Origin of the sequence: Nocardia implantans, from assembly GCF_035544775.1 — a bacterium.
GTDB classification, from domain to species: Bacteria; Actinomycetota; Actinomycetes; order Mycobacteriales; family Mycobacteriaceae; genus Nocardia; species Nocardia implantans.
The window spans coordinates 56,254-169,768 of sequence record NZ_JAYKYQ010000005.1; the positions used below are offsets into that span (position 1 = coordinate 56,254).

Consider the following 113,515-nt stretch of genomic DNA (forward strand, 5'->3'; position numbering starts at 1 on the left):
TGATCCGGGCCGGGTGGAACGCGCCTACCTGGGTGCGAATGCCGCCGCGGCGTCTTCGGCCTGACGGCACCTGTGCAGGAGCGGCGAGTCACCGCGTTCTCGGTGACTCGCCGCCGGGGAGTGCCGCCGGTGTCAGGCGGGGGCGGGGGGACCCAGAGCGAACGAAAGCGCGCAACATTCGAGGTCGGCCTCGCTGAGTGTGCCGAGTTCCATCGCGCGCCGGCACCAGGCCGGGATCAAGCGGGCGAATTCGGCGGGGTCGTAGACATCCTCCTCTTTGGAGAACTTCCCATCGCCTGCGTAGGTGAGGATGCTGATATTGTCGGCGCCCATCTGCGAGCCGTCGCCGGGATCGCGCATCAGATTGTTCAGCTTGACCACAATCATGCCGTTGACGTCATCGATCAGGTGCCAATAGTCGGGGAACGACGTCATCGCGGACCCCGGGAACCTCGCCAGCGTCGGCTCAGCCCATGCCCAGATGGCTTCGGGACCCCTGAGTACGCCGACCATTTGTTCGTGGTATTCGGCGTCCGGCGTGAAAAGATCGACGAATTCGCGCCAGCTGCCCTCACCCGAGGCAGCTCGGGCCACGGTCGAGCGCCATGTCTGAAACGCCGATTCCAATTCTTCTCTGCTCCAAGTGTTGTTCATGGCCGGACGCTAACCAGCAGCTGACGCAAAGATCAGCAGTTGTTTCCGTTCAGTGGAATTCGTATCGCAGAAGCCGAGGACAGACAGGCGTCCCGCTCAATGGAAAGCCGCGCCGATTGATCGCTTCCCGAAACCTACCTTTACCTCATCTGTATCCCGTGCGAAGTGGAGTCCCGAACCATGGTGAAGAAGTCGATGCCGCCGCTCGCGGCCGCTCACGAGGTGACCGTCGATCTTCTCGTGATCGGATCCGGCACCGGCATGGCCGCCGCGCTTGCCGCCCACGAACTGGGCCTGTCGAGCGTGATCATCGAGAAGACCAGCCATGTCGGCGGCTCCACGGCGCGCTCCGGCGGCGCCTTCTGGATCCCGGGAAGCTCGATACTGCCGGACTCCGGACCCGAGGCGTTGGCAGACGCCGACACCTACATCCGGGCGGTGGTGGGGGAGTCGGCTCCAGCCGAGCGGGGAAGGGCGTTCCTCGACAACGGGGCCGCCACCGTCGCCATGATGGAACGCACGACACCGATGCGGTTCTTCTGGGCGCAGGGGTACTCGGATTATCACCCGGAGGAGCCGGGCGGGCGTGCCGAGGGGCGCACCTGCGAGTGCCGCCCGTTCGACGCCTCGGTGCTGGGTGCCGAACGCCCGCGGCTGCGTTCGGGCGTGCTGGAGGCACCGGTTCCGATGCCGGTCACCGGTGCGGACTACAAGTGGATGAATCTTGTCGCGCGCAAACCGGTCAAGGCGTTCTCGCGCATACTGCGGCGCGCGGCTCTGGGAATCGGCGGCATGCTGATCGGTCGCGAATACCTCGCGGGGGGCCAAGCTCTGGCGGCCGGATTGTTCGCCGGTGTGCTCGAAGCCGGCATCCCGGTGTGGACCGAGACCAGCCTGGTGCGGCTGATCCACGACGCGGACCGGGTCACGGGCGCCGTGGTGCGTCAGGGTGAACGTGAAGTCACCGTGACCGTCCGCCGCGGGGTGGTGCTCGCCGCAGGAGGTTTCGAGCACGACATGGAGGCCAGGCACAAGTTCCAGTCCGCGCGCCTTGCCGCCGGGGCCAGCCTCGGCTGCGAGGGCAACACCGGCGACGGAATCGTCGCGGCGCAGGACCTCGGCGCCGGCATCGCGCTGATGGATCAGGCCTGGTGGTTCCCCGCGTTCGCGCCGCTGCCGGGTTCCGCGCCCTCGGTCATGCTCGCGGAACGATCTCTGCCCGGTTCGTTCGTCGTCGATCAGACCGGTAGGCGATTCGTCAACGAGGCCACGGACTACATGTCCTTCGGGCAGCAGTTGCTCTTGCGGGAACGACGCGGAGACGCCGCCGAGCAGATGTGGCTGGTGTTCGACCAGCGGTACCGCAACAACTACATCATGGCGGGCCAGTACTTCCCCCGTCAGCCGCTGCCCCGCGAGTGGTTCGACGCGGGCATCGCGCACCGCGCGGACGACCCCGCCGCGTTGGCACGCGCGATGGGAGTTCCCGAGGCCGCGTTCACCGAGACCTTCCACAACTTCAACGGTTACGCCGAAGCCGGATCCGACCCCGAGTTCGCGCGCGGCGAGAGCGCATACGACCGCTACTACGGCGATCCCACCGTCGCGCCGAATCCCAATCTCGCGCCTTTGACCAAAGCCCCGTACTACGCGGTGAAAATGATCCTCAGCGATCTCGGCACCTGCGGCGGCGTGGTGGCCGACCAGCATGCGCGGGTGCTGCGCGAGGACGGCACGGTCATCGACGGGCTGTATGCCATCGGCAATACCGCGGCCAACGCCTTCGGCGCCACCTATCCCGGCGCAGGCGCGACCATCGGCCAGGGACTCGTCTTCGGTTACATCGCGGCTCGGCACGCTGCGGCGCGGGAGATATCCGAGTAGCAAAACGAGGCGGGCACCTTTCGCAGCCGCGTCGAAGCGCGCGAGCGAAGGTGCCCGCTTCCGCCGGGATCAGTGTGGTCTATCTCGCGCAGATGCGGACCGCGGTGTCACATATGTGAGCCGCCGTCGACCCGCACTTCGGTGCCGGTGACGAAGTACGCGTCGGCGGAGCCGAGCATCGCCACCACGGCCGCCACGGCGTCCGGCTGGGCGAAGATGGCGCCGTCGGGCAGGGGGAGCGAGGGGGACGCCTTGGTGAACAACGTGAAGTCGGCGTCGGCCGGCAGGCCCGGCCCGATGCTCTGCTTGGCCTCGCCACTGCCGTCGGTCATACCCGAGGAGATGGAGCCCGGCTGCACGGCGTTGAACCGGATGCCCTGCTTGCTGAACTCCATGGCCAGTGCGTGGGTCATCGCCTGGACGCCCGCCTTGGATGCGGCATAGGCCGACATGTACGGGTGCGCGAACGCGGCCGAGGTGGAGCTGAAGTTCACCACAGCCGGGCTGGTCCCCTCCCGCAAGGCCGAGATGGCCTCCCGGGTGACCAGGAATGTGCCCACCAGATTGATCCGCAGCACCTGCTCGAAGTCGGCGACGGTCGTCTGCTCGAAGTGCGCCGACCGCAGCACTCCCGCCGCGTTGACAAGCGTGTCGAGACCACCGAGGTGCGCCACTGCCTCCGCGACACCTGCCTTGACCGAGGCTTCCTCACCGATGTCCATGAGCACCGTGGTCAGGTTCTCGCTGTGCGCACCGGCCTTGGCCAGTGTGTCTTTCAAACCGGCTTCGCTGATGTCCGCGGCCGCCACTCGACCGCCCTCGTCCAGAAGGCGCAGCACGGTGGCCTGGCCGATACCGGAACCGCCGCCGGTGACGAGGACGCGGCGATTGTCGTAGCGCTGCAGGTGTGGCATGCGCACGTACTCCTTCTCTCGATGATCGGCAGAGCCGTCGAGACACGGCGCCGCCCAGTCATCGATGGTGACTCGCTCGCACGCCCGGTGGACGCCCGCATCCCGCTCAATGGACTGCCGGCGAGAGACCAAGCCGCAGGCCGCCGCAGTCTGTGCCCGGCTTCGTCTCGGTCAACGGAAAGGCGCCGTCCGGTCGACGTGCGGCTGCCTGGCATCAGCATCCCGGCGACGCCAGTTGCCACGGGAACGGGAGGTAATGGGCGATGAGCTGGGTCGATTCCGCAGGTAGTGGGACGAACAGTGCGAAGTGCTTGTGGTCGGTTCCGGAGGCGGCGCGCTGACCTCCGCTCGCCACCAAGGGCGGTCTACGCACCGGCATCGACGGCCGGGTCCTCGACTCCGCGGGGCTTCCTATCGCTGGACTCTACGCGGCGGGGAACTCCATGGCTGCCGTCAGCGGACCCACCTACCCGGGGGCGGCAACCCGATCGGTGCCTCGATGGAATTCGCCCATCGCGCGGCCTGCGACATCGCGAAATCGGCGCGGACGCATCCATGAGCCGCAGCCGCTGGGTGCCGCCCGCACCGTTGCGGTGCGGGCGGCAGTGCCCGGCGCCCGGAACCTGCTACCCGGCAGCCCGGATATCGCTCGGCTGGACGCCTCGAGCACGCACGCGGAGAGCACCCTCTGCGTCGATACGCGGCGCATCCATGTCACCGGACACTCGATGGGCCCGCCGCCGGGTCGTCATCAGGTTGTCAGTTCTCGCAGCGCATTGCGTCCGCCGCCCCGGTGGCCGGGCTACGCGACTTCTCGTGGTGCGCCACCACACGGGCGGGACCCGTGATCGCTTTCCACGGCACCGCACTCCGCGGGAATCCTGAGTCGTCCCGATGTGGCTGCCGCGGCGATGGCGTCGCGCAGCCGGCCGCAGCCTGGTAGCGAAGGGTCGTTGCCCACCGTGTCGCGAAGCTCAGGGCAGCGGACGGCCGCGTCGGCGTTCCACTGAACGCTGGTTTGTTGCCAGCTGGCTTTGCGGACAAGGACTCCTGCACCGCAGTGGTCGCACTGGACCGGCGCCATCGGCGCCTCGTTCAGCCGTTCGTCGATGCGCGGCGTCATCAGGCAGAAGCCTCGGCGGAGCCGGCCCGGGCGGCCAGATCGGCGCGCGCGGCGAGATCGGCCCGGATCTCGGCCTGCCATGCCTCTACCGGACGGGTGGTGTCCAGTTCGAATTCGAAGCGGTCCACCATTTCCGGGGTCACCTCGGCGGCGTCGACGTAGAACTGCTCGTACCAGCGGCGCAGCTGGTAGACCGGGCCGTCCTCCTCGCACAGCAGTGGATTGTCGATGCGCGCTTTGTTCTTCCAGATCACGACGTCCTGCTCGAACCCGATCTTCACCCAGTCGCCGAGGGCGATCGCCGTCGCCATCGCCTGCTCGTCGGGAAGACCCTGCGACTTTTTGACGATGATGCCGTACTGCAGCACGAAAGAGTTCGCATCGATCGGGTAGTGGCAGTTGAGCAGGACCGTGTGGTGATCGCCTTGCTCGTAGTGGTATGTCAGGTCGTCGATCATGAAGGACGGCCCGTAGTACGACGCTACCGACGAAGTGCCCAGCAGCTTGGGCGCGCCCTCGGGTCCGGGCAGGTCCTCGCGCGCCCCGCTCTTGAAGTACTGCGTGGCGATGTGGCCTTCGAACACGTTCTTGAAGTAGGTCGGCAGCGACCCGTGGATGTAGAAGAAGTGCGCCATGTCCACGACGTTGTCGATGATCTCGCGGCAGTTGGTGTTCACGACGGTGCGGTACCAGTGCCAGTCGGTCCACTCGTCGCTGGTCGCGCCGTCGATCCGGGGAATGGCGACATCCGGCGTCGGCTTCTTGCCTTCCGGGTCGTTCCACACGAACAGCATCCCGTCCTGCTCGAGCGCGTGCCAGGTCCGCGTCCGGGCCAGCGGCGGCACCCGGCGGCCATAGGGGATCTCCTTGCAGCGGCCGTCGCCGCCCCAGCGCCAGTCGTGGAACGGGCAGGCGACGGCGTTGCCCTTGACGGTGCCCTGACTGAGGTCGCCGCCCATATGCCTGCAATACGCGTCGAGAACGTTGAGTTCGCCGTTCTCGCCGCGGAAAACCACGAGCTTGGTGCCGAATGCCTCGATGGCATGCGGTTTGCCGTCGGCGAAATCGCGGATCAGTCCGAGACAGTGCCAGCCGCGCGCGAAACGCGTCGGGGCCGCCGCTGCTTCGATATTGCGGACTTCCTGCGAATCCTGCTGAACCGGACTCATGTCCACCCTCCTCGGATGAAAGAACGCAAGCGAGCTGGTTGGGCCGCGATGCACGGCTGCTTGCGCTGCGCCCTCGTTGTAGCAGTCGCAGTGCGGCCGATCGGGTAGTGATTTCACTCACTGGGATGGGCGCGGCTCTGGTCGGTCATCCACCGACCGGACGACCGAGGCCTGAGCCGCCAAGGGGTGCGCGGCGGGCTCTGTTTTCCCGGTGACTCCACAGCGGGACGACGCCCCGGCGCCGGCCGCGGACGTACAACAGCGGGAAACTCGTCTCGCAGGGGCAATGGCGCCGGCTACCTGGGCGATCCGCTCGCTGCGGTGCTGTGGCCGGCTGGGACCGCAGGGCGAGTGAGCATGGCGGGATGCAAGTCGTGGCACGTGCTAGTTTGACGGCAGGACCAAGACGTGCGGTGGCGATCACTGCGGGAGGTGGGTGGCGCGATGCGGGGGACAGGACAGCGGGTGACGGCTGCCGACGTGGCCAGATCTCTCGGCCTTTCGCGTGCCACCGTCGGATTCGTGCTGAACAACACGCCTGGTCAGACGATTCCGGACAAGACAAGGCAACGAGTGCTCGCGGAGGCCGAGCGGCTCGGATACCGTCCCAACCCTGCCGCGCAGGCTCTGCGCCGCGGCAGTACCCGCCTGGTGATGATGCTGCTTCCGGCATGGCCGATGGAGGCCGGCTGGGCGGAATTCCTCGATGACGTGTCCTTCCGCCTCGATCAGGCGGGTTATACCTTGGTCACCTATACGCGTCGCATCGATGACCGGGCGAAGCCGCTTTGGGAGACGCTGCGGCCTGAAGTCATCCTCGGCCTGGACGACCTCAGCGATGCCGACACCCTGTCGGCGAAGGCCAGTGGAGCGAAGATCGTTCTCACGCAGTCGGTCTCCGATTCGCCCCTCGTAGCGCCAGGCGCCGAACAACAAGTACGGCATTTGCATTCGCGCGGTCACCGCAGGCTCGCCTACGCGATGCCGGACGACCCCCGACTGGCCGACCTGGCAGCCCTTCGTCGAGATATGGCGCAGCGGACAGCGTCAGCCTTGGGGCTGGAGTCTTTGGATGTGCGCTCGGCGGGGCTCGATGACGGAACCGCGGCCGAGGCGGTACGGCACTGGCGGGATGCCGGCGTCACCGGGGTGGTCGCCTACAACGATCTAACCGCGGCTCTGGTCGTCGGTGCCGCGTTGCGCGCCGAAATCGGGGTGCCGGCGCCGCTGGCTGTGATCGGTCACGACGATTCCGACTTCGGGCGGGCGTTCGTTCCAGCGCTGTCGACGGTGCGGATGGGGATAGGGGCACTCGCTCGGTATGTAGCCGACCTCGCGCTCTACGGGGTGGGCCACCTCGAGAAGCCTCCGAGCCCGGTCACCCCTGACTTCGACGTCGTACGCCGCGAGTCGACCTGAGTCAGGAGCTATCGCATCGGCTTCGCAAGCGGGCGCTGGCGCTGGCGGGCAAGACCATCGACGACATCGACCTGGTCGAGATCAACGAAGCGTTCGCGGTGCAGGTGCTCGGCTCGGCGCGGGAGCTGAAGATCGATGAGGACAAGCTGAACGTTTCCGGCGGCGCGATCGCCCTGGGCCACCCGTTCGGCATGACCGGCGCCCGCATCACCACCACGCTGATCAACAACCTGCAGACCCACGACAAGCAGTTCGGTCTGGAGACCATGTGCGTGTCGATCGATTGTCGTGGCCGCGAGCGACGGACTCCCGGCAAGGACTGTCCCACTGAGCGGAAGCGGCCGGTCCGGCTGGCGGCGGCCTGGCCAGCGTTGCATGAGCCGGTCCTTGGAAGGGCCTATGGCAAGGCAAGTTCGGAAATCGAATCCCACACACGGTCCTGGAAGTCGGTTCCGGCGACGACGGATCTTCCACGAGTCGCGCGTTCTACCACTGGGCAGCGCTCGGGGACAACGAAAGGCGAAGCGATGTCCCGCTGTCGCCGCGGCAGGTCGCCGACTCCTTTTGGAAGTTCGCGTGAGGACGTGCACGCGACTAGCACGAAATAGTATCGGTGGACGAGCGGCTCCCGGGCAGTGGGGGCCTTCGTCCGCCCGCCGCGGTGGCTTTCCCATCCTCACGTCGCGGCGGGCCGCCCGGGTGACGCGTCATCGGCAACCCGCGCTCGATTTCATCGTGATGCCGCTGACCAGGGGTTTTCCGGGCGGCCGGGCGGAGGGATCGACACCCCGCCCGGACCGCATAGGAGTTGTATCAGCTTCCGGCTGGTGAATCGGGGATTTCCGGTCGTCTCACTAGAATGGGGCGACCGTATTCGTCCGCTTCCGGGAGTCAGTCGTGACCATCCAGCCCGTTCGCCTGTTCGGCGACCCCATTCTGCGTGCCCGCGCCGCGGAGGTCACCGCGTTCGACCGTGATCTGCGGCAGCTGGTGACCGATCTGACCGAGACGATGCACGACGACGGCGGTGTCGGGATGGCCGCGCCGCAGATCGGGGTCGGGCTGCGCGTTTTCGTCTACGACACGGGTGAGGCGGCGGGGCACCTGGTCAACCCGCAGTGGGAGGTCCTCGGCGACGAGGAGCAGGTCGGGCCGGAGGGCTGCCTGTCGATTCCTGGTGTGCGCTACGACACGCGGCGCGCTCTGCGGGTGCGGGCCTCCGGTGTGGACGTCGACGGGGCGCCGGTCGCCTTCGAGGCCGAAGGGTTGCTGGCGCGGTGCGTGCAACACGAGACCGATCATCTCGACGGGGTGCTGTTCATCGACCGTCTCGACCCGGCCCAGCGCAAGGAGGCGATGCGGGTGATCCGCGAATCGGATTGGTTCGGGGCGGGAGTGACGGTGCGTCCGTCCCGCTCCATGAGCGGCGCGGGCCGGCCCAACCCGTTCGGAGCGGGCCGCTGATGCGCGTCGTTTTCGCGGGAACCCCGGAACCGGCGGTTCCGTCGCTGCGGCGGCTGCTGGAATCGGCTCGGCACGAGGTGATCGCCGTGGTGACGCGGCCGGACGCGGTCGCGGGGCGCGGCCGGAAGGTGACCAGGTCGCCGGTCGGCCGGTTGGCCGACGAACACGGCATCCCGGTCCTCACCCCGCGGCGGCCCTCGGAGCCGGAATTCGTCACGCGGCTGGCCGAATTGGCGCCGGACTGCTGTCCCGTCGTCGCCTACGGCGCGCTGCTTCCCCAGCAGGTGCTCGACATCCCGCGCTTCGGTTGGATCAACCTGCATTTCTCGCTGTTGCCCGCCTGGCGCGGCGCGGCGCCGGTGCAGGCGGCCATCGATGCCGGTGACGAGATCACCGGCGCCTCCACCTTCCGGATCGAGGCCGGGCTGGACACCGGTCCGGTCTTCGGCATGGTGACCGAGAAGATCGCCGTCACCGACACGGCGGGCAGCCTCCTGCAGCGGTTGGCCGACAGCGGCTCCCGGCTGCTGGAAGCGACCCTCGACGGGGTGGAGGACGGCACCTTGCAGGCGATTCCGCAGTCCACCGACGGCGTCTCGTACGCGCCCAAGGTCGGTGTCGAAGCCGGGCATGTGCGCTGGGATCAGCCCGCGCTGGCCATCAGCAGGCGCATCCGCGCGGTCACCCCCGCGCCCGGGGCGTGGACCGAGGTCGGCGGCACGCGGCTGAAGCTGGGGCCGGTCGAGTTGGTCGAAGAGGAGTTGCCGGAGCGGGTGATCGAGGTCCGCAAGTCCGGTGTGTTCGTCGGCACCGCGACCACCGCGGTGCGGCTCGATCAGGTTCAGCCGCAGGGTAAGCGGGTGATGGCCGCGCTCGACTGGGCGCGCGGCGCCCGCCTGCAGCCCGGCGCGGTGGTCGAATGACCCGCGGCGATCGGTCCGGCGACGGCAACGCGCGCGACCGGCGGCACGACGAACGCCATAGTTCCGGCGAGGCGGGCCGGGCGCGTGCGCAGGGCGGCAAGCAGCAGGATCGCGACGGTGCGGGCCGGTCACAGGCGGCAGGCAGGCGTTCCGGCGGCGGACGCGCCGAGCCGGGCGGCCGCGATCGTGACGAACGGCGCGGTTCCACCGGCCGACGCCCCGCGGCGGGTCGATCGGACCGTTCCACCGGCGGTCGAACCGGGCCGCGCCAAGGGGCCAAGGCCGCCGGACGACCGCACCGTGGCGAATCCGCCGATCCGCCGCGAACGGTCGCCAGGGATGTGCTGCGGGCGGTCCGGGAGCGCGACGCCTACGCCAACCTCGTTCTGCCCGCCCTGCTGCGCGAACGGGGATTGTCGGGTCGAGACGCCGCACTGGCCACCGAACTCGCCTACGGCGCGTGCCGGTCGCTGGGACTGCTGGACGCGGTGATCGCCGAAGGCGCGGGCCGGCCGATCGAGGAGATCGACGGACCTCTGCTGGACGTGCTGCGGCTGGGCGTCTACCAGTTGTTGCGCACTCGCATCGGCGCGCACGCCGCCGTGGACACCTCCGTCGCGCTGACGCGCGCCGAATTCGGCGCGGGCAAGGCGGGTTTCGTCAATGCCGTGCTCCGGCGCGCGGGGGAGAAGACCCCCGAGCAGTGGGTCGACGCGCTCGCGCCCGCCGATCCCGTCGGCCGGTTGGCGTTCGAATACGCCCATCCGGTCTGGATCGCGCAAGCCTTCGCCGACGCGCTCGGCGAGCGAGCGACGGAACTGCGCGATGTGCTCGCCGCCGACGACGCCCGCCCGCTGGTGCACTTGGTGGCCCGCCCCGGCGACATCACCGCGGAGGAACTCGCGCTGGTGACCGGCGGTGAGGAAGGCCGCTGGTCGCCGTACGCGGTCTACTTGGAGGGCGGCGATCCGGGCAAGCTGGAGCCGGTCCGTGAGGGCATGGCGGCGGTGCAGGACGAAGGCAGCCAGTTGGTGGCGCTGGCGCTGCTCAACGCCGCGCTCGACGGCCCGGACACCGGTCGCTGGCTCGATCTGTGCGCCGGACCGGGCGGCAAGGCCGCGCTGCTCGGCGCGATCGCCGCGATCGACGGGTTCCGGGTGGACGCCGTCGAGCCGGCCGCCCACCGCGCGGAACTGGTGCGCAAGGCCGTGCACGACCTGCCGGTGGACGTCCATGTCGCCGACGGCCGCGCCAGCGGGCTGACCCCCGGCTACGACCGCATCCTCGTCGACGCCCCGTGCACGGGCCTCGGGGCGCTGCGCCGCAGACCCGAGGCGCGTTGGCGGCGCACTCCGGCGGACGTCCGCGAACTCGTGGTGCTGCAGCGCGAATTGCTCGCCGCCGCATGGGAACTGGTGCGCCCGGGCGGAGTGGTGCTGTATTCGACGTGCTCGCCGCACCTGCCCGAGACGGTGTCCGTCGTCGCCGACGCCGTGCGCCGCCTCGGCGCCGAGCAACTCGACACCCGGGAACTGCTGCCCGGCGTCACCGACATCGGGGACGGACCGGGGGCACAGCTGTGGCCGCACCGGCACGGTACCGACGCCATGTTCCTCGCCGCGTTGCGTAAACCGCGCTGAGCGGTTCGCGATGTTCCTTGCGTCCGAGTCGTGCGCCTGCCTTCGACGCACACTCGGACGCATGACGATGACCTGGCAGGAAGTGGTCGCGATGCCGAGCGCCCTACCGGAAGTGGCCGGTCCACGTGGACGCGTGGTGGCTCACCGCTCCGGCGAAGGTGCGCGAACGCGCCGCCCGCTCGAAGCGGTTATTCCCGGCTGGATTGCTCCCGCAAGCGGGCAAGGGTTTTGGCGAGGATGCGCGAGACGTGCATCTGGGAGATCCCCATCTGCTGGGCGATCTGGGTCTGGGTCATCGATTCGAAGAACCGCATGGTGAGGATGCGCCGCTCCCGCTCCGGCAACCCCGCCAGCAGCGGACGGATCGCGACGTATTCCTCGACCCGATCGAACTGGGACTCCTCCTCGCCGAGGGTATCCAGGAGCGAGGCGTCGGTGTCGCGGCCGAGCGTGGCCGCGTCGATCGAACTCGGCTGGTAGGCGTTGCCCGCGATGACCGCCTGGGTCACCTCGTCGGGGTCGACGTCCAGCTCCGCGGCGATCTCCTTCGCCGTCGGCGAGCGGCCGAGCGTCTGGGAGAGACTGTCGATCGCCGCGCCGATGCGTAGGTGCGTCTCCTTGACCCGCCGCGGCACCCGCATCGCCCAGGTGTTGTCGCGGAAATAGCGCCGGACCTCGCCCATGATGGTCGGCACCGCGAAAGACAGGAAGTTGGAGCCGCGCCCGACGTCGAAACGATCCACCGCGTGCACCAACCCGACCCGCGCGACCTGGGTGAGGTCGTCGAAGGGTTCCCCGCGCCCGCTGAACTTGCGGGCGATGTGGTCGGCGAGCGGAATGCAGCGGCTGATCAGTTCCGCGCGCAGCGCGCTGTGCCGCGCTGTGCCCGCCTCACTGGTCGCGAGCTGCTCGAAGAGCAATCCGACGTCGTCGTACCCGGGAACCGTGCCCGCGGCTTCCAGGGTCTCCGTGGCATCCAGGGCGTCGTCCTCGGTGGTCAGCGTGTCGGCGTCGTCGTCGCGCTGGGAGTCGTACACGGTGTCTTCGTCCGCCACTACGCCTTCCCCCGGACCCGACGGAACTCGACCGTCGTCGGATATCCGGAGACCGTCGGGTCGAACGAATCCTGGGTTGCCTCCACCGCGTCGGTGAGGGTGCGTAGCACATGCCAGCCGAAGCTGCGCTGGTCGGGCAGGCCCGGCTTCTCCGCCAGCCCGTCGACCCGGACCAGCAACTCGGTGTCGCCGACGGTGAAACGGCAGTTCAGGCTGGTATCCGGGGCCGCGACCGCGATCAGGGTCGAGCAGACCTCGTCGACGGCGAGCCGGATGTCGGCCACCTCGTCCAGCGTGAAATCGCTGAGTAGGACGAGAGTTTCGGCGAGCCCACGCACGATGGGCAGTTGTGTCACCGACGCCGCCACCCGAATCTCCACCGGGGTGCTGTAGAGCCCCTGTTCCGCCGAAATATTGATCACCCTATGCAGGCTACCCACTCCCGCGCTGGACAACCCTGGGTACCGTTAGACTCCGGCGTTGTGTCCAACCCGATTCACCCGCGTCCGGCCGCTCCGATGATCGCTCCCTCCATCCTGTCCGCGGACTTCGCGCATCTCGCGGACGAAGCGCAGGCCGTCGCAGGCGCCGACTGGCTGCACGTGGACGTGATGGACGCGCACTTCGTGCCGAATCTCACGCTCGGCCTCCCGGTGGTGGAGAGCCTGCTGAAGGCCACCGAGATCCCCTTGGACTGCCACCTGATGATCGAGAATCCGGGCCGCTGGGCGCCGCCGTACGCCGAGGCGGGCGCGCACAACGTGACCTTCCACGCGGAGGCGACCGACGATCCGATCGCGGTGGCTCGCGACATCCGTGCCGCGGGCGCCAAGGCGGGGCTCTCGGTGAAGCCGGGCACGCCGATCGAGCCGTACCTGGAGATCCTGCGCGAATTCGACACGCTGCTGGTGATGAGCGTCGAACCCGGCTTCGGCGGTCAGTCCTTCATCCCCGAGGTGCTGCAGAAGGCGCGCATCGTGCGGAACCTCGTCGATGCCGGTGAGCTGCGGCTGCTGGTCGAGATCGACGGCGGCATCAACGCCGACACCATCGAGGCGGCCGCGGAAGCGGGTGTGGACTGCTTCGTCGCCGGGTCCGCGGTCTACAGCACCGCGGACCCTGGGGCCACCGTGCAGAAGCTGCGCGATCAGGCGGCCTCGGCGTGGGCTCGCTGAACGGAGCTAGCCGGTCCGCGTCCGGCGCGCGGCGACCGCGCGGATCGTCTCGATCACCGCGTTGATCGGCGGGCGGCGGGCCCCGGCCTCCGGTGACCGGATCCACACCCGATACCCGGTGCGCTCGTCGTCCGGTGAGGGCAGCACCACCTGGCTGCCCGTGCAGGCCACGGCAGCGTAGAGGCGGAACAATTCGGCCGAGACCGCCGGGCTGACGTCGTCGCGTCCGGCGGGGCCGGTGAGAAAGGTCCAGTGCTTGGCACGCGGATGGTCGACGACGGGCCCGGCGATTCCGTCCTGGAGGAGTTGCCGCAGCACTTGCTCGCCGAGTTCGGCGGGCATGGTGACCGCGCCGTAGTCGACGCCGATCTGCAGGAGAATGCGGTGCGAACCGGGATCCATCGATGCGGGCAGCTGGAATTCGCGCCGATACCGTGAGCAGCGAATTTCCGGCGTCGAATCGAGAAATGTGGTCACACCGCGCCCCCGGCTGTGCTCGACCTGCTTTCTTCCACTGTGTTCTCCGGTTTTCTCGAGGAGTGAACATCGTGTGGCAGGCTTCCCCGTTCGTCCGGCATGTTCCCTGGTAGAACGTCTCATCGGACTGCGTTGCCGGGAAAGTTGAACGCGAGAAGTCGGCCGCGTAACGATATCGCTTCCTGCGCCGTCCGAGCGCGGATTCTGCGTTATAACCGTGTTTCGTTCGGGTATCGGGTACGAATCGGCAATCACACCCCGAGGGGTTAATCAATTCACGTGGTATGCCTAATGGCTTCCAAGGGAAATCGATACCCGGCGAGCCCGTCGATCGCGGCGCGTGTGGACAGCTTTTGTTCCATTTTCGATGGGACCGGCCGGTTCCGCCTGTCTCGGCCCGCCCCGCGGTCGGTTCCCGCGTAGGGTGCGTCCCTCGCCGAGCCCGGAACGCGGCTGTCTACGGCCACGCCGCGTCACTAGGCTGGGGAGGCGCGGGAATAGCGGCCGGGTCTCGCGCTGTTTGCGCAACCGGAAGACAACGACGCGACAGGAGTCACAGCACATGTTCACAGGCATCGTCGAGGAACTCGGCGAGATCGTCGCCAGCGAGCAGCTGACCGACGCCGCGCGGCTGACGATCAAGGGCGAGTTGGTGACCTCCGATGCCGGGCACGGTGATTCGATCGCCGTGAACGGCGTGTGCCTGACCGTCGTCGAGGTGGTCGGCGGCGACTCCTTCACCGTCGATGTCATGGCGGAGACCCTCAACCGCTCCAGCATCGGCAAGCTGGACGTCGGCGCCAAGGTGAATCTCGAGCGCGCCGCCGCACTGAACAGCAGGCTCGGCGGCCACCTGGTCCAAGGTCACGTCGACGGCACCGGCACCGTGCTCTCGCGCACGCCGTCGGACAACTGGGACGTGGTACGGATCTCGCTGCCCGAGAACATCGCTCGCTACGTCGTGGAGAAGGGTTCGATCACGGTGGACGGCATCTCGCTCACAGTCTCCGGCCTCGGCGTCTCCGACGAGCCGGCCGAGACCGGCAGCAGGGACTGGTTCGAGGTCTCCCTCATCCCCACCACCCTCTCGCTGACCAACCTCGGCTTCGCCACCGTCGGCACCACCGTCAACCTGGAAGTCGACGTCATCGCCAAGTACGTCGAACGCCTCCAGCAGCGCGGCTGACCGTGGCCGCCCGCTTGTTCCCGCCCACGCGGGACGAAGGGTGCGCGTCGGCGTTCACCGGACCTCCGCGCGGGGTAGGCCTATGTTGTGCGATAGGCATGCGCGGGCCGCAGCGGGCAACCCGCCTCCCCCGTCGCGCCGCTCAGCATCGGCGATCACTCCGCCGCGCCGCGTCGCCCTGCGGCGAACGCGGGGGGCCGGTGATCATTGCTCAGCGCAGTCAGTTCGGTAGCACTGCGCAACCGCGGGTTGTGCCAGCCCCGCGGGCACTTCACTCGGGTGCGGCGGCCCCGATCTCGCGCGCCTGGATCCGCACTCCGTCTTTCGGGCGAAGCGAGACGAAACCCGTGTCGCCCGTCGACCGGGGCGTGCCCGAGATGCCGGCATGCGCGGCATAGCGGGCGCGGGGTCGCCGACCGACAGCCCGTCAGGAAGTGGCCGACATGCGGATGCGCTGCTGCTGACCTTGCGCAACCAGATGAACCTCACCCCGTCTTTCGAGCGCAGCGAGACCGAGCATCCGCCGTTCGCGGCCCGGCTCGCGTCCGAGTGGCCGCCGCGTCCGCGACGAAGTCGCCAGCGGCGGCCGCTCGGCCGCGAGCCACAAGAGGGCCGCGAACACCCAGCGCCGCAGGCGCTGGCAAGACCAACACAGCCGCGAACACCCAGCGCCGCAGGCGCTGGCAAGACCAACACAGCCGCGAACACGCAGCGCCGCAGGCGCTGCAAATTCAACCCAGTACTGTGGTGAGGCACCTATTTCGAGATGGAGCACAGCAGACGTGACCAGGTTCGACAGCATCGAGCGCGCAGTCGCCGACATCGCCGCCGGTAAGGCGGTCGTCGTCGTCGACGACGAGGACCGCGAGAACGAGGGCGACCTCATCTTCGCGGCGGAGAAGGCCACCCCGGAACTGGTCGCCTTCATGATCCGCTACACCTCCGGTTACATCTGTGTGCCGCTCACCGGCGACGACTGCGATCGGCTCGGCCTGCCGCCGATGTACGCGATGAACCAGGACAAGCACGGCACCGCCTACACCGTCTCGGTGGACGCGCGCGAGGGCGTCACGACCGGCATCTCCGGCGCCGACCGCGCCACGACGATGCGGCTGCTGGCCGACGCCGACGCGAAGGCCGACGACTTCACCCGGCCCGGCCACGTGGTGCCGTTGCGCGCCAAGGACGGTGGCGTGCTGCGCAGGCCCGGTCACACCGAGGCCGCCGTGGATCTGGCGCGTATGGCTGGTTTGCGCCCGGCGGGCGTGATCTGCGAGATCGTCAGCCAGAAGGACGAGGGCCACATGGCCCGCACCGAGGAGTTGCGCGTCTTCGCCGACGAGCACGAGCTCGCGCTGATCTCGATCGCGGACATGATCGCGTGGCGGCGCAGGCACGAGAAGCATGTGGTGCGGGTGGCCGAGGCGCGCATCCCCACCGCGCACGGCGAGTTCATGGCCGTCGGCTATCAGAGCATCTACGACGAGGTCGAGCACGTCGCGCTGGTGCGCGGCGACATCAGCGACGGTGACGACATCCTGGTCCGCGTGCACTCGGAGTGCCTGACCGGTGACGTGTTCGGGTCGTTGCGCTGCGACTGCGGTCCGCAGCTGGATGCCGCGCTGGAGATGGTCGCGGCCGAGGGGCGCGGCGTGGTGCTGTACATGCGCGGTCACGAAGGCCGCGGGATCGGCCTGATGCACAAGTTGCAGGCCTACCAGCTGCAGGACTCCGGCCACGACACGGTGGACGCGAATCTCGAGCTCGGCCTGCCCGCCGATGCCCGCGATTACGGCACCGGCGCGCAGATCCTGGTGGACCTGGGCATCCGGTCGATGCGGTTGCTCACCAACAACCCGGCCAAGCGGGTCGGCCTGGACGGCTACGGCCTGCGGATCACCGAGCGTGTGCCGATGCCGCTGCGCGCGAACGCGGAGAACCTGCGCTACCTGCGCACCAAGCGCGACCGCATGGGCCATGACCTGATCGGACTCGACGAGCTCGACCTCGGCGAGACCGCGCACTGAACTGCGAACCGACTCCGAAAGGCGGACATCGATGAGCGGTACCGGGGTACCGACTTTCGCGCTGGCGGATGCCAAGGACCTCTCCTTGGGCATCGTCGCCTCGCGCTGGCACACCCAGATCTGCGACACCTTGCTGGCGAACGCCGAGCGGGTGGCCAAGGACGCGGGCGTCCAGCAGATCACGGTGGTGCGCTGCGCGGGCGCGATGGAGCTGCCGGTGGTGGCCCAGGAGCTGGCCAAGTCGCACGACGCGGTGGTGGCCCTCGGTGTGGTGATCCGGGGTGACACGCCGCATTTCGAGTACGTCTGCGACGCGGTGACCGCGGGGCTCACCCGGGTTTCGCTGGATGAGGGCACGCCGGTCGCGAACGGGGTGCTCACCACCAACAACGAGCGGCAGGCGCTGGACCGGGCCGGGCTGCCGGACTCCCATGAGAACAAGGGCGAGCAGGCGGCCGCCGCGGCGCTGGACGCCGCGCTGACGCTGCGCGCCCTGCGACAGTCCGCGTAGCGATGCCGGTCGTCCGTATCTTCCGGAGGAACGCGGTCGCGGCCGACGACGCGTCCGAGTGGGACTTCGAGGTGCGGCCCCGGCGCGCGGTGCGGACGGCGTGGATCGCGGCGGTGCTGGTGGCAGCCGCGTTCACGGTGGGCGGTATCTGGCTGCGCAGCGGGTCCACCGGCGTGAACTTCCGGGTGGCCGATCAGATCGCGATGATCGGGATCGGCGTGCTCGGCGCCGCGGCGGTGCTGTTGCTGACCAGGCCGCGCTTGCGCGTCGGTCCGCGGGGCGTGTCGGTGCGAAACATCTTGGGCGACAACGAGTTCCCTTGGGACTACATCCGAGGCGTTTCCTTCCCTGATCGGAAGTCCTGGGCGCGCTTGGAGTTGGTCGACGACGACTACGTCCCGCTGCTGGCGATCCGCTCGAACGACAAGGAGCACGCGGCGCGGGCGATGGCTCGGCTGCGCGAACTCGGCGCGAAGTATTCCGGGAGGAAGTGAGCGGGCGCTGCCCGGTTCGCGCGGGTCCGCGTGGTCGTCTAGCCTCGCGGTCATGGAGCCAGGTGCGTCCGTTCTCGCGGCGGCTTTCGCCGACGATCCACTGATGACCTACTTCTGGCCGAGGAAGCCGCGGCGGCGAAAAGCGTTGCCGCTGTTTTGGGAATCGCGTATCGCGTCGCGCCGAAGGAACGGCCTGGTCGATCTCGCGCACGATGCGGAGGGCACCCTCGCGTGTGTGGCGTTGTGGGAACCGGCGCACGTGGTGTCACCGACGGCGAAGCCGTTGACCTTGCTGCGGGCACTGGGGCCGGGCACGGCTCGGGCGCTGGCCGCGGGGCGGCGAATGGAGCACGCACGGCCGCGGACGCCGCATCTGTACCTGGCCGCCATCGGGACGATGCCCGGTGCGCAGGGCCGGGGACTGGCGACAGCGCTGCTCGAACGGCGATTGGCGGCGGCCGAGCAGGACTGCTTCCTGATCTCGAACACCCGCGGCACGGTGCCGTTCTACGCGCGATTCGGGTTCGAGCCGCAAGGCGAGCTGCCGATCGGCCGGGGTCCGGTCGTGTATCCGATGGTCCGGAGGAGATAGTCCCGGTGGGCTCGGCGATTGCCCGACGTGCCACCGCCGGGACAGGGCGGGCGCTCACCGGACCGCGCCCGCCCGTTCGATCACCGGGTATCGCCGAGGACCGCGCCCTCTCGCCGTGGATCCGCGCCGCCGATCCAACCGTCGGCGCCGTCGCGTTTCAGGGCGCTGAGGCCGCTGGTCTGTGGCGCCACCGAGACCTGATGGCCGAGCTGACGCAGCCGCAGCACCAGGGGGTCGTGGTCGCCGTTGTCGCTGGCGTCGATCGCGGGGTGTTCGCCGCCGATGCCGGTGGACGGAGTGTTGCCGGCGCCGAAGGCGACCGCGGAGACCGCCTGTTGCGGATCCAGACCCCAGTCGAACATGTTGACCAGCGTCTTCACCACGAACTGGATGATCACCGAACCGCCGGGCGAGCCCGCGACATGCGTGAGCGCGCCGCGCGAGCCGTCGGGCGCCTTCCCGAAGATCAGCGTCGGGCTCATGGAGCTGCGCGGGCGCTTGCCCGGCTGCACCCGGTTGGCCACCGGCACGCCGTCGGCCCCCAGCGGATCGGCGTTGAAGTCGGTGAGCTGATTGTTCAGCACGAAGCCGTCGACCAGGTGGAACGAACCGAACGCCGACTCCACGGTGGTGGTCATCGCCGCGGCGTTGCCGTACTTGTCGACCACCGAGATGTGGCTGGTGCCGTGCTCGGGCGGTTGCGGTCCGACGCCGAGCGGCACGGGGCCGAAGTCACCCGGCTGCGCGGTGCCCATGCTGCGGTTCGGATCGATCAGCCCGGCGCGCTGCCGCAGATAGTCGCGATTGAGCAGGGTTTGCGCCGAATTGCCCGGCAGCGGCACGAAATCCGGATCGGCCACGTACTTGTTGCGATCGGCGTAGGCGAGGCGCTCGGCCTCCGAGATCAGATGCACCGCCTGGGCATCGGGTTTGCCGCCGTTGCGATCGATGCCGTCGGGCCGCAGGGCGGCCAGGTCGAAGTTCTCCAGGATGCCCAAGGTCGCGGCGACGGTGATGCCGCCCGAGGAGGGGTTCGGCATGCCGCAGAGTTCGTGCTCGCGGTAGCCGGTGCACAGGGCGGTGCGCTTCTTCGCCTGGTAACCGGCCAGATCCTGGGTGGTGATCAGGCCGGGAGTGCGCCCGCCGGAGGACCGCCCCGCGGCCGCGACGATGTCCTGGGCGATGGCGCCGGTGTAGAAGGCCTGCGCGCCCTCGGTGGCGACGGCGCCGAGCGTCTTCGCCATCGCCGGGTTGGTCAGTACGGTGTCGGCGGTCTTCGGGCTGCCGTCGGGGTTGAGGAAATAGGCCTTTGCGTCTTCGTCCGCGGCGAGGTCCTTGGCCGACTCCGCGATCTGCCCCGCGAGGCGGGGGCTGATCCGGAAACCCTGATCGGCCAGTCCGATGGCCGGGTCGAACAGCTCGCGCCACGCGGTCTTGCCGTGATCGCGATGCGCCAGTTCGAGCATCCGCAGCACGCCGGGCACGCCGATGGAGCGGCCGCTGGCCCGGGTGCTCGGCTTGGGTTCGGTGCGATCGGTGTCGCTGATCCAGCGCAGATAGTTCTCGGTGGCGGCGGCAGGGGCCGTCTCCCGGCCGTCGTAGGCGTCCACGGTCTTGGTGTTCGCGTCGTAGTAGACCAGGAACGCGCCGCCGCCGATCCCGGACGCCTGCGGCTCGACCAGACCCAGCACCGTCTGGGCCGCTACCAGCGCGTCGGCCGCGGTGCCGCCGTCGCGCAGGACCTCGCATGCGGCCTTGGTCGACACCGGGTTCGCCGTGGACACCGCGAAAGTGTGCGTGCGCACCGGCGTCATGTTCGAACGATAGCCGGACGCTATTTCCGGGTTGGTGCTGAGATCTTTGGTGCCGCTGCCCGCGGGCCCGGCCGCGGAAGCCGTCACCGGCGTGCCGTTCGGCACCGTCTCGCAGACGCCGCCCGCCTGGTCTTCGCCGGACGAACAGGCGGTGGCCATGCCGACGGTTAGTGCGAACGCCGCCGCCGCGGCGACCCGAGTTCCTCGCTTGCGCCCCATGCCGGGACTCTAACGCCCGCTACCGACGGCCGCGCCGGTTTCCTTCCCACCGGCGAAATCGCCCTGGCCGCAGCGTGTGTCGAATCGGGGAGGACCGGGAAGGGGTGTGCGGACCCGCCGGTGCCGCGCGCGCTGCCGGTAGGCTGGCCGAGTGGCGATCGAGGCGGTGCTGTTCGACTTCTCCGGGACCCTGTTCCGCTTGGAGGCCGACGAGTCCTGGTACGCGGAGCTGACCCGCCCGGACGGGCAGGCGTTCGACGTGGACGAGAAGGCCGAGATCATGCGGCGGATGACCGCGCCGGTCCACCAGGTCGTCGAGTTCGACGAGGAGACGCAGTACGCCTGGGACCACCGCGACCTGGACCCGGCGCTGCATCGCAAGGTGATGATGAAGGTGCTGCGCGCGTCGGGAGTGCCCACCGACGAGGACGCCGAACGACTGTACGCCCGGCTGCTGGACCCGCTGGAGTGGACGCCCTACCCCGACAGCGCTGCCGTTCTCGATCTGCTTGCCGCACAGGGGATTCCGGTCGCGGTGGTGAGCAACATCCCGTTCGACATCCGGCCCTCGTTCGCGGCGCGCGGCTGGGATCGGCTGGTCGGCGCGTTCACTCTCTCCTACGAGGTCGGCGCGATGAAACCCGCTCCGGAGATCTTCCGTTCCGCGCTGGGGGAACTGGGTGTGCCCGCGGAAGCCGCTTTGATGATCGGCGACAGCGCCGAGGCCGACGGCGGGGCCGAGGCGCTGGGCAGCCGATTCGCTCTGGTCGAGGCCCTGGCCACCGCCGAGCGCCCGGACGCGCTGCTGACCGCGCTGCGCCGGCACGGTCTGGTGGCGTAACCCGCTCGGCCCCGGCGGGATCGATCGGGTTCATTCGCCGAAGTCCGAGTTGTGCCGGACGTCACCGTGTTACGGTGCGATTCCGGCGTGTTCGCAGGTGCGCCGGACGGTTCGCCTACCAACGGGGGTACGGCTGTGAGCTTGGCGTTCTCCGGTGAGGAGCCCTCCGTCGGCGTGGAAACGGCCATGCCAGACGCGGTTAGGGACGTGCGGGAAGCCGTCGCCGGGATGGCGGGATTCGGACTCGCGTATCCCGTGCTGATGAATCTGACTCGCGGCGGCGACGCGGCCGCGACGGCATCCACCCAGTTCTGCGTCGCGTGGGCGCTGGGCCTGCTCGTGCTCGGATTCGCCGAGGGCGCGCCCGCCGTGCGCAGGCTGACGCTCGCGCTGGCACTGCTGCAGGCGGTGGTCGGGTGCTGGGCGGTCAGGGACCTCGCGACCGTCCCGCCCGTCGTCGGCCTCGTCGCCGCGGGGTACTCGCTGGCCACATCGGCGGCCGTCGTGCACCTGCTGTGCCGCCAGGAAGCCAAGGCGTGGTTCGGCGTCCCCGTGCGCTGAACTCCGCCGGGAGCCGCCGTCGGCCGGGCTGTCGGTCCCGGTCTATACCCTGGATGGGTGGCAGATCCAGCGACGTACCGGCCCGCGCCGGGCACGATCCCCGTCGAACCAGGCGTCTACAAATTCCGCGACGCCCATCGGCAGGTCATCTACGTCGGCAAGGCCAAGAGCCTGCGCAGCAGGCTCAATTCGTATTTCGCCGACGTCGCCGGGCTGCATCCACGCACGAGGCAGATGGTCACCACGGCCGCCAGCGTGGAGTGGACGGTCGTCTCCACCGAGGTGGAGGCGTTGCAGCTGGAATACAACTGGATCAAGGAGTTCGACCCCCGCTTCAACGTCCGCTACCGCGACGACAAGTCCTATCCGGTGCTCGCGGTCACCCTGAACGAGGAATACCCGCGGCTGTTCGTCTACCGCGGCGCACGGCGCAAAGGCGTCCGCTATTTCGGCCCCTTCGCGCACGCGTGGGCCATCCGCGAGACGCTGGATCTGCTGCTGCGGGTGTTTCCCGCGCGCACCTGCTCCAACGGAGTCTTCCGGCGGCATAGCCAGATCGGGCGTCCGTGCCTGCTCGGCTACATCGACAAGTGCTCGGCCCCGTGCGTCGGGCGGGTGAGCGCCGAGGAGCATCGCGCGATCGTCGAGGACTTCTGCGATTTCCTCGCGGGCCGCACCGATCGCTTGGTCCGTGAGCTGGAGCGCCGGATGCACGATGCCGCCGAAGACCTGGACTTCGAACTCGCCGCCCGGCTGCGTGACGACGTCCAAGCGCTGCGCCGCGCGCTGGAGAAGCAGGCGGTGGTGCTCGGCACGGGCACCGACGCCGACGTCATCGCCTTCGCCGCCGACGAACTGGAAGTGGCGGTGCAGGTCTTCCATGTGCGCGACGGCCGGGTGCGCGGCCAGCGCGGCTGGGTGGTCGACAAGTCGGGTGACGCGGTCGACGTCCCGGAGGCGGGCGGGGAGCTCGCCGCGCTGGTCGAGCAGTTCCTCACCCAGTTCTACGGCGAGCAGGTCGCGGTGGCCGAGCAGGCCGCCGACGAGCAGCCCGCCGCCGTGGTGCCCCGCGAGGTGCTCGTGCCCGAGCTGCCCGCCGATGTCGAGCAGGTCCAGCAGTGGCTGTCGGACCTGCGTGGTTCGGCGGTGAAGCTGCGCGTGCCCCAGCGCGGGGACAAGAAGGCGCTGGCCGAGACCGTGCAGCGCAACGCGATGGAGGCGCTGGCCCAGCACAAGCTCAAGCGCGCGGGCGATCTGACCTCGAGATCGCAAGCGCTGCAGGAGATCCAGGACGCCTTGGAGCTGGACACCGCGCCGCTGCGCATCGAGTGCGTCGACGTGAGCCACGTGCAGGGGACCGATGTGGTCGCCTCGCTGGTGGTCTTCGAGGACGGTCTGGCCCGCAAGTCCGAGTACCGCCACTACACGATCCGGGAAGCGGCGGGCGAAGGCCGCTCCGACGACGTCGGCAGCATCGCCGAGGTGACCCGCCGCCGCTTCCTCAAGCTGCGCCGCGAGCGCGACCTGATGGAGCACGAGGATCTCGCCGCGACCGGAGGCGACGAGGACGCGCTCGACCTCACCTCCCGCCCCGGCATCGATCCCCGCACCGGGCGTCCGCGCAAGTTCTCCTACCCGCCCAACCTGTTCGTCGTCGACGGCGGCGCGCCCCAGGTCGCGGCGGCCGCCGAGGTGCTCGACGAGCTGGGCATCACCGATGTCGCGGTGATCGGACTGGCCAAACGCCTGGAGGAGGTCTGGGTGCCCGGCGAGAGCGATCCGGTGATCCTGCCGCGCACCAGCGAGGCGCTGTATCTGCTGCAACGGGTCCGGGACGAGGCGCACCGCTTCGCCATCACGTTCCATCGCAGCAAACGCTCCCGCCGGATGACCGCCTCGGCGCTGGACTCGGTCCCCGGGCTCGGCACGGCGCGCCGGACCGCGCTGGTCACCCATTTCGGGTCGGTGGCCAAGCTCAAGCAGGCCACGGTCGAGGAGATCACCGAGGTGCCCGGCATCGGGTTGGCGACCGCGAAAGCGGTCCTTGCGGCGCTCGAGTCCGAATAGTCAGTCGACAGTGCACCGGAAGTTTCGGTTTCGCGTACGTTGTGTCTGCGGCCGATACCGAAGCCGGTGCGCGATGATCGGAAGGCACCCCAGAGACGGATCCGGTAGGACATGACACGCGTCGAATCGAACAGCAGTGCGGGCAGCCCGCCGACGAGCGCGGGACGAGCGGCCTCGTCCAGCGCCGTCGGCGGGGCGAACCCACAGGTCGAGGTCGTGATCGTGACCGGGCTCTCGGGCGCGGGCCGAGGCACCGCCGCCCGCGTGCTCGAAGATCTCGGCTGGTACGTGGCCGACAACCTGCCTCCCGAGCTGTTCGGGCGGATGGTGGAACTGGGCGCTTCGGCGAAGCCGCCGATCCGCCGTCTCGCATTGGTCATGGACGTGCGCAGCCGGTTCTTCACCGGCGACCTGTCGGTGGTCACCGAGCAACTGCGGGCTCTCGGCGTGCGCACCAGAGTCCTTTTCCTCGAGGCCTCCGACGACGTGCTGATCCGCCGTTTCGGTTTCGCGCGGCGCAGGCATCCGCTGCAGAGCGAGAGCAAGGACGGCACGCTGTCGGCGGGCATCGCCGCCGAGCGAGTGCGCCTTTCGGCCGTGAAGGCCGCCGCCGATCTGGTGATCGACACCACCGAGCTGTCCATCCATCAGCTGCACCGCAAGATGGAAGAGGCCTACGGCGGCGGCGCGCCCACCGCGTTGCAGCTCACCGTGCAGTCGTTCGGCTTCAAGTACGGGGTTCCGCTGGACGCGGACATGGTGTTAGATGTCCGTTTTCTACCCAATCCGCATTGGATACCGGAGTTGCGGGAACATACCGGTCAGGAGACGGTGGTCAGCGAGTACGTGCTGTCGCGTCCCGGTGCGGAGGATTACCTGCGCACCTGCCACCACCTGGTCGAGCTGACCACGAACGGTTACCGCCAAGAGGGGAAGCGATACATGACGGTCGCAGTGGGCTGCACCGGAGGCAAGCACCGGAGCGTCGCGATTGCCGAGGCACTGGGCGAGTTGATGAGCGAGGTCACCGGCGCGGCGGAGGAGTCCGCCGACGTGGTCCGGGTCGTGCATCGAGATCTGGGGCGAGAATGACCGGTTGGGAATCCAATCCCAGCATCGTCGCGCTGGGTGGCGGACACGGGCTGTACGCGACGCTGACCGCGGTGCGGCGGCTGACCAGGAAGATCTGCGCGGTGGTCACCGTCGCCGACGACGGGGGCTCATCGGGGCGGCTGCGCGCCGAGCTGGGGGTGCTGCCGCCGGGTGATCTGCGGATGGCCCTGGCCGCGCTGGCCGAGGACGCCGACGGCGTCTGGACGCGGACCGTGCAGCATCGCTTCGGCGGCACCGGCGCGCTGGCCGGGCACTCCGTGGGCAATCTGATCCTGGCCGGGCTCACCGAGGTGCTCGGCGACCCGGTGGCCGCGCTCGACGAAGTCGCCCGCATGTTGCGCATCACCGGCCGGGTGCTGCCCATGTCGCCGATCGCGCTGGACATCGAGGCGGATGTGTCCGGGCTCGAGGCCGATCCTCGGGTCAGTCGCTGCATTCGCGGCCAAGTTGCCATCGCCACGACGCCGGGTAAGGTGCGGCGGGTGCGGCTGATTCCGTCCGATCCACCGGCCAGCCCGGAGGCGACCTCGGCGATCGAACACGCCGATGTCGTGGTGCTCGGTCCGGGATCGTGGTTCACCAGCGTGATTCCGCACGTCCTCGTCCCGGAGCTACGGGAGGCCCTGGTGTACACCAGGGCGCGGAAAGTCCTCGTGCTCAATCTCGCCGCGGAGCCGGGGGAGACCGCGGGGTTCTCCGCCGAACGGCATTTGCATGTATTGTCCCAGCACGCACCGGAATTCGTCGTCGATGAGGTGCTGGTCGACTCCGGCTGCGTGCCGGAGGGCCGCGAGCGGGAACATGTGGCCAGGGCTGCCGAGCAGTTGCGGGCGCGAGTAACCTTCTCCGATGTCGCCGAAGCGGGAACGGACCGGCATCACCCCGGAAAACTTGCCGCCGCACTGGATCAACTGATCCGGCAACCTCGGCCGCAAATGGCAGGGCTTCGAGTCGAGGGACGGCACATGGGTCAGGATGTGCGTTCCGGGTTGGGTGGAAAGGAGCGCGTCCCGTGGCGATGACAGCCGATGTGAAAGACGAGCTGAGCAGGCTCACGGTGTCGCAGGTGAGTTCCCGCAAGGCGGAACTGTCCGCTCTGCTGCGTTTCGCGGGCGGCCTGCACATCGTCGGCGGCCGGGTGATCGTCGAGGCCGAGGTGGACATGGGGTCCATCGCGCGCAGGCTGCGCCGGGAGATCTTCGAGCTCTACGGCTACGGCTCCGACGTGCACGTGCTCGGCGCGGGCGGACTGCGCAAGACCTCCCGGTACGTGGTGCGCGTCTCCAAGGAGGGCGAGGCGCTGGCCCGGCAGACCGGTCTGCTCGACGTCCGCGGCCGCCCGGTGCGCGGTCTGCCCGCGCAGGTGGTCGGCGGCAGCATCGCCGACGCCGAAGCCGCTTGGCGCGGTGCGTTTCTCGCCCACGGCTCGCTCACCGAACCCGGACGTTCCTCGGCGCTCGAGGTCAGCTGCCCCGGTCCAGAGGCGGCGCTGGCGCTGGTCGGCGCGGCCCGGCGGCTCGGCATCACGGCCAAGGCACGGGAGGTACGCGGCACCGATCGCGTGGTGGTGCGCGACGGTGAGGCGATCGGCGCGCTGCTGACCAGGATGGGCGCGCACGGCACCAGGATGGTGTGGGAGGAACGCAGGCTGCGCCGCGAGGTGCGCGCGACCGCGAATCGGCTGGCCAACTTCGACGACGCCAATCTGCGCCGCTCGGCGCGGGCGGCGGTCGCGGCGGCGGCGCGGGTGGAACGCGCGCTGGAGATCCTCAGCGACGACGTGCCCGATCATCTCGCCGCGGCGGGCCGGCTGCGGGTGCAGCACCGGCAGGCGTCGCTGGAAGAACTGGGCCAGCTCGCCGACCCGCCGATGACGAAAGACGCTGTCGCCGGCCGTATCCGGCGGCTGCTGTCGATGGCCGACCGGCGCGCCAAGGAGCTGGGCGTGCCCGACACCGAATCGGCCGTCACGGCCGAACTGCTCGACGAAGCCTGAGCACGCGTTTTCCGCGATCCCCGCGCCGCCCCCGGTCGCGGGGATCGCGTGTTTCCGCCCCTCTGCCGCTCGTGCTGGTCGGGCGTCTGACCAGGCATCGCGGGCCGTGTGAAAGCCAGGTGCGTGTCGGCGAGGTCACGGCAGGACGTTAGTGTGAGTGGACATCGGAATGATCCGCTGGAAAGTTGAGGAGCGATAACGTGACTGTCCGGGTAGGCATCAACGGCTTCGGTCGTATCGGACGTAACTTCTTCCGGGCGGTGGAGGCGCAGAAGGCGCTCGGCACCACCGACATCGAGATCGTCGCGGTCAACGACCTCACCGACAACGCGACCCTCGCGACCCTGCTCAAGTACGACTCGATCCTGGGCAGGCTGCCCCAGGACGTCTCCCTCGACGGCGACGACACCATCGTGGTGGGCGACCAGCGGATCAAGGCGCTGGCCATCAAGGAGGGCCCCGCCGCGCTGCCCTGGGGCGACCTGGGCGTCGACGTGGTCGTCGAGTCCACCGGCATCTTCACCGACGCCACCAAGGCCAAGGGCCACCTGGCGGCGGGCGCCAAGAAGGTGATCATCTCCGCGCCGGCCAAGGGCGAGGACATCACCATCGTCATGGGTGTCAACGACGACAAGTACGACGGCAGCCAGAACATCATCTCCAACGCCTCGTGCACCACCAACTGCCTCGGCCCGCTGGCCAAGGTGCTCAACGACGAGTTCGGCATCGAGCGCGGCCTGATGACCACCATCCACGCCTACACCCAGGACCAGAACCTGCAGGACGGCCCGCACAGCGACCTGCGCCGCGCCCGCGCCGCCGCGCTGAACATCGTGCCCACCGGCACCGGCGCCGCCAAGGCCATCGGCCTGGTGCTGCCCGAGCTGCAGGGCAAGCTCGACGGCTACGCGCTGCGCGTTCCGGTCCCGACGGGCTCGGTCACCGACCTGACCGCCACCCTGCGCAAGTCGGCCTCGATCGAGGAGATCAACGCCGCCTACAAGGCCGCCGCCGAGGGTCCGCTGAAGGGCATCCTGAAGTACAACACCGACCCGATCGTCTCCAGCGACATCGTCACCGACCCGGCCTCGTCGATCTACGACGCGCCGCTGACCAAGGTGATCGACGACCAGGTCAAGGTCGTCTCCTGGTACGACAACGAGTGGGGCTACTCCAACCGTCTCGCCGATCTCATCGGCCTCGTCGGCAAGTCGCTCTGACGCGCATGGCTGTCAAGACACTCGCGGACCTGCTCGGCGAGGGGGTCGAGGGCCGGGGCGTGCTGGTGCGCTCCGACCTGAACGTGCCCCTCGACGACCAGGGACAGATCACCGATCCCGGCCGCATCATCGCCTCCGCGCCGACCATCAAGGCGCTCGCCGAGGCGGGCGCCAAGGTCGTCGTCACCGCGCACCTCGGCAGGCCGAAGGGCGGACCCGACCCGAAGCTGTCGCTGGCGCCGGTGGCCGCCAGGCTCGCCGAGGAGCTGGGCCGCAACGTGCAGCTCGCCGGTGACGTGGTGGGCCAGGACGCGCTGGCGCGGTCGGAGGGCCTCACCGACGGCGACGTGCTGCTGCTGGAGAACATCCGCTTCGACCCGCGCGAGACCAGCAAGGACGACGCCGACCGGGCCAAGCTGGCCGCGGCGCTGGTCGAGCTGGTCGGCGACGACGGCGCGTTCGTCTCCGACGGGTTCGGCGTGGTGCACCGCAAGCAGGCGTCGGTGTACGACGTCGCGCAGGCGCTGCCGCACTACGCGGGCACGCTGGTCGCGGCCGAGGTGGACGTGCTGGCCAAGCTCACCGAGAATCCGGACCGGCCGTACGCGGTCGTGCTCGGCGGTTCCAAGGTCTCCGACAAGCTCGCGGTCATCGAGGCGCTCGCGCCGAAGGTCGACACGCTGGTGATCGGCGGCGGCATGTGCTTCACCTTCCTTGCCGCACAGGGCCTTTCGGTGGGCGCCTCGCTGTTGCAGGAGGAGATGGTCGACACCTGCAAGCGGCTGCTCGAGCAGTACGCCGACGTCATCCATCTGCCGCGCGACATCGTGGTGGCCGACAAGTTCGCCGCCGACGCGGAGTCGAAAGTGGTTCCGGCGCACGAGATCCCGGACGGCTGGCTGGGCCTGGACATCGGCCCGGATTCGGTGGACCGCTTCTCGGTGCTGCTGACCGAGGCGCGGACCGTGTTCTGGAACGGGCCGATGGGCGTGTTCGAGTTCGAGAAGTTCGCCGCCGGCACCCGCGGGGTGGCCGAGGCGATCGTGACGGCCACCGGCAAGGGCGCGTTCACCGTGGTCGGCGGCGGCGACTCGGCTGCGGCCGTGCGTGCGCTCGGCCTGCCGGAGGACGGCTTCTCGCACATCTCCACCGGCGGCGGCGCGTCGCTGGAGTACCTGGAGGGCAAGGAACTGCCCGGCATCGCGGTGTTGGAGGACTGAGCATGGCACGCAAACCGCTCATCGCGGGCAACTGGAAGATGAATCTCAATCATCTCGAGGCCATCGCTCTGGTGCAGAAGATCGCATTCGCGCTGCCGGAGAAGTACTTCGACAAGGTGGACGTGGCGGTGATCCCGCCGTTCGTCGACATCCGCAGCGTGCAAACGCTGGTCGAAGGCGACAAGCTGCTGCTCACCTACGGCGGCCAGGACGTCTCGGTGCACGAGTCGGGCGCGTACACCGGCGAGATCAGCGCGAGCATGCTCGCCAAGCTGGGCTGCACCTTCGCCGTGGTCGGGCACTCCGAGCGGCGGCAGTACCACAACGAGGACGACGCGACCGTGCTGGCCAAGGCCAAGCAGGCGCTCAAGCACGGGATCACCCCGATCGTGTGCATCGGCGAAGGCTTGAACATCCGCGAGGCGGGCACGCACGTCGAGTACAACCTCGAGCAACTGCGCGGTTCGCTGAAGGGCCTGACGGCGGAGGAGATCTCGAAGATCGTCATCGCCTACGAGCCGGTGTGGGCGATCGGCACCGGCAAGGTCGCCACCCCCGCCGACGCGCAGGAGGTCTGCGGCGCGATTCGCGGGGAACTGGAGAAGCTCGCCTCGCCGGAGGTCGCGGCGGGTGTCCGCGTGCTCTACGGCGGGTCGGTGAACGCCAAGAACGTCGGAGAACTGGTCGCGCAGACCGATATCGATGGCGCACTGGTCGGCGGCGCTTCGCTCAAGGGTGACGAGTTCGCCACTCTGTCCGCCATCGCCGCGGGCGGCCCGCTGCCCTGACCCCGGGCACTACTCGACAGCCCGGTATCGCTGCTCCCGCGATGCCGGGCTGTCGCGCGTTTCCCAGCGGTGAACCGCCGGAGCGGTCCGGTCGTGCGATGATGACGCGGCTCGAATCGCCGGTCGGACAAGGATTTCCGTGATGCCACGCAAGCTGTACGCCGCACTTCCGGTCGCGTTCGTCGCGCTGGCCACCCTCGCCGGTTGTTCCGGAGACACCACGCATGACGAGCACGCTCACCACGACACGGCGTCCGCCACCGCGGCGGCGCAGCCGCCGCAGCAGCAGGACGCCGGGCACCGCAGGCTGAACCAGCTCGTGGGGGAGTGGAAGGGCGAGAAATCGACCTACATCGCGGGTGGCACGGCGGAGAATCCGATCAGGAGCGAGATCGTCTCGCGGTGGGAATGGATCGCCGAGACCGGCGGCAACTTCCTGCGGGAGCAAGCGGAGGGCACCTTCGCGGACAGACCGTACTACCGGCTCGGTCTGCTCGGATTCGCACCGACGGACAACCGCTACGAGTGGACCACCGTGGACAGCGTCACGCCGATGACGATGAGTTACAAGGGTGCCAAGAACAGCGGCGGCGATCCCGATATCGTCATGGCCGGTGAATTCACCGATCCCGGTGTGCTCGGCCCGCAGTTCGTGGGCAAGACCATTCCGATGCGCACGGTGATCCGCCCGGAAGTGGCCGATCGGGTGGTCATGGAGATCTACTTCGCGCCGCCCGGTGAGGCGGAGCGGGTCGCCGATCGCGTGGTGCTCACACGGAGGAAGTAGCGGGCGCGCTCACTGCGCGTGCAGGACCAGGCCTGCGCCGTTGTCGTTGCGCAAGGTCAGCGTGTCGGCGTCCACGGCGGCGGTGGTCTTGCCGTCGAGGGCTTTCAGCACGGCCTGTTCGACTTCCATCACCTCCGGCGAGCACATCATCTTCGTGGTGGCGATCCGGAAAGTGATCCCGGTACCGGACACCTCGGCGCTGCCGGTCATGCGGTTGCATCCGGCGTTGCCGGAGACACCGCCGTCCTCGGCGATGACGAGCGTGGGCTGCGCCTCGTCGAGGGCCCGTGAGCGGATCTGGCTGTTGTCGGTGATGAGCGCGCCGATCAGCCACGGCGTGCCCTTGACCGGTTTGTCCGGCCGGGCGACCTTCTTGTCGAGCAAGGTCACGGTGCGGTCGGGGCTGTGCAGCATCAGCCGCGCGTCGTCGAGCCGCCAGCTCGGCTCGGAATTCAACAGCCCGCTGAGCCATTCGTCGGCGCCGCGCCGCTCGTCCTCGCAGGCCATGAGGGTGGTGGCCAGACCGGAGACGTGCAGGACGTGCTCGTCGAAGGAGACCGCGCCGGTGAATTTGTTGCAGCCCGCGTCCGCGGCGACGCGGCTGTCGGTGAAGCCCAGCGTCAGCGGTCCGCCGCCGGGAATCGGCGTGCCCTGGACATCGGTCGAGATGAAGGTGCGGTCCGCCGGAGTCGATTCGTCGGCGCCCCGCTTCGGTTCGCCGCCCGAGCACCCGGTGATCGCGCAGAGGGCGAGCAGGACGACGGGTCCCAGTCGCGCCGAGTGTGCCACCATGCGGCGATGCTACCGATGTCGTGCCGTCCCACCAGGATTTCGGCGATCGCGGCGGCTTCGCGGGAGGCAACCGCACCTGGGCGGAAACCGGAATGCATGGGATGACTCGCCGCGCCTCGTACTAATATCTGTGCCGTGCACCGGTGCTTCCCCATCACCCCGCCGCCCGCCTCCTGAGCGAGGTGTAGGTATCCAGCGCGCCACCCAGCGGTGAGCGCGCCCTTTTCGGCATCACTGCGCACCTCGCTTCCGCGACCCCCTACCCCTCTCGTCGCAGGAGCGCGAATCTCGATGTCCTCATCTGTGTTCTCGACCGGCCGTTCGGGGCTGGTCCACCTCGTCGGCGCCGGAATCCTCTGGGGTACCGGAGGTCTGCTCGGCACGCTGTTGCACCGGGCCACCGGGTTGTCACCGGTCGCGGTGGCGACCTGCCGGCTCGCCGTCGGCGGGTTGCTGCTGGTGGCGCTGCTGATGAGTACGCGGCGGCCGTGGCCGCGCGACCCGCTGGCGTGGCGGCGGATCGGCGCGGTGGCCGTGCTCGCGGCGGTGTTCCAGGCGGCCTATTTCGCCGCCGTGACGACCTCGTCGGTGAGCCTCGCCACGTTGATCACGATCGGCATGTCGCCGGTGATCGTCGCCGCGCTGGAGCATTGCACCGGAAGACGTGCGGTGGACAGGCTACGGGCGGTAACCATCGGCATCGCCCTCTGCGGCCTGGCTCTGCTGGTCGGCGTCCCGGCCGGCCACCCGGGGGCAGGCGGGTTGCTGGCGGGCGCGGTGCTCGCCTCGACGGCAGCGGCGGCGTTCGCGACGGTCACCGTGATCAACGCCACGCCCGTCCCCGGCCTCGACGCGATGACCATCACGGGCCTGGGGTTCACCGGAGGCGCTGTGCTGCTGGCTCCGCTCGCGGCGGCGAGCGGTGTCGCGTTCGACCCGACGCCGCACGGCGTCGCGTTGGCGCTGCTGCTGGGGCTGGCGCCGACCGCCGTGGCCTACACCCTGTACTTCCGTGGGCTCGCCGCGGCCGGTCCCGGGCTCGCCGCGGTGCTCGCCCTGCTCGAGCCGCTCACGGGAGCGGTGCTGGCGGCGGTGGTCCTGGGCGAGCGCCTCACCGCGCCGGGGCTGGCCGGCGCCGCCCTGCTCATCCTGGCGGTGCTGCTCGCGGCGAGGCAGTCGCGACCGGCGGCGCCCGCGCAGGACATGGCGTCGAGCCGGTGTTCGTCCCGCGACTAAACTCCGGCGGGTGACCACTGCCGCGACGACGCCGATTTCCACCTGGGCGCCGCTGCGTTCTCCGGTCTACCGGGCGCTGTGGGTGGCGCAATTGGTGTCGAACCTCGGCACGTGGATGCAAACCGTCGGCGCGCAGTGGATCATGGTCGATCAGCCCAACGCGGCGGCGCTGGTGTCGTTCGTGCAGACCGCGATCACGCTGCCGGTGATGCTGCTGTCCATCCCGTCCGGCGTGCTCGCCGACCTGCTGGATCGGCGCAGGCTGCTGCTCGGCGCGCAGTCCACGATGGCGGTGCTGGCCATGATCCTTGCGGTCTCGACCGCCACCGGGCACACCACGCCCGCGGTGCTGCTCACCTTGTTGTTCCTGCTCGGCTGCGGCCAAGCGCTGACCGCGCCCGCCTGGCAGGCCATCCAGCCGGAACTGGTCCCGCGCGAGCAGATCCCGGCGGCGTCGGCGCTGGGCAGCATGAACATCAACATCGGAAGGGCGGTGGGTCCCGCGCTGGCCGGGGTGCTGGTGTCGCTGTCGGGGCCGACGCTGGTGTTCGCGCTGAACGCGGTGTCGTTCGTCGGCATCGTCGCGGTGCTGACGGTGTGGCGCCGCCCCGCGACCGATCGGCGGCTGCCCACCGAGCGCCCGCTGGCGGCTTTGCAGGCGGGCACGCGGTTCATCCGGGCTGCGCCCGCCATTCGCCGGGTGCTGTTGCGCTCGATCCTGTTCATCGCGCCCGCCAGCGCGGTGTGGGCGCTGCTGCCGGTGGTCGCGCGGGATCAGCTCGCGTTGTCCTCGTCCGGGTACGGTCTGATGCTGGGCGCGCTCGGCATCGGCGCGGTGCTCGGCGCGGCGGGGTTGTCGCGGTTGCGCGCGTGGCTGACCCCCACGCAGCGGTTGACCGTCGCCGCGATCCTGTTCGGACTGGCGACGGCGGGCAGCGCGCTGCTGCGCGTCGTGCCGGTGGTGCTCGTGCTGCTGGTGTTCGCGGGGCTGGCCTGGCTGCTGGCGATGTCCACCATGAACTCGACCATGCAGTTGCTGCTGCCGTCCTGGGTGCGTGCCCGGGGACTGTCGGTGTACCTGCTGGTCTTCATGGGCGGGCAGGCGATCGGCTCACTGGTCTGGGGTCTGGTCGCCGACGCGATCGGTACGGTGCCCGCGCTGCTGTGGGCCGCGGCGCTGCTGGCGTTCTGCGCGGTGAGCACGGTGTGGCTGCCCATCCGCAACGATCCCGAACTGCTCGATCTCACCCCGTCGGCGTTCTGGCCGGAACCCCAGCTGGTGGTCGAACCCGATCCCGACGACGGTCCGGTGCTGATCCTGCGCAACTACGACGTCCCGGAGGGGTGCGTCGAGGAATTCCTCGCCGCCATGGCCTTCGTCGGGCGATCCAGGCAGCGCACCGGGGCGATGGAATGGCGCCTGTATCGCGACGTCGGGGTGATCGATCGCTATGTCGAGGCGTTCGTCGTGCGCTCCTGGGCCGAGCACATGCACCAGCACCAGGTTCGGCTCACCGCCCAGGACCAGCTGCGCGAAGAGGCCGTCGCGAAGTTCAGCGCCGCCGAAGGGGAGCAGGTGACCCATCTGGTCGCCGTCGACCGGCGCTAGGGTCGGCCGAGTGCCTGATTCGGTGCCGTCGCACCGACCGCATACACTGTCCGGCATGCGGATGTTCCTGGATATCCTCCTGATCATCACCAGTGTGCTGCTGGTGCTGCTGGTGCTGCTGCACCGCGCCAAGGGTGGAGGTCTGTCCAGCCTGTTCGGCGGCGGCGTGCAGTCCAGCCTGTCCGGGTCCACCGTCGTGGAGAAGAACCTCGACCGCGTCACCATCTTCACCGGCGTCATCTGGCTGATCGCCATCCTCGGCATCGGCCTGGAGATCAAGTTCGCCTGATTCCCGCGGTCACCGCGCCCGCTGGTCGAGGCGGTGGACGCGCCCGTCGATGTCGGTGAACCCGTAGTACTCGGCGAGGTCGGCCACCGGCCAGGGAAGTCCGGTGCGGGAGCGTCGGCCCGCGTCGGTGGCGAGCGCGACGACGGCGCGGCCGGTGAATCGCGGCGTCTGCGCGTCGCCGAGGTCGAAGGTGCCCTCGCCGGGCAGCGTGACCAGCCGCCTGCCCTCGGCGTCGGCCGGAACCAGTTGCAGCAGTTCGGTATTCACGATGCCAGGCCAGAGCGAGACCACGGTGACCTCGGTGCCGGCGAGATTCTGCGCCATGTCGGCGGTGAGCCGGTCCACGGCGGATTTCGCGACGCCGTACACCGCGTTGTGCATGTACCGGCGCGCGCCCGGCGACGAGATGTTGACGATCAGCCCGCCGGACTCGATCAGCAGCGGCGCGGCGAAGTAGCTTGCCACGTAATGGGATCGCACGCCCACGTCGAACGACTCGTCCCAGGCTGCCGGCGGGACCTCCCAGAACGGCTTGCCCAGCCAGCGGGCCGCGGCGGGGGAGTTGTAGACGTTGTTGACCAGCACGTCGAGTCTGCCGTGTTCGGTGCGGATCAGCTCGAACAGCCGCTCCACCGCGTCGTCGTCGCGGTGATCGCACACGAACGGGATGCCGGTTCCGCCCGCGGCATCGATTTCCGCGGCCGTGGCGTGTACGGTGCCTGGGAGTCGTCCCTGTGCCGCCGAGCGGCCGGTGACGAGCACCGTGGCACCCGCCGCGCCCAGCTCCAGCGCGATGCCCTTGCCGATGCCGCGGCTGGCGCCGGTGACCACCGCGACCTTGCCTTCGAGCCTTTCGGGTATTCCGCTCACGAAACCGGAACACTACCGTGAAACGATAACGTGTTCTAGCTTTTGGAGGTCCGTGTGGAGCTGACGCATCGGTTCGTGACGACCGGCGGGGTCCGGATGCACGTCGCCGAGCAGGGAACCGGGCAACCGGTGGTCTTCTGCCACGGCTTCCCGCACACCTGGTACATCTGGCACCGTCAGCTGCCCGCGGTGGCGGCGGCCGGGTACCGCGCCATCGCGCCGGACCTGCGGGGTTACGGACGCACCGATGTCCCGGCCGACCCGGAGGCGTACACCAATCGCGCGGTCTGCGGTGATCTGCTCGCCCTGCTCGACGACATCGGCGCGGAGCGAGCGGTGTTCGTCGGCTTGGACTTCGGCGCGGCCCTGGTGTGGGAACTGGCTTTGCGCGCGCCGGAACGGGTGCGCGGGGTCGTCGTCCTGAACAATCCGTTCGCGCCGCGTCCGCCGCGCATGCCGTCGCAGCTGTGGGCCAAGGCGGCGGCTCGGCATTTCCTGCACCTGCATTACTTCCAGACCCCCGGCGTGGCGGACGCGGAACTGGGCGCGCGGCCGGGGGAGTTCCTCGCCCGCGTGTACCACGCGCTCAGCGCCGACTACCACTACCTCGACACCTGGCGTTTCCCCGCCGAGGGCACCGGCTACCTCGACGTGCTGCCGCAGGCCCCCGCGCTGCCGTGGCGATGGCTCGGCGCGGACGAACTGGACACGCTGACAGCGGATTTCGAGCGCACCGGGTTCACCGGCGGATTGAACTGGTACCGCAACCTCGACCGCAACTGGGAACTCACCGCCGACTACGCGGACGCGAAAGTCACTGTGCCCGCCTACTTCCTGTACGGCGACCGGGATCCCGACATGGAAGGTTTCAGCGGCCGCGATCCGCTGGCCACCATGCGCGCGCACGTCGCAGACCTGCGCGCGGTGACCCAGATCGCCGACGCCGGCCATCTCGTCCAGTTGGAGCGGACCGAGCAGGTGAACGCGTTGCTCACCGCTCATCTGGCCCATCTGGCCGAGCATCCGGCCGTGCTTTCGGCCTGAGCGAATCCTCCACGGGCTCAGCCGCGTTCGGTGTCGGTGGGCACCGCTATTGTTCGGTGAATGAGTTATGGCCTGAGCATCTACGTCGTCGAGCTGGACCGGATCAAGGGCGCCATCGGGTCCCGGGACGACAAGCTCCGGCGGATGATCGGCGGCCGGTTCAAAGCCCAGCTCACCCATGACGACGACTGGTTCGCCGAGGAGATCGCGGCCGGCGCGCCCACCCGCTACGAGGCGGTGCGCGCCGTCATCGACGGCGGCCCGTTCGACCCCGCCTACGGTTTCCAGTACGGCTACGCCTTCCAGACGATCTGCCAGTTCTACGGCCGCTTCGTGGACAATCGCTACTTCTCGGCGTTCCGCGGCCGCTGGCTCGACCACGTCGACGACGGTCTGGCCACGCTCGGCATCAAAGCGGTCGGCGTCCGATCGTTCATGTACCACTCGCTGCCGCCTTCGCTGCCGCAGCCCGACGAATTGCCCGGCTACGGCGAGTGGACGCCCGAGCAGTGCGCGGAAGCGCTGGTGCAATGGGAGTCGACCACGCCACCGCAACGCGAGGAGGTCGACCACGAGGTGCTCGCCGCCATCGAGTCCTGCGTCGCGTGGATCCGGGAGGCGCAGGCGCGTCCCGGCTGGGGTGTCGCCGGGTTCTTCTACTGACCGCGGGCCTAGCGGTATTCCTCGGCCAGCTTCGGATAGTCCGACCAGCGCGGCAGCGGTTGGTAGTCGAGGTAGGCGGTGAGACGGTCGAGCAGGTACTGCCAGCGCGGGCCGATGGCGCCCGCGTCGGCGGGGCAGACGTGGCGGCGGGTCAGTTCCACGGTGGTGACCACGCCGACCTGGGTCATCCGGACTTCGAGTAGGCAGCCGTCGATGTGCACGACCAATTCGTGCGGCGCCTGGCAGTGGTCGACGCGCACCGCGACCGGGCCCGACACGGGACCGTCGAACAGGTCGATGGTCAGGTTGCCGTTGCCGCCGGAGACCGCGCCGAGCCAGCGGGCGAGCTGGCCGCGCTCGGTGGCCGCCGACCACACCTCCAGCACGGGCTTGTGGAACGACCGCAGATAGTGCAGAAGCACCAGGTCGCCGTCGGCCGTGTGCTCGTGCTCCGGCCGTACCTCGCCGAGCATGGACATCGTGGTCATCGCGAGTCCTTTCCGCTGCTGGTCACCGTGTTCTCACTGTATTTATTTCCACTATTTCCCGGCCGAATCGAGTTTCGCGGAATGCCGGGCTTCGGCGCGCCGCGTTCGCGCGGTGGTCGCCTCGCCCAGCAGACGCAGGGCCGCGGCTTCGATCCGATCCTCGTCGAGGAGCACCGTCGCGGCGGCCGGACCCAGAGGCACGAAACTGTCCTCGCTGGTCACGCGCGCCGAACGGCCGGTGAAACCGGCATCGATCAGCGCGGCGCACACGGCCTCGGCCACGCCTCCGCTGCGGCGGGTCTCGTCCGCGACGAGGACCCGCCCGGTCGCGCGCGCGTGGCGCAGCAGATCGTCCACCGGCAGCGGAGCGAGCCAGCGCAGGTCGAGTACCCGTGCGTGAATACCGTGCCGAGCCAGACGCCGCGCTGCGCGCAGGCTCATCGGCACACCGTTGGCGAAGCCGACCAGGGTCAGATCGGCGCCGTCACCGTAGACGCGGGCCCGGCCGATCTCGGCGTACCCGGCGGCGGACGGGCGCGCCAGCCACTCGTCGTCGCCGGGACGGTGCAGGTCACGCGTGTGATACAGCGCGATCGGCTCGAGATACAGGCACACTCTGCCGTCCACGCGGGCCGCCGACACGCACGTGCGCAGCATCGCCGCGGCGTCGTCGGCGCGGGCGGGGGAGGCCAGCACGACGCCGGGGATATCACGCAGCGCGGCCACCGAGTTGTCGTTGTGGAAATGGCCGCCGAAGCCTTTCTGGTAGGCGTATCCGGCGATCCGCACCACCATGGGATTGCGGTAGCGGCCGTCGGAGAAGAACGACAGCGTGGCCGCCTCGCCGCGGATCTGGTCGGCGGCGTTGTGCAGGTAGGCGAGGTACTGGATCTCCGGAATCGGCACGAACCCGGCCAGCGCCGAGCCCAACGCGGTGCCGAGGACGCTCTGCTCGTCCAGCAGGGTGTCGAACACCCGGCGCGCGCCGAACGTCTTCTGCAGACCTTTGGTCACGCCGTACACACCGCCCTTGCGGCCGACATCCTCCCCGAAGACGAGCACGTCGCGATCGCGTGCCAGCATGCTCGCGAGGGTGTCGTTGATCGCCTGCGCGATGGTCATCTGCTCGGTGCGCTCAGCGCCGTTCCGGCGTGGCGCACCGGGGCCGGCGTTCGCGTCCGGGGGGTGTTCGCGATCGTTGTGCGGCAGCGGGCCGGTTCGGAGCGCGTCGGCGCGCACCAGCGCAGGGCGGGCGCGCGCGATCGGGGCGATCACGGCCGCCGCCGAGGCGAGTTTCGGTTCGGCCGAGACGCGTTCGGCGGCCGTGGCGACGCGGCGGCCGATGGCGGCATACCGGTCCAGCACGTCGGCCGGTGTGGCCACGCCGGACTCGATCAGCAGTCGCGCGGTGGCCAGGACCGGATCGCGGGCGAGGTCGGCGGCGATCTCGGCGGGACGGCGGTAGGCGGTTTCGACGTCGGATCCCGCGTGGCCGAGCAGGCGCACGGTCCGCAGGTGCAGGAACGCGGGCGCGCGCCGGTCCCGCACCCACCGCGCCGCGGTGTCGGCGGTGGTCAGCGCGTCGACGGCGGCGCAACCGTCCGCGGCGAACCACGCCAGGCCGGGGCGGCTGCCGTAGGCCTGCCGAATCCACTCCGGTGGGGTGGGAACGCTGATCCCGATGCCGTTGTCCTCGCAGACGAACAGGATCGGCATGGCGATCCCTTGGCGGGCCGTGTGGATCGCGGCGTTGATCGCGCCGGCCGCGGTGGAGTGATTGGCCGACGCGTCGCCGAAACTGCACACCACCACCGCGTCGGCGGGCCAGGGACACGGGACATCGAGCCGGGCCGCGCGATCGATCGCGAACGCCAGCCCGACGGCGCGCGGGAGGTGGGAGGCGATGGTCGAGGTCTGCGGGATGACGTTGGCGTCGGCGCTGCCGAACACCTTGTGCCGCCCACCGGAAATCGGGTCCGCCGCCGCGGCCACCACCCCGAGCAGGACGTCCCGGATGGGATCGAGCCCTGGCACGCGCCGGGCCCGGTGCACGAAGAACGCCCCCGATCGGTAGTGCAGCAGGGCGGGATCGGTGACCCGCAGTGCGGCCGCGAGAGCGGCGTTGCCCTCGTGGCCGGACGATCCGATGCTGTAGTAGCCCTGCCGGGCGCCGCCGAGGCGGCGTGCCGCGAAATCGAGATGCCTGCTCGTCGCCTGCGCTTCGAACAACTCGAGGCATGCCGCGCCGGTGATCGCGCCGCCGGGTGCGATCGGCTGATGCGCCGCGCGGCCGGGGCGCGGCGCGAGTGCGGCGACGGAGGCCCGGAACCGCTCGTCCAGCTCGACTGCCTGATCGGTCACCGACCGATCATCTCGTAAACTCCGCCGTTCGTCCGGGAGATCTGACGGTGTTCTTACGAAAACCGAGGGTGACGACAGGCGGATTTACGAGATGACGGACAGTAACTCAGCGCAGGGCGGACGCGGCCTCCTGATCGAGCAGCCACGTGGTGGAGTCGATGCCCGTCGCACCTGCCGCAGGCACCTCCACCGGGTCCGCGCCGCCGATGGCCGCGGCCACTGCCTCGGCCTTCGCCGCGCCGCCGACCACCAGCACGACGTGCCTGCTGCGGCGCACCGCGGGCAGGGTCAACGTCACCCGCACCGGCGGCGGCTTCGGCGAATTCGTGACGGCGACGACGAGTTCGTGCGCTTCCCGCACCGCGTCGGTATCCGGGAACAGCGAATTCACGTGCCCCTCGCCGCCCATGCCGAGCAGGTGCAGGTCGAACGCGCCGTGTTCGGCGAGGTGGGCGTGCACCGTCGCGGAGTACTCGGCGGCGGCTTCCACCGGATCGGGGTACTCGCCGTCGGACACGGCCACCGGGTGCACGCGCGCCGGATCCAACGGCACGTGGTCGAGCAGCGCCTGCCTGGCTTGCAGGTCGTTGCGCTCGGGATCGTTCGCGGGCACGAAACGCTCGTCGCCCCAGAACACCTCGACCCGGGACCAGTCGATGTCGCCCGGCGCCTTGCGCACCTGCTCGAGCAGGGCGATGCCGGTGCCGCCGCCGGTCAGCACCACCGACGCCGAACCGCGCTCGGCCTGTGCGGCGACGACCACCGAGACGAACCGGGCCGCTGCGGCGGCCACCAGCGACTCGGTGTCGAGATGCACCTCGACGGTGTCGCTGGGGAACGGCGAATCGGTGTGCTCACTCATAGATCACCCTTTCGATTCCGGCCAGCGCCTCGGCGTAGATCTCGTCCGCGTCCAGCCTGCGCAGATCCTCGGCGAGGCAGTCGCGAGTCTCCCTGCGCGCCAGCGCGATGCGCTGCACCGGTTCGCCGGTGCGGGTCAGCGTGGCGGTGCGGCCGGTCTGCGGTCGTTCGATCGCGATGGAGACGGTGGGCCGATGCAGCTCCACCCGCAGCGGGCCGGTTCGCCTGCGCACGGGGCAGTCCAGCCGGGCGGCCAGCCAGCCGGCCAGCATGTCCAGGGCAGGCTCGTCGCGCAGCCCGGACACCGTCACCGAGTCCACCGGTTCGAACGGCGGCTCGTCCATGGCCGCCGCCAGCAGGGCACGCCAGTAGGTGATCCGGCTCCACGCCAGATCGGTGTCGCCGCTGGCATAGGACTGCAGTCGTCTCTTGATCGTCGCCTGAGGATCGGCCGCGAAGGTGGCGTCGGTGATGCGGCGGCCCGCCAGGCGCCCCACCGAATCCTTGGACGGGAACTCCGGCGCTCCGCGCGGCCACCAGGCGACCACCGGAGTGTCCGGCAGCAGGAACGGCGTGACGACGCTGCTTTCGTGGCTGACCAGTTCGCCTTGCAGCCGCAGCACGATGACCTCGGCCGCGCCCGCGTCGCCGCCCACGCGGATCTGCGCGTCCAGCCTGGTGGGCGCCTCCCGGTCGCCGCGCGCGAGCACCACCACGCGGCAGGGGTGCTCGCGGCTGGCCTCGTTCGCCGCCTCGATCGCGTGCTCGGCCTCGGAGCTGTCGAGCGTGCACACCACCAGCGTGAGCACGCGGCCCATGGTGATCACGCCGTTGCTCTCGCGCAACTTCACGATGCGCTTGGTGACCTCGCCGGTCTTGGTGTCGGGCATGTCGACGATCACGGGCGCCGCCATTCTCGCCCGGTACGGGCGATCATCTCGTCCGCGGACGACGGGCCCCAGGTGCCCGCCTCATACGGCTCCGGCCTTCCCGCCGCGGCCCAGTGGTCGAGCACCGGATCCAGGATGCGCCAGGACAATTCGACCTCCGCGTTCACCGGGAACAGCGACGGCACCCCGAGCAGCACGTCGAGGATCAGGCGTTCGTAGGCCTCCGGCGAGGACTCGGTGAACGCCTCGCCGTAGCTGAAGTCCATATTGACGTCGCGTACCTCCATGCTGGAGCCCGGCACCTTGGAGCCGAACCGCGTCGTGATGCCCTCGTCCGGCTGCACCCGGATGACCAGCGCGTTCTGGCCGAGTTCCTCGGTCATGGTCTGGTCGAACGGCAGGTGCGGGGCCCGCTTGAAGATCACCGCGATCTCGGTGACCCTGCGGCCGAGCCGTTTGCCGGTGCGCAGGAAGAACGGCACACCGGCCCAGCGGCGGGTGTCGATCTCCAGCCGGATCGCGGCATAGGTCTCGGTCTTGGAGTTCGGGTCGAACCCTTCTTCCTCCAACAGGCCGACCACGTGCTCGCTGCCCTGCCAGCCCTCGGTGTACTGGCCGCGCGCGGTGGTCTCGTCCAGCGGTTCGATGAGCCTGGTCGCGGAGAGCACCTTGATCTTCTCGGTCTGCAATTGCTTGGGCTCGAAGCTGATCGGCTCCTCCATGGCGGTGAGGGCAAGCAGTTGCAGCAGGTGGTTCTGGATCACGTCCCGCGCGGCCCCGATGCCGTCGTAGTAGCCAGCGCGTCCGCCGAGGCCGATGTCCTCGGCCATGGTGATCTGCACGTGGTCGACGAAGTTGGCGTTCCAGATCGGCTCGTACTGCTGGTTGGCGAAGCGCAGCGCGAGGATGTTCTGCACCGTCTCCTTGCCGAGGTAGTGGTCGATGCGGAACACCCGCTCTTCCGGAAACACCCCGTTGACCAGCGCGTTGAGTTCCTGCGCGCTCTTCAGGTCGTGCCCGAACGGCTTCTCGATCACCACCCGCCGCCAGGGCTTGCGCGCGGCGTCGGGCCCGGTGGTCTGGGCCAGACCGTGAGCGCAGAGCTTGTCGAGCACGAGCGGGAACATGTTCGGCGGAATCGACAGATAGAACGCGTGATTGCCGCCGGTGCCGCGTTCCTTGTCCAGCGTGGTCAGGGTGTCGGTGAGCCGGTCGAAGGCCGCGTCGTCGTCGAAGGTGCCCTGGACGAACCGGATGCCCTCCAGAAGCTGATCCCAGACCTCCTGGCGAAAGGGGGTCCGCGCGTGCGCCTTGACCGCCTCCAGCACCACTTGGGCGAAGTCCTCGTCCGCGTAGTCGCGGCGCGCGAAGCCGACCAAGCCGAAGGCCGGGGGCAGCAGCCCCCGGTTCGCCAGGTCGTAGATGGCCGGCATCAGCTTCTTCCGAGACAGGTCACCCGTGACGCCGAAGATGACCATGCTGCACGGTCCTGCGATGCGCGGAAGCCGTTTGTCCCGTTTGTCCCGCAGCGGGTTGTGCCATTCGGCCGCGTCGGGCCGATCCTCGGCCGCTGTCCCGGCCATCGATCAGCCGTTCCCGGTCGACGCCGACTTCAGCTCGTCGGCGGTGGCCGAAAGCAGCTCCTCCCAGGACTTCTCGAACTTGTCCACGCCCTCGCGCTCGAGCACCGCGAACACGTCGTCGAGGTCGACACCCACCGCGGCGAGCCGATCGAAGACCTCCTTGGCCTCCTCCGCCTTGCCGCTGACCGTGTCGCCACTGATCACGCCGTGATCGGCGACGGCCTGCAGCGTCTTCTCCGGCAGCGTGTTCACCGTGTTCCCGGCGACCAGCTCGGTGACGTACATCGTGTCCGGGTACTCCGGGTTCTTCACGCCGGTCGACGCCCACAACGGCCGCTGCCGATTCGCGCCCGACGCGGCCAGGGTCTGGTACGTGGAGGTGTGCTTGCCGCCGTCGAACACGTCCTGGTACTCGGCGTAGGCCAGACGGGCGTTGGCGATGCCCGCCTTGCCGCGCAGCGCGAGCGCCTCCTCGGTGCCGATCGCCTCGAGCCGCTTGTCGATCTCGGTGTCGACGCGGGAGACGAAGAACGAGGCGACGGAATGGATCTTGGCCGGGTCGTGCCCGGCGACCTTGGCCTTCTTCACGCCTTCCAGGTAGGCGCCCATCACCGCGCGGTAGCGCTGCACCGAGAAGATCAGCGTGACGTTCACGCTGATGCCCTCGGCGATCACGGCCGTGATCGCGGGCAGGCCCTCCTCGGTGGCCGGGATCTTGATGAACAGGTTGGGCCGGTCGACGATCTTCCACAGTTCGACCGCCTGCGCGACGGTCTTGTCGGCGTCGAACGCCAGGCGCGGGTCGACCTCGATGGACACCCGGCCGTCCACGCCGCCGGTCGCCTCGAAGACCGGAGCGAACACGTCGCAGGCCGCGCGGACGTCATCGGTGGTGATGGTGCGGATCGCGGCGTCGGCGTCGGCGCCCTGCGCGGCAAGGTCTTTCAGCTGGCCGTCGTAGGCGTGCCCCTGGCTGAGCGCACCCTGGAAGATCGTGGGGTTGGTGGTCACCCCCACGACGGACCTGGTCTCGATCAGTTCGAGCAGGTTGCCGGAGCTGATCCGGTCCCTGGACAGATCGTCGAGCCATACGGACACTCCCGCCGCCGAGAGGGCGGCGAGATTCTCGTTCTGAGCCATGAGCGCTTATCCCTTCACGTTCTCGAGCGTGCGCTGCGCGGCGGCAACGACGGCTTCCGGAGTGAAGCCGAATTCGCGGAACAGGGTCTTGTAGTCGGCGGAGGCGCCGAAGTGCTCGATCGACACGATCTCGCCCGCGTCACCGGCGAACCGGTGCCACGGCATCGCGATACCGGCTTCGACGACGACGCGCGCGGCGATCGCGGGCGGAAGCACTTCGTCCCGGTAAGCCTTGTCCTGCGCGTCGAACCACTCCACGCACGGCATCGACACCACGCGGGTGGCGATGCCCTGCTCCTCCAGCGTAGTGCGGGCGGCGACCGCGAGCTGCAGCTCCGATCCGGTGGCGATCAGGATCACTTGCGGTGTGCCCGTGGACGCCTCGGCCAGGATGTAACCGCCCTTGGACACGCCCTCGTAGCTGGTGCCCTCGAGAATCGGCAGATCCTGGCGGGTCAGCGCCAAGGCGGACGGGCCGTCCTGGTGCGGCGGCTCGGACACCGAGAAGTGCGAGCTGTGCTCGCTGCTGTCGCGCTCGAGGATGGTGCGCCAGGCGTAGGTGGTCTCGTTGGCGTCGCCGGGGCGGACCACGTTCAGGCCCGGGATGGCGCGCAGCGCGGCCAGCTGCTCGATCGGCTGGTGGGTGGGGCCGTCCTCGCCCAGACCGATGGAGTCGTGGGTCCAGACGTAGATCGCGGGCACCCGCATCAGCGCGGCCAAGCGCACCGAGGGGCGCATGTAGTCGCTGAACACCAGGAAGGTGCCGCCGTACGGACGGGTCGGGCCGTGCAGCGCGATGCCGTTGAGGATCGCGCCCATGGCGTGCTCGCGGACGCCGAAGTGCAGGGTGCGGCCGTACGGATCGGCCTTCCACATGCCGGTGGAGATCGACTCCGGCCCGAAGCTGCGCTGGTCGGGCATGGTGGTGTTGTTGGACTCGGCCAGGTCGGCCGAACCGCCCCACAGCTCCGGCAGCACCGGCGCCAGCGCGGCGAGCGCCTTGCCGGACGCCTTGCGCGTGGCCATGCCCTTCGGGTCCGGTTCGTAGCTGGGCAGATTCGCGGTCCAGTTCTCCGGCAGCCGCCGCGCGAACAGGCGGTCGAACAGCGCCTTGTTCTCCGGGTTGGCCGCGGCCCACGCGTCGAAGGACTGCTGCCACTGCTCGTGCGCCGCGCGGCCGCGCTCGATGGCTTTGCGGGTGTGCTCGATGACGGCCGGGTCCACGTCGAAGCTCTTGTCCGGGTCGAAGCCGAGGATCTTCTTGGTGGCGGCGACCTCGTCCGCGCCCAGGGCGGCGCCGTGGGCGGTGCCGGTGTTCATCTTGCTGGGGGCGGGGTAGCCGATGATGGTGCGCAGCACGATGATCGAGGGCTTGCCGGTCTCGGCCTTGGCCGCTTCCAGCGCGGCCTCGATGGCGACGACGTCTTCACCGCCCTCGACCACCTGCACGTGCCAGCCGTATGCCTCGTAGCGCTTGGCGACGTCCTCGGTGAACGCGATGGTGGTGTCGTCCTCGATGGAGATCTTGTTGTCGTCGTAGATCACGACGAGATTGCCCAGCTGCTGAGTGCCGGCGAGGGACGACGCCTCGGAGGTGACGCCCTCCTCGAGGTCGCCGTCGGAGGCGATGACGTAGATGAAGTGGTCGAACGGGCTGGTGCCCGGCGCGGCGGCGGGATCGAACAAGCCGCGCTCGCGACGCGCCGCCATCGCCATGCCGACCGACGAGGCCAGGCCCTGGCCGAGCGGGCCGGTGGTGATCTCGACGCCGTCGGTGTGCCGGAACTCGGGGTGGCCAGGGGTGAGCGAGCCCCACTTGCGCAGGTTCTTCAGGTCGTCCAGTTCCAGGCCGTAACCCGCCAGGTACAGCTGGATGTACTGCGTCAGGCTGGAGTGACCGGCCGACAGCACGAACCGGTCGCGGCCGACCCAGCTCGGATCGCTCGGATCGATGCGCATGGTGCGCTGGTAGAGCGTGTACGCCAGCGGCGCCAGGCTCATCGCGGTGCCGGGATGGCCGTTTCCGGCGTTCTGCACCGCCTCGGCGGCCAGAACCCGGATGGTGTCGACAGCCTTGGTGTCCAGATCCGTCCAGTCGTCCGGGTGGTTCGGCTGAGTGAGGGCGCGGATGTCGTCTGTGATCGACACGACCGAGGTTCTCCTGACATTGGTTCGTCGACGGCGGTGGGTTTCTAGCGGCGAAGTTCGCGCGGCAGCTACGGCGTGCTGACCGGGTATACCCACCTACCCTAGATGTGCCCACTGACCGGCACACCATTAACCCTGTGTTGGTTTCCCGGGCCGGGTTTCGCTGCATGTTCGCGCGTGCGCGGCACATGACGGAGAGGCGTACTCGTGATTCGCCTCCAGCATGTGCCACTCGTGAGTTCCGGAGCGCCCTGGACCGGGGAGGTGGGGAAGGTCGGAGTGGTGCGTGGGGGCGTCGTGTTGCGGCGGTGTAGTGCGGGGGCGACGGGAGGGGGGAGCGCGGCGGGGGTCTACCATCCTTTGTAGTAGTAGTCGCGCCGCACCGGTCGGAGGGGGCGCCGGGGCGGACGGAAGTCCGGCGCGGGCACACCCGTAACCATCGGGAGGAGTGCACTGCTGGTCGATGCCGGATGCGATGCACAGCGTGCGAGGAGAGACAGTGCGGATTGGGCAACAGCCGGGTGGCGATGGTGCGCACGGCTCCTCCGCGACGGCGCTGGCCGACCGGTTCACTGGTCCCGGCCTACCGTCCCGGCTGATGCGGCGGGTGCTGGCCTATATCGCGCTCACCAAGCCCAGGGTCATCGAGCTGCTGCTCGTCGCCACGATCCCGACCATGCTGCTGGCCGACCGCGGCACCATCGACATCCGGCTGATCCTGGCGACCCTGTTCGGCGGCTGGATGGGCGCGGCGAGCGCGAACACGCTCAACTGCGTCGCCGACGCCGATATCGACAAAGTCATGAAGCGCACCGCCAAGCGGCCGCTGGCCAGGGAGGCGGTGCCCACCCGCAACGCCTTCGTGTTCGGCGTCGCGCTCGGCGTCGGCTCGTTCGCCTGGCTGTGGTGGCAGGCGAACCTGCTCAGCGGCGTGCTCGTCGTCGCAACGATCCTGTTCTACGTCTTCGTCTACACGCTCGGCCTCAAGCGCCGCACCTCGCAGAACGTGGTGTGGGGCGGCGCGGCGGGCTGCATGCCGGCGCTGGTGGGCTGGTCGGCGGTGACCGGCGGCATCGGCTGGCCCGCGATCGCGCTGTTCGGCGTCATCTTCTTCTGGACCCCGCCGCACACCTGGGCGCTGGCGATGCGCTACAAGGAGGACTACCGCGCGGCGGGCGTGCCGATGCTGCCGGTGGTCGCCACCGAGCGGACCGTCACCAAGCAGATCGTCGTCTACACCTGGCTGACCGTGCTCACCACGCTCGCCTTGGTCCCCGCCACCGGCGTGATCTACGCGGCGGTTGCGCTGGTGGCCGGAGCGTGGTTCCTGCTCATGGCCCACCAGCTGTACGCGGGCGTGCGGCGCGGCGAGTCGGTGAAGCCGCTGCGGCTGTTCCTCCAGTCGAACAACTACTTGGCCGTGGTGTTCTGCGGCCTCGCGGTGGACTCGGTGCTCGGCTGGGACACCGTCGGCAGCTTCTTCAGCTGAGCGCGCCGAGGTAGCCGTCCGGCCGCACGAGCACCCGGGTGCCCTCGGTCGCGGCGTAGGCCGCGTGGGCGTGTCCGTCGACGTCCACCACGTGCGATCCCGCCACCTGCTGCCCAGGGCGCACCACCGCGTACGCGTGCGGCCCTGCCTCCGCTTGCGCGCCGAAGGACAGCACCGTGGCGTGCGGCCCCCGGAACAGGTCGAACAAGCGGACGGGCCGCCCGGTCTCGTCCTTCACCGGTGCGTCCGGCGCGCGATCGCCGACTGCGAGCGCGGCGCGCTCGGCCGGGTCGCGGTAGCTGATGTTCAACTGCTGGGTCTCCGGTCCCCGTTCCATCGCGTCCTGCTCGCCCTCGACCAGTTTGTCCAGCAGTTCGGAGCTGAGCCCGAGCACCCCGGCGGCCACGGTCCTGCGCTCGGCCTCGTAGCTGTCCAGCAGCGTGTCGTCGCCGGCGAGCGCGGCGGCCAGCTTCCAGCCGAGGTTGTAGGCGTCCTGGATGCCGGTGTTCATGCCCTGGCCGCCGGTGGGCGGATGCGCGTGCGCGGCGTCGCCGGCCAGGAACACCCGGCCGTCGCGGAAACGCCGCGCCAGGCGGATGTTCGGGCGCCACACGGTGACCCAGGTCAGGTCGCTGAGGGTGACGTCGTCGCGCCCGCAGTAGCGGTCCACGTACTCCTGTAGCAACTCGAGGCTCGGCTCGGCGTCGCCGGTCAACGGCGCGGCGAACTGGAACTGGCGTCCACCGGGCAGCGGGGACAACGCGATGCCCCGCATCGGCTCGTCGGCGTCGGCGAACCAGTAGCCGAACTCGTGGTCGAGCGCGTCGGCGCGCACGTCGCCGAGCAGCATGCGCAGCGATTCGTCGGTGCTGCCCTCGAACGGGATGCCGAGTGTCCTGCGGACGGTGCTCTTGCCGCCGTCCGCGCCGATCAGGTAGGCGGCGCGCACGGTCTCCCGCCTGCCGTCGCGTTCCAGCGTCGCGGTGACGCCGTGGTCGTCCTGCGTGAAGCCGGTGAGCGCGGTCGCGAGTTCCACCCGCACGCCGAACTCGGCCAGCCGCTCGCGCAGGACGGCCTCGGTGCGGGACTGGCCGAGCACCCACAGGTTCGGGTAGGGGACGGCGGGCGTCGGCTCGACGGGCTCGCTCATCCGGCGTTCGGTGACGAACTCGCCGCCCAGATGCACGCGCATCACCGGCGTCGGCATTCCGGCCGCCAGCACCGCGTCCAGCACCCCCAGGTCGTCGAACACTTCGAGGGTGCGCGGCTGGATGCCGTCGCCCCGGGAGCCGGCGAAGAACGTGGCCGCCTTGTCCACGATCCGGACGGGGATGTCCCGGCGCGCGAGATCGAGGGCGAGGGTGAGGCCGGTGGGTCCGGCGCCCGCGACGAGGACGAGCTGTGTCATGGCGTACTCCTGATGAATCAAAATTCAGTGAATGCGAATTCAGTGTCATGCTTGGTACGTTGCGTTGTCAAGGAGGTGAGGTGGGTGTCGATGAGTCGCAGAGAGAAGTCGGCCGAAACCGAGCAGGCGTTGAAGGCCGCGGCGTTGCGGTTGTTCGCCGAGCGCGGCTACCTGAACACCAAGATCACCGACATCACGAGCGCCGCAGGACGGGCGGCCGGGTCGTTCTACAACCACTTCGCGAGCAAGGAAGAACTGCTGCAGGCGCTGCTGAACGATTTGGCGGCGGCGGGGGACGAGCGCGCGGAAGGTCCCGGTCACAACCCGGATTTCAGCGACCCCGACGCGGTGCGCTATCACATCGCCGGGTACTGGACCTTCGCGCGAGAGCACGCGCCCGTGCTGCGAGCGGTGAACCAGGCGGCGCTGGTCAACGAGGAATTCGCGCGGATGGTCGCGCGGTTCGGCAGTCGGCAGCGCGCGGACATCGCCGACCACGTGGAGGGATTCGCCGACCGGGGACTGCGGCTGCCGAGCACCCCGGATGCCAGCCTGGCGATGATGTTCCTGCTCACGCAGAGCCTGCTGGCGGCGGTGGAGGAAGGGAACGTCGAACTGACCGACGAGCAGGCCGTCGAGGGCCTGACCCGTTTCGTCTATCGCGGTCTCACCGGCCGCGACTACTGATCCGGCGGTGGACGATCCGCCGGATCGCCCGCCGCCGTCGGCTCACGGCAGCAGGACGATGGAACCCGTGGTCTTGCGGCCTTCCAGGTCGCGGTGGGCCCGCTCGGCGTCGGCGAGCGGATAGGTCGCGCCGATTCTGATGTTGAGCGTGCCCTTGGCGATGGCGTCGAGCACGTCGCCCGCGCGCCAGGTGAGCTCGGCGCGGTCCCTGGTGTAGTGCGCCAGCGTCGGGCGGGTGACGAACAACGACCCGCCGGCGCTGAGGCGTTGCAGGTCGAACGGCGGCACCGGACCGCTCGCGCCCCCGAAGAGGGCGAGCATGCCGCGCACGCGCAGCGCGGCGAGGCTGGACTCGAAGGTCGCCGCGCCGACGCCGTCGTAGACCGCCGCCACGCCGACGCCGTCGGTGAGTTCGCGCACCTGGTCGGCGAGTCCGTCGCCGTAGCGCAGCACCTCGTCGGCTCCCGCCGCGCGCGACAGCGTCTCCTTCTCGTCGGAGGACACCGTCGTGATCACCCGGACGCCGCGGGCGGTGAGCAGTTGGGTCAGGATCAGCCCGACACCGCCCGCGCCCGCGTGCACGAGCACCGCCTCCCCGCGCTCGGGCCGGTAGATGGACTCGATCAGATAGTGCGCGGTCATGCCCTGCAAGAGGGCCGACGCGGCGACGGGAGGATCGACGCCGTCCGGCACCCGGATGGCGACGGCGGCGGGCACCGCCACCTTCGGGGCGTAGCTGCCCGGCGCTGCGGCCCAGGCCACCCGGTCGCCGACCGCGAACTCGGTGACCTGCGAGCCGACCTCGGTGACGACGCCGGTGCCTTCCGAGCCGGGGATGTAGGGGACCGCCTGCGGATAGCGCCCGGTGCGGATGTAGGTATCGATGAAGTTGATGCCGATCGCCTGCGTGTCGACCAGGAGCTGATCCGGCGCGATCCGCGGATCGGGCACCTCCACGTACTTCAGGACCTCGGGACCACCGTGTTCGGAAACCTGAATGGCGTGCATGAGATCCAGTTCTACACCCGAGCGGCGGGCGCGCTGCCTACCGGTCGGTAAACTGCGTGCCATGAGTGCTGAAACCGCCACGGCGCCGCAGAAGCTGTCGGGCGCCCTCGTCGAGTCCGTCAAGGGGTTCGTCGCCGATCACGGACGTTCCGCCACGGCCGTGCTCCAGCCGATCGGTCGCGCGGGTGTGCGTGTCACCCTGGTCGGCGCCGACGGTGTGCTCGGTGACCGGGTGGTCCCGGACCTGGAGACGGCCAAGGAGCTGGTCGCCACGATCGACGGTCTCACCGAGGCCGACGAATGGGATCGTGAGCTCACCTCGATCGTCACCCCGCGCAAGGGCCACTGGGCCAAGATGGCGGGCTGGGTCGCCAAGCAGGCCCGTTTCCCCAAGGCGCGCAACGAGAAGTGATCGTTGCGTAGCCTGACGCTGCCCGGCCGGATCGGCGCGGTGCTGATCGCCGGGTGGACGGTGCTCGCCGCCGTGGCGATTCCGGCGGCCGCGCAGGCCCCGAACGCGTTGCGCGCCTGCACGCCCGGCGATTACCCGCCGTACTCGCTCAGGGACGACGCGGGGGAGCACCGCGGGGTGGACGTCGATCTCGCGCGCGGTTTCGCCGCGCTGCTCGGCCGTCCGATCGAGTTCGTGCCCGTCACCTGGGCGACGCTGAAAACCGACTTCGCCGAACGGGACTGCGACCTCGCGGTCGGGGGCATCTCCGACCTGCCGTCGCGGCGCGCGTTCGCGGACTTCTCGATCACCTACGGCACCGACGGCAAGGCCCCGATCACCCATCGCGCGAACGGCGCGGCGTACTCGACCGTCGCGGAGATCAACCGTCCCGGCGTTCGCGTGATCGCCAATCGCGGTGGGACGAACGAGGATTTCGCGCGCAAGCACTTCCCCGACGCGCAACTCACCTTGTGGCCGGACAATCTGACGATTTTCGGCGAGATCGAGCAGGGCCGCGCCGACGTGTTCGTCACCGATTCGGTCGAGGGCCGCTACCGCGTCCGTCAGCATCCGGATCTGCAAGTGCTGCATCCCGAAGCGCCGTTCGACTCGTTCGGGAAAGTGCTGTTGGTGCGCAAGGACGATCCTGTCCTGGCGGCCTTGCTGGACGCGTACTTGACCACTCAGCTCGCGACGGGGGCCGTGGATCGGCTGTTCGACCAGTGGATCGGGCCGAACGCCCCCGTGGGCTGAGTTCGTGCGCTGACTATCCCGAGGCGACGCTGCCCTCCGAGCTGGAGCCGGCCGAGGTGTTCCGAGCGAGCCGCCACGCCGTCGGGGAAGCGCGCCCGAGTGCAGGCAACGGAGCGGGCTGGTGCGCGTCCGGGCGGGGTGGACAATGCCGACGGTCAGGCGTGGTTGTCGCTCGGCAGTGCGCGAGGGGCGGCATGCGGGGAGGGTGGCTGCGATGGTAAGTAGCTCGGGCCGGCCATCCAGGCCATGCGCGATGCTGGGCGGCGAAACGGGCGGACGGTGGCGAGCGACGCCGAAACCGGTGGTCAGCTCGGAGCGGTCCCGTCCCGGCGTGGATGCTCGAGAAGCGCTTTCCAGGCCGCCTGCCACGGGAAGAGGGGCAGGCGCGCCTCCCCGGTGCCCCGCTCGTGCGGCTCGCCCTCGCCGATCACGATGGTGACGCCCCACTCGGACAGTTTGCGTATCCCCTCCTGGATCGCCGGAAAGCTGATCTGCGCGCGGTTCGAGTACGGCACACCGACGATCGGCAGGCCCTTGCCGAGCCCTTCGACCAGCAGACCGAGCAGAAGCGTATCCGAGATCCCCGCAGCCCATTTCGCGATCGAATTGCCGGTGAGCGGTGCGGCGATGATGCCGTCGGCGGGCGGCAGCACATCCGGCGTGCCGGGTTCCTTGTACTGGCTGCGCACGGGATAACCGGTCTGCGCTCGGAGCGCGTCGACGTCGATGAACCCGGTTCCCGACGGCGAGGCGATCACACACACCTCCCAGCCGTCGGCCTGTGCCAGGGCGATCAACTTGCCGACATCGCGGGCGGGGGGCGAACCGGTGACGAGGGCGTACAGCACGGGATTTCCGTTGGCGTCCACGTTTTCATGGTGCCACGCCGCCGGAGGGCGGCTCGAGCCCGGTCGAGTCCCGTCGAGCACCGCCACCGGCGTTCTCGGTACTCGGCCGATCTCTTCGATGGACCGATACGGCGCGGCAGGCGAATTTCCCTCGAGGAGCCGATTCGATCTCGACATCGACCGGCAGGCCCTCGGCAATCTTGGTGATGTTCAGATCGCCGCGAGCATTCGACAAGTGGAACCGGACGAGGGTGTTGGCGGCGTCGTCGTCCGGTTCGATCACGCCGGTGCCGTTCTTCGGCTTCCAGCGTCACGCAGTTCCGCTGTCCCTCGTCGCCCGCCGCCGGTCCGCCGAAGCCGGATGCGCAAGTCTTGCAATCTACTGTGGCGCAACGGATATGTTGCCCGGAGTCGCAGGTGTGTCAGGAGGGGACCGCGCCGATGCGTTTGGCGAGGCGGCCGAGGTCGCCGGTGGTGAGGTTGCGGTGGGCCGTGCGCATCATGTGGCCGACGAGTTCGCGGACGTGGGTCATGCCGCGCACTTGCTGTGGGGCGATGTGTTCGGCGCGCAGGAGGGCGTGCAGGGAGTTGCGGTAGTCGCGGCGCAGGGCGTGGGCGCGGCCGATCTCGACGAAGTACTGGGCTCGGCGGCCTTCGGCGGGGATGGTCTGCGGGTCGAGGGTGGGGGCGAGTTCGAGGACTTGGCCTGGTTCGCGTTTCTCCATTGCCGCTGACATGCGCCAGAGGATCACGTTCGCGGCATCGAACGTCGGATTTCGGAGAGTCGCGGTTTCCGGGGGAACCTCGTCGAGCCGGGTGACTTGCTGGCTCGCTTCGTTCAGGTGGTCGTCAGGGTCGCCGCCGAGCGCTGCGGTAACGAGCGCGGCCTGCAAGTGCAGCATGCCGTAGGTTTCGATCTCGCCACGGCTTCGCACCTCCGGGCCGAGGCGCTCGGCAGCGTTCGTCGCGCCGTCGAGCGCGGCAGTCAATGAGCCGGGGCGGGACAGCAGGATCTGGCTTCGAGTGAAGGCTGCCGTAGCCGAACCCGAAGTGCCACTGATGTTCGCGGTTGCGTGCTCGATCTCTTGTGCTGCTGTCCAAGCCAACGCCGAGTACCCTCTGGCCTTCAAGGACGCGGCTGTCGTGTACGACGCCGCGGCGAGCACGTCCCACGCAGTATCGCGATCGGCTCCGGTCGCATCACGAGCGTGTCGATAGCAGTCGGTGAGTAGAGCAGGCAACAGCGGACCGAGTGCCGCGTAGTCGCACGCGCGTCGCAGATGCGCAGCATGACGTGCTGTCGCCGCGAGTTCGGTGAGGCTGCGGGGTGGTGCAGTCGGAGTGGTATCCCCCCGGGTCCAGAGCGCGGTTTCGATGGCGGGCACCGCGGCGTGGAACCCGGCCGACGACGGGTCGAACCGGTCGTCCTGATCGCCGGTCAGATCACCGACCGCGACGCCGAGCGCTTGGGCGAGGGCGTGCAGGGTCCGCCGCGAATCGATGGGGCGCTCACCGTTCTCGTATTTGGCGATCGCGCCCCGGCTTACGCCGACCCGATCGGCCAGCACTTGCTGCGAGATCCCACGGCGCGCGCGAATGGCACGCACCTGTCGGCCGATGTACCGGCCCTCGTCGTTCCCCTGACCCTCGCTCATCGGCTCTCCTCGCCGGATGCTGATCGAAACCCCATGCTAGACGCGCCGCCAGGTGTCCCGCACCGGGACAACGCCGGTCCGGCAGCCCGCCAAGCTGTCGCGAGCACTCGCCTTCGGGACGGGCACGTCGGTGCGCGCGACAACGGTCGCGCTCCAGGCGCGGGTGCTCACAACGCGATGAGCAGGGGAAGGCAAACGTGATGCGGGGAGTGGCAGTCGATTTCGCGTGGAACGACACGTTCGTGAAGCGGCACGGTGACGCGATCGCGACGGTGGCGATCGGTGATCGAAATGAGCTCGGTGCGATTCGCGCGGTGTCGGCGTCCGCGCCCGGCTCCACGCTATCCCTACCGGATCAACTGTCTCGCAACGGTTTCCGGGCGCGAGTCGTCCAGCGCCATGCGCATCGCCTTCGCCGTCGTCGTCCGCGAGTCGCCGATAGCAACCGACCGCGCCTCGACGTGATGCCGTCGCGATCGCTGCGCGGACACGATCGGCGCGCGACGGCCTCGCGCCGCGTCGGTGATCCCGGCGCGGCGGGGCGGGAGGGCACGCGGTGAGCGACCTGTGCGATCCGGCGGCCGACACCCCGGCCAGCCGGTGCCGTTTCTACCGGCAGTGCGGGCTCCCGGCGGCCGTGCAACCGGAACTCGGCCGCATCATCGTGCCCGCGGGCCGAGTCGGCGCGATCACCATGCCCGCTCGGCTCGGCCAGGAGGTGAAGGCGCTGTTGCAGCTCCGGCGGTCCGCGCTCGGGCCGATCATCTCGCATCCTCGCTCGAAGCGCTGGACCTATCTGGTACGGCCGGACCTGCCCGACGAAGTCGCCTTGTTCGCCGAGCTGTTCCGGCTGGACGTGTCGGTCGCGCGCCGCGGTGCGCAGATCGCCCTGCCGTCGCCCGCCGACCGGTCGCCGTGCTTCCGCGTGTGGGTCGAACCGCCGCGCGATACGTTCCGGCCGTCGGGTTCGGTCGTCGTCGCGGCGATCCGGGTACGCGCGGGACGCCGGTGGTGACCGGGCCGCAGCAGCGGTCGCCGCGCCCGGAAGAGCCCGATGTCCATGTCTCGGTCCAATTCCACGACGTGCGCCTGAACTTCGCGGCCTGTGCGAGCGCTGCCGCACTTTTCGTCCAGGAGTGGAGCTCCCGCCACTATGCGGACGCGGCCACGGTGCTCCCGGACGATCCGACGGGCCTGCCCCGCCTGCCGAACGAGCGGTTGTTCCTCGACCCGTGAGCAGTGGGTCAGCCGGGGAGTGGACGCGGCCGCGTCTCCGAGCGCCGAGACGGGCTTGACGGGAAGTCGCGCTGCCCGTGCAACCGGAACCCGGCCGCATCGTCGTGCCGCTCGGCTGGGCCAGGATGGGAAGGCGCTGACGCAGGTCCGGCGGTCCGCGTCCGGTTCCCGTCCTGGCCCAACTCGTCGCGTCACCCTGCTTATGGGCGGTCCCGGTTGGGCTGTTTCTCAGCGCTACGTTCACTGGGCCAACGGGGGCGGCGGGCGTGCTCGCGGTGCTTCCGGCGTTCTCGGGGCGCTGCCTGGCGTCCGATCTGTCGCCCTGTCCGAGCTTCTGGGTGGTCTCGCCATCCCTGTCGCGCTGTTTCTCAGCGATACGCTCACTGGGCCGACGGGCGCGGTGCTTCCGGTGTTCTCGGCGCTGCCCGGCGTCCGCACTGTCGGCCGGTCTTCCGTCGACCGCCCGGGTGTACTCGCAGACGGATCGTGGTCTCCATGTCGAGCGCTGGCCCCGCCGCCCCTCCGAAGTCGAGGTTTGCCGGGCATACCCGGTGCCGTGCGACGTGCGGGCGGTGTACTAGGTGGTGCGGCGCGCGTTCTACTCATGGGAGTTTTCGCTGCCCGTTCCAGCCGGATGAGCGGGATACCAGTGGTCTCGAGCACGGCCTCGGCGCTGCCATTCCCGGCAGTTCGGACGAGCGGACGGCGACCGAACCCGAGTCGAGCGCGGGACGCCGGGCGCGAGCGTCCGCTGAGCAATCCATCGGGAGGCGTTTGCGCTGATGCCGCGACACCCGCGCGCGGAGCGATACCCTTGAGCAGGGTAATTCGACGTCAAGGAGCTGATGTGGAACACCTGCGAGGCAAGGACGCATCGTGTGTAGCCGCCGGCTGACCCGCAACGGCTGACTCCGAGCTACCGATGCGCGAACCGATCGATCTCGCCGATTCGGCGGAACGGACCCGTGCGGCGCTCGCCGCCGCCGTGGCGCGATTCTCCGAGGCTTGGGCGTCGGGATTCCCGCCCGATCTGTCCTCCTATCTGCCCCGCGAACCGGCCGATCGGCACACGATGCTGATCGAATTGATCAAGGTGGACCTCGAGTTCCGCTGGCTTCGCTACCACTTCCCCAAACGGCTGATCGACTACCGCGCGGAATTCCCCGAGCTGCGCAGCGCTCCGTTCCCGGCCGATCTGGTCTACGAGGAATTCCACGCCATGCGCCGTGGCGGCCACGGCGACGCCGCCGATTCGGACGGTACCGCCACCGCGACGGCGGCCGATCCGGATCTCGACCGGATCACCAGCGACTACCGCAGCACGATGATCGCTCGTCCCAGCGCCCAGGTCGCGCTGGAGGCCATCGACGTCGGCGATCGAGTCGACGATTTCGACCTTCTGATGCGCATCGGGGTCGGCGCCTTCGCTCAGGTGTACCTCGCGCGGCAGCAGTCGATGCAGCGGCTGGTGGCGGTCAAGATCTCGCACAACCACGGCAACGAGCCGCAGACGCTCGCCCAGCTCGACCACGAATACATCGTGCGCATCTTCGACCAGCGACTCATCGCCGACGGCGAGCTGAAGCTGCTCTACATGCAGTACCTGCCCGGCGGAACACTGCTCGACGTGCTGCGTTTGTCGCGCACAGCGCCGCAGGAGCGGCGCGGCGGGCAACTGCTGCTCGACGCCATCGACCAGGTGCTCGCCGACAAAGGCGAGGTGCGGCCGACGGAATCGGCGGTCCGGCTCCGGATCGCGGGCCTGACCTGGCCGGAGACGGTGGTGTGGCTGGGGCGCAGGCTCGCGGACGCGCTGCAGCACGCGTCCGAGCGAGGGGTGCTGCATCGCGACATCAAACCCGCGAACGTGCTGCTGAGCGCGGAGGGGATTCCGAAGCTGGCCGACTTCAACGTCAGCTTCAGCAAACGCGTCCGGGGCACCAGCCCCCTGGCGTACTTCGGCGGATCGCTGGCGTACATGTCGCCCGAGCAGCTCGAAGCCTGCCATCCCGACCTGCCCGTGACCGCCGCGGACCTGGACACGCGAAGCGACATCTTCGCGCTGGCCGTCATGCTGTGGGAGTTGCTCACCGGACGACGTCCCTTCGCGGACGAGACCTCGGCGGGCGATTCGCAGACGTCGCTGGCGCGCATGATCGAACTGCGGCGCAAACCCGTCGATCCGGCGTTCCTGTCGCAGCTGCCGCCGGATTGCCCGATGGCGTTGCGCCGCGTGCTGCTGAAGTGCCTGTCGCCCGACCGCGCGGACCGCTACTCGTCCGGCTCCGAACTGGCGCAGCAACTGGACCTGTGCCTGGAGCAGCGCGCCCGCGATCTCGTCTATCCGGCCCCCGGCAGCTGGCGCGCCCGGCTCGCGCGCAGGCCCACTCCCGTCCTGTGGTTGTCCTCGCTGGTCGGCGTCGGCCTGGCGACGATCTATATGGCGGTGCACGTGCAGGAACTGATCAGAGAGCGCCTGCCCGATCACACGAACTGGCAGCTCAACATGGGCGTGTTCGTCTTCGTGCTGGTCGCGGGGCCGCTGTCCATCGTCATCTACGCGTTGATGTCGCGTGATCTACTGGCGGTTCCGCGCGGCTTACGCGCGGGCAGACGCTACGACGACGCACTGCTCGCGCGGGTGCGGTCGCGAACCCTGTTCTGGGGAGACATGTGTGCGTTGAACACCTTCCAGACCGGGATCACGGCCACGGTGACCGGAGTGTTCCTGTGCCTGTGGCTCACCGACCTCCCGGCGCGGCTGGTGGTCCACGCGGCGACGACCGTTCTGATGGCGGCGGTGATCTCCGTCGCCTACACGTTCTTCCTGTCGACGTTCTACATCGTGCGGTGTGTCTATCCGGTCTATCTGCGCTACAGCCGCACGACGGCGCACGACTCCGGCGTCATCCGCACGTTGCGCCGCAGAACCACGGTTTATCTCGCGGTCACGGCGTCGGTGCCGCTGGTCGGCGTGCTGGCCGGTTTCAGCCTGCTGGAACCCGAGGAACTTCCGCTGGTGCGCGATTCGGTGCTGGGCTTGTGCGCGGTCGGCGGACTCGCGTTCGTCGCCGTGTACTGGCTGTTCCGGACGCTCGACGCGGACTTGCGGGCGCTTCAGCGGGTGGTCGGGAGGGCTCCGGAGAGCGTGCGCTGATCTGCGCCCCGGCCCGCGACCAAGAGAGGCATGCGCCGGCGCGCCCGATTCGTTCACCGGGAACGACTCGGGGCGCCCGACGAGCGACCGATCCCGCGAGCGGGCTCAGTGGCGAGATTCAGGTGTCGCGGCGCCGATCGCGCCGGTACTCGCCGCCCCAGCGCACCAGCCCGGTCGCGACCGCGAGATAGAGGATGACGGCGGCGATCACCATGACGCCGTAATCCGACGTCCACGCGGGAATCCTCGACAAGGCGGCGAGCACGGCTACCACCATCGTCAAGCCCAGGACCTCCGCGACCGGTCCGAGGGGCGCGAGGCGCACGTCGTGGCCTTCGACCAGCGGCGTGCGGAGCAATGGCCCGTCGCCGGCGTCCGCTGTCCTACTGTCCACGGCAGATCACCACCGGGCTCGCCGCATGATGCAGCAGGTTCTGGCTCGTCGAGCCGAGCAGGAGTCCGGTCAGGCGGTTCTGCCCACGACTGCCGGTGACCACCAGCTGCGCCTTTTCGGCATGCTCGAGCAGTGCCCGGGCGGGCGTGGCTTTTTCGACCACTTTGGTGACGGTGACGTCCGGGTACTTCTCGCACCATCCGGCCAGCCGCTCGGACAGCAGCTGCTCCTCTTGCTGGGCCAGCGCGCTCCACGTGTCGGGCACCGGGGTCCATTGCAGCAGGTCCGGGTCGTTCCACGCGTGCAAGGCGGTCACTTCGACGCCCAGCGCGGACGCCAGTTCGAACGCCTCGCCGACGGCGGCGGACCCACCCGGGCTGCCGTCCACGCCGACGAGCACCGGTCGCGTGTCCGGCCGCGGCTGGTCGAGCCTCCCGCGCCACACGGTCACCGGGCAGGCCGCCTTCTTCGCGACCGTGAGCGCGGTGGAGCCGAGCAGCAGCGTGGAGAGCCGGTCTCGGGATTTGGCCGCGACGACGACCATGCGCGCGTCCCCGCTGTGCGCGATCAGCTCGCGTGCGGGCTTGCCGTCCTCCACGACCTGGCGGATCTCCAGCTCCGGCTGCTCGGCGCGCACGGCCGCGCACGCCTGCTCGACCTTCTGCTTCGCCACCGCTCGGAGTTCGGGTAGCAGCAGATCGGCCTCGGCCCGGGAGTAGGACGTCAGCTGGTAATCCGGCGCCGGAAAGACACTCAGCAACACCACTGCGGCGTGCTGCCGGCTCGCGATGGCTCCGGCCCAGCGCGCTGCGCCCACAGCGGTCGGGCTGCCGTCGATTCCGACGATGATCGACCGACGGTCGGCTGGTGTGCTCATTTCATCTCCGATGGCCGCTGCGACAGGGTCGGCTCTCACCTTCGCAGCGACACCAGCGGCGGCACCGGGGTCGGTGGCCCCCGATGATGGGGACCTAAGACCTTCACCGGGCGGTGGAAGCCGGAGCCACCGAGCGAACCGGGCGATCGCCCGCAGGACCGTCGCGCCGATGGCCCGGCCGCCTGTGCCGGGCCGGTGCGGGTCAGGCGGCTCGGGTCGCCGGGTCGGGCTTCGGCGCGGCCACTCGTTCCCGGGTGCGCAGCGATGCCCACAGCGCGGCGGTGGCGGCGGTGCACGCCGCGGCACCGCCGACATGCACGACGACCAGCGCCGCGGGCACGTCGGTGAAGTACTGCACGACGCCGACCAGCCCTTGCGCGCACACCAGGCCGAGCAGCACGAACAAGCGGGTGCGCACGGCGGGTGCGATGCCGACCGCGAACAGGCCGAAGGCCAGGCCGATCAGCAGTGCGAGGTAGCCGACCAGCAGCTGGGAGTGCAGATGCACCAAGGTGACGATCTCGACCTGCAACCGCTCCACGGGGCGTTCGATGCTCTTGTCGCCCGCGTGCGGTCCTGCGGCGGTCACCAACGTGCCCGCGATCAGGACGGCGGCGAGCGCGACACCGGCCAGCGCGGTGAGCCAGCGCAGCGGCGCGGGAGCCTGCACGGTGTCGATACCGTCGTCGGGTTCGCCGATCTTCGCGTACAGCACCACCGCGAGCCAGACCATCACCATGGAGGCCAGCAGGTGCGTCGAGACGGTCCACCACAGCAGCCCGGTGCGCACCGTGATGCCGCCGATGATCGCCTGCACGACGGTGCCGCCCGGCATCAGCCACGCGTACACCAGCACCTCGCGGCGGCGGCGCGCGCGAGTCACGGCCAGCACGATCGCGGCCGCGCACAGCGTGACCACGAACGTGAGCAGCCGGTTGGAGAACTCCACCGCCTGATGGATCGCCGGGACCTCCGACACCGCGACCGGCGTGAAGCTGCCGGGGAAGCACTGCGGCCAGGTGGGGCAGCCGAGACCGGACGCGGTGACCCGCACGACGGCGCCGGTCACCGAGATGCCCGCCTGGGAGAGGATGACCGCGAGCGCGATCAGGCGCTGCACTCGCGACGAGGGCAGCGGCAGCTTGTCGACGAGTCGCAAGAACGCGCGATACAGCACGTCGAAAATGGTAGCCGGGCCCGATCCGGCCGCCGCACCCGGTCTACTACATTTCGTCGTTGCGGCTCAGTGGAAGCGGAAGAGGCGAGTGGCCGCGACGCCCGCCACCGCGCCCCAGACCGCGAGCACGATGATCCCGAACCAGTCGACGCTGGTGTGCATCGCGCTTTCCAGCGCTTCCGCCAGCGCCCCCGACGGCACCAGCCGGGCCGGCACGCTCACCGCCGTGGGCAGGTCCTCGGAGGCGAACACGATGCTGGCGACGCCGAGCATGACGAACCACAGGATGTTCGCCAGCGCGAGCACCACTTCGGCTTTGAGTGTGCCGCCCAGCAGCAGGCCCATGGCCGCGAACGTCGCGGTGCCGAGCGCGATCACCGCCGCGCCCAGCAGCAGGCCGAGGGGTTCGGGCCGCCAGCCCAGCGCGAAGCCGATGAGACCGAGCAGCACCGCTTGCAGCACGACCACGATGAGCACGGCCGCGCTCTTGCCCGCGATGACGCCCCAGCGCGGCAGCGCCGTCGCGCCGAGGCGCTTGAGCGCGCCGTAGCGCCGGTCGAAGCCGACCGCGATGGCCTGACCGGTGAACGCGGTGGACATGACCGCCACCATCATCACCGCGGGCACGATCTTGTCCACCCGGTGCGTGCCGAGGTCGCCGAACGGCAGCAGGCTCAGGCCGACCAGCAGGGTGATCGGGATGAACATGGTCAGCAGGAGTTGTTCGCCATTGCGCAGCAACAGGATCAGCTCGAGCCTGGTCTGCGCGAGCAGCATCGCGGCGCGGCCGCTCGGGCGCGGGGCGGGGGCGAAGGTGCCCGGCGCGAAGCGGTTGGCGGTCCGGTCGTGCTCGCTCATCCGCGCAGGTCCCGTCCGGTCAGGTCGAGGAAGACGTCCTCGAGGCGGCGCTGGTCGATCCGGATGTCGGTGGCCAGCACGTTCATGCGCGCGCACCACGCGGTGACGGTCGCGAGCACTTGCGGATTGATCTCGCCTTCCACCAGATAGGTGCCCGGGGTGGTCTCCCGGGGCGCGAACCCTTCGGGCAGGGCGTTGGCCAGCAGTTCCAGGTTCAGTTTCGGCGGCGCGCAGAAGCGCAGCTGCCCGGCCGCGCCGTGCGCGGTGACCTCGGCCGGGGTGCCGGAGGCGACGATACGGCCGTGGTCGATGATCACCAGCTGGTCGGCGAGTTGTTCGGCCTCGTCCATCATGTGCGTGGTCAGCACCACGGTCACCCCGTCGCGGCGCAGCGCGTCGATCAGCTCCCACACGATCAACCGGGCCTGGGCGTCCAGCCCCGCGGTGGGCTCGTCGAGGAACACGATCTCCGGCTTGCCCACCAGCGCGCAGGCCAGGGCGAGTCGCTGCTGCTGGCCGCCGGAGAGGCGGCGGTAGGGGGTGCGGCGGTTGTCCTGGAGGCCGAGGGTGCGCAGCAGCCAGTCGGGGTCGAGCGGTTCCGCCGAGTACGCGGCCACCAGGTCGAGCATCTCGCCCGCACGCGCACCGGGATACGCGCCCCCGCCTTGCAGCATGACGCCGATGCGGGGCCGCAGCCGTTCGGAATCGGCGATGGGATCGAGCCCGAGCACGCGCACCGTGCCCGCGTCCGGCGCGGCGAATCCCTCGCACATCTCCACCGTCGTGGTCTTGCCCGCGCCGTTGGGGCCGAGCAGCGCGAGCACCCGCGCCGGCTCCACCTCGAACGTCAGGCCGTCCACGGCCGTGGTGTCGCCGTAACGCTTGACGACGCCGTCCACGCTGACGGCGGGTCCGGAGGGTGCGTTCACGATCTCACACCGTAGGAGGTGGGCACCTGTGACGGAGCCGACACCCCCGTCTGTCCGCGCCACGGCAGAGAATTGCGCGTGATCACGATGAACAGCACTCCGACGATCACGGTGGCGATCGCGGCGCCCACGATCTGGAACACTTCCAGATCGGCGCCGCGCGGCATCAGGATCACGCTCACGATCGCCGAGAACGCCACCGCCGGAACGCGGAACACCGGCCGCGTCGCCCACGCCGCCATCGGCACGATCGCCCACAGCAGATACCACGGCTGCACCACCGGGAACAGCAGCACGATCGCGCCCAGCGCCACGCCGAGCGCGCCCACCGGATGCAGCCGCCCGGTGCCGGTGGCGACCAGCATGCGCACCGTGAAGAAGGCCGCGACCAGCGCGGCGATCGGGCGGGTGATGCTCAGCAGCGCGGTGGTGTGATCGCCGAGCCCGAGCAGCACGCCGCCGAATCCGGTGATGATGCCCAGCACCGTCGGCAGCGACATCCAGCTGCGCACCACGCTCGCGGTGTTGAGCGTGTAGATCCAGCCGAAGCCGAGGCCGCTCACCGAGCTGATGAAAAGCGTTGTGCCGATGGCTATCGCGCCGAGCATGGCGGCGGCGACGGCGACCGTGCGCAGCGACGCCCCCCACCTGCGGGCCAGCGCCATGCCGACGAAACCGAGCGCGATGATCGAGGTGAACTTGATCGACGACGACAGCGTGATGATGATCGCGCCGCCGATCAGCCACGCGTAGGCGCGGCCGTCGAACGGGTGGGTGTCCTCGATGGCCCGCAGGCAGAACTCCAGGCCCGCGAGCATCAGGCCGAGCATGAGCGCGTCGTTGTGCACGCCGCCGACCAGGTGGAACAGCACCAGCGGGTTGGCCGCGCCGAGCCACAGCGCGCTCACCGGCGCGACGCCGCAGCGCACCGACAGCCGGGGCAGCGCCCAGACGATCAATGCCACGCCGCCGAGCGCGAGGATGCGGTGCACCCACACGCCCGCGATGATGTTGTCGCCGGTGAGCTCGGCGATGCCACGGCCGATCCAGAGGAACAGCGGACCGTAAGGCGCGGGAGTGTCGCGCCAGATGGTCGGGACGTTGTTGGTGAGAACGTTGTCGATCCCGAGCCCGGCGACCGGGCCTTCCTCGTAGGGGTCGATGCCGCGCGCGGCGATCTCGCTCTGCGCCAGATAGGAATAGACGTCGTTGCTGAACAGCGGGGGAGCGACGCTGAGCGGGATCAGCCACAGCAGCAGCGTGCGATCGAGCTGCGAGCGGGTCAGCCGGTGGACGGGGGAGCCGCCGATGCCGCCCACCGCGAACCGGCCCAGCAGCAGCCAGGCCAGGACGACCACGACGGTGCCGGTCATGCACATGGCCAGCGAGCCGGTGTGGGCACGGGCGAAGATGCCGAGCACGCGCACGCCGGACGTGGGGTTCTGGTGCACCGGTTGCGCGCCGATGCCCAGCGCGCTGATCGCCATCAGCACCGTGCCGGTCGCGCCCATCAGGCGGATCCGGTCGAGCTGCGCCAGCTCTTTGCGATCGAGACCGGGGACTTCCGACTCGTCGCGGTGCAGCACCGCGATCGTGTGATCGGCCGCGGGCACGTCGAGTCCGAGTGCCCGGCGCCCGAACGCCAGTGTCCTGCGCCGCGCGCCGTCCAGTACCGCCACGCAACGAAGCCTAGTTGCACTGCGCGCCGACGACGGTGACGGCGGGTCTGGGTGCCAGGGACTCTCGCGCGGCGCATCCCGCACTGCGAACGGACCCGGTCGTTTCGCCCGGACCCGCCCGGCTCAGGCGGCACAATCGACGCATGGTTTCGGAGTCCAGGCGGCGGATCGAGGTGGCCGCCTCCGGGCTGCTGGCGCGGCACGGGTATCACGGGTTCGGTCTGAAGGCTTTGAGCGAGGCGGCCGAACTGCCGTACGGCTCGATCTACCACCATTTTCCCGGCGGCAAGGAGGAGATCGCGGTCGCGGCGATCACCGGGACCGGCGTGCTGACCGGCCGGATGATCCGGCAGGCGCCGACCGACGTGTTCGCCACCTTGGCCACGCTGTTCGAATTCATGGCAGGCAAGCTCGCGGACTCGCAGTGGACCGACGGATGTCCGGTCGGCACGCCTGCGCTGGACGGCGGCAGCGATGTGGCGGCGGTGCGCTCGGCGTGCGTGCGCGCCTTCGACACGATGGAGCAGGCGTTCGCCGGTCTGCTCGCCGAACTCGGCCTCGGCGGGGAAGACGCGGCCGAACTGGCCGCCACGGTGGTCGCCGCCTACGAGGGCGCCACCATCCTGGCCCGGATCCGCCAATCGGACGCACCCTTGCGCACGGTGGCGAAGTCCATGGAGCGGCTGATCCGGACGACCTTCGCGGCGGCGGGGATCGGCGCTGTCGCGGCGCGGGACGGTGCCGTCGACACCCAGGCCGGGGCGGCGCCCTCATCCGGAAAATTTCCGGAAATCCCAGCGCAGCAACACGATGCGGCGGAAACCGTTGACTAGAAAGAACGTTCTAGCGACACTCGGACGATGAAGCGTCTGATGCTGACCGGCCCCGGTGCGATGCGCTGGGAAGAACACCCCGACCCCGTCCTGAGCGGGCCCGGCCAGGCGCTCGTGCGGCCGGTCGCGCTGGCCACCTGCGACATCGATCCGGCCGTCCTGCGCGGCGCGTTCCCGCTGCCGGGGCCGTATCCGTTCGGGCACGAGGGCGTCGCTGAAGTGGTCGAGGTGGGGCCGGAGGTACGCGAGGTCGCGGTGGGCGACTTGGTCGTGGTGCCGTTCCAGATCTCGTGCGGCGCGTGCCGGGCCTGCCTGCGCGGGCGGACCGGGAACTGCACGAGCCATCCGCGGTTGTCGAGTTTCGGTCTCGGCGCCATGGGCGGGCTGGACTGGGGCGGGTTGTGGGCCGACCTCGCGCTGGTGCCGCATGCCGACGCCATGCTGGTGCGCCTGCCGTCCGGTGTCGACCCGGTCGCGGTGGCCAGCGCCAGCGACAACATCCCCGACGCCTACCGCTCGGTGGGCCCGCAGCTGGCCGCCGATCCGGCCGCCGAAGTGCTGGTGATCGGCGGCCCCGCCGCGCCGTCGATCGGCCTGTACGCCGCCGGGCTCGCGGCCGCCCTCGGCTCGGCCCGCGTGGTCTATCTCGACGACTCGGTCCAGCGGCTGGAGATCGCCCGCTCGCTCGGCGCGGAGGCGACCGAAGGCCCGCGTGACGCGCGGGTCGGACGGTTCCCGATAGTGGTGGAGGCGGCGGGCGGGGCGAAGGCGCTGCGCGCGGCGATCGATGCGGCGGCGTACGACGGCTGGTGCACGAGCGTCAGCGTGCAATCGCAGGACGTCGCCCTGCCGATCCTGGACATGTACACCCGCTGCTGCACCTTCCACACCGGCCGCGCGCACGTGCGCCCGGTCATTCCCGAGGTGCTCGATCTGGTCGCGGCGGGTCGTTTCGATCCGTCCCTGGTCACGACGGTGACGGCAGCGTGGGACGAGGCGGTGGACGCGCTGCTGGAGACGCCGATGAAACTGGTCGCCGTGCGCTGAAACGCCTGTGACGAATCGCACTGCGGGTATTCGCGGCGCCCGAGACCGGTCGCGGTGAGCGGACCGTGTGCACCTTGCCCACCCCTTCCGGCTGCCCAGGACTCGGCTCGACCAGCTCCGATCGGCGTTCCTCTGCGCAGGTCAGCCGGGAAACCCGGGCCGCGACCCGGGTCCTGCCGGGTGGACAGCTGTCCGGAACGCCGGTGGGCGTGGTTGCGCTGTGCCGGTATCGGCGCAGGTCGGCCGAGCCGTTGACTCAGGGCACCCTTATTAGATTTCGGGAACGAATTCCGCCACACTGATGTTGTGAAAACCGTGGGTTTGCGGAGGAACGACGAAGGAGCCGGTCGCAAGGCCGACGCCGGGTCGGTTGCTGCGCCCGCGACGGTCGGCGGCGAAGGGCACACCCGAGCGGCCATCGTCCAGCTGCTGCTGGAGGAAGGACCGATCACCGCCACCGCCATCGGGAACCGGCTCGGCCTGGCCCCGGCGGGCGTGCGCAGGCACTTGGACGCCCTGATCGACTCCGGTCAGGCGCGCGCCAGCCGATCGGCGCCATGGCAGCAGAAGGGCCGGGGCCGCCCGGCCAAGCAATACCAGCTCACCGCGGCCGGACGCGGCAAACTCGGCCACGCCTACGACGATCTGGCCGGAGCCGCCATACGGCAGCTCGGGGAGATCGGCGGCGAACAAGCCATCACCGAGTTCGCCCGCAAACGAGCACGCACTATCGTGGCCGGGATCGAACCGGTCGGTGAGCACACCACGGAACAGACCGCGGCCAAGGCCGAGGAGATCGCCGAGGCGTTCACCGACGCCGGGTTCGCCGCCACCACCCGCAAGGTGGGCGCGGGCGTGCAGATCTGCCAGCACCACTGCCCCGTGGCGCACGTCGCCGAGGAGTTCCCGCAGCTGTGCGCGGCGGAGCTCGAGGCGTTCCGGGAGCTGCTCGGCACCCACGTGCAGCGGCTGGCCACGATCGCCAACGGCGACTGCGCGTGCACCACGCACGTGCCGCTGCTGGTCCTGCCCGCCGAACGGACCGGAACTTCAGCACCAACCGCTGCACAGCCCGCAGCGGTACGAACGAACGACTCCGGAAGGAGTGCCGAATGACGACGACCACCGACCAGGTGCAACCGCTCACCCAGGAAGAGGCCATCGCCTCACTGGGCAAATACGGTTACGGCTGGGCCGATTCGGATGTGGCCGGCGCCAGCGCGCAACGAGGTCTGTCCGAGGCGGTTGTCCGCGACATCTCGGCGAAGAAGCACGAGCCGGAATGGATGCTCGAACAGCGGCTGAAGGCCCTGCGCATCTTCGATCGCAAGCCCATGCCGATCTGGGGCTCCAACCTCGACGGCATCGACTTCGACAACATCAAGTACTTCGTGCGCTCGACCGAGAAGCAGGCCGCGTCCTGGGACGAGCTGCCCGAGGACATCAAGAACACCTACGACAAGCTGGGCATCCCCGAGGCGGAGAAGCAGCGGCTGGTCGCCGGTGTCGCCGCGCAGTACGAGTCCGAGGTCGTCTACCACCAGATCCGCGAGGACCTGGAGGCCCAGGGCGTGATCTTCCTCGACACCGACACCGGCCTCAAGGAGCACCCGGAGATCTTCCAGCAGTACTTCGGCTCGGTGATCCCCGCGGGCGACAACAAGTTCTCCGCGCTGAACACCGCCGTGTGGTCGGGCGGGTCGTTCATCTACGTGCCGCCGGGCGTGCACGTCGACATCCCGCTGCAGGCCTACTTCCGGATCAACACCGAGAACATGGGCCAGTTCGAGCGGACCCTGATCATCGTCGACGAGGGCGCCTACGTGCACTACGTCGAGGGCTGCACCGCGCCGATCTACAAGTCGGACTCGCTGCACTCCGCGGTGGTGGAGATCATCGTGAAGAAGGGCGGCCGCTGCCGCTACACCACCATCCAGAACTGGTCGAACAACGTCTACAACCTGGTCACCAAGCGGGCCAAGGCCGAGGCGGGCGCGACCATGGAGTGGATCGACGGCAACATCGGTTCCAAGGTCACCATGAAGTACCCGGCGGTCTGGATGACCGGCGAGTACGCCAAGGGTGAAGTGCTGTCGGTGGCGTTCGCCGGCGAGGGCCAGCACCAGGACACCGGCGCCAAGATGCTGCACCTCGCGCCGCACACCTCCTCGACCATCGTGTCGAAGTCGGTGGCGCGCGGCGGCGGCCGGGCCTCCTACCGCGGCCTGGTGCAGGTGAACAAGGGCGCGCACGGCTCGAAGTCGACGGTGAAGTGCGACGCGCTGCTGGTCGACACGATCAGCCGCTCCGACACCTACCCCTACGTGGACATCCGCGAGGACGACGTGACCATGGGGCACGAGGCGACCGTGTCGAAGGTCTCCGAAGACCAGCTGTTCTACCTGATGAGCCGCGGCCTCACCGAGGACGAGGCGATGGCCATGGTGGTGCGCGGCTTCGTCGAGCCGATCGCCAAGGAACTGCCGATGGAATACGCGCTCGAACTCAACCGCCTGATCGAACTGCAGATGGAAGGAGCCGTCGGCTGATGGCCGTGGAGAACATCGCCGAAGCCGCCGAGGCTCGTACCCCCGCGATCAACAAGGGTGAGGTCTTCACGTCGTTCGACGTGAACGCCTTCGAGGTGCCCTCAGCCAAGGACGAGGCGTGGCGGTTCACCCCGCTGCGCCGCCTGCGCGGGCTGCAGGACGGCACCGCTGTGCGCGACGGCAGCGCGACCGTCGAGGTCGACGCGTCCGAGGGCGTCACGGTCGAGACCGTGGACCGCTCCGACGCGCGGCTCGGCCAGGGCGGCGTGCCGTCCGATCGCGTCGCCGCGCAGGCGTACTCCGGCTTCGAGCAGGCCACCGTCGTTTCGGTGGGCAAGGAGGTCGAGGTCGCCGAGCCGGTGACCGTCACGATCACCGGCCCCGGCGAGGGCAGGACCGCCTACGGCCACCTGCAGATCCGCCTGGAAGCCTTCGCCAAGGCCACCGTGGTCATCGACCAGCGCGGCAGCGGAACCTACGCCGAGAACGTGGAATTCGTGCTCGGCGATTCGGCCAAGCTCACCGTCGTCGCCGTGCAGGACTGGGCCGACGACGCGGTGCACGCCACCGCGCACCACGCCAAGCTGGGCCGCGACGCCACCCTGCGGCACACTTCGGTCACCCTGGGCGGCGACCTGGTGCGCCTCACCGGCAACGTCCGCTACGACGGCCCCGGCGGCGACGCCGAACTGCTCGGCCTCTACTTCGCCGACGCGGGACAGCATTTCGAGCAGCGCCTGCTGGTCGACCACGCGGTGCCGAACTGCAAGTCGAACGTGCTGTACAAGGGCGCGCTGCAAGGCGACCCGCACTCGCCCAAGGGCGACGCCCGCACCGTGTGGGTCGGCGACGTGCTCATCCGCGCCGCCGCCGAGGGCACCGACACCTTCGAGGTCAACCGCAACCTGGTGCTCACCGACGGCGCGCGGGCGGACTCGGTGCCGAACCTGGAGATCGAGACCGGCGAGATCGTCGGCGCCGGACACGCCTCCGCGACCGGCCGCTTCGACGACGAGCAACTGTTCTACCTGCGCGCCCGCGGCATCCCCGAGGACGCCGCCCGCCGCCTGGTGGTGCGCGGTTTCTTCCACGAGATCATCCAGAAGATCGCGGTGCCCGAGGTCCGGGAGCGGCTGGAGGCGGCCATCGAGGCCGAACTCGCCGCCATCGGCGCCTGATCAACGACCCCATACCTGGCAAAGGAATCCGAATTCGATGACCACCCTGGAAATCAAGGACCTGCACGTCGAGGTCGCCAACCCCGATGAGACCGCCGAGCCCATCAAGATCCTCAAGGGCGTGAACCTCACGGTGCGATCCGGTGAGACGCACGCCATCATGGGCCCGAACGGCTCCGGCAAGTCGACGCTGTCCTACGCGATCGCCGGTCACCCCAAGTACACGGTGACCTCCGGCTCGATCACGCTCGACGGCGAGGACGTGCTGGCGATGTCGGTGGACGAGCGCGCCCGTGCGGGTCTGTTCCTCGCCATGCAGTACCCGGTCGAGGTTCCCGGCGTCTCGATGTCGAACTTCCTGCGCACCGCCGCCACCGCCGTGCGCGGCGAGGCCCCCAAGCTGCGGCACTGGGTCAAGGAGGTGAAGGAGTCGATGAGCGAGCTGGAGATCGACGCCGCCTTCGCCGAGCGCAGCGTGAACGAGGGCTTCTCCGGCGGTGAGAAGAAGCGCCACGAGATCCTCCAGCTGGGCCTGCTCAAGCCGAAGATCGCCATCCTCGACGAGACCGACTCCGGTCTGGACGTGGACGCGCTGCGCATCGTCTCCGAGGGCGTCAACCGCTACAAGGAGCGTGAGAACGGCGGCGTCCTGCTGATCACGCACTACACCCGCATCCTGCGCTACATCCAGCCGGAGTTCGTGCACGTCTTCGTCGGTGGACGGATCGTCGCCGAGGGCGGCCCCGAGCTGGCCGAGGAACTCGACGCCAACGGCTACGTTCGTTTCACCCAGTCCGCTACCGCTGGAGCCTGATATGACCGCTACGGTCCGCACCCTCGACGTCGCCCGCATCCGGGCCGACTTCCCGATCCTGAACCGCACGGTCCGGGACGGGAAACCGTTGGTGTACCTGGACTCCGGCGCGACCGCGCAGCGGCCGATCGAGGTGCTCGAAGCCGAACGCGACTTCCTGATCACCAGCAACTCCGCGGTGCACCGCGGCGCGCACCAGCTTGCCGAAGAGGCGACCGACGCCTACGAGGGCGCGCGGGCCGACATCGCGCGGTTCGTCGGGGTGGACGCGGGCGAGATCGTGTTCACCAAGAACGCCACCGAGTCGCTGAACCTGGTGACCTACGCGTTCGCCGACGACCGGTTCCCGCACCACGTGGGCCCCGGCGACGAGATCGTCATCACCGAGCTGGAACACCACGCGAATCTGGTGCCATGGCAGGAGCTGGCGCGCCGCACCGGCGCCACGCTGAAGTGGTACGGCGTGACCGACGACGGCCGGATCGACCTGGACTCGCTGGAACTGTCGCCCGCCACCAAGGTGGTCGCGTTCACCCACCAGTCCAACGTCACCGGCGCCGTGGCCCCGGTCGAGGAACTGGTCCGCCGGGCGAAGGCGGTGGGCGCGCTGGTCGTGCTCGACGCCTGCCAGTCGGTGCCGCACATGCCGGTCGACTTCCGTGCGCTCGGCGTCGATTTCGCCGCGTTCTCCGGGCACAAGATGCTCGGTCCCTCCGGCGTCGGCGTGCTTTTCGGCCGCCGCTCGCTGCTGGAGGAGCTGCCGCCGTTCATCACCGGCGGGTCGATGATCGAGACGGTCTTCATGGACCACAGCACCTACGCCCCGCCGCCGCAGCGCTTCGAGGCCGGTGTGCCGATGACCTCGCAGGTGATCGGATTGGGCGCGGCCGTGCGGTATCTGGAAGAGATCGGCATGGACGCGGTCGCGGCGCACGAGCACACGCTGGTCGGCGCGGCGCTGGAAGGGTTGGCCGGGATCGACGGCGTGCGCATCATCGGGCCCACCGAGAACATCGATCGCGGCGGCGCGGTGGCGTTCGTGGTGGACGGCATCCACGCCCACGACGTCGGGCAGATCCTGGACGACGAGGGCGTCGCCATCCGGGTGGGCCACCACTGCGCGTGGCCGCTGCACCGGCGTTTCGGCGTCGCCGCCACCGCGCGGGCGTCGTTCGCGGTCTACAACACTCTCGCCGAGGTGGACGCGCTGGTCGCCGCGGTGCGGAAGGCTCAGAGCTTCTTCGGAGTTGCATAAGTCATGCGCATGGAGCAGATGTACCAGGAAGTGATCCTGGACCACTACAAGCATCCGCACAATCGGGGCCTGCGCGAGCCGTTCGGGGCCGAGGTGCACCACGTCAACCCGACCTGCGGCGACGAGGTGACCCTGCGCGTGCAGCTCGACGGCAACGGTGACGTCACCGACGTCTCCTACGACGGGCAGGGCTGCTCGATCAGCCAGGCCGCCACCTCCATCCTCACCGACCAGGTGATCGGGCTCCCGGTGCAGCAGGCGCTGAAGGTGGTGGACTCCTACAGCGAGATGATCTCCAGCCGCGGCACCATCGAGGGCGACGAGGACGTGATCGGCGACGGCGTCGCCTTGGCGGGAGTGTCGAAGTACCCAGCGCGAGTGAAGTGCGCGCTGCTCGGGTGGATGGCGTTCAAGGACGCGGTCCTGCGGATCGGCCCCGAGCAGCCCGCGCCCGCCGCGGAAGAGAACTGAACCGTCCGAGGGAAACGGGAAGGCGTCATGACCGACACACCGACCACCGAGCAGGCCGAACCGGCCGCCGACGTGCCCGAGCTGTCCGCCGAGGACATCAAGCTGCTCGAGGACATCGAAGAGGCGATGCGTGACGTCGTCGACCCGGAACTCGGCATCAACGTCGTCGATCTCGGCTTGGTCTACGGGTTGCGCGTCGAGGAGGACAACATCGCGGTCCTCGACATGACGCTGACCTCGGCGGCCTGCCCGCTGACCGACGTCATCGAGGACCAGTCCCGCAACGCGCTGGTGCGCAGCGGCCTGGTGGAGGACCTGAAGATCAACTGGGTGTGGATGCCGCCGTGGGGTCCGGACAAGATCACCGAGGACGGCCGCGAGCAGCTGCGCGCCCTCGGCTTCACGGTGTAATAGCCGAAACGGAGAGCAGCCGCCGGTAGCGCCTGGAACAAGGTGCCCGGCGGCTGAGTCGTATCCGCCGCGGGCATTCCCGGCAGTGCGGTCGGGGCGACAGTCGGTGACGCTTCTGCACCGCTCTGGTCCAGCCCTGGGCGCACGGCCGATGCTCCGCGCTCGCCGAGGACGGATGCTCGGAAGCGAACAGTCGCGCCGGATTCGATGTGGCGCACCCGCCGATAGTGGGAAGTCCGCACTTCGACAAAGCGGCACGGGCCGGACCATGATCTGAGCTTCGAATCGGTCGGAACGGGGAGGATCATCAGATGTCGGTGCCGCACAAGGCCGCACTCGGGCTTGCGGCGGTCTCCGCCGCCACCTGCGCGATCGTCGGCGCTCCCGCGGGTGAGGCGGGGGCGGCGACCTATTATGGCGCGCTGGCGCTTTCGTCCAGCACGGGCGTTGTCACCTCGGCGGTGGACTACACGAGCGCCGCCGCCGCCGACTCCGCGGCGCGCGCCCACTGCGGCGCCCCCGACTGCCGGACGGTCGTGCAGTTCTGGAACGCCTGCGGGTCCGTCGCGCGCGGCGCCGACGGCAGGCACGGATCGGCGTGGGGCGCCACCCGTGCCGAAGCCGAACGCCGGGCCATCGATACCCTCGGCCCCAGCGCTCCGCCGTTCCCCGATCTCGGCAGCGCCATCCCCCGGCCGGGGCAGGTCCGGCTGACGGCCTGCACGTCGGGCGCCGGATAGCTCAGCGGCGCAGCACCTTTCGGGCCAGCCGGCTCGCCGAACTGGAAGCCCGATTCCGGAAATGAGCGGTTGCGTCGCCAGCCCGCCCGGTGGTCCGGGACGGTCAGGCCGGTGGCGCGGTCGGCGGATAGTGCGAGCGCCTGCCGGTGAGCATGTCGCGGATCTTGTCCACGACCGCGGCGACCATGCCCACGCTCTTCAGGTAGCCGGGGGTCGACGGCGTGCCGGGATGCGGCCTGGTCGGCGCCATGGCCTTGGCCGCGGCCATCTTGCGCCCCAGTTCGTTCGACGTCTCCGCCGGTATCGCCTCCCGGAACGCGGGCCAGACCTCGGACTGCTCGAACTCGATGTGGGCGCGCGCCGCCGGGATGAACTCCGTCAGCGCTCGCTCGAACTCGGGGCTGCCCGCCTGGGAGTTCTTCAACTGCTGGAGCAACTTCTTGGCCCCGTCCTCCTGGTCGATCGCCCGATCGGCGAGCTGGTCGCCGTCCGGTATCGTGCGGCGGACCTCGGGCCAGAAGAACTGCTCCTCGATCGCCTCGTGCTGCGATTCCGCGATCACCAGCGTGGTCACCAGATCACCGCGCGCGCGGACCTCCGCCTCGCCGCCGCCGCGGCCACGTTCGAGGGACTCGAGCATGCCGAGTACGCCTTCATGGTCGGTGCGCAGGAATGTCAATGCGTCCACAGCGTTCCTCCTTCTGAGTGCCGGGCTGGGTGGCGACCGCCGCCGACAGCGTGCCGACCAGCGGCTTCGGCCCTCGCCGAGTACAGGGACGAACTTCGTACACCAGTCGCCTACCCGGTCGCGCCGGGTTCATACACCCGCCACGCGATCGTTCGAACGCTGGGAAAACGCGACCGCGCGAACCGCGCGGAGCATCCCCGTGGCTACCCCAGGGCGGGACGTGGCCAGGTCCGGCGCGAGATCCCGGCCGATCCACTGTTACAGCGCGTGGGAGCGGGGCATCCGGACCGCATGAGTGGCGCGAAATCCGAGACCGTGGACGCGAACGAACGGCGACGATCGCCCGACGCGCGCCATGCCGGCACGGCGGCGCACGGGCGGCGACTCGGTGCGGACGAACTGCCGATCCTGCGGCGGCTGTCGGAGGTCACCGAGTTCATCGAGCGCACCGAGGAGACCGTGTACCTGCGTTACTCGCGCGGCCCCGAACACGATCGACAGGCCGGAGGCAGCCGCGACTACGAGGCCGATCACGAGATGCCGGGCCTGTCGGTCAGCACGATAGAACCCGAGGAATGGTGGACGCGCGCCGCGGTGGACTGGATCGCCCGCCGCATCCACCAATACGCGGATCTGGGGGCGGAACACGACCGCTACGCCTGGCTGCTGACCGGCCGGGTCGCCGGATTCGGACCCGATCACGAACCTCTGCTGACCGACATCCGGCCGCTGGCTCGTCTGACCTCCGGCGTCCTCGCCGAAGCAGCCCAGTGGTATCACCGGCGCTTCCATGTCGGCCGCGATTCCACCGGAAGCGACCACGGGTCCGATACGGCCTGAGCCGTCCGGCCCGTGGTCGCGGCCGTTCAGGAGACGGCTTGGCTGACCGCGTTGGGACCGTCGTAGGTCCGGTCGGGGATCGCCTCGAGCGCGTTGAGAATGTCCTTGTCGGCGCCGTTGTCCCGGGCTTTGGTGACAATGCCGTCGCGGTCGCACGGATAGTCGATGCCGGACAGGTACTTCTGCACCTGAATGGGGTTCACCTGGCCCATGCTGTGCTCCTTTCGCGAAATCGTCGATTCGAGCAGCGGACACCGACGCACTACCACTCCCTCGGCATGCCAAACCACGGGCCGGTCGCGGCGCGCAGACTCCGGCGGCCAGGGTGCGGTTTCGGATGTGCGAGGGCGGGAATCGCGTCCGGGAGTCGACACCGAGGAGGTATCCGTGCCGGAGGGGAACACCGCGCGCCCGGAAAGGGTCGTGATCGTCGGTAGCGGGTTCGCGGGATTCACCTGCGCCCAGAAGCTCTGCCGCATCGTGGCCAAGGCGGACCGGGACGTGGAAATCGTGCTCGTGACGCCCAACGACTACATGCTCTATACGCCGCTGCTGCCGGATGTGGCCGGTGGCCTGATCGACCCACGATTCGTCGCCATTTCGCTGGCCGATTCGCTGCCGCGGGTGCGGTTGGTGGTCGCGAACGCTCGGTCGGTCGATCTGCGGAACAAGACGATCACGGTTTCCGGTGAGCATTACCCGCCGCGGGAGTTGTCCTGGGATCGGCTGGTGCTCACCCCCGGGTCGGTCACCCGGTTGTTCGACATACCCGGCCTGGCCGAGCACGCTCGCGGGCTCAAGACCGTCGCCGAGGCGCTGTACCTGCGCGAGCAACTGCTCCGGCAGCTCGAACTCGCCGACGACGAGCCGGACCCGGAGGTACGCCGGGCGCGGCGCACGGTGGTGGTCGTGGGGGCCTCCTACGCGGGGACCGAACTCGTCGCGCAGCTGCGCGCCCTCGCCGACGCCTACGCCGCGCGGCGCGGATTCGATCCCGCGGAAGTGCGTTTCCTCCTGCTCGACATGGCGCCACGGGTGATGCCGGAAGTGGGGGAGCGGCTCAGCGACAAGGTGCTGAAGGTGCTGCGCAAACGCGGCATCGAGATCCGGCTGGAGACCTCGCTGACGAAGCTCGACGAGAATTCGGTCGTGCTCACCGACGGCACCGTGGTGCCGACCCACACCGTCGCGTGGGTCACGGGTGTGACCGGCGCACCGGTGCTCGGCACGCTCGGCCTGCCGCTGGAGAAGGGCCGCCTGGTCGTCGACGCGAAACTGACCGTGCCCGGCCATCCGGACGTCTTCGCGGGCGGCGACGCGGCCGCGGTGCCCGACCTCACCAAGCCGGGCCGGATCACCCCGCCCACGGCGCAGCACGCCATGCGGCAGGGCAAGACGCTCGCCAGGAACGTCGCGGCGAGTCTCGGCATCGGCGCGGCCGCCGACTACAAGCACCGCGACATGGGGCTGGTCGTCGACCTCGGGCCACGCTTCGCGGTCGCCAATCCCCTGGGCATCCGCCTGTCCGGCCTGCCCGCCAAGGCGGTGACGCGCGCCTACCACACCTTCGCCGTGCCGAGAGCGGTGAACCGCTGGGCGATCACGGTCTCCTACCTGACCATCGCGGTGACGCCACGGCCGCTCGCGCTGCTGGGACTCGTCAGCGGCGAGGAAGCGAGCTTCGGCTCCAGTGAGGGCATCCCCGCCCGGTCGGGCTGACCCGAGCACCCGCGGCAGCTCTGCCGCCGAACCTGTGCGCAGGAGCATCGGCAGCGGAGATGATGCGTGGGTGGACGAGATGACGTATCGGCGCTCGCGAGTCGGATTGCACGCGGCCGCCGAATTGTTGATCGCCGGGCCGCAGTACCGGGAGTTCGGCACCATCCGGCTGGGAGTCGTGCCGGGAGGTTTCGGTGGCGTGCGGTGGCCGGTGTCGGTTGCCGGGGACGAACTGGTCTGGCCGGAAGGGAAGACCCGGCTGGCGGGGACCTATCGGGAGGTCGCCGAGGCCGCGGGCTTCGAACCGGTGGCGCCGAAGGACGTCTACTCCGGCACCATCGGAGTGGATCCGGATGCGGTGATCGAAGTGGATCCCTCGGCGGCCGGGTTGATCGAGGACTGGTTCGCCCTGGGGGACAAGGCGTTGCGCTGTCTGGCGCCCGGTACGACGCCCGTGCTGTGGCCGGAGCATTTCGATCTGGCGAGCACCGTCGACGAGGTGAACTACGGCGTTTCGCCCGGGGACGACGCCCATCCCGGGCCCTACGCCTACATCGGGCCGTGGACTCCGCGCGGCGGCGACTTCTGGAACGCGCCGTTCGGCGCGCTGCGGCCCCGCACCGCGGTGCACACCGTCGCAGCCCTGCTGGAGTTCTTCGAAGAGGGCAGGCGGCGCGCGGCGCGGGACTGATTCCGGCGCATCGAGCGCGATCAGGCGCCCTTGCGAGCCGGCGCCTTCTTGGCCGCCTTCTTCGCGGGCGTCTTCTTCGCCGCGCTCTTGGCCGCACCGGTCTTCGACACGCTGCTCTTGGCGGCTGCGCTCTTGCTCGCAGCGCTCTTGGCCGCGGCCTTCTTCGCGGTCTTCTTCGGCTCGCCCCCGTCGCCGCCCGCGGTCCGGCGGCCACTGGCCTCCAGGCTGCGCTGCAGTGCGGCGACCAGATCGACCACCTCGGCATCCATCCCGCTGGGCGCGAGTTCCGGCTGTTCGGGCACTTTGCCGGTGCCGCTGGCGATCGCCTCGTCGAGCACGCGTTTGAGTTCGATCTGGTACTCGTCGGTGAACTGTTCCGGATCGAAGTCGTCGGACATGGCCTCGACGAGCGTCTCGGCCATCTTGATCTCCTGCGGCCGTGGCTCGGCGACACCGTCGAGGGATTCGAACTCCACCGAGCGGACCTCGTCCGGCCACAGCAGCGTCTGGACCACCAGAATGCCCTCGCGCACCCGCAGTGCGGCCAGCCTGGTCTTCTGCCGCAGCGTGAAGTACACCAGGGCGGTGCGTTCGATCTTCTCCAGCGTCCTGGCCAGCAGGACGTAGGCCTTGGGCGTGCTGGAGTCCGGCTCCAGGTAGTAGCTCTTCTCGAACAGGATCGGGTCGATCTGCTCCGACGGCACGAACTGGAGCACCGGGATCTCGTGTTTCTCCGCTACGGGAAGTTTCGCGAAGTCCTCGTCGCTGAGCACCACTTTGTCGCCGTCCGGCGACTCGTAGGCCTTGTCGATCTCGGTGAACTGGACCGATTCGCCGCACACGGTGCAGACGCGGTCGTATTTGATCCGGCCTCCATCCTTGGCGTGCACCTGATGGAACCGGATGTCGTGGTCCTCCGTGGCGGTGTACACCTTCACCGGAACGTTCACCAGCCCGAATGCGATCGAGCCCTTCCAGATCGATCTCATCCTCCCATCATGGCCGAAGCCCGCCGACCTCGCGAGGGAACCGCGACACCGAGTGTCGCGGCCGCGACACGGCGGCGCAGCGGTCCGGGCAGCGCCGCGAACAGCGCGCTCATCGCCGTCACCGTGCCCGCGAGGTCGGTGCGTCCCGACAGATACGCGCGTTGCGCGTCCGGGGGCAGCGCGAAGAACGTGTCGAAGAACAGCGGGAGATCGCCCGGCGGCAACGCCAGCAGCGCGCGCAGCCCGGCGCCGCGCAACCGATGGACGATGCGTGCCGTGGCGGGCCACACGTCCTGGCCCGCGGCCACGGCGTCGGCGGCAGCCAGCGCGGCGCCGACGCTGTACCCGGTCGCCGGATGCAGGAACCCGCCCGCCGCCCCGAACCTGCGCGGCCCAGGACGGCCGCCCTGCACCGGAAAGCGAACGTGCTCCACGGGCTCGTCACCGGCGAGCGGGACGTTCCTGGCGTGCAGCCGCGCTCGCAAGCGGGTGCGCAGGTGCGCACCCGTCAACGCTGGGCGGCCCGCCAGGCAGGTCTCCTCGAGCAGCATCCGCTCGCCGTCCAGCGGAACGGCGTAGAGGAACGAGGGCGGGTCGCCGGGGGCGGCGCCGTTGTCCGGACGCCAGTCCATGAACAGCGGGTCGAGCCCGGCGCAGCGCCGCACGTCCACGATGACGCCGTAGGCGGTCTGCTCGGCACGGGCGGGTGAGCGGGTGAGCCCGCGCGCGTCGATCACCCGGCCACCGGTGATCTTCGTGCCGGATGCCAACGTCACGTGGCCGGGGCCGACCTGGATCGCGCGATCGGAGACCACGTTCGCATCGCCCAGGTGCAGCGAGGTCTGCAATCGTGCGGTGTCCAGCACGACGTACGGGCGATCCAATCGGTGCGCGCGCGTTCCCCAGGCCATCGGCCGGGAAACCGTCGCCCCGACGACCTGAGGCGGCAGCCAACCCGGCAGTTCGTCGGCCCACATCGCGTAGGTGGCCGTCCACCGGCGCTCCGGCGCGGGATCGACCGCGATGACCGTGAGCCCGCGCAGCACGGCGCGGTGGGCGAGCGCGCGTCCGGCCGGGCCGAGACCGCAGACGACCAGGTCCGGCTTCACGCCGCGTTCGCCCGGAGCCGTGGGAGCGCGTTGCGATGCATGGGTTCGAGCCTCTCATCTGTTCGCTGGACCGTCGCGCAGCCACGGCATCGAATCCGATCCTGCCCGCAGGACCGGCCGGGTCGCCGGGTTCCCCAGCCGGAAGTGGAGTCGCGCGCAGGCGGGCGTCCGCACTCGGCGCGCCGACGGAATGTGTTCGGGCTCACCGGAGTTTGTCCCGCGTTGCTAGGATGCCGGGGCGCTGGCGCACGCATCCGGCTCCGGTGTCGGGTGTCGGGTGTCGGGTGTCGGCGCACCGGCGCGCCGCGGATGGCGCGCCGGGCAGGTTGCCGACCGGCGACCGCTGGAGCCCGAGCGCGAAAGCGGCACGACCGGAACGAGTTAGGGGTAGACGCAGTGTTCGAACTGACCAGGCGGCGCAGCCGGTGGATCCTGGCCGTGTTCGCGGTCCTCGCGCTGGCGATGGGCACACTGAGCGCGACGCTGTTCGACAAAGTGCAGGGCGGCGGGTACATCGACCCCGACAGCGAATCGAGCCGGGCGACCGCGGTGCTGCGCGACACCTTCGGCCAGGCCACCCCGAATTTCGTGCTGCTGGTGCAGACTCGCCGGTCGGTGGACGACGACGCCGCGGCCACCGCAGCGACGAATCTGGTCGCCGAGCTGAAGTCGGAATCCGGCGTCGCGGGCGTGACGTCGTACTGGACCGACAAATCGCCCGCGCTGCGCAGCACCGACGGCACCAAGGGCCTGATCGTGGCCAGCATCCTCGGCGAGGAGGCGGAGGTCGACCAGCGGGTCGGCGATCTCGCCGACCGGTTCGGCGGGTCCCACGGCCCGCTGGAGGTGCGGGTCGGCGGCTACGCGATGCTGCTGCACGAAACCGTGCAGCAGAGCGAGAAAGACGTCGTGCTCGGCGAGTCCATCGCGTTCCCGATCACGCTGATCGCGCTGTTGCTGGTGTTCGGCGGTCTGGTCGCGGCCAGCCTGCCGCTGGTGGTCGCCATGATCACGGTGATGATCACCATGGGCGCGCTGTGGCTGATCGCGAGCGTCACCGATCTGGCGGCCACCGCGACCAACGTAGCCACCCTGCTCGGCCTCGGCCTGGCGATCGACTACAGCCTGCTCATCATCAGCCGCTACCGTGACGAACTGGTCGCCGGTCGGCAGCCCGCCGCCGCGGTCACCGCGACCATGCGCTCGGCGGGCCGGACCGTCCTGTTCTCCGCCGTCACCGTCGCCGTCGCGCTGTCGGGCCTGCTGTTCTTCCCGCTGCTGGCCGTGCGGTCGATGGGATACGCCGGTCTGGCCGTCGCGGTGATCGCCGCGACGGTGTCGCTGACCGTGCTGCCCGCGATCCTGTTCCTGCTCGGCACCAAGATCGACAACGGTCAGTTGTGGTGGTTCCTGCGCGCGGCCCGTCCCGCGCCCGGTGAGGGCGCCTGGCACCGTCTGGCGCGGTTCGTGATGATGCGGCCGGTGCCGATCGGCCTGGCGGTGACCGCCCTGCTGCTCGTGCTGGGCGCGCCGTTCCTCGGTGTGAAACTCGGCTTCCCCGACGAGCGGTCGCTGCCGGAGTCGATGAACAACCGCCAGGTCACCGAGACCATCCAGCGTGACTTCGCCGCCACCGAACAGAACGGGCTGTTCGCGGTGCTGCCCGAAAGCGCCTACAGCGCGGCCGGATTGGACGCCTACGCCAGGGAACTGTCGGAGATCGATGACGTCCGCCGGGTCGACACCGCCACCGGCAGCTACAGCCACGGCGGTCTGCTCGCCCCGCCCACCGCGGCGAACGACCGTTTCCGCGCCGCGAACGCCGCCTACCTGACGGTGGTCCCCGACACCACCGACCCCACGGTGCTCGACCGGATCGCCGACGACGTGCGTGCGACGCCCGCCGCCTCACCGGTGCTGGTCGGCGGCGTGGCGGCGGCCAACGCGGACGCGATCGGCTCGGTCGTCTCGGCGCTGCCCTACGCGCTGGCGTTCGTCGTGCTGATCATGGTGGTGGTCCTGTTCCTGCTCACCGGGAGCGTCGTGCTGCCGCTGCTGGCCGTCGTGCTCAGCTTCCTGAGCCTCACCGCGACCTTCGGCGCGCTGGTGTGGATCTTCCAGGACGGGCACCTGTCCGGGCTGCTCGGCTTCACGGTCACCGGTGACCTCCCGCCGACCGTCCCGGTCATGCTGTTCGGCGTCGCGTTCGGGCTCGCCATGGACTACCAGGTGTTCCTGCTGGCCCGCATCCGCGAGGAGTACCGGCGCACCAAGTCGAACGCGCTGGCCGTGACTTCCGGGCTGGAGCGGATCGGCCGGATCGTCACCGCAGCCGCCGTGCTGATCTCGCTGGTCTTCCTCGGCTTCCTCGCCTCGGACATCACCTTCATGAAGGCGTTCGGCATCGGGCTTCCACTCGCCGTGCTGGTGGACGCGACCCTGGTGCGCGGTTTCCTGCTGCCCGCGGCGATGGAGTTGCTCGGCCACTGGAACTGGTACGCGCCCGGACCGCTGCGCAGGCTGCACGAGCGGTTCGGGATCGAAGAGGCTCCTGCCGCCACGGCGGTCGCCGGGCGCGAGGACTGGCGTCAGCCGGTCCGGCTCTGATCTCGCGGCGCCCGAGAAGGCTCGATCGGGTAGGGTCGCTCGGGCGGCTTCGGGGAGGCCCACACGGGGTGGGACGGCTGCTGGGAGAGGTGGGAGGGCGACCGCGATGACCTATCCGTCCGGCTCCGGCTTCGGCGGTGGCCCGGCGAGTCACGGAAAACCGGAGGAAGCGCGGTACGCGCCGGACTGGGGAACCATGTCCCCGCCGAGCGCGTATCCGATGCAGGCGTGGGAGGCGCCGCCGCTGCCGCCGCCGCCCAGGTCCCCCACGGGCCTGATCGTCGCACTGGTGGTCGCCGTCGTCGCGGTGCTGGTCGCGGTCGGTGTCGGCGTGGCGCTGTCGCCCCGCGAGCAGGGGCACGCGCAAGCGGCGGTCACGTCCGCCGAAGCGACCACGCGCGCCGGCGGCGTCACCAGCACGCGACCCGCGAGCCCTTCCTCGCGTGGTGCGCGCCCTGCGCCGGGCAGGTTGAGTTACACCGAATACGCCAAGGACTGGGACTTCCGGTTCGACCGCGTGGAACTGCACGCCGAGTGGGTCGACGGCCGCGACCACGCCGACTGCCATCCCGTCGAGGCGGCGGGCAAGCTCACCGATCTCGGCTGCGTCTACGCGGCGGAGCTGGTGTATCGAGCCGAGGGCGGCGCGCTCATGCTCACCCAGTTCGTGCTGGGCATGGCCGACGAGGGCCGGGCCGCCGCGGCGAAGGACCGGTTCACCGACGCGGACCTGAGGCTGCGCCCCGGTAGCTACATCAAGGGTTACGCCAACGGCAAGTGGAAGGACGGCACCGAGAAGGAATTCGTGGTGGTGACGCTGGCAACGGCCACCGCCGCGGTCGATGCCGCCACCGTCGAGAAATACCTGCGCTACCGGCACGCCGACACGCTCGGCGCGCTGGCGTTCCGCTAGCGCAGGCGACCTCGTGTGCGGTCAGATCCCGCCCGTGGACAGCAGCCCGCCGTCCACCCGGACCGTCTCGCCGGTGATCCACGCCGCCTCGTCGGAGACCAGGAATCCGATCAGGCGCGCCACGTCCTCCGGGCTGCCCAGCCGCTTCATCGGGTACACGCTCGCCGCGCGCTCCTCGTCGGCCGAGTACAGCGCGTCGGCGAACTTCGTCTTGATCACGCCGGGCGCCACCGCGTTCACCCGGATCTTCGGACCGAGCTGCCAGGCGAGCTCGCCGGTGAGATGGATCAGCGCGGACTTGGACGCGCCGTAGGCGGCGATCACGCCGGTCGAGCGGATGCCCGCGACGCTGGCCACGTTGACCACGGCGCCGCCGTGGTCGCGCATCCACGCCTTGTACGCCTCCTGGATGTAGCCGAGGGCCGCGACCACGTTCACGTCGAAGATCTTGCGCACGGCGTCGAGGTCGGCGTCCATCAGTGAGCCGAAGACCGGGTTGATGCCGGTGTTGTTGATCAGGACGTCCAGCGAACCGAATTCCGCGACCGCGCGCTCGACCGCGGCGGCCCGATCCTCGGCGACGCCCGAGTTGCCCGCCAAGGCGACGACCTGCCCCTGGTGGCCCAGCTCGCGCAGCTCCGCGGCGGCTTCCTCCAGCGGATCCTTCTTCCGCGCGGTGATCAGCACGTTCGCGCCGCGGCCGAGCAACTCCGCCGCGACCGCCTTGCCGATGCCACGGCTGGCCCCCGTGACCAGAGCGCTCTTGCCCAATAGATCGGTACTCATGGCATCGCACGGTAGCGCAGGCGATCGCGTCGTCCGTTACCGCCGTCACATGCGGGTGCTGGTATGCGGGCGCGGTCGCCGTCCCGGGTAAAATCGGTGGTTCTCGTGCGCGTCGGCTCGCACAATCGAGCACGCGTCCAGCACCACGATCCCCCGAGGAGAAGTTTGTGATCACCGCGACCGACCTGGAGGTCCGGGCCGGAGTCCGCACCCTGCTGTCCGCTCCCGGACCGGCGCTGCGGGTGCAGGCGGGCGACCGGATCGGGTTGGTCGGGCGCAACGGCGCGGGGAAGACCACCACGTTGCGCATCCTCGCCGGCGAGGGCGAGCCGTACGCGGGCAAGATCCTGCGCTCCAGCGACATCGGCTATCTGCCGCAGGATCCGCGCGAGGGCAACCTGGACGTGCTGGCTCGCGACCGGGTGCTGTCCGCGCGCGGCCTGGACACGCTGATCCGGGAGATGGAGAAGCAGCAGGCGCTGATGGCCGAGGTCGCCGACGACAAGGAGCGGGAGAAGGCGGTGCGCAAGTACGGCCGCCTCGAAGAACGTTTCTCGGCGCTGGGCGGTTACGTCGCCGAGAGCGAGGCCGCGCGCATCTGCCACAGCCTCGGCCTGCCCGACCGGGTGCTCGGCCAGCCGTTGCGCACGCTCTCCGGTGGTCAGCGGCGCCGAATCGAGTTGGCGCGCATCCTGTTCGCCGCTTCCGACGGCAGCGGCGGGCGCTCCGACACCATCCTGCTGCTGGACGAGCCGACCAACCACCTCGACGCCGACTCCATCACCTGGCTGCGTGGTTTCCTGCAGAACCACGACGGCGGTCTGATCGTCATCAGCCACGACGTGGATCTGCTCGCCGACGTGGTGAACAAGGTGTGGTTCCTGGACGCGGTGCGCGGCGAGGCCGACGTCTACAACATGGGCTGGAAGAAGTACCTGGACGCGCGCGCCACCGACGAGCAGCGCAGGCGCAGGGAACGCGCGAACGCCGAGAAGAAGGCGAGCGCGCTGCGCGCCCAGGCGGCCAAGCTCGGCGCCAAGGCCACGAAAGCCACTGCGGCACAGAACATGGCCAAGCGCGCCGATCGCCTGCTGGCCGAACTCGACGACGTGCGCGTCGCCGACAAGGTCGCCCGGATCAAGTTCCCCGAGCCGGCGGCCTGCGGCAAGACGCCGCTGATGGCGGAGAACCTGACCAAGGTCTACGGCTCGCTGGAGATCTTCACCGGCGTCGACCTCGCGATCGACCGCGGTAGCCGGGTGGTGGTGCTCGGGCTCAACGGCGCGGGCAAGACGACGCTGCTGCGTCTGCTGGCCGGAGTCGAGCAGCCGACGGCGGGCGGTCTGGTGCCCGGGCACGGTCTGAAGATCGGCTACTTCGCCCAGGAGCACGACACCCTCGACGACAACGCCACCGTGTGGGAGAACATCCGCCACGCCGCGCCGGACGCGGGTGAGCAGGATCTGCGCGGCCTGCTTGGCGCGTTCATGTTCTCCGGTCCGCAGCTCGACCAGCCCGCGGGCACGCTGTCGGGCGGTGAGAAGACCCGGCTCGCGCTGGCCGGACTGGTCTCCTCGGCGGCGAACGTGTTGCTGCTGGACGAGCCGACGAACAATCTGGACCCGGTGTCGCGGGAACAGGTGCTCGACGCCCTGCGCACCTATGCGGGCGCGGTGGTGCTGGTGACGCACGATCCGGGCGCAGCGGAGGCGTTGTCTCCGGAACGCGTGATCTTGCTCCCGGACGGGACGGAAGACCATTGGTCGGCCGAATACCTGGAACTTATTCAGCTCGCGTGAGATTCATCACAGGTACCCGTTGATCACGGCCTGCTGAGTGCTTAGCCTGGAAAGACGCTGCTCGGCGACTCGGAGGAAGCCATGAGCGACAGGCCACAAAGCAAGGCCACATTGGGTAAGGGCACACGCGTCACCGGGAAGTCACGCGACCGCCTACAAACCCAGCTGAAGAAGCAATACGAGGCGGGTGCGAGCATCCGGTCACTGGCGCGGTCCACCGGCCGCTCCTACGGCTTCATCCACAACGTGCTGGTGGAGTCACACGTGCAGCTCCGCAGCCGGGGCGGAGCCAATCGCCGCAAGAGCCAATAGCGCGTAACGGTGTGACGCCGGGCGGCTACGCGGCCGCCCGGGCGAGCGCTCGACCGGATCGACGTCGACGGCCGTGCACCGGACACCTACCTCGCCGAGCCGCACGGCGGCGTCGATGCCCGGGTTGCCGGGCGCACGTCCACCGGCCGATCGAGCCACGCCGCAACGCAATCCGGGCACCTCGTCGCCGCTGGTCGTCGCGCCGAACCGGGTGCTGTCGGGCCGGACGGATCGGCGCGCAGTTGCCCGCCGAGGTCGCGGACCGATGGAATGCTCTCGGCGAACTCATGGGTCTTCGCAGGCGGTGAATCCCGTCCGTCGACGGAGGTTCGGCGGCTGCTGTCCCGGTGCGGTCGGATGCGCAGTCCGCCACCGTGCGCCGCGGCGCGGCGTTCCGGTCCTCGGTCGCGCCGCGGCCCTGGGGCCGGGCTCAGTAGCCCTCGACCGTGCCGTCGCCGTCCACCAGCAGGTTGGCCAGGCTGCGGAAGATCGGCAGCCCGGTCTTGATCTCCAAGTAGGCGAACTGGCCCTGCGGGTTGACCTCGAGGAAGTAGTACTCGCCGTCGCGCCCGAGCCGAATGTCGAGCACGCCGAAGGACAATCCGAGCGCGCCCATCAGCGTGGCCAGTGACTTGCTCACCGACGCGGGCAGGTGATCGCGTGTGAAGTCGACCGACGTGTCCAGGCGGGAGTCGACCTTGCCGACGCCGGCCTGCGAGTCGATGCGCACGGTCCATTCGACCCCGTCCACCCAGACCACGCGCAGATCGCAGGTGGCGTCGACGTAGTCCTGGAAGGTGGTCGGCGCCGAACGGATCGCGGCAAGCCTGCCGAAATCGTTCCTGCCGATGATCCTGGTCTCGGCGAATTCCGCCCTGCTGGTGCCGGTGCGCTTGTAAACCACCGGGCCCGGCCTGGATTCGACGAAGCTGCGCGCCTCCTCGGGATCGTTGGTGATCAACGTCTCCGGCACCGCGAACCCGGCCCGCAGCGCCGTCTCCAGCTGGACGATCTTGCGTGCCGCGGTGCGGTCGGCGCCCGGGTCGTTGACCCAGAAGGCGGGGATGGACCACAGCAGCCCCTGGATGAATCCGTCGCACTCGGCCTGGCGAAAATCATTGTCCGAGGCGCGGACCCCCGCGGGCACCTGCGCGTGGTGCGGGCGCCGCCACCACACCGACCGCACGTCGTCGAGGCCGATCAGGTGCGACAGCGAGCGTGTGGTGCCGAGGCGGTCCAGCCGGAAGCTGCCGGACTCCCGGGGGAAATCGCGAAGGTCGAGGTGGATCGGAGCGAGCCCGTGATGTTCTCGCAGCGTCGCCGCCATCGCGGTGGCGTGTAGATCATCGGATTCGGACACGATCAGGACCGAACCGCGCAGGCGTGCGGTCATCCGCCTGCCGCTCAGTCGAGGCTGTCGCAGTTGATGCCGTCGTCGCTGCCGTTCATCGACTTGGTCTGGCAGTAGGTGAACGTCGCCCCGCCCGCACTCGGGCAGTCGACGAGTTGCAGGCGGTCGGCCCAGGTTTCGGTGAGCTGACGCAACTGCTCGTCGCCGAGGGCCTCCGACGGCGACTCCGGGATGGTCATCGGCCGATCGACCAGGTCGATCCGCAGCCTGCGAGTGAAATCGGCGGTGGCGCCCGCCCGAATGTCCACCAGCACCGGACGCCCGTCCTGATCGGCGTGCGGCGCGGCGGAATCGACCACCCGCAGCACATCGGACCGACTGAAGGTCCACGTTCCCTCGGCGACGCGCACGCTGATCTGCCGGTCCGATTCCGCGACCAGCAGGCCCTGGAGCGGAGGAACGCGGTCGGCCTTCGGCGTCGTCCCAGGAAGGTGGATTGCGTCGGTCATAGCCGTTTCTCCGATCTGCTCACGATTTGCCACGACCCCCAAGCGTGTGAGCGATCATATCGCGATATGTGCTGCGATCGGCTCGGATCGCGATATTTCGCGGCCCGTGGCAAACGGAATTCCGATCTATACCGGCCGAGTTCCGAAAGTTTTCCGGTAGCGTGGAAATACTTACAGAGCAACCGCACAGCTGATCTCCGGTGATGCGCCGACGCTGCTCATAGCCCGGTATTGGCGGCTGTGCATCTGTGCTTTCGTCCCCATCGGCGCACCCGGCGCGTGGCCACCGCATGGGCGCGCGTCGTGTCAGCGCCGCCTTATGTTGGGCCCGACTCGCTCGAAATCGGCTGCGGGCGAGCGGGAATCGCGCGCCGAGTTCAGTTCCGGTGCGCGTTGCGCTGCGCCCACCAAGCGGGGGCGTCCACGAAGTGATTGTCGAACTCGTCCTGCGCGGCGGCCAGATCGGTCAGCGGGGATTCGCCCGCGGCGATTCGTTCCAGCAGCCGGAAGTACTCGAAGCGCTGCACACCGGGCGTGAGCGCGATGAGGATTCGCGCGGTGCTGTCCGGTGCGGCGCCGAAGGCGTGCGGCATGAATTTCGGGACCACGATCGAACCGCCCGCGCCGACGGTGACGATGCGGTCACCGGCGAGCAGTTCCAGTTCGCCTTCCGCGACATAGAACAGCTCGTCGGAAAGCGTGTGATAGTGCGGCGCCGCGCCGTCCGCTCCGCGATCCATCGCCACCTCCAGCGTGCTCAGCCCGCCGCCCGCCTCCTCGGCGTCGATCAGCAGGCGCATGGTGACCGACGTGGTGCGCAGGGTCTCCGCGTCCTGTGGCTGACGGATCGCGGCGTCCTTGCGCGGGGCGGGAATGGTCATCGGAGCCTCCAATTGATTCGGTGATTGATAATTCGACACCGAACTATATCCTGGCGAATAAGATCCTGTCCATGACCGAGCGGAAAACGGACGCCGTGGACGCGATCGTGGCGCAGTGGAAGCGGGAACGACCCGACCTCGATCTGGAGGCGATGGCCGTGGCCGGACGTCTGGGCAGGCTGTTGCTGGTGGCTCAGCGGGAGATCGAGGCGGTGTTCGGCAAGCACGGCCTGCAGCGCGGCGAGTTCGACGTGCTTGCCGCGCTACGCCGTTCGGGCGCGCCGTTCGAGCTGAATCCGTCGGTGCTCGCCGACACGCTGATGCTGTCGCGGGCGGGCATGACCGGACGGCTGGACCGGCTCGAGTCGGCGGGACTGGTGCGGCGCGTCGCGGACCCGCAGGACCGCAGGGCGGTGCGCGTCGGGCTCACCGACGCGGGGCGGGAACTGGTCGACACCGTGGTCACCGAGCACACCGCCAACGAGACGCGGATGCTGTCGGTGCTCACCGCGGGGGAACGACAGGAACTGGACCGGCTCGCGCGCATCCTGCTCAGCAGCATGGAGCCGGACGCGTAGCCGCGGTAGCTCACGCACCCTTCGGCTCGTCGAATCGCGCTTTACATGCGAGAACTCGTGCCGCGATGAGGTAGCCCGATACTCGTGCCGAGACGGCGTCCCTGCTCTACCTTGAGATTCCGTGCCGAAGGGGTCGGTGCGGTGGGCAAGGAGGCCACGATGATCGACATCATCACTCTCCGCGGCACCGGGGAGCCGCGCAACTCCGACGGAACGCCCGCGGGCATGCTGCACGAGGTCGCCAAACTACTCGACACCGGCAAGTTCAGCTGCTTCGAACCGGATTGGCCCGCTTCCGTCGGCCCCGTGCCGGAGGTCTGGGGTTCTTCGCTGGAGACGTCGGTGCGGCTCGGCATCGCCGCAGGCGTGCGGGCGATCCAGGACTCGCCGAATGTCTGCGGCCTGCTGAGCTATTCGCTCGGCGGCATCTGCGCCAGCCGGATCCTGGAGGGCGTGCGGTCGGGAAAGTACCAGAACACCGACGGCTCGCCGCTGGAGATCGCCTTCGTGGTGAACATCGCCAATCCGCTGCGCCGAGCCGGGCAGTCGGTCGCGAACCTCTGCCCGGCGAATACGTTCGGCCTGCACGGGCAGCGCGGAGCGTGGCCGGCCTCGGTCGACGTCCGTGAGTACGCCAACCCGGGCGACATCATCACCGCGTCCCCGGCGGATTCGCCGTTGCGCATCATCGACGTGGGCATCTCGCCGTTCTCCTTCGTGGAAGGCGCCCGGATCGGCGATGTCGCGCCGCTGATCTTCGCCGAACTGCTCGAAATCCTGCTGCGCGACCCGATCGCGAACCTCGGGCGCTACACGACCGCCGTGCGCGGTGTCGTCGGCTATCTGACGCCGTGGCCCGACGGCCAGCACGTGCTCTATTCCGGACGAAACATGCCGGGCACGAACGTCCTGTGGACCACCCACGCCGCGGAGTACCTCAACGCGACGTACTAGCCGGAGCCGCCGTCACTGCTTGCGGCGGACGGAGGCTTCGACCAGATCCAGGACAGCGGACAGGTTCTCGTTGGTGTGGCCGGAGGCGATGCGGGCGATCAAACCGTCGAGCACGAGGTCGAGGTAGCCGAGCAGCACGTCGGTCGGCACGTCGTCGCGCAGCGCGCCCGCGGCCTTGCGGCGTTCCAGGCGGGCCAGGGTCGCGGCGGTGAGTTCGGCCGAACGCTGGGTCCATCCGGCCCGGAACTCGGGATCGGTGCGCAGCCGCCGCGCGATCTCCAAACGCGTTCCGAGCCAGTTGAACTGCTCGGGGTGGGCGAGCATGTCGCGCATCACCTGCACGATGCCCTGATTGGCCGCGACGTCGGCCATGCGTTCGGCGTCCTCCTGGGCGAGGGCGAAGAACAACGCGTCCTTGTCGCGGAAGTGGTGGAAGATGGCGCCCCTGGACAGCCCGATCTCCTCCTCGAGCCGACGCACGGTGGCGCCGTCGTAGCCGTACTCGGCGAAGCAGCGGCGCGCTCCGTCGAGGATCTGGCTGCGCCGGGCGGCGAGGTGATCGTCACTGACCTTGGGCACGGAATCCTCCAGCGGGGAAACACGGACCCCCGCATCGGCGGTCCACCGATGCGGGGGTTCTCACAGTACGAGCGAGGCGAGCGTGATCCGAGCGCCGGCGACAACGGATCCGGAGCACTGGCGCTCATGGAGCCGTCGCCGCCCGCGCGATCGCGACTCCTCCGGGAGCGAGTCCTACGAACACGCGCCGCCGAAGGCGGAGCAATCAGGCCCGGATCATATTGCGCAGCACGTACTGCAGGATGCCGCCGTTGCGGTAGTAGTCGGCCTCACCGGGGGTGTCGATGCGAACCACCGCGTCGAAGGTGATCTTGTCACCGTTCTCCTTGGTGGCGGTGACCTTCAGGGTCTTGGGGGTGACACCCTCGTTCAGCTGGGTGATGCCCTCGATGTCGAAGGTCTCGGTGCCGTCCAGCTTCAGCGACGCGGCCGACTCGCCCGCCGGGAACTGCAGCGGGATGACGCCCATGCCGATGAGGTTGGAGCGGTGGATGCGCTCGAACGACTCGGTGATGACCGCCTTCACGCCCAGCAGGCTGGTGCCCTTGGCGGCCCAGTCGCGCGAGGAGCCAGAACCGTACTCCTTGCCGCCGAGCACGACCAGCGGGATGCCCGCGGCCTGGTAGTTCTGCGAGGCGTCGTAGATGAACGCCTGCGGACCACCGGGCTGGGTGAAGTCGCGGGTGTAACCGCCCGAGACGTCGTCGAGCAACTGGTTGCGCAGCCGGATGTTGGCGAAGGTGCCGCGGATCATCACCTCGTGGTTGCCGCGCCGCGAGCCGTAGGAGTTGTAGTCCTTGCGCTCGACGCCGTTGGCCTCCAGGTACTGCGCGGCCGGGGTGCCCGGCTTGATGTTGCCCGCCGGGGAGATGTGGTCGGTGGTGACCGAGTCGCCGAGCAGCGCCAGCACCCTGGCGCCCTTGATGTCGGTGACCGGCTCCGGCGTCTGCGGCATGCCGTCGAAGTACGGGGGCTTGCGCACGTAGGTCGACTCGGCGTCCCACTCGAAGGTCTTGCCCTCCGGGGTGGGCAGGCTGCGCCAGCGCTCGTCGCCCCGGAACACGTCCTTGTAGTCCTCGAGGAACATGTCGCGGCTGATGACCCGGTCGATGGTGTCCTGGATCTCCTGCGGCGAGGGCCAGATGTCCTTCAGGAAGACGTCGTTGCCCTCCGTGTCCTTGCCCAGCGGGTCGTTCTCGAAGTCGAAGTCCATGGTTCCCGCGAGCGCGTACGCGATGACCAGCGGCGGGGAGGCCAGGTAGTTCATCTTCACGTCGGGGGAGATGCGGCCTTCGAAGTTACGGTTGCCCGACAGCACCGCGGTGACGGTGAGATCGTTGTCGTTGACCGCCTTGGAGATCTCCTCCGGCAGCGGGCCGGTGTTGCCGATGCAGGTGGCGCAACCGAACGCGACCAGGTTGAAGCCCAGCTTGTCCAGGTACGGCCACAGGCCGGCCTTCTCGTAGTAGCCGTTGACGACCTGCGAGCCCGGCGCCATGGAGGTCTTCACCCACGGCTTGCGGGTCAGGCCCTTCTCCACCGCGTTACGGGCCAGCAGGGCGGCGCCGAGCATGACCGACGGGTTGGAGGTGTTGGTGCAGGAGGTGATCGAGGCGACCACGACGGCGCCGTGGTCGAGCACGAAGTCGCCGTACTCCTCGCTGCGCACCCGCACCGGCTTGGACGGACGGCCCTCGGCGCCGTTGGCGGCCGACGCAACCGACTCGGCGCCGTCGTCGGCGAAGGACAGCACAGCCGGGTCGCTGGCCGGGAAGGACTCCTCGACGGCCTCGTCCAGCTTGCTGTGCGGGGTGTCGGCGGCGGGGCCGCTCTCCGCGTCGTTGGTGTAGTTGTGGATGTCCTTGCGGAAGGCGATCTTCGACTCCGACAGCAGGATGCGGTCCTGCGGGCGCTTCGGGCCCGCGATGGACGGCACCACGGTGCTCAGATCCAGCTCGAGGTACTCGGAGTAGGCGGGCTCGGTGTCGGGATCGTGCCAGAGGCCCTGCTCCTTGGCGTACGCCTCGACCAGCGCGACCTGCTCGTCGGAGCGGCCGGTCAGGCGCAGGTAGTCGACGGTCACGTCGTCGATCGGGAAGATCGCCGCGGTGGAGCCGAATTCGGGGCTCATGTTGCCCAGGGTGGCGCGGTTGGCCAGCGGCACCTCGGCGACGCCCTTGCCGTAGAACTCGACGAACTTGCCGACCACGCCGTGCTTGCGCAGCATGTCGGTGACGGTGAGCACCACGTCGGTGGCGGTCACGCCCGGCTGGATCTCACCGGTCAGCTTGAAGCCGACGACGCGCGGGATCAGCATCGAGACGGGCTGGCCGAGCATGGCCGCCTCGGCCTCGATGCCGCCGACGCCCCAGCCGAGGACGCCGAGGCCGTTGACCATGGTGGTGTGCGAGTCGGTGCCGACGCAGGTGTCGGGGTAGGCCTGGCCGTTGCGGACCATGACGACGCGGGCCAGGTGCTCGATGTTGACCTGGTGCACGATGCCGGTGCTCGGCGGAACGACCTTGAAGTCGTCGAACGCGGTCTGGCCCCAGCGCAGGAACTGGTAGCGCTCACCGTTGCGCTGGTATTCGATGTCGACGTTGCGCTCGAAAGCGTCGGCGCGGCCGAAGACGTCGATGATGACGGAGTGGTCGATGACCATCTCGGCGGGCGCGAGCGGGTTCACCTTGTCCGGGTCGCCGCCGAGGGTGGCCACGGCCTCGCGCATGGTGGCGAGGTCGACGATGCACGGCACGCCGGTGAAGTCCTGCATGATGACGCGGGCGGGCGTGAACTGGATCTCGGTGTTCGGCTGCGCCGTCGGATCCCAGTTCGCGATGGCGCGGATGTGATCGGCGGTGATGTTGGCGCCGTCCTCGGTGCGGAGGAGGTTCTCCGCGAGGACCTTCAGTGCGTAGGGGAGTTTCTCGGTGCCGGGCACGGCGGAGAGGCGGAAGATCTCGTAGGAGTTGCTTCCCACCTCGAGGGTGCCCTTGGCGCCGAAAGTATCGATACTTGTCGTCACGTCAGCTCCACTCGTCTGTGAGGGCGGCCACCGGCGGGGCTGTGCCGGCGGCCGAGTCTTCGGAGGTGCTCCGGCGCCGCTCGAGCGCCGGTTCCTCGCGGCTACGACCTTAACAGTACGCTTGTCCTGTGAAACACCTGGGGGCGGTTCGGCGTGCCGTGCGCGCGGGATGCGACACTCCGTCGCGTACTGTGCATTCGAGCCAGCAAGGGGGATCTTGCTCGCCCTGCAGTGTTGGATGCCCGTCGCTTCGGTTGCCGATGCGGCTCGACAGACCGGATGGAAGATGACCGCCCCGCTCAACTCGGTTTTCACCCCTATGGCCGCCGAATTGCCGCCCAATGTCACCACCGACACCGTGCGCAAGCTCACCGCCGATCTGGCCGACGATCACGTAGCGACGCTGACGGGTAAGGACAAGACCGAACTGGCCGCCATCGCCGCGGAGGCGCGATCGCACGGAATCCCGCTGAGCATCGTGGTCGTCCCCGGCAATCCAGGACACGACTCGAGCCTACGGGACCTGGCCACCGAAGTGGGCAAGACGCAGCACGGCACCGTGGTCGTCCTCAGCGACGACTGGGTGGGCACCTACAGCGACACGATCAGCCGCGTGCGGCTGGAGTGGGCCGAGGACGCCGCCAAGGGCACGCAGGGCAAGAGCGGGGAAGCCGCGAGCATCTTCGCCAGTCGCTTGGAGACCCCGGAGTCGATGTCCTGGACCGCGATCACCTGCGTGCTGCTGGCCGGGACGGTGGCGGTCATCGCCGGACTGTACTGGGTCAAGGCGCGGCGGGAGACGAACGACGCGGAGCCGGAGCGGGTGGCGAGCGATCGGGGAGCCGCCGAACAACGCTCGCCGGAGGCTCGCGCCCACTAGCGCCACGCGGCGCCGACTGTGCCCGGGGGCTCGGCCCGGTCGGTTTTCGAGGTCTCGCGCGCCGGAACGGCGTGTCGTTCATCGCCGGGCGGATTTCCTGACGCGACTGTCCGAGCGGTCTGTGGCCTTCGCTGGATGCGAAGACCCCCGAGGTCATATATGGGGGTTGAGCGGGGCGTCAGCATCCGCAGCGCTACTTTTCCGAGCGGTTGGTCTGGTTTTGCCTACGAAAGATAGTTCAAAGTTTGGCAAATTTCGGGCAATGAAGGAAATGGGGGCGAGAGTGACGTAAGTGTCATACGGTTCGATTCGTCCCTGATGGGGAATATGTGTCTTCAGAGGCCATCTGTCGACCAAAGTGCGGCATGGTTCGCCTGATGCCTTGAGGATTACCGGTATCCGGTCCCTTGGAGGTGCGATGCGCAACGACGGCGGGCTGATCGCTCGGCGCCGACTATCGGTCGCTGTTGGTTTGCTGATCTCGGTGGCTGTAGTGGTCACGGCTGGGCCGGTAGTGGCTGTCCCGCCTCCTCCGCCAAATCCCAGCGACGGCCAGATCGCGCAGGCCGGAGCGCAGGTCGACGCCGGGGTCGCCGAGGTCGGGTCCCTGATCAACCAGGTCGCCGCGGTCGATCACCAGCTGGGGGAACTCGACGACGCCGTCGCGCAGCGCCGGGAGGACGTGAACAAGGCTCTGGTCGACCTGCAGGACGCGCGCGACGCCGCCGACGCGGCCGCGGCCGTGGTGGTGGACACCCAGATCGCCTTGGCCGACGCCGCGGCGAAGGTGGGCCAGGCGCGGCACAACTTCGATCAGTTCGCCACGCAGGTCTATACCAACCCTGGCTCGGACTCGATGGTCACCTACCTCGCCGCGGCCACCCCCGCGGTCGCCCTGGACCGGGCCCAGCTCCTCGCGCTGGTGTCGAAGAACCGCCAGCAGGTGCTGGACAGCCTGCGGCGCGCGCAGATCGACCAAGGCAACAAGAACTCCACGGCGCGGCGGGCGAAGTCGGACGCCGACGCGGCCGCCGCGGTCGCCGCCGCGCGCAAGGCCGACGCCGAGCACGCGGTCGCCGCCGCCAAGGCCGAACTCGACCGGCAGACCGCCCAGCGCGACGACCTGCTGCGGCAGCGCCAGGACGCGCAGGGCCGCCTGGATCAGGCGCGGCGGAACGTGGCGGGCCTGCAGGATCAGCGCGAGGCCTTCCTCGCCTGGGACGCGTTGCGCAGAGCCGAGGAGGCCGCGGTCCGGGCCGCCGCCGCGGCAGCCGCCGCCCGCGCGGCCGCCGACCGGGCAGCCCAGGATCGCGCGGCCGAACTCGGCGCGGGCAAGCGCCCGCACACCCAACTGGACGATTCCCCGCCGCCGCGGCGGAGCGCGCCTCGACCGAAATCACCCGATGTCGGCGGTTCGTCGGCGATCGAGATCGTGGTCGATCGCGCCATGTCCCAGCTCGGCGTCACCTACGCCTGGGGTGGCGGCGACGAGGACGGGCCGACGCGAGGCATCCGGGACGGCGGCGTCGCCGACAGTTACGGGGACTTCGACAAAGTCGGCTTCGACTGCTCCGGGCTGATGGTCTACGCGTTCGCCGGCATCGGGGTATCGCTGCCGCACTACAGCGGCTACCAGTACAACGCGGGCACCCGCGTGCCGGTCGGCGATCGCGAGCGCGGCGACATGCTGTTCTGGGGGCCGAACGGCAGTCAGCACGTGGCGCTGTATCTCGGCGACGGGAAGATGGTGGAGGCGCCGGAGTCCGGCGACGTGGTGAAGGTGTCCCCCGTCCGCGAGGGCGGCATCATGCCGTTCGCGGTGCGCATCGTCTCTTGATCCGGACATTCCGGGTGCTCGGCCCGGCCGTGGCACCGCGGAATTCCCATTCTGTCGGGTCCGGTTGCGGCACAGGCGGTGATTACCTGGAATAGTTGTGGCAGCACGCACAGGACCAAGGCGAAAGCGGGGATGTTGGTGACTTCGACGGACGGTGTGAGCGGAGCGAACTCGGCGAAGGGTGCGCCGGTCTCCACGCCCAGCACCCTCGAGCGTGACGTCCAGACCCTGGAGAAGGCGATCTACGAGGTCAAGCGGGTGATCGTGGGCCAGGATCGCCTGGTCGAGCGACTGCTCGTGGGCGTGCTCGCACGTGGACACGTCCTGCTCGAAGGTGTGCCCGGCATCGCCAAGACCCTTGCCGTGGAGACCTTCGCCAAGGTGGTCGGCGGCTCGTTCGCCCGCGTGCAGTTCACGCCCGACCTGGTGCCGACCGACCTCATCGGTACCCGTATCTACCGGCAGGGCCGCGAGGAGTTCGACACCGAGCTCGGCCCGGTCGTCGCCAACTTCGTGCTCGCCGACGAGATCAACCGCGCGCCGGCCAAGGTGCAGTCGGCGTTGCTCGAGGTGATGGCCGAGCGGCACGTGTCGATCGGCGGCAAGACCTACCCGATGCCGGATCCGTTCCTGGTCATGGCGACGCAGAACCCGATCGAGAGCGAGGGCGTGTACCCGCTGCCGGAGGCGCAGCGCGACCGCTTCCTGTTCAAGGTCGTCGTCGACTACCCCTCCGTGGAGGAAGAGCGCGAGATCATCTACCGGATGGGCGTCACGCCGCCGGAGGCGAGCCGGATCCTGCAGCCGGAGGATCTGATCCGCCTGCAGAAGGTCGCGGCCAACACCTTCGTGCACCACGCCCTGGTCGACTACGTGGTCCGCGTGATCGCGGCGACCCGCAAGCCGGCCGATTTCGGCATGCAGGACGTGGCCAGCTGGATCTCCTACGGCGCCTCGCCGCGCGCCAGCCTCGGCATCATCGCCGCCGCCCGCGCGGTCGCGCTGATCCGCGGCCGCGACTACGTGGTGCCGCAGGACGTCGTCGAGGTGATCCCGGACGTGCTGCGCCATCGCCTGGTGCTGTCCTATGACGCGCTCGCCGACGAGATCAGCCCGGAAGACGTCATCAAGCGCGTCCTGCAGACCGTCGGCCTGCCGCAGGTCGCCCCGCAGGCGGTCGCGCCCGGCGTGCCCGCCGCGCCGCCGCAGGGCGGCCCGCAGCAGGCGCCCCAGCCGCCGTCGCCGCAGCAGGCCGTGCCCCAGCCGCCCAACGGGCAGCAGTCGCAGCCCGCGGGCACCGTTCCGCCGAAGTGACCTCGGCATCGGATCGGGTCGCGCCAGTGCCGACGTCGCCGTCCCACGCACCGCCGTCCTTCCACGCGGGGGAGTTGACCGACCCCAGGCTCACGGTCGCGCTCAAGACCCTCGAACTCACCGTGCGCCGCAGGCTCGACGGCGTGCTGCACGGCGATCACCTCGGGCTCATCCCCGGCCCCGGCTCCGAGCCGGGTGAGGCGCGCGCCTACCAGCCGGGTGACGACGTGCGCCAGATGGATTGGTCGGTCACCGCCCGCACCACCCATCCGCACGTGCGGCAGATGATCGCCGACCGCGAGCTGGAGACCTGGATGGTGGTCGATCTGTCGGCCAGCCTGGACTTCGGCACCGCAGCCTGCCAGAAGCGTGACCTCGCCATCGCCGCCGCGGCCGCCATCACCCATCTGACCAGTGGCGGCGGCAACCGGATCGGGGCGGTCGTCGCCACCGGCGAACGGTTGACCCGCATCCCGGCGCGCGGCGGGCGCGTCCACGCGCAGTCGCTGCTGCGCAGCATCGCGACCACCCCGCATGCCCGCGACGGTGTGCGCGGCGACCTGCGCGGCGGCATCGAATCGTTGCGCCGCCCGCAGCGCAAGCGCGGACTGGCGGTGATCATCAGCGATTTCCTGGGTGACATCGATTGGCAGCGTTCGTTGCGCGCGATCTCGGCCAGGCACGATCTGCTCGCGGTCGAGGTGCTCGACCCTCGCGACCTGGCGTTGCCCGACATCGGCGACGTCGTGCTGCACGACCCGGAGACCGGGCGCACCCGCGAGTTCAGCGTGACCCCCACCCTGCGCGCCGATTTCGCGGCTGCCGCGCAGCGCCACCGTGAGCAGGTCGAACAGGCCCTGCGCAGCTGTGGCGCTCCGGTGCTCACCCTGCGAACCGATCGGGACTGGATCGCCGACGTGGTCCGGTTCGTGTCCACCCGGCGCCACAGTCTGGGCGCCCCGACCGGGCGGGTGCCACGTCAGTGAGTATTTCGCATTTCACCGCGCAGATCTGGCTCGGATTCCTCGTCGTCATCGCGTTGATCGCGCTCGGCTACGTCCTGGTGCAGCGCAACCGGCGCAAGCACATGCTGCAGTTCACCAACATGGAGCTGCTGGAGAAGGTCGCTCCGTCGCGGCCGGGCCCGTTCCGGCACGTGGCCGTCGCGCTGCTGCTGGTCGGCCTGGCGTTCCTCACCGTCGCCGCCGCCGGGCCGACCGCGGTCAAGAAGGTCCCGCGCAACCGCGCGACCGTCATGCTGGTGATGGACGTGTCGCTGTCGATGGAGGCGACCGACGTGGCCCCGAGCCGCATCCAGGTCGCCAAGAAAGCGGGCAAGGAGTTCGTCGACGGACTGCCCGAGGGCGTGAACATCGGCTTCGTCACCTTCGCCGGCACCGCCTCGGTGATGGTCTCGCCCACGACGAACCACGAATCGGTCAAGGCCGCGATCGACAATGTGCGGCTGGCCGAGCGCACGGCCACCGGGGAGGGCATTCTCACCGCGCTGCAGGCGATCGAGACGCTCGCCACGGTGCTCGGCGGAGCCCAGGAGCCGCCGCCCGCCAGGATCGTGCTGATGTCCGACGGAAAGCAGACCGTTCCGGATTTCAAGGACGTCGACAACCCCCGGCACGAGTACGTCGCCGCCCGGCTGGCCAAGAGCAAGAACGTCCCGATCTCGACCATCTCCTTCGGCACCCGCTGGGGCGTCGTCGAGATCCCCCGGGAGGACGGCAGCAAGGATCAGGTGCGCGTCGAGGTGGACGACGACGCCATGCGCGAGATAGCGCGGCTGTCCAGCGGGGAGTTCTACACCGCGTCGTCACTGCAGGAGTTGACCAAGGTCTACGACACCTTGGAGCAACAGATCGGGTACGAGCTGACCAGAGGCGACGCCAGCCGCCCGTGGTTGCTGCTCGGACTGGTGGTCGTGGCGGCGGGAGTGGTGATCGGCTTGGTGTATCGCCAGCGTTTGCCTTAGCGCTGCGAACGCCAAGGCGCGCAGGCGAATACCGCGAGCCGTCGCCGTGGAAGTGTGTTAGCGTGCCCAGGACGGGCGGTAAGGGAGTGCCGCCCTCCTTGGGGCGGAATCATGCGAATTTCTGCAATCGTCACCGCTATCGCGTTCGCCGCGCTGGCCTTGGTCGCGGCTCCGCTGCCGGAGGCGTCGGCGGCGGGCTGTCCGTCCGGCAGTCTGTGTCAGTACTCCGGCGCGGGATTTTCCGGCACGGCGAAGGTGGTCACGCTCAACACGAAGAACTTCCGGAACTACTGCGGACCCGCGGGAGATCCGAGCACCAGATCGGTGATCAACAACACGAACGTCGAGTTGCTGTTCAGCTCCGGTTCCAACTGTGGCGGCGGACAACCGTACCGCTATGTGGGGCCGGGTAAGCAGGTGGCGGATCTGGGGTTCGACGCGCTGTCCGTGACTTGGTGCCCCAGCTGCTGAGCAGTGCCTCTCGCGTCGCTCGCCGAAGGTGAGTGAAAGGCGGCGCATCGATCGAATGCCGACCGGCCGGTGGTCTCCTGGACCACCGGCCGGTCCGCGTGAACGGGCCCCGATCGGGCGCCGGCGTTGTGGCGTTTCACGAACGAAGCCGGGCTCTGATGGCGCTCGGACGAACGTGACGGCCCGATCGTGGCCTGCCGATTCGACCAGGTAGGTTGAACCCCATGTCGAACATCACATCCCGGTCGGTCCTGGTGACCGGCGGAAACCGCGGCATCGGACTCGCGGTCGCGCAGCGTCTGCTTGCCGACGGTCACAAGGTGGCCGTCACGCATCGTGGGTCGGGGGTGCCGGACGGCCTGTTCGGTGTGAAATGCGATGTGACCGACAGCGAGTCGGTGGACGCCGCCTTCGCCGAGGTGGAGGCGCACCAGGGTGCGGTGGAGGTGCTCGTGGCCAACGCGGGCATCACCGACGACACCCTGCTCATGCGGATGACCGAAGAGCAGTTCACCAGGGTGCTCGACGCCAATCTGACCGGTGCGTTCCGGTGCGCCAAGCGGGCCAACCGCGCCATGCTGCGCGCGCGCTGGGGCCGGATGATCTTCCTCGGCTCGGTGGTCGGCATGAGCGGCCAGGCCGGCCAGATCAACTACGCCTCGTCCAAGGCCGGCGTGATCGGTCTGGCCCGCTCGATCACGCGCGAGCTGGGTTCGCGTTCGATCACCGCGAATGTGGTCGCCCCGGGTTTCATCGAGACCGACATGACCGCGGACCTGCCCGAGGACATGCGCGACATGGCCAAGAAGTTCATCCCGTTGCAGCGGCTCGGCCAGCCCGAGGACATCGCGGCCGTGGTCAGCTTCCTGGCCTCCGAGGATTCCGCCTACGTCTCCGGCGCCGTCATCCCGGTCGACGGCGGCATGGGCATGGGCCACTGATCACACCGAACGCGTAGCGCGGCCGGTTCCAGGCCGCCCGCAGCCAACCTCACAATCGAATTTCAGGAGAACCGAGAACTCATGGGCGGACTGCTCGAAGGCAAGACCATCCTGGTCACGGGCATCATCACCGATTCGTCGATCGCGTTCCACGCCGCGGCCGTCGCGCAGGAGCAGGGTGCGAAGGTGATCATCACCGGCATTCCGGAGCGGCTGCGACTGATCGACCGGATCGCCAAGCGCCTGCCCCAGGAGGTCCCGCCGGCCATCGGGCTCGACGTGACCAGTGAAGAGGATCTCGCCGGCTTGGCCGACAAGCTGCGCGAACTGGCTCCGCAGGGGATCGACGGAGTGCTGCACTCGATCGCGTTCGCCCCGCGCACCCTCATGGGTCCCGAGGCTCGGCCGTTCCTGGACGGTCCCGGCCCGGACGCCGCCAAGGCGTTCGAGATCTCGGCGTGGAGCTACGCGTCGCTGTCGCGCGCGGTGCTGCCGGTGATGAACGAGGGCGGCTCGATCGTCGGCATGGACTTCGATCCGCGCACCGCGATGCCGTTCTACAACTGGATGGGCGTGGCCAAGGCGGCGCTGGAGTCGGTGAACCGGTACGTCGCGCGCGAGGTGGGCGCGGCGAAGAAGATCCGGTCCAACCTCATCGCCGCGGGCCCGATCAAGACGCTGGCCGCCAAGGCGATCGCGGGCACCGCGACCGACGACGCCGCCAAGCTCAACCAGCTCAACGTCTACTGGGACGGCGCGTCGCCGATCGGCTGGGACGTCGACGACCCCACGGTGGTGGCGAAGTCGATCGTGACGCTGCTGTCGGACTGGCTGCCCGGCACCACCGGCTCCATCATCTACGTCGACGGCGGAGCCAGCCACAACACCTGGTTCCCGGAGAACATGGCGATCAACTGAGCGATCGGATGGGAGACACCGTGGTTCGAACCGCCGACGCGCTGCTGCTGCTGTCCTTCGGCGGTCCGGAGCGTCCCGAAGACGTCATGCCGTTCCTGGAGAACGTCACCCGGGGCAGGGGAGTGCCGCGCGAACGCCTCGAAGCGGTCGCCGAGCACTATCTGCACTTCGGCGGTGTCTCGCCGATCAACGCGCTCAATCGCGACATCATCACGGCGGTGGAGGCCGAACTGGCCGCCGCGGGCCTGGAGTTGCCGGTGTACTTCGGCAACCGGAACTGGCATCCCATGGTGGAGGACACCGTCGCGCGGATGGCCGCCGACGGTGTCGGCTCAGCGCTGGTCTTCCCGACTTCGGCGTGGGGCGGCTACTCCGGCTGCCTGCAGTACCACGAGGACATCGCCAGGGCGCGTGCCGCGTTCGGCGCGGGCGCGCCGCAGCTGCTGAAGCTGCGCCAGTACTTCGATCACCCTCTGCTGATCGAGACGTTCGCCGATGCCATCCGCTCGGCGCGCGATCGGCTCCCCGCCGGGCAGCGCGCCTCGGCGCGACTGGTGTTCACCGCGCATTCCATTCCGGTGTCGGCCGATGCGGCCGCGGGCCCGCCCGCCGACGGCGGCCGCCTCTACAGCCGTCAGGTCGCCGACGCGGCCCGATTGTGCGCCGTCGCAACCGGTTTCACCGATTACGACCTCGTCTGGCAGTCACGTTCGGGTCCGCCGCAGGTGCCGTGGCTGGAGCCGGACATCGTCGATCACCTGGACGATCTCGCGGCCAAGGGGGTCGAGGCCGTGGTCGTGTGTCCGGTGGGTTTCGTCTCCGATCATTTGGAAGTGATCTGGGATCTGGACAACGAGGCCGCGCAGAAAGCCGCCGAGCTCGGTATGGGTTTCGCGCGGGTCGCGACGCCGGGGAGTGACCCCCGCTTCGCGAAGCTGGTCGTCGAGTTGATCTCCGAGCAACTGCGCGGAGCCGAACCACGGCGGCTCGGTGCGGTCCCCGGCTACGGCTGTACGCGCGACGGCGCGCCGTGTGCCGTCGGCTGCTGTGCGATCACGCGTCGTCCCACTACTGGGAATTGAGGACGAGCGGTCGCGGATAGCATCGCCTGCGACCGATCGCCGAATCCGATTCTCTGGGGGGTAACTCTCGATGACCTATGCCGACGTGCTGACCAACGCCGCCGTGCTCGACCCGCACGCCTGGTCCGATGCGACCGTATGGACCGTGGCGCTCGACGCCACCGAGGCCAGGCGCCGTGGCCGTAGCAGTGGCAGCGGCGGCTTCTCGATCGGCGGTCTGCTGCTGTGCATCGGGGTCGTCGCCCTGGTGATCGGGCTCGTGATCTGGCTGAGCAAGCGGAACAAGTCGAATCAGCCCCAGCAGCAGTATCCGCAACAGCAGTACCCTCAGCAGTATCTTCCGCAGCAGAATTACCAAGGACAACAGCCGCAGTATCCGGCGCCCCAGTACCAGCAGCCGTATCCACCGCAGGGTCAACAGCAGTATCAGCAGTACCCGCCGCAGCACCAGTACCCGCCGCAGCAGCCGCCGTACCCGCCGCAGCGGTGAGACGCGCGCACGGGGATCTCAGAAATCCGGACTGCTCAGGCGGGTGTAGACCGTGGGGAAGCCGGGGCGTGCCGCGCCCACTCCCCAGGACGTGAGTCCGGCGAGATGCCCGTCGACGAGCAGCGGTCCGCCGCTGTCGTACTGAGCGGTGTCCGCGGTGGGGGTGCCTGCGCAGAGCATGGTGGACGGATCGAAGGCGGGACCATAGGCGGTGACGCACTCGCCGTCGGTGGCCAGGGGGAGGTTCGCCGCGCGCAATCGAGTGTTGGCCTCGTCGGTCTCGGAGGTCGCGCCCCAGCCCAGGATGGTCGCGGTGCCCGAAGCGGGCGCCGCGACGGTGATGGCCGGGCCGGGCTGCGGCTCGTCCAGGGTGAGGATCGCGACGTCGTCGTGATAGGCGGTCGTCATGTTCAGAACGGTGGCCCGGAAGCCGGGATGAATGCGAATGTCCCTGACGCGCACGGTTTTCCCGTCGTTTCCGCGCAGGTCGTCGCGGCCGAAGGTGACGGTGAGCGTCTGTGCCAGCGTCTGTGCCAAGGCCACGCAGTGCGCCGTCGTGACGACCCGGTCCGGCGCGATGAGCGCGCCGCCGCAGAACTGCCCGGAAGCGCGGGTCAGGAACAACGGCGTGCCGATGGCCGCCAGCCACGGGTACTCCGCTGTCGTCGCCTCGGCGCCGCCGACGATCGCCGAGGCGGGGGCGGGCAAGGTGAGACCGAGCAGAACCGTCAGTGCGGTGAGGGCGGCCGCGCGGCGACGACGGGGGAAGCGCATGTCAGACCGCCCGAGACATGAGATCAGCGACTTCCGCGCGCGGAGGCGTGCACGGCGACCAGGCGCGCGGCGCGGATCGCGTCCCACAGCGGCCGCAGCAGCGATTCCTGCGCGCCGATCGCGCTGGCGGAGGTCGGCGCGGAGGCGGGCTCACGCTGCGCGACCGTGAGGATGGCGGCGACATGATCGGCCGTGTCGAGAATGCGCCTGGCGCGCAACGGAATCGACTCGGGATAGTCGTGCCGGGAGTAGTCGGCCAGTTCGGCTTCGATGAGCTCGCGGGGATCGGAGTCGGCCGCGCCGAGCGCCGTGGTGTGCAGTTTCATCAGCGCGTCGGCGGCGTCGCGGACCGCTTCGCGCATCGCGTATTCGGCTTCGCCGAGGGACATGTCGGAGCCGGGCGCCGCGGGGACGGGCGCGCTGTAGACGGTCCACTGCAGCGTGTCGTCCTCGGCCCAGTGCGGGATGAGACCGGTGCCCTCGGCGCCGGGGACGCCGATCAGCATGCCCTCGCCCGCCTCGATCGCGTCGGCGGCGAACGCCGTGCCCGCGGGGATGCCCCTGACGTCGCCGGGGACGGGCAGCACCAACCGCAATTGGGCGCCGGGCTGGGCCATCGTCTCGCGAATCACTTTGAGCAGCGCCATGACTCCGCTCCCCGGCTGGTAGCCGTGGGCGGACCAGGGTAGGTCGGTGCGACCGCCGGTGATCGGATCACCCGCCGCGATGGTGTGCTTGGGCGCCCAGGCGTGCAAGGCGGCCAAAACGTCGTCGGGCGCACTGCAGCCGGCCAGCCAGGAGCTCGCCCACACCGTCAGCGTCGCACTTGGAGAGCACATAATCATCGAGCATAAAGGGTGGGCGCTACCGGTGGGCATCCATCCGCGACGGCATCGGCGAGCAGCGCGGAAACCGCGGGGGCCACGCCGCCCGCGAGGAACGTGCCCGGGCGGATACCCTCCGGCACCGCAGGCGCGACGCCCGCGATCGGCGGTTAGTCCGGTTCGGTGACGAAATCGATGAGCCGCTCCACCGCGCCGATGAGCGGCGCCTCCAGATCGCGGAAGGAGGACACCGCCTCGTACACCTTCCGCCAGCCGTCCTGCGGGGAACCCCAGCGCAGGCGCGAGCAGACGCCGGTCTTCCAGTCCTCGTCGCGGGGCACCTGCGGCCACCGGGCGATGCCGAGGGTGGCCGGGCGCACCGCTTGCCAGATGTCGACGAACGGGTGCCCGGTGACCAGCACGTGCGGCCCGAGCCCTGTGGTCAGGTGGGTCTCCTTCGATCCGGTCACCAGGTGGTCGACCAGCACGCCGACCCGCCTGCCCGGGCCGGGCCGGAAGTCCGCGAGCCGAGCGGCCAGGTTGTCCAGCCCTTCCAACTGCTCGACGACCACGCCCTCGACCCGGAGGTCGTGACCCCACACCCGCTCCACCAGCGCGGCGTCGTGCACGCCCTCCACCCAGATCCGGCTGCCGCGGGCGACCCGGGCGCGCAGGCCGTCGACCCGGGTGGAGCCGGAGGCGGAGCGGTTCGGCGTCTTCGGTGGGGCGGCCCGCGGCCGTACCAGCGTCACCGGCTCGCCGTCGATGAGGAACGCGGCCTCGCGCAGCGCGAACAGGCGCACCGTGCCGCGGGCGTCCTCCAGTTTCACGAACTCGCCGTCGTAGCTGCGATCGAATCCGACCACCGCGCCGCAGAATCCGGTGGCGGCGTCCTCGACGACCAGGTCTCGTTCCGCGGTGACCACGGGCACCGCCCGCTTCTTCGATCGAAGATGTCCGGAGAAGATGTCGCCGTACCTGTCGCGCCCGCTCACCTGCCTGAAGCTAGCACCGCCGCTGTGGCTTTCGGCGCACCAGGGGCACCGCGCGTCCGCGCGCGGAATTCCTCGGCAGTACTCGCGAAGGTCGCGCCCGAGATCATGATCCGCGCACTACAGTGGTCGTGTGGCCGCAATTTTTTGGCTGGTCGCGGGCATTCTGCTCGCGGCGGCGGAGATGCTCACCGGCGACTTCACCTTGCTGATGCTCGGTGTCGCCGCGCTGGGCACCGCCGGTGTCAGCGCGGCGGCGGGCACCTCCGTCGTCGCCGACGCCGTCGTCTTCGCGGTGATCTCGGCGGTAATGCTGCTCGGCGTGCGCCCGATCATCCGGCGTCGCTTCGGAACTCCACCGCCGACGCCGACGAACGTGGACGCCTTGCCCGGCAAGACCGCGCTGGTGCTCGAGCAGGTCGCGGCGCATTCCGGTCAGGTGAAGCTGAACGGCGAGGTGTGGACCGCGCGGCCGATGGACACGACCGAAGTCTATGAACCGGGTACGACCGTATACGTCATGAAGATCGACGGCGCGACCGCCGTCGTCTGGAAGGGGCCTTGATGGCTGTACTGATCGTTGCCGCCGTCCTCATCTTGCTGGTCGTGGTGGTGGTCTTCAAGTCGATCGCGCTGGTGCCGCAGGCCGAGGCCGCGGTGATCGAGCGGTTGGGCCGGTATTCGCGGACGGTCTCCGGCCAGCTCACGTTCCTCGTGCCGTTCGCCGATCGCGTCCGCGCCAAGGTGGATCTGCGGGAGCGGGTGGTGTCGTTCCCGCCGCAGCCGGTGATCACCGAGGACAACCTCACCCTGCACATCGACACGGTGGTCTATTTCCAGGTGACCAGCCCGCAGGCGGCGGTGTACGAGATCAGCAACTACATCGCCGCCGTCGAACAACTGACCGTCACCACACTGCGCAACGTCGTGGGCGGCATGACGCTCGAGCAGACGCTCACCTCCCGCGACGCGATCAACGGCCAGCTGCGCGGTGTGCTGGACGAGGCGACCGGGCGCTGGGGGCTGCGCGTGGCGCGGGTCGAGTTGAAGAGCATCGATCCGCCTCCGTCGATCCAGGAGTCGATGGAGAAGCAGATGAAGGCCGACCGCGAGAAGCGCGCCATGATCCTCACCGCGGAGGGCCAGCGCGAATCGGCGATCAAGACGGCCGAGGGTTCCAAGCAGGCGCAGATCCTGTCCGCCGAGGGCGCCAAGCAGTCGGCGATCCTGGCCGCCGAAGGCGAACGGCAGAGCCGCATCCTGCGGGCGCAGGGTGAGCGCGCCGCCGCGTACCTGCAGGCCCAAGGCCAGGCCAAGGCGATCGAAAAGGTCTTCGCCGCCATCAAATCCGGCAAGCCGACACCGGAATTGCTTGCCTACCAGTACATGCAGACGTTGCCAATGGTCGCGCGCGGCGACGCCAACAAGGTGTGGCTGGTGCCCAGCGACTTCGGCAAGGCGCTGGAGGGGTTCGCGAAGAGCTTCGGCACGCAAGGCGAGGACGGCGTGTTCCGGTACGAGCCGCCGGCCTCCGACGGCGCGGAAGCCAAGCCGGAGGACGATTCGGATGTCGCGGACTGGTTCGACACGGCGCCCGACCCGACCATCGAGCGCGCCATGCGGGCTGCCGAGGCGACGGCGCGGACGCCGGTGGAGGGGCTGACCCCGACACCGCCCCCGCAGGGGTTCGAGCCTTCGCCGCACCAGCCGGTCATCCCTCCGCAGGAGGCTTTCCCGGCCCAGCAGCCGCCGCAACAACCTCCGGCCCAGCGTCAGGACGACCCGCACGGCCGTCCGTGGCAGCCGCCGGAGAACTTCTCGAAATAGCGTCGCGCGCCGCCCCGGCCTCCATTCGCGTCCGGGGCGGTCGCGTCGATGCGGCCGGATCGTTCAGCCTGGCAGTCCGGCGGCGCGAATCGCTGGGACGACCACGTCGGCGATGCCCCGCATGCCCTGCGGGTTGAGGTGGTAGGGCAGAAGCGTCTCGGTGGCGAGGACGGGCTCCATCCAGCGGACGCCGACGGGCGCGCACGCGTCGCGGCCCTCCGACGCGGCGCTGGTGTCCACATAGATCGCGCCGTGCGCGGTGGCGACGCGGGAGACCACGGCGTTGAGATGGTCGAAGGCGGCTTGGATGGGCGCGGCGTCGGACGGGCGAAGACCGACCAGCGCCGGACAGCCGCCGTCGCGCACGTAGCGCGGCCAGCCGTCGACGACGATCAGCGCCCGCGGCGCGCGGGCCGAGATCTGTCGCAGTGCGGTGGCGTAGGACTCCGCGATCGCATCGATGTCGGCGGCCCAGTCCGGACCGGCGCACCCGCCCACGCCGGTGAGGCCGTAGACATGGCAGGCGACGATGTGCTCGGCCATCAGCGCGTCATTGGCGCCGATGTGCACCGTGACCAATCTGGTGGCGGGGCCGAGGGCGTCGAACTGGGGTGGGATGCCCGGTTGCTGCGGGGCGGCGAGGTCCGCGATACGGGCGGAGTTGCAGGTGCGGTCGTCGATCGGCAAGCCGAGGTCCAGGGCGATCAGCTGCGGTGTGTTCGCGGTGGAGCGCAGGCATCGGAACGGTGCCGAGATGTCGAAGTTCCGCACGCCCGTGGTGGCCGCCCCGGAATCGCCCAGGGCGACGTATTCGGCCCCGCCGGTGGGCTCGGCCCCGGCGGGGGCGGTGGCGCCCATGGCGATCAGACAGGCGATGACCGTGACGGCCCGCGCAAGATTCGTCATGTCGTTTCCGTCCGTCCAGTCGTCGGCGCGCTGCGAAACATGTACGTCTCTCTGTGCCGAACGCTACTCGGGCAGGCACGTCCGCGGGCGGAATCGGGTGGCAGACTGCCAGATATGACGACACCTGGATGGGCCGAAGTGGACCGCTACTTAGTGCAGACCCTCGTGGCGGATCCCGACTCCGACGCGGCGCTGGCGGCGAACAAGGACGCGGGCCTGCCCGCGATCGACGTGTCACCGCCCCAGGGAAAGTTCCTCCATCTGCTGGCCAGGACGGTGGGCGCGCGACGGGTGCTGGAGATCGGCACGCTCGGCGGATACAGCACCATCTGGCTCGCCCGCGCGGTGGGACCGGAGGGGCGGGTGATCACGCTCGAGTTCGCCGACCGGCACGCCGAGGTGGCGCGGGCGAATCTGGACCGGGCGGGCGTCGGCGACCGAGTGGAGATCCGGGTCGGCGCCGCGCTGGACAGCCTGCCCGTGCTCGCCGAAGAGGATCCGGAGCCGTTCGACTTGGTCTTCATCGACGCGGACAAGGTGAACAACTCCAACTACGTGCTGTGGGCGCTGCGGCTGACCCGGCCGGGCTCGGTGATCATTGTCGACAACGTCGTGCGCGGCGGCGCGATCGCCGACGAGCGGTCCGACGACCCGAACGCGCAGGCCAGTCGCGAACTCGTCGAGTTGCTCCAAGCCGAGCCCAGCCTGGACGCCACCGTGGTGCAGACCGTCGGCGCCAAAGGCTGGGACGGCTTCGCCTACGCCGTCGTGAACGGCGACAGCGTCGGGTGAACCGGCTCGGCCAGGGCTCCAGCACCCCGGTTTCGTAGCGCCGGTTCCAACATCAAGTCAGGTCGAGGTCAACCGCTCGCGCCGCGCCGCCCTGGCCTCGAAACCGTCGCAGAGCGCGTCCAGGCCGTCGTAGAGCAGTTCCTCCTGGGTCAGGTTCCGCACGCCGCTGCCGGCGAGATCGGCCAGCGCGGAAGGGACCGGTCCCTGGGACGTGCCGTCGAGCAGCGTCCGCAGCCCGTTCTCGCCCGCCGGGTCCATGCCTTTGCGCGCCATCAGCTCGGCGCTGATCTCGGGCAGCGTCGCGCCGGAGATGTAGTTCCACACGGCGAAGGACATGCCGGTCGCCTCGCGGGTGGACACGCCGAGTTCCAGGAACCCGTCCACCAGCCAGGCCAGGCACGCCAGGCTCTGCGGCCCGAAGCTGTAACGCGGTGTGGCGAAGGTGAGCAGCACCCACGGATGTTGCCGATACAGGGCCCAGTCGATTTCGGCGGCGATGCGGACCCGGTCGCGCCAGCTCCACCCCTGCCCCTCGGGGGGCGGATACGGATTGCGCCGGGCCACTTCGTCGGTCATCAGCGCGAGCAATTCGTCTTTGTTCGCGACGTGGCGATACAGCGACATGGCTCCCACGCCGAGCCGATCGGCGATGCGCCGCATGGACAGCGCGTCCAAGCCCTCGGCGTCGGCGAGCTCGATCGCGGTGTCGACAATGGCGGCGCGGTGCAGCATGCGTACACTGTACCCGGGCTCATGCGTACGACGTACGCGCCATGGAGAGGAAGTTCGGTGATGACACACGTGCGGCCGGCCAGGACCGAACCGGCCACGACGGGCTCGCGACGCGCTTGGCTGGGGCTCGCGGTTCTGCTGTTGCCGGTGCTGCTGGTGTCCATGGACATCTCGGTGCTGTTCCTCGCGCTGCCGACGCTCACCCTCGATCTGGACCCCTCCGCCGATCAGCAACTGTGGATCCTGGATATCTACGGCTTCCTGATCGCGGGCCTGCTGATCACCATGGGCAATCTCGGCGACCGGATCGGTCGGCGCAACATCTTGCTCACCGGCGCGGCGGTTTTCGGCATCGCGTCGGTGATCGCCGCGTTCGCCCCCACCGCCGGCGTGCTGATCGCGGCGCGGGCGCTGATGGGCATCGGCGGTGCGACCTTGCTGCCGTCCAGCCTGGCGCTGATCTCCAGCCTGTTCCCGGACGCGCGGGAGCGGGCCACCGCGATCGGCATCTGGACGGCGTTCTTCGCGGGCGGCTCGGCCGTCGGGCCGATCATCGGCGGCGCGCTGCTGCACCACTTCTGGTGGGGCTCGGTGTTTCTCATCAATCTTCCGGTGCTGCTGGTGCTGCTCGCCTTCGGCCCGTTCGTGTTGCCGGAACACCGAGCGGGGGTGCGGGAACCGCTGGATCTGCCGAGTGTCGCGTTGTCGATCGGCGGCATCCTGCCGGTGGTGTACGGGATCAAACACGCCGCCACCGAGGGCATCGATGCGCAAGCGGTCGTCGTCGCGCTGGTGGGCGCGGTGATCCTGACCGTGTTCGTGCGCAGGCAGCGGCAGCTGCGCGACCCTCTGCTCGATCTGCGGCTGTTCGCCAGGCCGCAGTTCTCGGTGGCCATCGGCGCCAGTCTCGCCGGCATGATGTCGCTGGCCGGTCTCAGCTATCTCACCAGCATCTATCTGCAGTCGGTGACCGGGCGCACGCCGCTGGCGGCGGCGCTGCTCGGCATTCCGATGGCGATCGCGGTTTTCGTCTGCTCGATGGGCGGCGCCCGAGTCGGACATCGTTTCGGCGCCCGCGCGACGTTCGTGTTCGCGCTGCTCGCCTCCGCCGCGGGCAACCTGATGCTGCTCGGTGTGGGCGCGCACGACGGACTCGGCTGGTACCTGGCCGGTTCCACGATCGCAGGCATCGGATACGGCCTCGCCT

111 protein-coding genes and 2 pseudogenes (2 of these 113 running past the window's edge) are annotated in these 113,515 nt (G+C 69.5%); 69 read left to right on the forward strand and 44 right to left on the reverse strand.

Translation table 11 applies throughout. The features are described from left to right. On the forward strand, positions 1-64 hold the final stretch of the coding sequence (locus U3653_RS13490) for an ABC transporter ATP-binding protein (RefSeq protein WP_195080245.1). 671 nt of this gene lie to the left of the window's left edge; 64 of the gene's 735 nt are visible here — the last part of the coding sequence; the start codon falls outside the window, past its left edge; the stop codon is at positions 62-64. Positions 65-132: 68 nt separating this feature from the next. On the opposite strand, the gene U3653_RS13495 is transcribed toward U3653_RS13490, so the two are convergent. Next, positions 133-654: a nuclear transport factor 2 family protein gene (locus tag U3653_RS13495; RefSeq protein ID WP_324722377.1), complete on the reverse strand. Its 522-nt coding sequence runs from the start codon at positions 652-654 to the stop codon at positions 133-135. A 180-nt stretch (positions 655-834) separates the two neighbouring features. Here U3653_RS13495 and U3653_RS13500 point away from each other — a divergent pair, with 180 nt between their 5' ends. Beyond that, positions 835-2,538, forward strand: coding sequence for a 3-ketosteroid-delta-1-dehydrogenase (locus U3653_RS13500; protein ID WP_195080243.1), 1,704 nt, complete (start codon positions 835-837; stop codon positions 2,536-2,538). A gap of 107 nt (positions 2,539-2,645) precedes the next feature. Here U3653_RS13500 and U3653_RS13505 read toward each other — a convergent pair whose 3' ends face one another. Next, on the reverse strand, positions 2,646-3,452 hold the full coding sequence (locus U3653_RS13505; RefSeq protein WP_195080242.1) for an SDR family NAD(P)-dependent oxidoreductase: 807 nt from the start codon (positions 3,450-3,452) through the stop codon (positions 2,646-2,648). 347 nt (positions 3,453-3,799) lie between these two features. On the opposite strand from U3653_RS13505, the pseudogene U3653_RS13510 reads away from it, so the two are divergent. Further along, positions 3,800-4,011: pseudogene (locus U3653_RS13510) on the forward strand (FAD-binding protein); the annotation flags it as partial. Positions 4,012-4,254: 243 nt separating this feature from the next. Here U3653_RS13510 and U3653_RS13515 read toward each other — a convergent pair. Next, positions 4,255-4,575: a ferredoxin gene (locus U3653_RS13515; RefSeq protein WP_323123974.1), complete on the reverse strand. Its 321-nt coding sequence runs from the start codon at positions 4,573-4,575 to the stop codon at positions 4,255-4,257. Further along, the gene (locus U3653_RS13520; RefSeq protein WP_195080241.1) at positions 4,575-5,744 is read right to left on the reverse strand and encodes a 3-ketosteroid-9-alpha-monooxygenase, oxygenase component; all 1,170 of its coding nucleotides are present in this window, start codon (positions 5,742-5,744) and stop codon (positions 4,575-4,577) included. Before U3653_RS13520 ends, U3653_RS13515 begins: the two co-directional genes overlap by 1 nt. Before the next feature lie 465 nt (positions 5,745-6,209). Here U3653_RS13520 and U3653_RS13525 point away from each other — a divergent pair, with 465 nt between their 5' ends. The 5 genes and pseudogenes from U3653_RS13525 to U3653_RS13545 all read left to right on the forward strand — a co-directional run bounded on the left by U3653_RS13525 (position 6,210) and on the right by U3653_RS13545 (position 11,190). Further along, the gene (locus tag U3653_RS13525; protein WP_323123975.1) at positions 6,210-7,163 is read left to right on the forward strand and encodes a LacI family DNA-binding transcriptional regulator; all 954 of its coding nucleotides are present in this window, start codon (positions 6,210-6,212) and stop codon (positions 7,161-7,163) included. Positions 7,164-7,189: 26 nt separating this feature from the next. Continuing rightward, positions 7,190-7,438, forward strand: a pseudogene (locus U3653_RS13530) (acetyl-CoA C-acyltransferase); the annotation flags it as partial. Positions 7,439-8,060: 622 nt separating this feature from the next. Next, positions 8,061-8,627, forward strand: a complete 567-nt coding sequence (def, locus tag U3653_RS13535; RefSeq protein WP_195080240.1) for a peptide deformylase — start codon at positions 8,061-8,063, stop codon at positions 8,625-8,627. Next, positions 8,627-9,550 carry a methionyl-tRNA formyltransferase gene (gene fmt / locus U3653_RS13540; RefSeq protein ID WP_195080239.1) on the forward strand — a complete coding sequence of 308 codons (924 nt, stop codon included), beginning with the start codon at positions 8,627-8,629 and terminating at the stop codon, positions 9,548-9,550. The genes def and fmt overlap by 1 nt, the downstream gene beginning before the upstream one ends. Further along, positions 9,547-11,190 (forward strand): RsmB/NOP family class I SAM-dependent RNA methyltransferase, encoded by a 1,644-nt coding sequence (locus U3653_RS13545; RefSeq protein WP_195080238.1) that lies wholly within the window; start codon positions 9,547-9,549, stop codon positions 11,188-11,190. Before fmt ends, U3653_RS13545 begins: the two co-directional genes overlap by 4 nt. A gap of 188 nt (positions 11,191-11,378) precedes the next feature. Here the strand turns inward: U3653_RS13545 and U3653_RS13550 are convergent, their stop codons facing one another. After that, complete coding sequence (locus tag U3653_RS13550) at positions 11,379-12,245, reverse strand: RNA polymerase sigma factor SigF (RefSeq protein WP_195080237.1); 867 nt, start codon at positions 12,243-12,245, stop codon at positions 11,379-11,381. Continuing rightward, entirely contained in the window at positions 12,245-12,667 is a 423-nt protein-coding gene (locus U3653_RS13555; RefSeq protein ID WP_195080236.1) for an ATP-binding protein, read from the reverse strand. The genes U3653_RS13550 and U3653_RS13555 overlap by 1 nt, the downstream gene beginning before the upstream one ends. A 96-nt stretch (positions 12,668-12,763) precedes the next feature. Here U3653_RS13555 and rpe point away from each other — a divergent pair, with 96 nt between their 5' ends. After that, positions 12,764-13,420, forward strand: coding sequence for a ribulose-phosphate 3-epimerase (gene rpe / locus U3653_RS13560; protein ID WP_195080318.1), 657 nt, complete (start codon positions 12,764-12,766; stop codon positions 13,418-13,420). A 6-nt stretch (positions 13,421-13,426) separates the two neighbouring features. Here the strand turns inward: rpe and U3653_RS13565 are convergent, their stop codons facing one another. After that, on the reverse strand, positions 13,427-13,897 hold the full coding sequence (locus U3653_RS13565) for a hypothetical protein (RefSeq protein WP_195080235.1): 471 nt from the start codon (positions 13,895-13,897) through the stop codon (positions 13,427-13,429). Between the two features lie 562 nt (positions 13,898-14,459). Between U3653_RS13565 and U3653_RS13570 the strand changes: the two genes are divergently transcribed. From U3653_RS13570 to U3653_RS13590, 5 genes are all read left to right on the forward strand, one after another. Then, positions 14,460-15,083 (forward strand): riboflavin synthase, encoded by a 624-nt coding sequence (locus U3653_RS13570; protein ID WP_195080234.1) that lies wholly within the window; start codon positions 14,460-14,462, stop codon positions 15,081-15,083. Between the two features lie 782 nt (positions 15,084-15,865). After that, on the forward strand, positions 15,866-17,110 hold the full coding sequence (locus U3653_RS13575; protein ID WP_039798874.1) for a bifunctional 3,4-dihydroxy-2-butanone-4-phosphate synthase/GTP cyclohydrolase II: 1,245 nt from the start codon (positions 15,866-15,868) through the stop codon (positions 17,108-17,110). Positions 17,111-17,141: 31 nt separating this feature from the next. Next, positions 17,142-17,621, forward strand: a complete 480-nt coding sequence (gene ribH / locus U3653_RS13580) for a 6,7-dimethyl-8-ribityllumazine synthase (protein WP_039798873.1) — start codon at positions 17,142-17,144, stop codon at positions 17,619-17,621. 2 nt (positions 17,622-17,623) lie between these two features. Further along, on the forward strand, positions 17,624-18,115 hold the full coding sequence (locus U3653_RS13585; protein ID WP_195080233.1) for a PH domain-containing protein: 492 nt from the start codon (positions 17,624-17,626) through the stop codon (positions 18,113-18,115). Positions 18,116-18,167: 52 nt separating this feature from the next. Then, the gene (locus U3653_RS13590; protein ID WP_195080232.1) at positions 18,168-18,707 is read left to right on the forward strand and encodes a GNAT family N-acetyltransferase; all 540 of its coding nucleotides are present in this window, start codon (positions 18,168-18,170) and stop codon (positions 18,705-18,707) included. Between the two features lie 80 nt (positions 18,708-18,787). Here the strand turns inward: U3653_RS13590 and U3653_RS13595 are convergent, their stop codons facing one another. After that, a complete protein-coding gene (locus tag U3653_RS13595) occupies positions 18,788-20,680 on the reverse strand; it encodes a gamma-glutamyltransferase family protein (protein ID WP_323124031.1) in 1,893 nt (630 codons plus the stop codon). Between the two features lie 211 nt (positions 20,681-20,891). On the opposite strand from U3653_RS13595, the gene U3653_RS13600 reads away from it, so the two are divergent. The 10 genes from U3653_RS13600 to U3653_RS13645 all read left to right on the forward strand — a co-directional run bounded on the left by U3653_RS13600 (position 20,892) and on the right by U3653_RS13645 (position 31,333). Then, positions 20,892-21,581 (forward strand): HAD family hydrolase, encoded by a 690-nt coding sequence (locus tag U3653_RS13600; RefSeq protein WP_195080230.1) that lies wholly within the window; start codon positions 20,892-20,894, stop codon positions 21,579-21,581. A gap of 186 nt (positions 21,582-21,767) precedes the next feature. Further along, positions 21,768-22,142, forward strand: coding sequence for a hypothetical protein (locus U3653_RS13605; RefSeq protein ID WP_195080229.1), 375 nt, complete (start codon positions 21,768-21,770; stop codon positions 22,140-22,142). Between the two features lie 57 nt (positions 22,143-22,199). Then, complete coding sequence (gene uvrC, locus U3653_RS13610; RefSeq protein WP_195080228.1) at positions 22,200-24,209, forward strand: excinuclease ABC subunit UvrC; 2,010 nt, start codon at positions 22,200-22,202, stop codon at positions 24,207-24,209. Positions 24,210-24,320: 111 nt separating this feature from the next. Continuing rightward, on the forward strand, positions 24,321-25,301 hold the full coding sequence (gene rapZ, locus U3653_RS13615) for an RNase adapter RapZ (protein WP_195080227.1): 981 nt from the start codon (positions 24,321-24,323) through the stop codon (positions 25,299-25,301). Next, positions 25,298-26,344 carry a gluconeogenesis factor YvcK family protein gene (locus U3653_RS13620; RefSeq protein WP_067801940.1) on the forward strand — a complete coding sequence of 349 codons (1,047 nt, stop codon included), beginning with the start codon at positions 25,298-25,300 and terminating at the stop codon, positions 26,342-26,344. The genes rapZ and U3653_RS13620 overlap by 4 nt, the downstream gene beginning before the upstream one ends. Continuing rightward, positions 26,335-27,318: a DNA-binding protein WhiA gene (whiA, locus tag U3653_RS13625; protein ID WP_043693711.1), complete on the forward strand. Its 984-nt coding sequence runs from the start codon at positions 26,335-26,337 to the stop codon at positions 27,316-27,318. Before U3653_RS13620 ends, whiA begins: the two co-directional genes overlap by 10 nt. 200 nt (positions 27,319-27,518) lie before the next feature. Further along, positions 27,519-28,538: a type I glyceraldehyde-3-phosphate dehydrogenase gene (gene gap / locus U3653_RS13630; RefSeq protein ID WP_063017743.1), complete on the forward strand. Its 1,020-nt coding sequence runs from the start codon at positions 27,519-27,521 to the stop codon at positions 28,536-28,538. 5 nt (positions 28,539-28,543) lie between these two features. Continuing rightward, the gene (locus U3653_RS13635) at positions 28,544-29,758 is read left to right on the forward strand and encodes a phosphoglycerate kinase (RefSeq protein ID WP_195080226.1); all 1,215 of its coding nucleotides are present in this window, start codon (positions 28,544-28,546) and stop codon (positions 29,756-29,758) included. A gap of 2 nt (positions 29,759-29,760) precedes the next feature. Continuing rightward, a complete protein-coding gene (tpiA, locus tag U3653_RS13640; RefSeq protein WP_195080225.1) occupies positions 29,761-30,546 on the forward strand; it encodes a triose-phosphate isomerase in 786 nt (261 codons plus the stop codon). A 142-nt stretch (positions 30,547-30,688) separates the two neighbouring features. Continuing rightward, complete coding sequence (locus U3653_RS13645; protein ID WP_195080224.1) at positions 30,689-31,333, forward strand: DUF1579 family protein; 645 nt, start codon at positions 30,689-30,691, stop codon at positions 31,331-31,333. A gap of 9 nt (positions 31,334-31,342) precedes the next feature. Here U3653_RS13645 and U3653_RS13650 read toward each other — a convergent pair whose 3' ends face one another. Further along, entirely contained in the window at positions 31,343-32,125 is a 783-nt protein-coding gene (locus U3653_RS13650) for an META domain-containing protein (RefSeq protein WP_195080223.1), read from the reverse strand. Between the two features lie 291 nt (positions 32,126-32,416). On the opposite strand from U3653_RS13650, the gene U3653_RS13655 reads away from it, so the two are divergent. The 3 genes from U3653_RS13655 to secG are packed head-to-tail and all read left to right on the forward strand — an operon-like array spanning position 32,417 to position 35,259. After that, the gene (locus U3653_RS13655) at positions 32,417-33,361 is read left to right on the forward strand and encodes a DMT family transporter (RefSeq protein WP_195080222.1); all 945 of its coding nucleotides are present in this window, start codon (positions 32,417-32,419) and stop codon (positions 33,359-33,361) included. Between the two features lie 10 nt (positions 33,362-33,371). Next, the gene (locus tag U3653_RS13660) at positions 33,372-34,970 is read left to right on the forward strand and encodes an MFS transporter (RefSeq protein ID WP_195080221.1); all 1,599 of its coding nucleotides are present in this window, start codon (positions 33,372-33,374) and stop codon (positions 34,968-34,970) included. A 55-nt stretch (positions 34,971-35,025) separates the two neighbouring features. Then, positions 35,026-35,259 (forward strand): preprotein translocase subunit SecG, encoded by a 234-nt coding sequence (gene secG, locus U3653_RS13665; RefSeq protein ID WP_039798855.1) that lies wholly within the window; start codon positions 35,026-35,028, stop codon positions 35,257-35,259. A 9-nt stretch (positions 35,260-35,268) separates the two neighbouring features. Here the strand turns inward: secG and U3653_RS13670 are convergent, their stop codons facing one another. Continuing rightward, on the reverse strand, positions 35,269-36,129 hold the full coding sequence (locus U3653_RS13670; protein ID WP_195080220.1) for an SDR family NAD(P)-dependent oxidoreductase: 861 nt from the start codon (positions 36,127-36,129) through the stop codon (positions 35,269-35,271). Between the two features lie 96 nt (positions 36,130-36,225). On the opposite strand from U3653_RS13670, the gene U3653_RS13675 reads away from it, so the two are divergent. Together U3653_RS13675 and U3653_RS13680 are read left to right on the forward strand one after the other, a co-directional pair. Continuing rightward, the gene (locus U3653_RS13675; RefSeq protein ID WP_195080317.1) at positions 36,226-37,173 is read left to right on the forward strand and encodes an alpha/beta fold hydrolase; all 948 of its coding nucleotides are present in this window, start codon (positions 36,226-36,228) and stop codon (positions 37,171-37,173) included. A gap of 60 nt (positions 37,174-37,233) precedes the next feature. Further along, positions 37,234-37,836 (forward strand): DUF7691 family protein, encoded by a 603-nt coding sequence (locus U3653_RS13680; RefSeq protein WP_195080219.1) that lies wholly within the window; start codon positions 37,234-37,236, stop codon positions 37,834-37,836. 8 nt (positions 37,837-37,844) lie between these two features. On the opposite strand, the gene U3653_RS13685 is transcribed toward U3653_RS13680, so the two are convergent. From U3653_RS13685 to tkt, 7 genes are all read right to left on the reverse strand, one after another. After that, on the reverse strand, positions 37,845-38,324 hold the full coding sequence (locus U3653_RS13685) for an SRPBCC family protein (protein WP_195080218.1): 480 nt from the start codon (positions 38,322-38,324) through the stop codon (positions 37,845-37,847). A gap of 51 nt (positions 38,325-38,375) precedes the next feature. Beyond that, positions 38,376-40,685, reverse strand: a complete 2,310-nt coding sequence (locus U3653_RS13690) for a transketolase C-terminal domain-containing protein (RefSeq protein WP_195080217.1) — start codon at positions 40,683-40,685, stop codon at positions 38,376-38,378. A 106-nt stretch (positions 40,686-40,791) separates the two neighbouring features. Continuing rightward, positions 40,792-41,547, reverse strand: coding sequence for a 6-phosphogluconolactonase (gene pgl, locus U3653_RS13695; RefSeq protein ID WP_195080216.1), 756 nt, complete (start codon positions 41,545-41,547; stop codon positions 40,792-40,794). Beyond that, entirely contained in the window at positions 41,540-42,448 is a 909-nt protein-coding gene (gene opcA / locus U3653_RS13700; RefSeq protein WP_195080316.1) for a glucose-6-phosphate dehydrogenase assembly protein OpcA, read from the reverse strand. The genes pgl and opcA overlap by 8 nt, the downstream gene beginning before the upstream one ends. Next, complete coding sequence (gene zwf, locus U3653_RS13705) at positions 42,445-44,019, reverse strand: glucose-6-phosphate dehydrogenase (RefSeq protein WP_195080215.1); 1,575 nt, start codon at positions 44,017-44,019, stop codon at positions 42,445-42,447. The genes opcA and zwf overlap by 4 nt, the downstream gene beginning before the upstream one ends. A gap of 3 nt (positions 44,020-44,022) precedes the next feature. Next, the gene (gene tal, locus U3653_RS13710) at positions 44,023-45,159 is read right to left on the reverse strand and encodes a transaldolase (RefSeq protein WP_195080214.1); all 1,137 of its coding nucleotides are present in this window, start codon (positions 45,157-45,159) and stop codon (positions 44,023-44,025) included. A 6-nt stretch (positions 45,160-45,165) separates the two neighbouring features. After that, complete coding sequence (tkt, locus tag U3653_RS13715) at positions 45,166-47,307, reverse strand: transketolase (RefSeq protein WP_195080213.1); 2,142 nt, start codon at positions 47,305-47,307, stop codon at positions 45,166-45,168. A 499-nt stretch (positions 47,308-47,806) separates the two neighbouring features. Here tkt and U3653_RS13720 point away from each other — a divergent pair, with 499 nt between their 5' ends. Continuing rightward, positions 47,807-48,796, forward strand: a complete 990-nt coding sequence (locus tag U3653_RS13720; RefSeq protein ID WP_397068632.1) for a heme o synthase — start codon at positions 47,807-47,809, stop codon at positions 48,794-48,796. Here the strand turns inward: U3653_RS13720 and U3653_RS13725 are convergent. Continuing rightward, positions 48,789-50,204 carry an FAD-dependent monooxygenase gene (locus U3653_RS13725; RefSeq protein ID WP_195080212.1) on the reverse strand — a complete coding sequence of 472 codons (1,416 nt, stop codon included), beginning with the start codon at positions 50,202-50,204 and terminating at the stop codon, positions 48,789-48,791. The genes U3653_RS13720 and U3653_RS13725 overlap by 8 nt on opposite strands. 90 nt (positions 50,205-50,294) lie before the next feature. Here U3653_RS13725 and U3653_RS13730 point away from each other — a divergent pair, with 90 nt between their 5' ends. After that, positions 50,295-50,891, forward strand: a complete 597-nt coding sequence (locus U3653_RS13730; RefSeq protein ID WP_195080211.1) for a TetR/AcrR family transcriptional regulator — start codon at positions 50,295-50,297, stop codon at positions 50,889-50,891. A gap of 42 nt (positions 50,892-50,933) precedes the next feature. On the opposite strand, the gene U3653_RS13735 is transcribed toward U3653_RS13730, so the two are convergent. Continuing rightward, on the reverse strand, positions 50,934-51,899 hold the full coding sequence (locus tag U3653_RS13735; RefSeq protein WP_195080210.1) for a quinone oxidoreductase family protein: 966 nt from the start codon (positions 51,897-51,899) through the stop codon (positions 50,934-50,936). Positions 51,900-51,960: 61 nt separating this feature from the next. Between U3653_RS13735 and U3653_RS13740 the strand changes: the two genes are divergently transcribed. Next, on the forward strand, positions 51,961-52,311 hold the full coding sequence (locus tag U3653_RS13740; RefSeq protein ID WP_195080209.1) for a hypothetical protein: 351 nt from the start codon (positions 51,961-51,963) through the stop codon (positions 52,309-52,311). A gap of 3 nt (positions 52,312-52,314) precedes the next feature. After that, positions 52,315-53,106, forward strand: coding sequence for a transporter substrate-binding domain-containing protein (locus tag U3653_RS13745; RefSeq protein ID WP_195080208.1), 792 nt, complete (start codon positions 52,315-52,317; stop codon positions 53,104-53,106). A 305-nt stretch (positions 53,107-53,411) separates the two neighbouring features. On the opposite strand, the gene U3653_RS13750 is transcribed toward U3653_RS13745, so the two are convergent. The 4 genes from U3653_RS13750 to U3653_RS13765 form a co-directional block, all read right to left on the reverse strand. Next, positions 53,412-54,041: a flavoprotein gene (locus U3653_RS13750; RefSeq protein WP_323123977.1), complete on the reverse strand. Its 630-nt coding sequence runs from the start codon at positions 54,039-54,041 to the stop codon at positions 53,412-53,414. Next, positions 53,980-54,237 (reverse strand): hypothetical protein, encoded by a 258-nt coding sequence (locus U3653_RS13755; protein ID WP_323123978.1) that lies wholly within the window; start codon positions 54,235-54,237, stop codon positions 53,980-53,982. Before U3653_RS13755 ends, U3653_RS13750 begins: the two co-directional genes overlap by 62 nt. Before the next feature lie 139 nt (positions 54,238-54,376). Further along, complete coding sequence (locus U3653_RS13760; protein WP_195080206.1) at positions 54,377-55,609, reverse strand: helix-turn-helix domain-containing protein; 1,233 nt, start codon at positions 55,607-55,609, stop codon at positions 54,377-54,379. Positions 55,610-55,645: 36 nt separating this feature from the next. Further along, on the reverse strand, positions 55,646-55,780 hold the full coding sequence (locus tag U3653_RS13765) for a hypothetical protein (protein WP_323123979.1): 135 nt from the start codon (positions 55,778-55,780) through the stop codon (positions 55,646-55,648). Positions 55,781-56,165: 385 nt separating this feature from the next. On the opposite strand from U3653_RS13765, the gene U3653_RS13770 reads away from it, so the two are divergent. From U3653_RS13770 to U3653_RS13780, 3 genes are all read left to right on the forward strand, one after another. Continuing rightward, complete coding sequence (locus U3653_RS13770) at positions 56,166-56,624, forward strand: DNA-directed RNA polymerase subunit beta (protein ID WP_323123980.1); 459 nt, start codon at positions 56,166-56,168, stop codon at positions 56,622-56,624. After that, complete coding sequence (locus U3653_RS13775) at positions 56,621-56,845, forward strand: hypothetical protein (protein WP_195080205.1); 225 nt, start codon at positions 56,621-56,623, stop codon at positions 56,843-56,845. The genes U3653_RS13770 and U3653_RS13775 overlap by 4 nt, the downstream gene beginning before the upstream one ends. Before the next feature lie 922 nt (positions 56,846-57,767). After that, positions 57,768-60,002 carry a serine/threonine-protein kinase gene (locus U3653_RS13780; protein ID WP_195080204.1) on the forward strand — a complete coding sequence of 745 codons (2,235 nt, stop codon included), beginning with the start codon at positions 57,768-57,770 and terminating at the stop codon, positions 60,000-60,002. A 118-nt stretch (positions 60,003-60,120) separates the two neighbouring features. Here the strand turns inward: U3653_RS13780 and U3653_RS13785 are convergent, their stop codons facing one another. The 6 genes from U3653_RS13785 to mptB all read right to left on the reverse strand — a co-directional run bounded on the left by U3653_RS13785 (position 60,121) and on the right by mptB (position 65,916). Beyond that, positions 60,121-60,396, reverse strand: a complete 276-nt coding sequence (locus U3653_RS13785; protein ID WP_195080203.1) for a hypothetical protein — start codon at positions 60,394-60,396, stop codon at positions 60,121-60,123. Continuing rightward, the gene (locus tag U3653_RS13790; protein ID WP_195080202.1) at positions 60,386-61,273 is read right to left on the reverse strand and encodes a universal stress protein; all 888 of its coding nucleotides are present in this window, start codon (positions 61,271-61,273) and stop codon (positions 60,386-60,388) included. Before U3653_RS13790 ends, U3653_RS13785 begins: the two co-directional genes overlap by 11 nt. Positions 61,274-61,475: 202 nt before the next feature. Then, positions 61,476-62,450 (reverse strand): COX15/CtaA family protein, encoded by a 975-nt coding sequence (locus tag U3653_RS13795; RefSeq protein ID WP_195080201.1) that lies wholly within the window; start codon positions 62,448-62,450, stop codon positions 61,476-61,478. Between the two features lie 66 nt (positions 62,451-62,516). Then, on the reverse strand, positions 62,517-63,308 hold the full coding sequence (locus U3653_RS13800) for an ABC transporter permease (protein WP_195080200.1): 792 nt from the start codon (positions 63,306-63,308) through the stop codon (positions 62,517-62,519). Beyond that, positions 63,305-64,237, reverse strand: a complete 933-nt coding sequence (locus U3653_RS13805; RefSeq protein WP_195080199.1) for an ABC transporter ATP-binding protein — start codon at positions 64,235-64,237, stop codon at positions 63,305-63,307. Before U3653_RS13805 ends, U3653_RS13800 begins: the two co-directional genes overlap by 4 nt. Next, positions 64,234-65,916 carry a polyprenol phosphomannose-dependent alpha 1,6 mannosyltransferase MptB gene (gene mptB, locus U3653_RS13810; protein ID WP_195080198.1) on the reverse strand — a complete coding sequence of 561 codons (1,683 nt, stop codon included), beginning with the start codon at positions 65,914-65,916 and terminating at the stop codon, positions 64,234-64,236. Before mptB ends, U3653_RS13805 begins: the two co-directional genes overlap by 4 nt. A gap of 143 nt (positions 65,917-66,059) precedes the next feature. Between mptB and U3653_RS13815 the strand changes: the two genes are divergently transcribed. The 10 genes from U3653_RS13815 to U3653_RS13860 all read left to right on the forward strand — a co-directional run bounded on the left by U3653_RS13815 (position 66,060) and on the right by U3653_RS13860 (position 75,214). Further along, positions 66,060-66,749 (forward strand): TetR/AcrR family transcriptional regulator, encoded by a 690-nt coding sequence (locus U3653_RS13815; protein WP_195080197.1) that lies wholly within the window; start codon positions 66,060-66,062, stop codon positions 66,747-66,749. A gap of 27 nt (positions 66,750-66,776) precedes the next feature. Continuing rightward, entirely contained in the window at positions 66,777-67,796 is a 1,020-nt protein-coding gene (locus tag U3653_RS13820) for a zinc-dependent alcohol dehydrogenase (protein ID WP_195080196.1), read from the forward strand. 306 nt (positions 67,797-68,102) lie between these two features. Further along, on the forward strand, positions 68,103-68,912 hold the full coding sequence (locus U3653_RS13825) for a helix-turn-helix transcriptional regulator (protein WP_195080195.1): 810 nt from the start codon (positions 68,103-68,105) through the stop codon (positions 68,910-68,912). Further along, the gene (gene sufB / locus U3653_RS13830; RefSeq protein ID WP_195080194.1) at positions 68,909-70,345 is read left to right on the forward strand and encodes a Fe-S cluster assembly protein SufB; all 1,437 of its coding nucleotides are present in this window, start codon (positions 68,909-68,911) and stop codon (positions 70,343-70,345) included. The genes U3653_RS13825 and sufB overlap by 4 nt, the downstream gene beginning before the upstream one ends. After that, on the forward strand, positions 70,345-71,523 hold the full coding sequence (gene sufD, locus U3653_RS13835) for a Fe-S cluster assembly protein SufD (protein ID WP_195080193.1): 1,179 nt from the start codon (positions 70,345-70,347) through the stop codon (positions 71,521-71,523). Before sufB ends, sufD begins: the two co-directional genes overlap by 1 nt. A 37-nt stretch (positions 71,524-71,560) precedes the next feature. Continuing rightward, positions 71,561-72,337 (forward strand): Fe-S cluster assembly ATPase SufC, encoded by a 777-nt coding sequence (sufC, locus tag U3653_RS13840; RefSeq protein WP_195080192.1) that lies wholly within the window; start codon positions 71,561-71,563, stop codon positions 72,335-72,337. A gap of 1 nt (position 72,338) precedes the next feature. Further along, the gene (locus U3653_RS13845; RefSeq protein WP_195080191.1) at positions 72,339-73,592 is read left to right on the forward strand and encodes a cysteine desulfurase; all 1,254 of its coding nucleotides are present in this window, start codon (positions 72,339-72,341) and stop codon (positions 73,590-73,592) included. Positions 73,593-73,595: 3 nt separating this feature from the next. Further along, a complete protein-coding gene (gene sufU, locus U3653_RS13850) occupies positions 73,596-74,063 on the forward strand; it encodes a Fe-S cluster assembly sulfur transfer protein SufU (RefSeq protein ID WP_195080190.1) in 468 nt (155 codons plus the stop codon). A gap of 72 nt (positions 74,064-74,135) precedes the next feature. Continuing rightward, positions 74,136-74,474, forward strand: a complete 339-nt coding sequence (locus tag U3653_RS13855; protein ID WP_084486224.1) for a metal-sulfur cluster assembly factor — start codon at positions 74,136-74,138, stop codon at positions 74,472-74,474. 311 nt (positions 74,475-74,785) lie between these two features. Next, entirely contained in the window at positions 74,786-75,214 is a 429-nt protein-coding gene (locus tag U3653_RS13860; protein ID WP_195080189.1) for a DUF4189 domain-containing protein, read from the forward strand. Positions 75,215-75,317: 103 nt separating this feature from the next. Here U3653_RS13860 and U3653_RS13865 read toward each other — a convergent pair whose 3' ends face one another. After that, positions 75,318-75,902 carry a hemerythrin domain-containing protein gene (locus tag U3653_RS13865; protein WP_195080188.1) on the reverse strand — a complete coding sequence of 195 codons (585 nt, stop codon included), beginning with the start codon at positions 75,900-75,902 and terminating at the stop codon, positions 75,318-75,320. Positions 75,903-76,193: 291 nt separating this feature from the next. Here U3653_RS13865 and U3653_RS13870 point away from each other — a divergent pair, with 291 nt between their 5' ends. Then, complete coding sequence (locus U3653_RS13870) at positions 76,194-76,742, forward strand: DUF6098 family protein (protein WP_323123981.1); 549 nt, start codon at positions 76,194-76,196, stop codon at positions 76,740-76,742. A gap of 26 nt (positions 76,743-76,768) precedes the next feature. Here the strand turns inward: U3653_RS13870 and U3653_RS13875 are convergent, their stop codons facing one another. Next, on the reverse strand, positions 76,769-76,954 hold the full coding sequence (locus tag U3653_RS13875; RefSeq protein WP_195080187.1) for a DUF2795 domain-containing protein: 186 nt from the start codon (positions 76,952-76,954) through the stop codon (positions 76,769-76,771). A gap of 175 nt (positions 76,955-77,129) precedes the next feature. Here U3653_RS13875 and U3653_RS13880 point away from each other — a divergent pair, with 175 nt between their 5' ends. Together U3653_RS13880 and U3653_RS13885 are read left to right on the forward strand one after the other, a co-directional pair. Next, positions 77,130-78,461, forward strand: coding sequence for an NAD(P)/FAD-dependent oxidoreductase (locus U3653_RS13880; RefSeq protein ID WP_323123982.1), 1,332 nt, complete (start codon positions 77,130-77,132; stop codon positions 78,459-78,461). A gap of 79 nt (positions 78,462-78,540) precedes the next feature. After that, positions 78,541-79,152, forward strand: a complete 612-nt coding sequence (locus U3653_RS13885; RefSeq protein WP_195080311.1) for a hypothetical protein — start codon at positions 78,541-78,543, stop codon at positions 79,150-79,152. A gap of 20 nt (positions 79,153-79,172) precedes the next feature. On the opposite strand, the gene ku is transcribed toward U3653_RS13885, so the two are convergent. Beyond that, positions 79,173-80,141 carry a non-homologous end joining protein Ku gene (ku, locus tag U3653_RS13890; protein WP_195080186.1) on the reverse strand — a complete coding sequence of 323 codons (969 nt, stop codon included), beginning with the start codon at positions 80,139-80,141 and terminating at the stop codon, positions 79,173-79,175. Beyond that, the gene (locus tag U3653_RS13895; protein WP_323123983.1) at positions 80,138-81,250 is read right to left on the reverse strand and encodes a lycopene cyclase family protein; all 1,113 of its coding nucleotides are present in this window, start codon (positions 81,248-81,250) and stop codon (positions 80,138-80,140) included. Before U3653_RS13895 ends, ku begins: the two co-directional genes overlap by 4 nt. A gap of 396 nt (positions 81,251-81,646) precedes the next feature. On the opposite strand from U3653_RS13895, the gene U3653_RS13900 reads away from it, so the two are divergent. Beyond that, positions 81,647-83,857, forward strand: a complete 2,211-nt coding sequence (locus U3653_RS13900; RefSeq protein WP_195080185.1) for an MMPL family transporter — start codon at positions 81,647-81,649, stop codon at positions 83,855-83,857. 106 nt (positions 83,858-83,963) lie between these two features. Beyond that, on the forward strand, positions 83,964-84,770 hold the full coding sequence (locus U3653_RS13905) for a hypothetical protein (RefSeq protein WP_195080184.1): 807 nt from the start codon (positions 83,964-83,966) through the stop codon (positions 84,768-84,770). A gap of 21 nt (positions 84,771-84,791) precedes the next feature. Here U3653_RS13905 and U3653_RS13910 read toward each other — a convergent pair whose 3' ends face one another. Continuing rightward, positions 84,792-85,556: an SDR family oxidoreductase gene (locus tag U3653_RS13910; protein ID WP_195080183.1), complete on the reverse strand. Its 765-nt coding sequence runs from the start codon at positions 85,554-85,556 to the stop codon at positions 84,792-84,794. A 167-nt stretch (positions 85,557-85,723) separates the two neighbouring features. Between U3653_RS13910 and U3653_RS13915 the strand changes: the two genes are divergently transcribed. Continuing rightward, positions 85,724-87,355 carry an ABC-F family ATP-binding cassette domain-containing protein gene (locus U3653_RS13915; RefSeq protein WP_067801780.1) on the forward strand — a complete coding sequence of 544 codons (1,632 nt, stop codon included), beginning with the start codon at positions 85,724-85,726 and terminating at the stop codon, positions 87,353-87,355. Between the two features lie 81 nt (positions 87,356-87,436). After that, positions 87,437-87,667: a helix-turn-helix domain-containing protein gene (locus U3653_RS13920; protein ID WP_039798685.1), complete on the forward strand. Its 231-nt coding sequence runs from the start codon at positions 87,437-87,439 to the stop codon at positions 87,665-87,667. A 430-nt stretch (positions 87,668-88,097) separates the two neighbouring features. On the opposite strand, the gene U3653_RS13925 is transcribed toward U3653_RS13920, so the two are convergent. The 3 genes from U3653_RS13925 to U3653_RS13935 all read right to left on the reverse strand — a co-directional run bounded on the left by U3653_RS13925 (position 88,098) and on the right by U3653_RS13935 (position 90,408). Next, positions 88,098-89,027, reverse strand: a complete 930-nt coding sequence (locus U3653_RS13925) for an MvdC/MvdD family ATP grasp protein (RefSeq protein WP_323123984.1) — start codon at positions 89,025-89,027, stop codon at positions 88,098-88,100. Between the two features lie 44 nt (positions 89,028-89,071). Beyond that, positions 89,072-89,527, reverse strand: a complete 456-nt coding sequence (locus U3653_RS13930) for a hypothetical protein (protein ID WP_195080181.1) — start codon at positions 89,525-89,527, stop codon at positions 89,072-89,074. A gap of 377 nt (positions 89,528-89,904) precedes the next feature. Continuing rightward, positions 89,905-90,408 (reverse strand): cupin domain-containing protein, encoded by a 504-nt coding sequence (locus tag U3653_RS13935; protein WP_195080180.1) that lies wholly within the window; start codon positions 90,406-90,408, stop codon positions 89,905-89,907. Positions 90,409-90,479: 71 nt separating this feature from the next. On the opposite strand from U3653_RS13935, the gene U3653_RS13940 reads away from it, so the two are divergent. Together U3653_RS13940 and U3653_RS13945 are read left to right on the forward strand one after the other, a co-directional pair. Then, positions 90,480-90,986 (forward strand): MarR family winged helix-turn-helix transcriptional regulator, encoded by a 507-nt coding sequence (locus U3653_RS13940; protein ID WP_195080179.1) that lies wholly within the window; start codon positions 90,480-90,482, stop codon positions 90,984-90,986. Between the two features lie 159 nt (positions 90,987-91,145). Further along, positions 91,146-91,940 (forward strand): hypothetical protein, encoded by a 795-nt coding sequence (locus U3653_RS13945; RefSeq protein WP_195080178.1) that lies wholly within the window; start codon positions 91,146-91,148, stop codon positions 91,938-91,940. A 12-nt stretch (positions 91,941-91,952) separates the two neighbouring features. Here U3653_RS13945 and U3653_RS13950 read toward each other — a convergent pair whose 3' ends face one another. After that, positions 91,953-92,519 (reverse strand): TetR/AcrR family transcriptional regulator, encoded by a 567-nt coding sequence (locus U3653_RS13950; RefSeq protein WP_067801764.1) that lies wholly within the window; start codon positions 92,517-92,519, stop codon positions 91,953-91,955. Positions 92,520-92,724: 205 nt separating this feature from the next. Then, the gene (locus U3653_RS13955) at positions 92,725-95,544 is read right to left on the reverse strand and encodes an aconitate hydratase (protein ID WP_195080177.1); all 2,820 of its coding nucleotides are present in this window, start codon (positions 95,542-95,544) and stop codon (positions 92,725-92,727) included. 286 nt (positions 95,545-95,830) lie between these two features. On the opposite strand from U3653_RS13955, the gene U3653_RS13960 reads away from it, so the two are divergent. The 10 genes from U3653_RS13960 (at position 95,831) to U3653_RS14005 (ending at position 105,461) form a co-directional block, all read left to right on the forward strand. Further along, complete coding sequence (locus U3653_RS13960) at positions 95,831-96,424, forward strand: Rv1476 family membrane protein (RefSeq protein WP_195080176.1); 594 nt, start codon at positions 95,831-95,833, stop codon at positions 96,422-96,424. 418 nt (positions 96,425-96,842) lie between these two features. Beyond that, a complete protein-coding gene (locus tag U3653_RS13965) occupies positions 96,843-98,261 on the forward strand; it encodes an NlpC/P60 family protein (protein ID WP_195080175.1) in 1,419 nt (472 codons plus the stop codon). Between the two features lie 132 nt (positions 98,262-98,393). Next, a complete protein-coding gene (gene moxR1, locus U3653_RS13970) occupies positions 98,394-99,575 on the forward strand; it encodes a chaperone MoxR1 (RefSeq protein ID WP_195080174.1) in 1,182 nt (393 codons plus the stop codon). Positions 99,576-99,601: 26 nt separating this feature from the next. Then, positions 99,602-100,561, forward strand: a complete 960-nt coding sequence (locus U3653_RS13975) for a DUF58 domain-containing protein (RefSeq protein ID WP_195080173.1) — start codon at positions 99,602-99,604, stop codon at positions 100,559-100,561. Next, a complete protein-coding gene (locus U3653_RS13980) occupies positions 100,558-101,559 on the forward strand; it encodes a VWA domain-containing protein (RefSeq protein WP_195080172.1) in 1,002 nt (333 codons plus the stop codon). Before U3653_RS13975 ends, U3653_RS13980 begins: the two co-directional genes overlap by 4 nt. Positions 101,560-101,670: 111 nt before the next feature. Beyond that, positions 101,671-102,030: a peptidase inhibitor family I36 protein gene (locus tag U3653_RS13985; protein ID WP_195080171.1), complete on the forward strand. Its 360-nt coding sequence runs from the start codon at positions 101,671-101,673 to the stop codon at positions 102,028-102,030. Positions 102,031-102,254: 224 nt separating this feature from the next. Further along, a complete protein-coding gene (gene fabG1, locus U3653_RS13990) occupies positions 102,255-102,971 on the forward strand; it encodes a 3-oxoacyl-ACP reductase FabG1 (RefSeq protein ID WP_195080170.1) in 717 nt (238 codons plus the stop codon). Positions 102,972-103,052: 81 nt separating this feature from the next. Continuing rightward, entirely contained in the window at positions 103,053-103,889 is an 837-nt protein-coding gene (gene inhA / locus U3653_RS13995) for an NADH-dependent enoyl-ACP reductase InhA (protein WP_195080169.1), read from the forward strand. Positions 103,890-103,909: 20 nt separating this feature from the next. Then, positions 103,910-104,971, forward strand: a complete 1,062-nt coding sequence (locus U3653_RS14000; RefSeq protein WP_323123986.1) for a ferrochelatase — start codon at positions 103,910-103,912, stop codon at positions 104,969-104,971. A gap of 70 nt (positions 104,972-105,041) precedes the next feature. After that, positions 105,042-105,461, forward strand: a complete 420-nt coding sequence (locus tag U3653_RS14005) for a hypothetical protein (RefSeq protein WP_195080167.1) — start codon at positions 105,042-105,044, stop codon at positions 105,459-105,461. Between the two features lie 18 nt (positions 105,462-105,479). Here the strand turns inward: U3653_RS14005 and U3653_RS14010 are convergent, their stop codons facing one another. The 3 genes from U3653_RS14010 to U3653_RS14020 form a co-directional block, all read right to left on the reverse strand. Further along, positions 105,480-106,235, reverse strand: coding sequence for a S1 family peptidase (locus U3653_RS14010; RefSeq protein ID WP_195080166.1), 756 nt, complete (start codon positions 106,233-106,235; stop codon positions 105,480-105,482). 23 nt (positions 106,236-106,258) lie between these two features. Continuing rightward, a complete protein-coding gene (locus U3653_RS14015) occupies positions 106,259-107,074 on the reverse strand; it encodes an Rv1486c family protein (RefSeq protein WP_195080165.1) in 816 nt (271 codons plus the stop codon). A gap of 155 nt (positions 107,075-107,229) precedes the next feature. Next, the gene (locus U3653_RS14020) at positions 107,230-108,054 is read right to left on the reverse strand and encodes a DUF3097 domain-containing protein (protein ID WP_195080164.1); all 825 of its coding nucleotides are present in this window, start codon (positions 108,052-108,054) and stop codon (positions 107,230-107,232) included. 130 nt (positions 108,055-108,184) lie between these two features. On the opposite strand from U3653_RS14020, the gene U3653_RS14025 reads away from it, so the two are divergent. Together U3653_RS14025 and U3653_RS14030 are read left to right on the forward strand one after the other, a co-directional pair. Next, positions 108,185-108,616 (forward strand): NfeD family protein, encoded by a 432-nt coding sequence (locus U3653_RS14025; RefSeq protein ID WP_195080163.1) that lies wholly within the window; start codon positions 108,185-108,187, stop codon positions 108,614-108,616. Continuing rightward, on the forward strand, positions 108,616-109,878 hold the full coding sequence (locus U3653_RS14030; RefSeq protein ID WP_195080162.1) for an SPFH domain-containing protein: 1,263 nt from the start codon (positions 108,616-108,618) through the stop codon (positions 109,876-109,878). Before U3653_RS14025 ends, U3653_RS14030 begins: the two co-directional genes overlap by 1 nt. A gap of 63 nt (positions 109,879-109,941) precedes the next feature. Here the strand turns inward: U3653_RS14030 and U3653_RS14035 are convergent, their stop codons facing one another. Further along, on the reverse strand, positions 109,942-110,784 hold the full coding sequence (locus tag U3653_RS14035; RefSeq protein WP_195080161.1) for an SGNH/GDSL hydrolase family protein: 843 nt from the start codon (positions 110,782-110,784) through the stop codon (positions 109,942-109,944). A 114-nt stretch (positions 110,785-110,898) separates the two neighbouring features. Here U3653_RS14035 and U3653_RS14040 point away from each other — a divergent pair, with 114 nt between their 5' ends. Beyond that, entirely contained in the window at positions 110,899-111,576 is a 678-nt protein-coding gene (locus tag U3653_RS14040) for an O-methyltransferase (protein WP_195080160.1), read from the forward strand. A 57-nt stretch (positions 111,577-111,633) separates the two neighbouring features. On the opposite strand, the gene U3653_RS14045 is transcribed toward U3653_RS14040, so the two are convergent. Beyond that, positions 111,634-112,308: a TetR/AcrR family transcriptional regulator gene (locus U3653_RS14045; RefSeq protein ID WP_195080159.1), complete on the reverse strand. Its 675-nt coding sequence runs from the start codon at positions 112,306-112,308 to the stop codon at positions 111,634-111,636. A 60-nt stretch (positions 112,309-112,368) separates the two neighbouring features. Here U3653_RS14045 and U3653_RS14050 point away from each other — a divergent pair, with 60 nt between their 5' ends. Beyond that, positions 112,369-113,515, forward strand: the 5' portion of a protein-coding gene (locus tag U3653_RS14050; RefSeq protein ID WP_195080158.1) for an MFS transporter. 326 nt of this gene lie beyond the right edge of the window; only the first 1,147 of its 1,473 coding nucleotides appear in the window; its start codon is at positions 112,369-112,371; its stop codon lies off the right edge, out of view.

Bases quoted from the DNA above. Each gene is read 5' to 3' on its own strand.
- U3653_RS13820 (WP_195080196.1), top strand. From the start codon at position 66,777: ATGAAGCGTCTGATGCTGACCGGCCCCGGTGCGATGCGCTGGGAAGAA.
- U3653_RS13590 (WP_195080232.1), top strand. From the start codon at position 18,168: ATGGAGCCAGGTGCGTCCGTTCTCGCGGCGGCTTTCGCCGACGATCCA.
- U3653_RS13935 (WP_195080180.1), bottom strand. From the start codon at position 90,408: ATGACCATTCCCGCCCCGCGCAAGGACGCCGCGATCCGTCAGCCACAG.
- sufC (WP_195080192.1), top strand. From the start codon at position 71,561: ATGACCACCCTGGAAATCAAGGACCTGCACGTCGAGGTCGCCAACCCC.
- U3653_RS13760 (WP_195080206.1), bottom strand. From the start codon at position 55,609: ATGAGCGAGGGTCAGGGGAACGACGAGGGCCGGTACATCGGCCGACAG.
- sufU (WP_195080190.1), top strand. From the start codon at position 73,596: ATGCGCATGGAGCAGATGTACCAGGAAGTGATCCTGGACCACTACAAG.
- U3653_RS13635 (WP_195080226.1), top strand. From the start codon at position 28,544: ATGGCTGTCAAGACACTCGCGGACCTGCTCGGCGAGGGGGTCGAGGGC.
- U3653_RS13520 (WP_195080241.1), bottom strand. From the start codon at position 5,744: ATGAGTCCGGTTCAGCAGGATTCGCAGGAAGTCCGCAATATCGAAGCA.
- U3653_RS13725 (WP_195080212.1), bottom strand. From the start codon at position 50,204: ATGACACAGCTCGTCCTCGTCGCGGGCGCCGGACCCACCGGCCTCACC.
- U3653_RS13500 (WP_195080243.1), top strand. From the start codon at position 835: ATGGTGAAGAAGTCGATGCCGCCGCTCGCGGCCGCTCACGAGGTGACC.
- ku (WP_195080186.1), bottom strand. From the start codon at position 80,141: ATGAGATCGATCTGGAAGGGCTCGATCGCATTCGGGCTGGTGAACGTT.
- fabG1 (WP_195080170.1), top strand. From the start codon at position 102,255: ATGTCGAACATCACATCCCGGTCGGTCCTGGTGACCGGCGGAAACCGC.
- U3653_RS13945 (WP_195080178.1), top strand. From the start codon at position 91,146: ATGATCGACATCATCACTCTCCGCGGCACCGGGGAGCCGCGCAACTCC.
- U3653_RS13885 (WP_195080311.1), top strand. From the start codon at position 78,541: ATGACGTATCGGCGCTCGCGAGTCGGATTGCACGCGGCCGCCGAATTG.
- ribH (WP_039798873.1), top strand. From the start codon at position 17,142: ATGAGCGGTACCGGGGTACCGACTTTCGCGCTGGCGGATGCCAAGGAC.
- U3653_RS13650 (WP_195080223.1), bottom strand. From the start codon at position 32,125: ATGGTGGCACACTCGGCGCGACTGGGACCCGTCGTCCTGCTCGCCCTC.
- U3653_RS13545 (WP_195080238.1), top strand. From the start codon at position 9,547: ATGACCCGCGGCGATCGGTCCGGCGACGGCAACGCGCGCGACCGGCGG.
- U3653_RS13505 (WP_195080242.1), bottom strand. From the start codon at position 3,452: ATGCCACACCTGCAGCGCTACGACAATCGCCGCGTCCTCGTCACCGGC.
- U3653_RS13495 (WP_324722377.1), bottom strand. From the start codon at position 654: ATGAACAACACTTGGAGCAGAGAAGAATTGGAATCGGCGTTTCAGACA.
- tal (WP_195080214.1), bottom strand. From the start codon at position 45,159: ATGGCTCAGAACGAGAATCTCGCCGCCCTCTCGGCGGCGGGAGTGTCC.
- U3653_RS13800 (WP_195080200.1), bottom strand. From the start codon at position 63,308: ATGAGCGAGCACGACCGGACCGCCAACCGCTTCGCGCCGGGCACCTTC.
- U3653_RS13875 (WP_195080187.1), bottom strand. From the start codon at position 76,954: ATGGGCCAGGTGAACCCCATTCAGGTGCAGAAGTACCTGTCCGGCATC.
- U3653_RS13790 (WP_195080202.1), bottom strand. From the start codon at position 61,273: ATGAGCACACCAGCCGACCGTCGGTCGATCATCGTCGGAATCGACGGC.
- zwf (WP_195080215.1), bottom strand. From the start codon at position 44,019: ATGGCCGGGACAGCGGCCGAGGATCGGCCCGACGCGGCCGAATGGCAC.
- U3653_RS13605 (WP_195080229.1), top strand. From the start codon at position 21,768: ATGCCAGACGCGGTTAGGGACGTGCGGGAAGCCGTCGCCGGGATGGCG.
- U3653_RS13920 (WP_039798685.1), top strand. From the start codon at position 87,437: ATGAGCGACAGGCCACAAAGCAAGGCCACATTGGGTAAGGGCACACGC.
- sufB (WP_195080194.1), top strand. From the start codon at position 68,909: ATGACGACGACCACCGACCAGGTGCAACCGCTCACCCAGGAAGAGGCC.
- U3653_RS13940 (WP_195080179.1), top strand. From the start codon at position 90,480: ATGACCGAGCGGAAAACGGACGCCGTGGACGCGATCGTGGCGCAGTGG.
- moxR1 (WP_195080174.1), top strand. From the start codon at position 98,394: ATGTTGGTGACTTCGACGGACGGTGTGAGCGGAGCGAACTCGGCGAAG.
- U3653_RS13675 (WP_195080317.1), top strand. From the start codon at position 36,226: ATGCACGTCGCCGAGCAGGGAACCGGGCAACCGGTGGTCTTCTGCCAC.
- U3653_RS13910 (WP_195080183.1), bottom strand. From the start codon at position 85,556: ATGAGTACCGATCTATTGGGCAAGAGCGCTCTGGTCACGGGGGCCAGC.
- U3653_RS13620 (WP_067801940.1), top strand. From the start codon at position 25,298: ATGACCGGTTGGGAATCCAATCCCAGCATCGTCGCGCTGGGTGGCGGA.
- secG (WP_039798855.1), top strand. From the start codon at position 35,026: ATGCGGATGTTCCTGGATATCCTCCTGATCATCACCAGTGTGCTGCTG.
- U3653_RS13815 (WP_195080197.1), top strand. From the start codon at position 66,060: ATGGTTTCGGAGTCCAGGCGGCGGATCGAGGTGGCCGCCTCCGGGCTG.
- sufD (WP_195080193.1), top strand. From the start codon at position 70,345: ATGGCCGTGGAGAACATCGCCGAAGCCGCCGAGGCTCGTACCCCCGCG.
- U3653_RS13965 (WP_195080175.1), top strand. From the start codon at position 96,843: ATGCGCAACGACGGCGGGCTGATCGCTCGGCGCCGACTATCGGTCGCT.
- U3653_RS14040 (WP_195080160.1), top strand. From the start codon at position 110,899: ATGACGACACCTGGATGGGCCGAAGTGGACCGCTACTTAGTGCAGACC.
- U3653_RS13585 (WP_195080233.1), top strand. From the start codon at position 17,624: ATGCCGGTCGTCCGTATCTTCCGGAGGAACGCGGTCGCGGCCGACGAC.
- U3653_RS13685 (WP_195080218.1), bottom strand. From the start codon at position 38,324: ATGACCACGATGTCCATGCTCGGCGAGGTACGGCCGGAGCACGAGCAC.
- U3653_RS13960 (WP_195080176.1), top strand. From the start codon at position 95,831: ATGACCGCCCCGCTCAACTCGGTTTTCACCCCTATGGCCGCCGAATTG.
- U3653_RS13860 (WP_195080189.1), top strand. From the start codon at position 74,786: ATGTCGGTGCCGCACAAGGCCGCACTCGGGCTTGCGGCGGTCTCCGCC.
- U3653_RS14010 (WP_195080166.1), bottom strand. From the start codon at position 106,235: ATGCGCTTCCCCCGTCGTCGCCGCGCGGCCGCCCTCACCGCACTGACG.
- U3653_RS13740 (WP_195080209.1), top strand. From the start codon at position 51,961: ATGAGTGCTGAAACCGCCACGGCGCCGCAGAAGCTGTCGGGCGCCCTC.
- fmt (WP_195080239.1), top strand. From the start codon at position 8,627: ATGCGCGTCGTTTTCGCGGGAACCCCGGAACCGGCGGTTCCGTCGCTG.
- U3653_RS13780 (WP_195080204.1), top strand. From the start codon at position 57,768: ATGCGCGAACCGATCGATCTCGCCGATTCGGCGGAACGGACCCGTGCG.
- U3653_RS13905 (WP_195080184.1), top strand. From the start codon at position 83,964: ATGACCTATCCGTCCGGCTCCGGCTTCGGCGGTGGCCCGGCGAGTCAC.
- U3653_RS14015 (WP_195080165.1), bottom strand. From the start codon at position 107,074: ATGTGCTCTCCAAGTGCGACGCTGACGGTGTGGGCGAGCTCCTGGCTG.
- U3653_RS13870 (WP_323123981.1), top strand. From the start codon at position 76,194: ATGAGTGGCGCGAAATCCGAGACCGTGGACGCGAACGAACGGCGACGA.
- U3653_RS13645 (WP_195080224.1), top strand. From the start codon at position 30,689: ATGCCACGCAAGCTGTACGCCGCACTTCCGGTCGCGTTCGTCGCGCTG.
- U3653_RS13680 (WP_195080219.1), top strand. From the start codon at position 37,234: ATGAGTTATGGCCTGAGCATCTACGTCGTCGAGCTGGACCGGATCAAG.
- U3653_RS13515 (WP_323123974.1), bottom strand. From the start codon at position 4,575: ATGACGCCGCGCATCGACGAACGGCTGAACGAGGCGCCGATGGCGCCG.
- U3653_RS13930 (WP_195080181.1), bottom strand. From the start codon at position 89,527: ATGACCGACGCAATCCACCTTCCTGGGACGACGCCGAAGGCCGACCGC.
- U3653_RS13845 (WP_195080191.1), top strand. From the start codon at position 72,339: ATGACCGCTACGGTCCGCACCCTCGACGTCGCCCGCATCCGGGCCGAC.
- U3653_RS13985 (WP_195080171.1), top strand. From the start codon at position 101,671: ATGCGAATTTCTGCAATCGTCACCGCTATCGCGTTCGCCGCGCTGGCC.
- rapZ (WP_195080227.1), top strand. From the start codon at position 24,321: ATGACACGCGTCGAATCGAACAGCAGTGCGGGCAGCCCGCCGACGAGC.
- U3653_RS14005 (WP_195080167.1), top strand. From the start codon at position 105,042: ATGACCTATGCCGACGTGCTGACCAACGCCGCCGTGCTCGACCCGCAC.
- rpe (WP_195080318.1), top strand. From the start codon at position 12,764: ATGATCGCTCCCTCCATCCTGTCCGCGGACTTCGCGCATCTCGCGGAC.
- U3653_RS13655 (WP_195080222.1), top strand. From the start codon at position 32,417: ATGTCCTCATCTGTGTTCTCGACCGGCCGTTCGGGGCTGGTCCACCTC.
- U3653_RS14035 (WP_195080161.1), bottom strand. From the start codon at position 110,784: ATGACGAATCTTGCGCGGGCCGTCACGGTCATCGCCTGTCTGATCGCC.
- tpiA (WP_195080225.1), top strand. From the start codon at position 29,761: ATGGCACGCAAACCGCTCATCGCGGGCAACTGGAAGATGAATCTCAAT.
- U3653_RS14045 (WP_195080159.1), bottom strand. From the start codon at position 112,308: ATGCTGCACCGCGCCGCCATTGTCGACACCGCGATCGAGCTCGCCGAC.
- inhA (WP_195080169.1), top strand. From the start codon at position 103,053: ATGGGCGGACTGCTCGAAGGCAAGACCATCCTGGTCACGGGCATCATC.
- pgl (WP_195080216.1), bottom strand. From the start codon at position 41,547: ATGAGTGAGCACACCGATTCGCCGTTCCCCAGCGACACCGTCGAGGTG.
- U3653_RS13595 (WP_323124031.1), bottom strand. From the start codon at position 20,680: ATGGCCACCGCCTGTTCGTCCGGCGAAGACCAGGCGGGCGGCGTCTGC.
- U3653_RS13730 (WP_195080211.1), top strand. From the start codon at position 50,295: ATGAGTCGCAGAGAGAAGTCGGCCGAAACCGAGCAGGCGTTGAAGGCC.
- U3653_RS13735 (WP_195080210.1), bottom strand. From the start codon at position 51,899: ATGCACGCCATTCAGGTTTCCGAACACGGTGGTCCCGAGGTCCTGAAG.
- U3653_RS14030 (WP_195080162.1), top strand. From the start codon at position 108,616: ATGGCTGTACTGATCGTTGCCGCCGTCCTCATCTTGCTGGTCGTGGTG.
- U3653_RS13570 (WP_195080234.1), top strand. From the start codon at position 14,460: ATGTTCACAGGCATCGTCGAGGAACTCGGCGAGATCGTCGCCAGCGAG.